This window comes from Pseudomonas sp. P106(2024) (genome assembly GCF_057480815.1).
The window spans coordinates 54,546-169,888 of sequence record NZ_JBLIYU010000004.1 but is presented as its reverse complement, the minus strand read 5'-3'; the positions used below and the strand labels follow the sequence as shown (position 1 = coordinate 169,888).

General features: G+C 65.1%; 93 protein-coding genes and 1 other RNA gene (2 of these 94 cut by a window edge). 31 read left to right on the top strand and 63 right to left on the bottom strand.

Features of this window, described 5'->3' with window-relative positions; all coding sequences use genetic code 11:
- The 11 genes from ftsW to rsmI form a co-directional block, all read right to left on the bottom strand.
- Positions 1–671: the 5' portion of a putative lipid II flippase FtsW gene (gene ftsW / locus AC25M7_RS09245; protein ID WP_028689740.1), read on the bottom strand. 544 nt of this gene lie to the left of the window's left edge; only the first 671 of its 1,215 coding nucleotides appear in the window; its start codon is at positions 669–671; its stop codon lies off the left edge, out of view.
- The gene (gene murD / locus AC25M7_RS09240) at positions 668–2,014 is read right to left on the bottom strand and encodes a UDP-N-acetylmuramoyl-L-alanine--D-glutamate ligase (protein WP_486970962.1); all 1,347 of its coding nucleotides are present in this window, start codon (positions 2,012–2,014) and stop codon (positions 668–670) included. Before murD ends, ftsW begins: the two co-directional genes overlap by 4 nt.
- Positions 2,015–2,020: 6 nt before the next feature.
- Complete coding sequence (gene mraY / locus AC25M7_RS09235) at positions 2,021–3,103, bottom strand: phospho-N-acetylmuramoyl-pentapeptide-transferase (protein WP_028689742.1); 1,083 nt, start codon at positions 3,101–3,103, stop codon at positions 2,021–2,023.
- Positions 3,103–4,470 (bottom strand): UDP-N-acetylmuramoyl-tripeptide--D-alanyl-D-alanine ligase, encoded by a 1,368-nt coding sequence (locus AC25M7_RS09230; RefSeq protein ID WP_280093098.1) that lies wholly within the window; start codon positions 4,468–4,470, stop codon positions 3,103–3,105. The genes mraY and AC25M7_RS09230 overlap by 1 nt, the downstream gene beginning before the upstream one ends.
- Complete coding sequence (locus AC25M7_RS09225; RefSeq protein ID WP_197866589.1) at positions 4,463–5,926, bottom strand: UDP-N-acetylmuramoyl-L-alanyl-D-glutamate--2,6-diaminopimelate ligase; 1,464 nt, start codon at positions 5,924–5,926, stop codon at positions 4,463–4,465. The genes AC25M7_RS09230 and AC25M7_RS09225 overlap by 8 nt, the downstream gene beginning before the upstream one ends.
- Positions 5,926–7,653 carry a peptidoglycan D,D-transpeptidase FtsI family protein gene (locus AC25M7_RS09220; RefSeq protein WP_162175252.1) on the bottom strand — a complete coding sequence of 576 codons (1,728 nt, stop codon included), beginning with the start codon at positions 7,651–7,653 and terminating at the stop codon, positions 5,926–5,928. The genes AC25M7_RS09225 and AC25M7_RS09220 overlap by 1 nt, the downstream gene beginning before the upstream one ends.
- A complete protein-coding gene (gene ftsL, locus AC25M7_RS09215) occupies positions 7,653–7,946 on the bottom strand; it encodes a cell division protein FtsL (RefSeq protein WP_028689746.1) in 294 nt (97 codons plus the stop codon). The genes AC25M7_RS09220 and ftsL overlap by 1 nt, the downstream gene beginning before the upstream one ends.
- A complete protein-coding gene (rsmH, locus tag AC25M7_RS09210) occupies positions 7,943–8,890 on the bottom strand; it encodes a 16S rRNA (cytosine(1402)-N(4))-methyltransferase RsmH (RefSeq protein ID WP_028689747.1) in 948 nt (315 codons plus the stop codon). Before rsmH ends, ftsL begins: the two co-directional genes overlap by 4 nt.
- The gene (mraZ, locus tag AC25M7_RS09205; RefSeq protein WP_028689748.1) at positions 8,887–9,342 is read right to left on the bottom strand and encodes a division/cell wall cluster transcriptional repressor MraZ; all 456 of its coding nucleotides are present in this window, start codon (positions 9,340–9,342) and stop codon (positions 8,887–8,889) included. The genes rsmH and mraZ overlap by 4 nt, the downstream gene beginning before the upstream one ends.
- 309 nt (positions 9,343–9,651) lie before the next feature.
- Positions 9,652–10,011, bottom strand: an RNA gene (gene rnpB / locus AC25M7_RS09200) — RNase P RNA component class A.
- Positions 10,012–10,078: 67 nt separating this feature from the next.
- A complete protein-coding gene (gene rsmI, locus AC25M7_RS09195; RefSeq protein WP_028689749.1) occupies positions 10,079–10,954 on the bottom strand; it encodes a 16S rRNA (cytidine(1402)-2'-O)-methyltransferase in 876 nt (291 codons plus the stop codon).
- A 188-nt stretch (positions 10,955–11,142) separates the two neighbouring features.
- Here rsmI and AC25M7_RS09190 point away from each other — a divergent pair, with 188 nt between their 5' ends.
- From AC25M7_RS09190 to AC25M7_RS09170, 5 genes are all read left to right on the top strand, one after another.
- Positions 11,143–12,960: a penicillin-binding protein activator gene (locus tag AC25M7_RS09190; RefSeq protein ID WP_028689750.1), complete on the top strand. Its 1,818-nt coding sequence runs from the start codon at positions 11,143–11,145 to the stop codon at positions 12,958–12,960.
- On the top strand, positions 12,960–13,331 hold the full coding sequence (locus AC25M7_RS09185) for a YraN family protein (protein WP_028689751.1): 372 nt from the start codon (positions 12,960–12,962) through the stop codon (positions 13,329–13,331). Before AC25M7_RS09190 ends, AC25M7_RS09185 begins: the two co-directional genes overlap by 1 nt.
- 87 nt (positions 13,332–13,418) lie before the next feature.
- Positions 13,419–14,012, top strand: coding sequence for a phosphoheptose isomerase (locus AC25M7_RS09180; RefSeq protein ID WP_028689752.1), 594 nt, complete (start codon positions 13,419–13,421; stop codon positions 14,010–14,012).
- Complete coding sequence (locus tag AC25M7_RS09175; RefSeq protein ID WP_062364064.1) at positions 14,009–14,587, top strand: BON domain-containing protein; 579 nt, start codon at positions 14,009–14,011, stop codon at positions 14,585–14,587. Before AC25M7_RS09180 ends, AC25M7_RS09175 begins: the two co-directional genes overlap by 4 nt.
- A gap of 58 nt (positions 14,588–14,645) precedes the next feature.
- On the top strand, positions 14,646–14,864 hold the full coding sequence (locus AC25M7_RS09170) for a YgdI/YgdR family lipoprotein (protein WP_486970961.1): 219 nt from the start codon (positions 14,646–14,648) through the stop codon (positions 14,862–14,864).
- A gap of 74 nt (positions 14,865–14,938) precedes the next feature.
- Here the strand turns inward: AC25M7_RS09170 and AC25M7_RS09165 are convergent, their stop codons facing one another.
- The 9 genes from AC25M7_RS09165 to rplM form a co-directional block, all read right to left on the bottom strand.
- A complete protein-coding gene (locus tag AC25M7_RS09165) occupies positions 14,939–17,935 on the bottom strand; it encodes an autotransporter domain-containing protein (protein ID WP_486971001.1) in 2,997 nt (998 codons plus the stop codon).
- 178 nt (positions 17,936–18,113) lie between these two features.
- On the bottom strand, positions 18,114–21,113 hold the full coding sequence (gene eprS, locus AC25M7_RS09160) for an autotransporter serine peptidase EprS (protein WP_486970960.1): 3,000 nt from the start codon (positions 21,111–21,113) through the stop codon (positions 18,114–18,116).
- 251 nt (positions 21,114–21,364) lie between these two features.
- Complete coding sequence (locus AC25M7_RS09155) at positions 21,365–21,784, bottom strand: ClpXP protease specificity-enhancing factor (protein WP_062364059.1); 420 nt, start codon at positions 21,782–21,784, stop codon at positions 21,365–21,367.
- A gap of 12 nt (positions 21,785–21,796) precedes the next feature.
- A complete protein-coding gene (locus AC25M7_RS09150) occupies positions 21,797–22,420 on the bottom strand; it encodes a glutathione S-transferase N-terminal domain-containing protein (protein ID WP_028689758.1) in 624 nt (207 codons plus the stop codon).
- A gap of 116 nt (positions 22,421–22,536) precedes the next feature.
- Complete coding sequence (locus AC25M7_RS09145) at positions 22,537–23,316, bottom strand: cytochrome c1 (protein WP_028689759.1); 780 nt, start codon at positions 23,314–23,316, stop codon at positions 22,537–22,539.
- On the bottom strand, positions 23,316–24,527 hold the full coding sequence (locus AC25M7_RS09140; protein WP_028689760.1) for a cytochrome b: 1,212 nt from the start codon (positions 24,525–24,527) through the stop codon (positions 23,316–23,318). Before AC25M7_RS09140 ends, AC25M7_RS09145 begins: the two co-directional genes overlap by 1 nt.
- Complete coding sequence (petA, locus tag AC25M7_RS09135; RefSeq protein ID WP_023628711.1) at positions 24,527–25,120, bottom strand: ubiquinol-cytochrome c reductase iron-sulfur subunit; 594 nt, start codon at positions 25,118–25,120, stop codon at positions 24,527–24,529. Before petA ends, AC25M7_RS09140 begins: the two co-directional genes overlap by 1 nt.
- A 265-nt stretch (positions 25,121–25,385) precedes the next feature.
- Complete coding sequence (gene rpsI / locus AC25M7_RS09130; RefSeq protein ID WP_003260797.1) at positions 25,386–25,778, bottom strand: 30S ribosomal protein S9; 393 nt, start codon at positions 25,776–25,778, stop codon at positions 25,386–25,388.
- A 14-nt stretch (positions 25,779–25,792) separates the two neighbouring features.
- Complete coding sequence (gene rplM, locus AC25M7_RS09125; RefSeq protein ID WP_008097538.1) at positions 25,793–26,221, bottom strand: 50S ribosomal protein L13; 429 nt, start codon at positions 26,219–26,221, stop codon at positions 25,793–25,795.
- 257 nt (positions 26,222–26,478) lie between these two features.
- On the opposite strand from rplM, the gene AC25M7_RS09120 reads away from it, so the two are divergent.
- Together AC25M7_RS09120 and AC25M7_RS09115 are read left to right on the top strand one after the other, a co-directional pair.
- Positions 26,479–27,519, top strand: coding sequence for an NADP(H)-dependent aldo-keto reductase (locus AC25M7_RS09120; protein ID WP_062364057.1), 1,041 nt, complete (start codon positions 26,479–26,481; stop codon positions 27,517–27,519).
- A 257-nt stretch (positions 27,520–27,776) separates the two neighbouring features.
- Positions 27,777–28,673, top strand: a complete 897-nt coding sequence (locus tag AC25M7_RS09115) for a GlxA family transcriptional regulator (RefSeq protein ID WP_167388431.1) — start codon at positions 27,777–27,779, stop codon at positions 28,671–28,673.
- A 32-nt stretch (positions 28,674–28,705) separates the two neighbouring features.
- Here the strand turns inward: AC25M7_RS09115 and zapE are convergent, their stop codons facing one another.
- The 3 genes from zapE to AC25M7_RS09100 all read right to left on the bottom strand — a co-directional run bounded on the left by zapE (position 28,706) and on the right by AC25M7_RS09100 (position 32,035).
- Positions 28,706–29,800, bottom strand: coding sequence for a cell division protein ZapE (gene zapE, locus AC25M7_RS09110; protein ID WP_028689763.1), 1,095 nt, complete (start codon positions 29,798–29,800; stop codon positions 28,706–28,708).
- 224 nt (positions 29,801–30,024) lie between these two features.
- Positions 30,025–31,374, bottom strand: coding sequence for a tryptophan--tRNA ligase (locus AC25M7_RS09105; RefSeq protein WP_028689764.1), 1,350 nt, complete (start codon positions 31,372–31,374; stop codon positions 30,025–30,027).
- A 25-nt stretch (positions 31,375–31,399) separates the two neighbouring features.
- Positions 31,400–32,035, bottom strand: a complete 636-nt coding sequence (locus tag AC25M7_RS09100; protein ID WP_486970959.1) for an alpha/beta hydrolase — start codon at positions 32,033–32,035, stop codon at positions 31,400–31,402.
- 135 nt (positions 32,036–32,170) lie between these two features.
- Between AC25M7_RS09100 and AC25M7_RS09095 the strand changes: the two genes are divergently transcribed.
- Positions 32,171–32,608 carry a Z-ring associated ZapG family protein gene (locus tag AC25M7_RS09095; RefSeq protein WP_028689766.1) on the top strand — a complete coding sequence of 146 codons (438 nt, stop codon included), beginning with the start codon at positions 32,171–32,173 and terminating at the stop codon, positions 32,606–32,608.
- A gap of 112 nt (positions 32,609–32,720) precedes the next feature.
- On the opposite strand, the gene mdeB is transcribed toward AC25M7_RS09095, so the two are convergent.
- Together mdeB and AC25M7_RS09085 are read right to left on the bottom strand one after the other, a co-directional pair.
- Positions 32,721–35,411, bottom strand: a complete 2,691-nt coding sequence (gene mdeB, locus AC25M7_RS09090; RefSeq protein WP_486970958.1) for an alpha-ketoglutarate dehydrogenase — start codon at positions 35,409–35,411, stop codon at positions 32,721–32,723.
- Between the two features lie 24 nt (positions 35,412–35,435).
- Entirely contained in the window at positions 35,436–36,632 is a 1,197-nt protein-coding gene (locus AC25M7_RS09085) for a methionine gamma-lyase (protein ID WP_028689768.1), read from the bottom strand.
- A gap of 127 nt (positions 36,633–36,759) precedes the next feature.
- On the opposite strand from AC25M7_RS09085, the gene AC25M7_RS09080 reads away from it, so the two are divergent.
- Positions 36,760–37,239 carry an Lrp/AsnC family transcriptional regulator gene (locus tag AC25M7_RS09080; RefSeq protein WP_028689769.1) on the top strand — a complete coding sequence of 160 codons (480 nt, stop codon included), beginning with the start codon at positions 36,760–36,762 and terminating at the stop codon, positions 37,237–37,239.
- 88 nt (positions 37,240–37,327) lie between these two features.
- Here AC25M7_RS09080 and cysN read toward each other — a convergent pair whose 3' ends face one another.
- The 3 genes from cysN to AC25M7_RS09065 all read right to left on the bottom strand — a co-directional run bounded on the left by cysN (position 37,328) and on the right by AC25M7_RS09065 (position 41,210).
- Positions 37,328–39,229: a sulfate adenylyltransferase subunit CysN gene (gene cysN, locus AC25M7_RS09075; RefSeq protein WP_182322101.1), complete on the bottom strand. Its 1,902-nt coding sequence runs from the start codon at positions 39,227–39,229 to the stop codon at positions 37,328–37,330.
- A 15-nt stretch (positions 39,230–39,244) separates the two neighbouring features.
- Positions 39,245–40,162: a sulfate adenylyltransferase subunit CysD gene (cysD, locus tag AC25M7_RS09070; protein WP_011535568.1), complete on the bottom strand. Its 918-nt coding sequence runs from the start codon at positions 40,160–40,162 to the stop codon at positions 39,245–39,247.
- A gap of 289 nt (positions 40,163–40,451) precedes the next feature.
- Positions 40,452–41,210, bottom strand: coding sequence for a Nif3-like dinuclear metal center hexameric protein (locus AC25M7_RS09065; protein WP_028689771.1), 759 nt, complete (start codon positions 41,208–41,210; stop codon positions 40,452–40,454).
- Between the two features lie 204 nt (positions 41,211–41,414).
- Here AC25M7_RS09065 and algW point away from each other — a divergent pair, with 204 nt between their 5' ends.
- Entirely contained in the window at positions 41,415–42,575 is a 1,161-nt protein-coding gene (gene algW / locus AC25M7_RS09060) for a Do family serine endopeptidase AlgW (protein ID WP_028689772.1), read from the top strand.
- Between the two features lie 176 nt (positions 42,576–42,751).
- Here algW and AC25M7_RS09055 read toward each other — a convergent pair whose 3' ends face one another.
- The 4 genes from AC25M7_RS09055 to AC25M7_RS09040 form a co-directional block, all read right to left on the bottom strand.
- Positions 42,752–43,516, bottom strand: coding sequence for an amino acid ABC transporter ATP-binding protein (locus tag AC25M7_RS09055; RefSeq protein ID WP_028689773.1), 765 nt, complete (start codon positions 43,514–43,516; stop codon positions 42,752–42,754).
- A 10-nt stretch (positions 43,517–43,526) separates the two neighbouring features.
- The gene (locus AC25M7_RS09050; RefSeq protein ID WP_062364049.1) at positions 43,527–44,624 is read right to left on the bottom strand and encodes an amino acid ABC transporter permease; all 1,098 of its coding nucleotides are present in this window, start codon (positions 44,622–44,624) and stop codon (positions 43,527–43,529) included.
- 10 nt (positions 44,625–44,634) lie between these two features.
- On the bottom strand, positions 44,635–45,813 hold the full coding sequence (locus AC25M7_RS09045; RefSeq protein WP_062364047.1) for an amino acid ABC transporter permease: 1,179 nt from the start codon (positions 45,811–45,813) through the stop codon (positions 44,635–44,637).
- Positions 45,814–45,880: 67 nt separating this feature from the next.
- Complete coding sequence (locus tag AC25M7_RS09040; RefSeq protein WP_011535574.1) at positions 45,881–46,909, bottom strand: amino acid ABC transporter substrate-binding protein; 1,029 nt, start codon at positions 46,907–46,909, stop codon at positions 45,881–45,883.
- 334 nt (positions 46,910–47,243) lie between these two features.
- Here AC25M7_RS09040 and AC25M7_RS09035 point away from each other — a divergent pair, with 334 nt between their 5' ends.
- Together AC25M7_RS09035 and rhlB are read left to right on the top strand one after the other, a co-directional pair.
- Positions 47,244–47,900 carry an alpha/beta hydrolase gene (locus tag AC25M7_RS09035; protein WP_028689777.1) on the top strand — a complete coding sequence of 219 codons (657 nt, stop codon included), beginning with the start codon at positions 47,244–47,246 and terminating at the stop codon, positions 47,898–47,900.
- A 92-nt stretch (positions 47,901–47,992) separates the two neighbouring features.
- Positions 47,993–49,459: an ATP-dependent RNA helicase RhlB gene (rhlB, locus tag AC25M7_RS09030; RefSeq protein ID WP_486970957.1), complete on the top strand. Its 1,467-nt coding sequence runs from the start codon at positions 47,993–47,995 to the stop codon at positions 49,457–49,459.
- A 159-nt stretch (positions 49,460–49,618) separates the two neighbouring features.
- Here rhlB and moaE read toward each other — a convergent pair whose 3' ends face one another.
- The 8 genes from moaE to AC25M7_RS08990 all read right to left on the bottom strand — a co-directional run bounded on the left by moaE (position 49,619) and on the right by AC25M7_RS08990 (position 55,823).
- A complete protein-coding gene (gene moaE / locus AC25M7_RS09025) occupies positions 49,619–50,065 on the bottom strand; it encodes a molybdopterin synthase catalytic subunit MoaE (RefSeq protein WP_062364041.1) in 447 nt (148 codons plus the stop codon).
- A gap of 2 nt (positions 50,066–50,067) precedes the next feature.
- Positions 50,068–50,313, bottom strand: a complete 246-nt coding sequence (moaD, locus tag AC25M7_RS09020) for a molybdopterin converting factor subunit 1 (protein WP_028689780.1) — start codon at positions 50,311–50,313, stop codon at positions 50,068–50,070.
- Positions 50,313–50,783 (bottom strand): cyclic pyranopterin monophosphate synthase MoaC, encoded by a 471-nt coding sequence (gene moaC, locus AC25M7_RS09015; protein ID WP_028689781.1) that lies wholly within the window; start codon positions 50,781–50,783, stop codon positions 50,313–50,315. Before moaC ends, moaD begins: the two co-directional genes overlap by 1 nt.
- 120 nt (positions 50,784–50,903) lie before the next feature.
- Positions 50,904–52,298: a PhoH family protein gene (locus tag AC25M7_RS09010; RefSeq protein ID WP_062364039.1), complete on the bottom strand. Its 1,395-nt coding sequence runs from the start codon at positions 52,296–52,298 to the stop codon at positions 50,904–50,906.
- 294 nt (positions 52,299–52,592) lie between these two features.
- A complete protein-coding gene (phnE, locus tag AC25M7_RS09005) occupies positions 52,593–53,360 on the bottom strand; it encodes a phosphonate ABC transporter, permease protein PhnE (RefSeq protein WP_062364037.1) in 768 nt (255 codons plus the stop codon).
- Positions 53,357–54,184, bottom strand: coding sequence for a PhnE/PtxC family ABC transporter permease (locus tag AC25M7_RS09000; protein WP_062575093.1), 828 nt, complete (start codon positions 54,182–54,184; stop codon positions 53,357–53,359). Before AC25M7_RS09000 ends, phnE begins: the two co-directional genes overlap by 4 nt.
- Positions 54,178–54,972, bottom strand: coding sequence for a phosphonate ABC transporter ATP-binding protein (locus AC25M7_RS08995; RefSeq protein WP_486970956.1), 795 nt, complete (start codon positions 54,970–54,972; stop codon positions 54,178–54,180). Before AC25M7_RS08995 ends, AC25M7_RS09000 begins: the two co-directional genes overlap by 7 nt.
- Positions 54,969–55,823, bottom strand: coding sequence for a putative selenate ABC transporter substrate-binding protein (locus AC25M7_RS08990; RefSeq protein ID WP_062364031.1), 855 nt, complete (start codon positions 55,821–55,823; stop codon positions 54,969–54,971). The genes AC25M7_RS08995 and AC25M7_RS08990 overlap by 4 nt, the downstream gene beginning before the upstream one ends.
- Positions 55,824–55,942: 119 nt before the next feature.
- Here AC25M7_RS08990 and selD point away from each other — a divergent pair, with 119 nt between their 5' ends.
- Positions 55,943–56,977, top strand: a complete 1,035-nt coding sequence (gene selD, locus AC25M7_RS08985) for a selenide, water dikinase SelD (protein WP_028689787.1) — start codon at positions 55,943–55,945, stop codon at positions 56,975–56,977.
- Positions 56,977–58,089: a tRNA 2-selenouridine(34) synthase MnmH gene (gene mnmH, locus AC25M7_RS08980; protein ID WP_486970955.1), complete on the top strand. Its 1,113-nt coding sequence runs from the start codon at positions 56,977–56,979 to the stop codon at positions 58,087–58,089. Before selD ends, mnmH begins: the two co-directional genes overlap by 1 nt.
- Before the next feature lie 15 nt (positions 58,090–58,104).
- Here the strand turns inward: mnmH and AC25M7_RS08975 are convergent, their stop codons facing one another.
- Together AC25M7_RS08975 and AC25M7_RS08970 are read right to left on the bottom strand one after the other, a co-directional pair.
- Positions 58,105–58,491 (bottom strand): lysozyme inhibitor LprI family protein, encoded by a 387-nt coding sequence (locus tag AC25M7_RS08975; RefSeq protein WP_062364027.1) that lies wholly within the window; start codon positions 58,489–58,491, stop codon positions 58,105–58,107.
- A gap of 34 nt (positions 58,492–58,525) precedes the next feature.
- Entirely contained in the window at positions 58,526–59,446 is a 921-nt protein-coding gene (locus AC25M7_RS08970) for a LysR family transcriptional regulator (protein WP_486970954.1), read from the bottom strand.
- Positions 59,447–59,537: 91 nt separating this feature from the next.
- Here AC25M7_RS08970 and AC25M7_RS08965 point away from each other — a divergent pair, with 91 nt between their 5' ends.
- On the top strand, positions 59,538–60,005 hold the full coding sequence (locus tag AC25M7_RS08965) for a DMT family transporter (RefSeq protein ID WP_062575098.1): 468 nt from the start codon (positions 59,538–59,540) through the stop codon (positions 60,003–60,005).
- 22 nt (positions 60,006–60,027) lie between these two features.
- On the opposite strand, the gene AC25M7_RS08960 is transcribed toward AC25M7_RS08965, so the two are convergent.
- The 3 genes from AC25M7_RS08960 to AC25M7_RS08950 form a co-directional block, all read right to left on the bottom strand.
- Complete coding sequence (locus tag AC25M7_RS08960; RefSeq protein WP_486970953.1) at positions 60,028–60,567, bottom strand: hypothetical protein; 540 nt, start codon at positions 60,565–60,567, stop codon at positions 60,028–60,030.
- Positions 60,568–60,648: 81 nt separating this feature from the next.
- On the bottom strand, positions 60,649–61,188 hold the full coding sequence (locus AC25M7_RS08955) for a hypothetical protein (RefSeq protein ID WP_062364023.1): 540 nt from the start codon (positions 61,186–61,188) through the stop codon (positions 60,649–60,651).
- A gap of 50 nt (positions 61,189–61,238) precedes the next feature.
- On the bottom strand, positions 61,239–61,802 hold the full coding sequence (locus tag AC25M7_RS08950; protein WP_110604401.1) for a GNAT family N-acetyltransferase: 564 nt from the start codon (positions 61,800–61,802) through the stop codon (positions 61,239–61,241).
- Between the two features lie 358 nt (positions 61,803–62,160).
- On the opposite strand from AC25M7_RS08950, the gene AC25M7_RS08945 reads away from it, so the two are divergent.
- Complete coding sequence (locus AC25M7_RS08945; RefSeq protein WP_486970952.1) at positions 62,161–63,465, top strand: hypothetical protein; 1,305 nt, start codon at positions 62,161–62,163, stop codon at positions 63,463–63,465.
- 102 nt (positions 63,466–63,567) lie between these two features.
- On the opposite strand, the gene AC25M7_RS08940 is transcribed toward AC25M7_RS08945, so the two are convergent.
- The 12 genes from AC25M7_RS08940 to hmpA form a co-directional block, all read right to left on the bottom strand.
- Complete coding sequence (locus AC25M7_RS08940; RefSeq protein ID WP_062364017.1) at positions 63,568–63,819, bottom strand: DUF3077 domain-containing protein; 252 nt, start codon at positions 63,817–63,819, stop codon at positions 63,568–63,570.
- Positions 63,816–64,061, bottom strand: a complete 246-nt coding sequence (locus AC25M7_RS08935; RefSeq protein WP_023631578.1) for a hypothetical protein — start codon at positions 64,059–64,061, stop codon at positions 63,816–63,818. The genes AC25M7_RS08940 and AC25M7_RS08935 overlap by 4 nt, the downstream gene beginning before the upstream one ends.
- 649 nt (positions 64,062–64,710) lie before the next feature.
- On the bottom strand, positions 64,711–79,995 hold the full coding sequence (locus AC25M7_RS08930; protein ID WP_486970951.1) for an autotransporter-associated beta strand repeat-containing protein: 15,285 nt from the start codon (positions 79,993–79,995) through the stop codon (positions 64,711–64,713).
- Positions 79,996–80,357: 362 nt separating this feature from the next.
- Positions 80,358–80,741 carry a YkgJ family cysteine cluster protein gene (locus AC25M7_RS08925; RefSeq protein WP_062364015.1) on the bottom strand — a complete coding sequence of 128 codons (384 nt, stop codon included), beginning with the start codon at positions 80,739–80,741 and terminating at the stop codon, positions 80,358–80,360.
- A gap of 193 nt (positions 80,742–80,934) precedes the next feature.
- The gene (gene alaC / locus AC25M7_RS08920) at positions 80,935–82,143 is read right to left on the bottom strand and encodes an alanine transaminase (RefSeq protein ID WP_028689797.1); all 1,209 of its coding nucleotides are present in this window, start codon (positions 82,141–82,143) and stop codon (positions 80,935–80,937) included.
- Positions 82,144–82,398: 255 nt separating this feature from the next.
- The gene (gene cyoE / locus AC25M7_RS08915) at positions 82,399–83,286 is read right to left on the bottom strand and encodes a heme o synthase (RefSeq protein WP_486970950.1); all 888 of its coding nucleotides are present in this window, start codon (positions 83,284–83,286) and stop codon (positions 82,399–82,401) included.
- 11 nt (positions 83,287–83,297) lie between these two features.
- Positions 83,298–83,630, bottom strand: a complete 333-nt coding sequence (gene cyoD, locus AC25M7_RS08910; RefSeq protein WP_028689799.1) for a cytochrome o ubiquinol oxidase subunit IV — start codon at positions 83,628–83,630, stop codon at positions 83,298–83,300.
- The gene (gene cyoC / locus AC25M7_RS08905) at positions 83,630–84,253 is read right to left on the bottom strand and encodes a cytochrome o ubiquinol oxidase subunit III (protein WP_028689800.1); all 624 of its coding nucleotides are present in this window, start codon (positions 84,251–84,253) and stop codon (positions 83,630–83,632) included. The genes cyoD and cyoC overlap by 1 nt, the downstream gene beginning before the upstream one ends.
- Before the next feature lie 3 nt (positions 84,254–84,256).
- Positions 84,257–86,278, bottom strand: a complete 2,022-nt coding sequence (gene cyoB / locus AC25M7_RS08900) for a cytochrome o ubiquinol oxidase subunit I (protein WP_028689801.1) — start codon at positions 86,276–86,278, stop codon at positions 84,257–84,259.
- 3 nt (positions 86,279–86,281) lie between these two features.
- Entirely contained in the window at positions 86,282–87,226 is a 945-nt protein-coding gene (cyoA, locus tag AC25M7_RS08895) for a ubiquinol oxidase subunit II (protein ID WP_028689802.1), read from the bottom strand.
- Between the two features lie 559 nt (positions 87,227–87,785).
- A complete protein-coding gene (locus tag AC25M7_RS08890) occupies positions 87,786–88,292 on the bottom strand; it encodes a disulfide bond formation protein B (protein WP_028689803.1) in 507 nt (168 codons plus the stop codon).
- 469 nt (positions 88,293–88,761) lie between these two features.
- Positions 88,762–89,940, bottom strand: coding sequence for an NO-inducible flavohemoprotein (gene hmpA / locus AC25M7_RS08885; protein WP_028689804.1), 1,179 nt, complete (start codon positions 89,938–89,940; stop codon positions 88,762–88,764).
- A gap of 154 nt (positions 89,941–90,094) precedes the next feature.
- On the opposite strand from hmpA, the gene norR reads away from it, so the two are divergent.
- The 4 genes from norR (at position 90,095) to AC25M7_RS08865 (ending at position 93,768) form a co-directional block, all read left to right on the top strand.
- The gene (gene norR / locus AC25M7_RS08880) at positions 90,095–91,645 is read left to right on the top strand and encodes a nitric oxide reductase transcriptional regulator NorR (protein WP_028689805.1); all 1,551 of its coding nucleotides are present in this window, start codon (positions 90,095–90,097) and stop codon (positions 91,643–91,645) included.
- A gap of 92 nt (positions 91,646–91,737) precedes the next feature.
- Complete coding sequence (locus AC25M7_RS08875) at positions 91,738–92,637, top strand: chemotaxis protein (protein WP_028689806.1); 900 nt, start codon at positions 91,738–91,740, stop codon at positions 92,635–92,637.
- Between the two features lie 88 nt (positions 92,638–92,725).
- Positions 92,726–93,037, top strand: a complete 312-nt coding sequence (locus AC25M7_RS08870; RefSeq protein ID WP_028689807.1) for a hypothetical protein — start codon at positions 92,726–92,728, stop codon at positions 93,035–93,037.
- Entirely contained in the window at positions 93,034–93,768 is a 735-nt protein-coding gene (locus AC25M7_RS08865; protein ID WP_486970949.1) for a YkgJ family cysteine cluster protein, read from the top strand. Before AC25M7_RS08870 ends, AC25M7_RS08865 begins: the two co-directional genes overlap by 4 nt.
- A 118-nt stretch (positions 93,769–93,886) precedes the next feature.
- Here AC25M7_RS08865 and AC25M7_RS08860 read toward each other — a convergent pair whose 3' ends face one another.
- Positions 93,887–95,470: a methyl-accepting chemotaxis protein gene (locus AC25M7_RS08860; RefSeq protein ID WP_062364007.1), complete on the bottom strand. Its 1,584-nt coding sequence runs from the start codon at positions 95,468–95,470 to the stop codon at positions 93,887–93,889.
- 222 nt (positions 95,471–95,692) lie between these two features.
- Between AC25M7_RS08860 and AC25M7_RS08855 the strand changes: the two genes are divergently transcribed.
- From AC25M7_RS08855 to AC25M7_RS08825, 7 genes are all read left to right on the top strand, one after another.
- The gene (locus tag AC25M7_RS08855) at positions 95,693–96,856 is read left to right on the top strand and encodes an efflux RND transporter periplasmic adaptor subunit (RefSeq protein WP_236179615.1); all 1,164 of its coding nucleotides are present in this window, start codon (positions 95,693–95,695) and stop codon (positions 96,854–96,856) included.
- Positions 96,853–99,945: a multidrug efflux RND transporter permease subunit gene (locus tag AC25M7_RS08850; protein WP_069016124.1), complete on the top strand. Its 3,093-nt coding sequence runs from the start codon at positions 96,853–96,855 to the stop codon at positions 99,943–99,945. The genes AC25M7_RS08855 and AC25M7_RS08850 overlap by 4 nt, the downstream gene beginning before the upstream one ends.
- Positions 99,946–99,954: 9 nt before the next feature.
- Positions 99,955–100,626: a heavy metal response regulator transcription factor gene (locus AC25M7_RS08845; RefSeq protein WP_050703789.1), complete on the top strand. Its 672-nt coding sequence runs from the start codon at positions 99,955–99,957 to the stop codon at positions 100,624–100,626.
- Between the two features lie 123 nt (positions 100,627–100,749).
- Positions 100,750–102,165, top strand: coding sequence for a heavy metal sensor histidine kinase (locus tag AC25M7_RS08840; protein WP_028689813.1), 1,416 nt, complete (start codon positions 100,750–100,752; stop codon positions 102,163–102,165).
- A gap of 130 nt (positions 102,166–102,295) precedes the next feature.
- Positions 102,296–102,520, top strand: coding sequence for a hypothetical protein (locus AC25M7_RS08835; protein WP_023631633.1), 225 nt, complete (start codon positions 102,296–102,298; stop codon positions 102,518–102,520).
- A 205-nt stretch (positions 102,521–102,725) separates the two neighbouring features.
- The gene (locus tag AC25M7_RS08830) at positions 102,726–104,036 is read left to right on the top strand and encodes an OprD family porin (protein WP_028689814.1); all 1,311 of its coding nucleotides are present in this window, start codon (positions 102,726–102,728) and stop codon (positions 104,034–104,036) included.
- A gap of 224 nt (positions 104,037–104,260) precedes the next feature.
- Positions 104,261–105,757 carry a diguanylate cyclase domain-containing protein gene (locus tag AC25M7_RS08825; protein WP_486971000.1) on the top strand — a complete coding sequence of 499 codons (1,497 nt, stop codon included), beginning with the start codon at positions 104,261–104,263 and terminating at the stop codon, positions 105,755–105,757.
- A gap of 129 nt (positions 105,758–105,886) precedes the next feature.
- Here AC25M7_RS08825 and AC25M7_RS08820 read toward each other — a convergent pair whose 3' ends face one another.
- Entirely contained in the window at positions 105,887–106,363 is a 477-nt protein-coding gene (locus AC25M7_RS08820; RefSeq protein ID WP_182322072.1) for a ferritin-like domain-containing protein, read from the bottom strand.
- A 204-nt stretch (positions 106,364–106,567) separates the two neighbouring features.
- Between AC25M7_RS08820 and AC25M7_RS08815 the strand changes: the two genes are divergently transcribed.
- Entirely contained in the window at positions 106,568–106,792 is a 225-nt protein-coding gene (locus AC25M7_RS08815) for a DUF3820 family protein (protein ID WP_028689817.1), read from the top strand.
- 66 nt (positions 106,793–106,858) lie between these two features.
- Positions 106,859–107,635 (top strand): signal peptidase I, encoded by a 777-nt coding sequence (gene lepB / locus AC25M7_RS08810; RefSeq protein WP_028689818.1) that lies wholly within the window; start codon positions 106,859–106,861, stop codon positions 107,633–107,635.
- A gap of 82 nt (positions 107,636–107,717) precedes the next feature.
- Here the strand turns inward: lepB and AC25M7_RS08805 are convergent, their stop codons facing one another.
- The 3 genes from AC25M7_RS08805 to ptsP are packed head-to-tail and all read right to left on the bottom strand — an operon-like array spanning position 107,718 to position 113,235.
- On the bottom strand, positions 107,718–109,439 hold the full coding sequence (locus tag AC25M7_RS08805; RefSeq protein WP_028689819.1) for a PTS fructose-like transporter subunit IIB: 1,722 nt from the start codon (positions 109,437–109,439) through the stop codon (positions 107,718–107,720).
- Positions 109,439–110,386, bottom strand: a complete 948-nt coding sequence (gene pfkB / locus AC25M7_RS08800) for a 1-phosphofructokinase (protein ID WP_486970948.1) — start codon at positions 110,384–110,386, stop codon at positions 109,439–109,441. Before pfkB ends, AC25M7_RS08805 begins: the two co-directional genes overlap by 1 nt.
- Positions 110,386–113,235, bottom strand: coding sequence for a phosphoenolpyruvate--protein phosphotransferase (ptsP, locus tag AC25M7_RS08795; RefSeq protein ID WP_486970947.1), 2,850 nt, complete (start codon positions 113,233–113,235; stop codon positions 110,386–110,388). The genes pfkB and ptsP overlap by 1 nt, the downstream gene beginning before the upstream one ends.
- Positions 113,236–113,531: 296 nt before the next feature.
- Here ptsP and cra point away from each other — a divergent pair, with 296 nt between their 5' ends.
- Both cra and AC25M7_RS08785 read left to right on the top strand, forming a co-directional pair.
- Complete coding sequence (cra, locus tag AC25M7_RS08790; protein WP_486970946.1) at positions 113,532–114,527, top strand: catabolite repressor/activator; 996 nt, start codon at positions 113,532–113,534, stop codon at positions 114,525–114,527.
- Positions 114,528–114,529: 2 nt separating this feature from the next.
- Positions 114,530–115,333 carry a TatD family hydrolase gene (locus AC25M7_RS08785; RefSeq protein ID WP_062363995.1) on the top strand — a complete coding sequence of 268 codons (804 nt, stop codon included), beginning with the start codon at positions 114,530–114,532 and terminating at the stop codon, positions 115,331–115,333.
- On the opposite strand, the gene AC25M7_RS08780 is transcribed toward AC25M7_RS08785, so the two are convergent.
- Positions 115,334–115,343, bottom strand: the end of a protein-coding gene (locus AC25M7_RS08780; protein ID WP_486970999.1) for a methyl-accepting chemotaxis protein. It continues 695 nt past the right edge of the window; 10 of the gene's 705 nt are visible here — the last part of the coding sequence; its start codon lies beyond the right edge, outside the window; it ends in the stop codon at positions 115,334–115,336.

Below are 115,343 nucleotides of genomic sequence, written 5' to 3'. Positions count from 1 at the left end.
GCCATGCGGTACGGTTGGGCCTGGACCAGCACCACCACCGAAATGACCGCCAGCACCACCATCAGCGAGAAGCGGAACAACCCCACCCCACCGAGGAACAGCATGGCCGCCGCGGCGCCCATCATCACCACCGTGGCGCCGAAGTCTGGCTCCATCAGCAACAGGCCGGCCATCGGCAGCAGCACGATGAACGGCTTGAAGAAGCCCATCCAGCTTTCGCGCACCTCGGTCTGCCGGCGAACCAGGTAGCCGGCGAGGTAGATCACCACGAAGACCTTGGCGATCTCCGACGGCTGCACGTTGAAGAAGCTGAAGCCGATCCAGCGCATCGAACCGTTCACCTCGCGGCCGATGCCTGGCACCAGCACCAGCACCAGCAGACCGAAGGCGCCGATCAGCATGAGGAAGCCCATGCGCTGCCAGGTGGCGATCGGCACCAGCATGGTCAACACCCCGGCCCCCAGGCCGAGGGAGACATACACCAGGTGGCGGATCATGTGGTACAGCGGGTTGCCCGACTGCACCGCGGCCACCTCCGAGGAGGCCGAGGTGATCATCACCAGGCCCAGGCCGAGCAGCGCCAGGCAGCCGGCCAGCAGTGGGAAGTCGAGGTCGATGCCACGGCCGCTGATCAGCGGCGACGGATACGGCTTGAGGATGCCGAAGATCATGCCAGCCCCTCCGCCGCCTGGGCGAACAGGCGCCCGCGTTCTTCGAAGTTCTTGAACATGTCGAGGCTGGCGCAGGCAGGCGACAGCAGGACAGCGTCGCCCGGCTGCGCCAGTTCGGCACAACGCTGCACGGCTTCGTCGAGGGTCTTGACCCGGACCTGCGCCACGGCATCGCCCAAGGTTTCAGCCAGACGCTCGGCGTCACGGCCAAGCAGCACGACGGCACGGCAATGCTGAGCCACCGGCTCGCGCAGGGCAGCGAAGTCGGCGCCCTTGCCATCACCACCCGCGATCAGTACCAGCTTGCCTTCGATATCGGCGCCCAGGCCTTCGATGGCAGCCAGGGCGGCACCGACGTTGGTGGCCTTGGAATCGTCGTACCAGTTCACCCCGTTGCGCTCGCGCACCCACTGGCAGCGATGGGCCAGGCCCTTGAACTCGCGCAGGGCGTCGAGCATTGGCGCGAAGGGCAGGCCGGCGGCATGACCGAGAGCCAGCGCGGCCAGGGCGTTGCTCTGGTTGTGGGCGCCACGGATCTTCAGCTCACGCACCGGCATGAGCGTCTGGAATTCGAACGCCAGGTACTTCTCGCCCTCCACTTCGCGCAGGCCAAAGGCCTTGAAGTCCGGCGTGTTGAGCCCGAAGCTCCAGCTCGGCCGGCCTTCGACCGGCAATGGACGGCTCAGGGCATCCTGACGGTTCACCACCACCTGGCGGGCACCGCGGAAGATCCGGTGCTTGGCCAGGTGATAGGCCGGCAGGCCGCTGTAGCGGTCCATGTGGTCTTCGCTGATGTTCAGCACGGTGGCCACTTCGGCGTTGAGCTGGTCGGTGGTTTCCAGCTGGAAGCTCGACAGCTCCAGCACGTACAGCTCGACATCGTCGGCCAGCAGGTCGAGGGCCGGGGTACCGAGGTTGCCACCGACATTCACACGTTTGCCTGCCTTGGCGGCCATTTCGCCGACCAGGGTGGTGACGGTGCTCTTGGCGTTGGAGCCGCTGATGGCGATGATCGGTGCCTTGGCGTGGCGGGCGAACAACTCGATGTCGCCCGACAGCTTCACCCCTCGCGCGGCGGCCTGCTGCAGGGCAGGCGTGGCCAGGGCCAGGCCGGGGCTCACGTACAGCTCGTTGGCCCGGCACAGGAAGTCCACGTCGAGCTCGCCACAGCGCACTTCCACCTGCGGGTACTCACGGCGCAGGGTGTCCAGTTCCGGCGGTTGCTCGCGGGTGTCGGCGACCGCAAAGGCAATGCCCCGGTTCGCCAGGAAGCGAACCAGGGACATGCCGCTCTTGCCGAGGCCGACAACGATGCGGAATTGGTCGGAAGCGATCAGTGACACGCTCGTTTACCTCAGTTTCAGGGTGGCAAGGCCAATCAGCACCAGAATCACGGTGATGATCCAGAAGCGGACGATCACCCGTGGCTCGGGCCAACCCTTGAGTTCAAAGTGGTGGTGGATCGGCGCCATGCGGAACACGCGCTTGCCGGTGAGCTTGAACGAAGCCACCTGGATGACCACCGACAGGGTTTCCATCACGAACACGCCGCCCATGATGAACAAGACGATTTCCTGGCGGACGATCACCGCGATGGTGCCCAAGGCCGCGCCCAGCGCCAGGGCGCCGACGTCGCCCATGAATACCTGGGCCGGATAGGTGTTGAACCACAGGAAGCCCAGGCCGGCACCGATCAGCGCGCCGCAGAACACGATCAGCTCGCCCGCGCCCGGCACGTAAGGGATCAGCAGGTATTCAGCGAACTTCACGTTACCCGACAGGTAGCAGAAGATGCCCAGGGCACCGCCGACCATCACCGTCGGCATGATCGCCAGGCCATCGAGGCCGTCGGTCAGGTTGACCGCGTTGCTTGAGCCGACGATGACGAAATAGGTCAGCACGATGAACCCGGCGCCCAGCGGAATCGCCAGGTCCTTGAGCATCGGGATGATCAGCGTGGTCTCGACGCTGGTCGGCGCGGTCTTGTACAGGAAGATCGCCGCAGCCAGGCCGAACACAGACTGCCAGAAATACTTCCAGCGGCTCGGCAGGCCACGGGAGTTCTTTTCGATCACCTTGCGGTAGTCGTCGACCCAGCCGATGGCGCCGAACGCCAGGGTGACGATCAAGACCACCCACACGTAGCGGTTGGTCAGGTCGGCCCACAGCAGGGTGCTGATGGCAATGGCCGACAGGATCAGCGCGCCGCCCATGGTCGGAGTGCCGGATTTGGACAGGTGCGATTGCGGGCCGTCGTTGCGCACGGCCTGACCGATCTGGCGGATCTGCAGGGTACGGATCATCCACGGGCCCAACCACAGGGCCAGGGACAACGCGGTCAGCACACCCAGGATCCCGCGCAGGGTCAGGTACTGAAAGACCGCGAAGCCCTTGTGGAACTGTTGCAGATACTCAGCCAACAGCAGCAGCATTAATGTTTCTCCCCGCTGGCACCACACAGTGCAGCCACGACGTTTTCCATCGCAGCGCTGCGCGAGCCCTTGATCAAGATAGTGGTATCGCTGGTATTCTCGGCGCCAACGGCAGCGATAAGCTCAGCTTGAGTAGCGAAATGGCGGCCATTGGCGCCGAACGCCTTGACCGCATGGGCCATGTTGGTGCCCACCGCGTACAGCGCGTCGACCTTGCCGCGGGCATAGTCGCCCACCTGGCGGTGGCCTTCCTCGGCCCATTGTCCCAGTTCGCCGATATCCCCGAGCACCAGAACGGTGCGCCCGGAAAAGCCGGCGAGTATATCAATGGCGGCGCACATCGAGGTGGGATTTGCGTTGTAGCTGTCGTCGATGACCCGCACGCCGCTGGGTGCGATCTGCGCCACGGTGCGGCCCTTGACCGGTTGCACGGCGGCAAGGCCCGCAGCGATGCCGCTCAGGCTCAGACCAACGGCATGGGCAGCGGCTGCCGCGGCCAGGGCGTTGCTGACGTTGTGTGTGCCGAGCAGGTTCAACTGCACCGAGACGCTGCCGTCCGGGCCGTGCAGGGTGAACGACGGGCAGCCACGGGCGTCGCGCCCGATGTCGCTGGCATGGAAGTCCGCCTGCGGGTTGTCCAGGGCGAAACTGAAGATGCGGTGATTGCCCGCTCGCTTGCGCCAGATCTCGAACGCCTTGTCGGCCAGGTTGAGGATGGCCGTGCCGCCCTCGCCCAGGCCTTCAAGGATCTCGCCCTTGGCTTCGACGATCTTCTCCGGGCCACCGAACTCGCCGACGTGGGCAGTACCGGCGTTGTTGATGATCACCACCTGCGGTCGGGTCAGGCCGACGGTGTAGCGGATCTCGCCGATGCGCGAGGCGCCCAGCTCGATCACCGCGGCGCTGTGCTGCGGAGCGATCTCGAGCAGGGTCAGCGGTGCGCCGAGGTCATTGTTCAGGTTGCCCCGGGTGGCATGCACCGGTCCACGGGTACGCAGGATCGCGGCGAGCATTTCCTTGACCGTGGTCTTGCCGCTGGAACCAGTGATGGCCACCACCGGTTTGTCGAAGGCGGCACGGTTCAGCGCGCCGAGCTGGCCGAGGGCGACACGGCAGTCGGCGACCAGCAGCTGCGGCAGGTCGACACCGGCGACTTCGCGCTCGACCAGCGCGGCGACCGCGCCCTTGGCCTTCACGTCAGCCAGGTAGTCGTGGCCATCGAAGCGCGGCCCGGTCAGGGCGACGAACAGTTGGCCGGCGACGACACTGCGGCTGTCGATGCTCACGCCTGTGAAGCTGGCGTCGGCGCCTGCCAGGCGCGCATTCAGGGCGCCGGTCAGCTGGCTGAGGATCATCGGCTTAAGCATGTGGCGCCTCCCAGGCTGCAAGTGCCTTGTCGGCTTCGACCAGGTCGGAGAAGTCATGGCGCTGGCCATTGATCTCCTGGTAATCCTCGTGCCCCTTGCCAGCCAGGACGATCACGTCGTCAGCACTGGCACTGGCGATCAGCTGGGCAATGGCCGTGCCACGGCCGGCGACGAACGCGACGGCCGCAGGCTTGGCGAATCCGGGGCGAATATCGTCGAAGATCCGCATGGGGTCTTCGCTACGCGGGTTGTCGTCGGTGACCAGCACTCGGTCGGCCAGGCGCTCGGCCACTTCAGCCATCAGCGGGCGCTTGCCAGCGTCACGATCGCCACCACAGCCGAACAGGCACAGCAGCTTGCCGTGAGCGTGCGGACGCAGGGCTTCGAGTACTTTTTCCAAGGCATCCGGAGTGTGGGCGTAATCGACCACCACCAGCGGCTTGTCTCCGCCACCCAGGCGCTGCATGCGGCCGACCGGCCCTTGCAGTTGCGGGATGACCTTGAGAATTTCGTCCAGCGGGTAATCCAGCGCCATCAGTGTGGCTACCACCGCCAGCATGTTGCTCAGGTTGAAACGCCCCAGCAGGCGGCTACGCAAGACATGCTCGCCCTGCGGGGTGACGATCACGGCGCGCACGCCATCATCGTTGAAGGCAGCCTCTTTGCAGAACAGCGACGCCGCCGAATCCTGCAGGCTGTAGCTGATCAGGCGCGATGTGGCAGGAGCATCTGCCAGGCGACGCCCAAAGTCATCATCCAGGTTGACCACCCGGGCACGCAGGCTCGACCAGGCGAACAGCTTGGCCTTGGCGGCCTCGTAGGCCTCCATGCTGCCGTGGTAGTCCAGGTGGTCGCGGGACAGGTTGGTCATCACCGCGATATCGAAGTCCAGCGCGGCAACCCGACCCTGCTCGAGCGCATGGGAAGATACCTCCATGGCCACGGCCTTGGCCCCGCCCTTCTTCAGGTCATTCAAGGTCGATTGCACGGCGATCGGGTCCGGCGTGGTCAGGCGGCCGCTCTGTAGCTCGCCATAAAAACCGGTGCCGAGGGTGCCGATCAGGCCACAGCGGTTGCCCAGGGCGTCAAGCGCCTGGGCCAGCAGTTGGGTCACGCTGGTCTTGCCATTGGTGCCGGTCACGCCGACCAGGTCGAGCTGACGGCTCGGCTCGCCATAGAAGCGGCCGGCGATCTGCGACAGCTGGCCGATCAGACCCTTGACCGGAATAAGCGGCGCATCGGTGAGCGGCAGCACGCTGGCGCCCTGCTCTTCATAGGCCACTGCGGCGGCGCCACGAGCCAGCGCATCGGCAATATGCGCGCGACCATCGACCTTGGCCCCCGGCACGGCCAGGAACAGGTCGCCCGGGCGCACGGCGCGGCTGTCCAGGGTCAGCTCGCGGATCAACGGATCGCGGCTGGCATGGGCAAACAGTTTGCTCAATGGCATCGTCATCAACCTCGCCCTCCCTTGGCGGGTACTGCGCTGGCTTGCTGCGTCGAAGGCGGCAGGTTGTCCGGCGGTACATTCATCAGGCGCAGGGTGCCCGACATCACTTTGCTGAATACGGGGGCCGAGACCAGGCCACCGAAGTAACCGCCCTTGCTCGGCTCGTCGATGACCACGACGATGGCGTAGCGCGGATCGCTCATCGGGCCGAAGCCGGCGAACAGCGAACGGTAGGCGTTCTCGGTGTAGCCCTTGGAACCGACGGTGGCCTTGCGCGCGGTACCCGACTTGCCACCCACGTGATAGAACGGCACCTGGGCGCGGAACACCCCACGTGGCGCCTCGATCACCTGCTGCAGCATGGCCTGCACGGTTTCGGCGGTTTCCTTGGGGATGGCCTGCACCGCTTCCGGCGCCTTGTCGACCTTGAGAATCGACAGCGGCACCATCTTGCCGTCGTTGGCCAGCGCGGCGTAGGCATGCACCAATTGCAGGGCGGTCACCGACACGCCATAGCCATACGACAGGGTCGCGGTCTCGGCCTTGCGCCACTCGCGGTGGTTGGGCAGGTTGCCGACGCGCTCTCCTGGGAAGCCGAGGCCGGTGTACTGGCCCAGGCCGACCTGGGACATCACCCGATAGATGGCCTCACCACCGATATCGAAGGCGATCTTGCTCATGCCGACGTTGGACGAGTTGATCAGGATGCCGGTCAGGTCGAGGATCGGGCCCTCGCTCCTGGACACGTCCTTGATGGTGTAGCGGCCGATCTGCAAGCTGCCCGGATACACCTCGACCTTGTCAGTGGGTTTCCAGCGGCCGCTCTGCAGCGCAGCACTCATGGAGATCGGCTTGACCGTCGAACCCGGCTCGAAGACGTCGATGATCGCCCGGTTGCGCATGGCCGCCGGGAACATGCTGCGGCGGTTGTTCGGGTTGTAGGTCGGCTGGTTGACCATGGCCAGGACCTCACCGGTCTTGACGTCCATGATCACCAGGCTGCCGGCCTTGGCTTCCTGTTCGGCGATCGCGTTGCGCAGTTCGCGGGTGGCCAGGTATTGCAGGCGCAGGTCTATCGACAACGCCAAGGTCTTGCCGGCCTTGGCGTTCTTCGTTACCTGGATATCCTTGATCAGCCGACCACGCCGGTCCTTGATCACCTGCCGCTTGCCGGGCACTCCCGCAAGCCACTCGTCGTAGGCCAGCTCGACGCCCTCACGACCATGGTCGTCCAGGTCGGTGAAGCCGACCATGTGCGCGGTGACATCGCCTGCCGGATAGAAGCGACGGAACTCTTCCAGGCCGTAGACACCCGGCACCTTCAGGTCGAGCACGTGCTGGCCCTGCTCCGGGGTCAGGCCACGGACCAGGTAGATGAATTCCTTGTTGGCCTGCTGGGTCAGGCGCTCGGTCAGCTGCTGCGGGTTCTGCCCCAGCGCGGCGGCCAGTTGCGGCCAGCGATCCTTTGCCGCCTGCATTTCCTTGGGGTTGGCCCACAAGGTGGTGACCGGAGTACTGACGGCCAGCGGCTCGCCGTTGCGGTCGGTGATCAGGCCACGGTGCGCAGGAATGGGAATATGGCGCAGACTGCGGGCATCACCCTGGCCTTTGAGGAAGTCACGGTCGACCACCTGCAGGTCGATGATGCGCCAGCAGATGGCACCGACCATCAGCGCCAGCAAGCCGATGACCACCCTGAACCGCCAAGGATAGAGCGCGCCCTCGAGCTTCATCATGGCGCCACCATCCGCACTTCGTCAGCGGCGGGCACGCGCATCTTGAGCTGCTCGGAGGCCAGGCTCTCGATACGGCTGGACGCGGTCCAGGTGCTTTGCTCGAGGATCAGCCGCCCCCACTCGGCCTGGGCCTTGTCGCGCTCGCTCAGTTCACCGTACAGGGTGTTGAGCAGTTGGCGGTTCCAGTGGGCACTGTAGGAGACGGCAATGGCCGAAATCAGGACGGCGACGAACAGCAGGAGCATCAGGAAGCTTCCGCCTGGCAAAGGCTTGGCAAACAGCCGGCTCACCGCAACTTCTCCGCCACCCGCATCACGGCGCTGCGCGACCGCGGGTTGGCCTTGAGTTCGGCTTCGGAGGCGAACTGCGCCTTGCCGATGAGCTTGATCTTCGGCTCGAAGGTCTTGTGCTGCACCGGCAGGTTGCGCGGCAGGTTGTCCGCTTCGCCCTTGACCAGCTTGCGCATGAACAGTTTGACGATACGGTCTTCCAGCGAGTGGAAACTGATCACCGCCAGGCGGCCACCCACTTCGAGGGCATCGAGCGCGGCTTCAAGGCCCGCCTCGAGGTCACCCAGTTCATTGTTGACGTGAATGCGCAGCCCCTGGAACGCTCGAGTGGCCGGATTCTTGCCCTTCTCCCAGGCCGGATTGGCGACCTTGAGCACCTCGGCCAGGTCGGCGGTACGGGTGAACGGCTGCTTCTCGCGACGCTCGACCACGGCACGCGCCATGCGCCCGGCGAAACGCTCCTCGCCATACTCCTTGAACACACGGGCGATTTCCTCGACCGGCGCAGTGGCGATGAACTCGGCGGCGCTGATACCCTGGTTCGGGTTCATGCGCATGTCCAGCGGGCCGTCGTTGAGGAAACTGAAGCCACGCTCGGGGTCATCGAGCTGCGGCGAAGACACGCCCAGGTCAAGCAGGATGCCGCTGACCTTGCCTGCCAGGCCGCGCTCGGCCACCTCGGCACCCAGCTCGGCAAAGCTGCGCTGCACAATGACAAAGCGGCCGTCTTCGGCCGCTAGCGCTTGCCCGGTGGCAATCGCCTGTGGATCCTTGTCGAACCCCAGCAGCCGCCCCTGCGGCCCGAGCTTGCTGAGGATCAGGCGGCTGTGGCCGCCACGCCCGAAGGTGCCGTCCAGATAGCAACCGTCGGCGCGCAGAGCCAAGGCCTCGACGGCTTCGTCGAGGAGGACGGTGATGTGGTTGAAGCCGCTATCTATGGTCACAGGATCAGGTCACGCAAATCATCGGGCATGGCGCCCGGTTGTTGAATAGCTGCAAGGTCGGCTGCCGAAACCGCGTTCCAGGCATCCTCGTCCCACAGCTGGAATTTGTTCAGCTGCCCCACCAGCATCGCCTTTTTGTCCAGCTTGGCGTACTCACGCAGGCGCGGCGGCACCAGGAAACGTCCACTGCCATCGAGGTCCAGGTCAACCGCATTGCCGATCAGCAAACGCTGCAGGCGACGGTTTTCCTCACGCAACGACGGAAGGGCGCGCAGCTTGGCTTCTATCTGCTCCCACTCGTCGAGGGGATAAACACACAAGCAGGGATCAACGGCGTCGATGGTCACGATCAACTGACCATTGCAACGCGAATCGAGCTCGTCACGGTACCGGCTCGGCATGGCGAGACGGCCCTTGGCATCGAGGCTGACGGCGTTGGCTCCGCGGAACACGGCTGCGATTCCCCACAATGTTAGCTTTTTTGTGTCAGAAAACCCACTTCATCCCACTTTCTGCCACTTGCGCACACTATAGGAATCCGCCCGCCACACCGTCAAGGCACGTTCATAGGGAAATCCCTTACAGGACGGCGATTTAGCGCAACAAAGGAAGATGGAAGGATTAACAGAGAGGAAAAATGACGAAAAAAATCAAACACACTCAAGCGGATAGGGCGTTGAGTTAAAGTAATTTATTAAGAGTAAGAATTTTTCGGTATTACCAGGTCAGATCTGCTATCGATTCAAGCAGGGAAGGAAGAGGTGGAGAGTCGATCTGTAAGCCGGGTTTTGTCGAGGACAGTCATTCCTCTACGACGGCCATCACTGGACGCCTCTAGCAACCTACCCGGTTCCGACGCGGGCCACGCCGTATGGAACCCTATTTGGTCTTGCTCCGAGTGGGGTTTACCTAGCCACGGACTGTTGCCAGCCGTGCGGTGCGCTCTTACCGCACCTTTTCACCCTTACCGGCACCGAAGTGCTTAGGCGGTTGTTTTCTGTGGCACTTTCCGTAGGCTCGCGCCTCCCAGGCGTTACCTGGCACTCTGCCCTATGGAGCCCGGACTTTCCTCCCCCGACTTTTGCGGAACAAAAGACGGCAGCGACTGTCCGATCGACTCTCCGCCGACAAGGTTACCGGTAGCCGCGCCCAAGAACAAGCGATGCAACAAATAATGCCATTACGCCATTAATGGGATTTTTGTTTTTCCAGCGCCAACTGGTAGAGCAGGTTCTTGCGCACACCAGTAATTTCGGCCGCCAAAGCCGCGGCCTTCTTCAACGGCAACTCGGCCAGCAGCAAATCCAGCACGCGCTGGACCTCGGCGCTGATGGCCTGATCGCCCTCCGGCGCGCTCCAGCCCGCCACCAGCACAACACACTCACCGCGCTGCTGGTTGCTGTCGCCCTGCACGAACGCGCGCAGCTCGGCCAGGGGCAGCCCTTTCAGGGTCTCGAAGGTCTTGGTGATCTCGCGCGCCAATACCGCCGGACGATCGCCACCGAACACCGCCTCCATGTCTTCCAGGCACTCAAGAATACGATGCGGCGCCTCATAGAAGATCAGCGTGCGCGACTCTTCCCTGACCTGCTCCAGACGCGCCCGGCGCCCGGCGGCTTTCGCCGGCAGGAATCCCTCGAAGATAAAGCGGTCCGACGCCAGCCCCGCCGCCGACAGCGCAGCGATCAGCGCACAAGCACCGGGTACCGGCACCACTTGCACACCGGCGGCACGCGCCTGGCGCACCAGGTGATAGCCCGGGTCGGAAATCAATGGCGTGCCGGCGTCGGACACCAGTGCCACATCATCGCCGGCCAGCAGACGGGTGATGAAGCGCCCGCCTTCGTCGCGCTCGTTGTGCTCATGGCAGGCCGCCAGCGGCGTATCGATGCCGAAGTGTTGCAGCAGGCGCACCGAGTGACGGGTGTCCTCGGCGGCGATCAGGCTCACATCGGCCAGCACCTTCAACGCCCGGGCGCTCATGTCGTCGAGGTTGCCGATGGGCGTGGCGACGACGTAAAGCTTGCCCAACGTGGATTTCGAAACCCCTGCAACATCAGTCACTGCGCACACCTGCTTTTCGGATCAAAGGTCGCCATTGTAGCCCGAGCGCCGGTAACAGGGCGCAAAGAACTTCACCCCGGCGCTGCTGGCGGCCACCTATAGTGAAGGATCAGTGTCGACGAGATCGCGCCCCGCCCCCCGCTTGGGTACAATTGCCGGCCAACTTGATCGAGTAACAGGACCTTTACATGATCGCTTGTCTGCGGCTGCTCACAGCCCTCTGCCTCGCTGCCCTGCTGGCAGCCTGCGCCAGCTCGCCCTCATCCAGCCTGGGCGAACTGCCACGCACCCCGGACGCCAGCATCGAGCAACTGCTCGAGAAGGCGGCCTCCAGCAAGTCCGCCGAGGACGCGGCCCTGCTGCGCCTGAGCGCCGCGGACCTGGCATACAAGCACAAGGACTTCCCGCGCGCGGCCCGGATCCTCGAGCAGGTCCAACTGGAACCGCTCAAGCCCGCCCAACAGGTGTTCGCCTCGACCCTGGCCGCGGAACTGGCCATGAGCCGCAACCAGCCCAAGGCCGCCCTGACCGCCCTCGCGCACCCGAGCCTGCAACGCGTCGGCGAACTGCCGGCTGAGCAGCAGGTTCGCACCTACAGCGTCCACGCCGCCGCCCTCGAGGCCGACGGCCAGGCCCTGGCTGCCGCCCAGCAGCGCGTGCTGCTGGCGCCGTTGCTCAGCGAGCAGGCCGCCGCCGCCAACAACGACGCCACCTGGGCTCTGGTTGCATCGCTGCCCGCCGAACAGCTGCAACAGCCCGCCGCCAACGAGACCCTGGCCGGCTGGACCAGCCTGGCCCTCGCCGTCAAGCGCGCCGGCACCCTGGAGCAGCAACAGGCCGCCATCGACACCTGGCGCCAGCAACACCCCGAGCACCCGGCTGCCAGGCAATTGCCGACCGCCCTGGTCAAACTCAAGGAACTGGCCAGCCAACCACTGACCAAGATCGCCCTGCTGCTGCCCCAGGAAGGCCCGCTGGCCGGTGTCGCCCGCGCCCTGCGCGACGGCTTCATGGCCGCCCATTTCCAGGCACAGCAAGGTGGCCAGCCGGCCCCCGCCGTACAGGTGTTCGACAGCTCGCGCATCACCTCGCTGGATGACTTCTACCGCCAGGCCCAGGCCGCTGGCGTGCAACTGGTGGTCGGCCCGCTGGAAAAACCGCTGGTCAAGAAACTCGCCGCCTACCCGCAACTGCCCATCACCACCCTGGCCCTGAACTACGCCGACGCCGGCCAGAAAGCCCCGCCGCAACTGTTCCAGTTCGGCCTGGCCGCCGAGGACGAAGCCCGCGAAGTCGCCCGCCGCGCCCGCGCCGACGGCATGGTCCGCGCCGTGGCCCTGGTGCCGAGCGGTGAGTGGGGCGACCGCGTGCTCGCCGCCTTCCGCCAGGACTGGGAAGGCAATGGCGGTACCCTGATCAGCGCCCAGCGCATCGCCCAGCCGGTTGCCCTCGCCCAGCAGATCGCCGACCTGTTCCAACTGCGCCAGAGCGAAGGCCGCGCCAAGAGCCTGCAGAGCACCGTCGGCGGTAACATCGCCGCCCAGCCTTCGCGTCGCCAGGACATCGACTTCATCTTCCTCGCCTCGACGCCACAACAAGCCCAGCAGATCAAACCGACGCTGAACTTCCAGTACGCCGGCGACGTACCGGTCTACGCCACCTCCAACCTGTACAGCGCCAGCGGCGACGTCAACCAGTACAACGACATGAACGGCATCCGCTTCTGCGAAACGCCGTGGCTGCTGGACACCACCAACAGCCTGCGCCAGCAGGTCGTGCAGCAGTGGCCGCAGGCCGCCGGCAGCCTCGGCCGGCTGTATGCCATGGGCGTCGACGCCTACAGCCTGGCGCCACGCCTGGGCCAGCTCAAGGCACTGCCGGACAACCGCGTCGAGGGCCTGTCGGGCAGTCTGAGCATGAACGCCAGCCAGCGCGTCGAGCGCCAACTGCCGTGGGCCGAGTTCGCCGGTGGCCAGGTCAAGCGCCTGCCGGACACGCCGCGCTGATGCCCGGCGCATCGCCCAGCCGCGCCGGCCAGGCCGCCGAGGACCACGCCCTTGAATACCTTCAGGGGCAAGGCCTGCGGCTGCTGGCGCGCAACTGGCGATGCAAGCGGGGCGAGCTCGATCTGGTCATGCTCGATGCCGATACAGTAGTATTCGTCGAAGTCCGCTACCGGTTGCATGCGGAGTTCGGCGGAGCGCTCGCCAGTATCGATGGGCGCAAGCAGCAGCGACTGGCGCTGGCCGCCAACCTCTTCCTGCAGCAAGCGCCCTGCTGGGCCACCCACCCCTGCCGTTTCGACGTTGTCGCCCTGCAGGGCCAGGGGCATGCGGGGCAACCGCTTCAATGGCTGAAAAACGCCTTCGAATGCTGAACCCAATTCGATTTTCTAGCTCTATGTTTCGCGGGCTGGTCACTGTTGCGCGTAGCAAAGGCCACCGCCCCTCTTAAGGTCACCCAGATGGACATGCAATCCCGAATCCGCCGACTGTTCCAGAACAGCATCGACACCAAGCAACAGGCAATGGACATCCTGGCACCCTACATCGAGCAGGCCAGCCTGGTCATGGTCAACACCCTGCTTAACGACGGCAAGATGCTCGCCTGCGGCAATGGCGGCTCGGCCGGCGACGCCCAGCATTTCTCATCGGAACTGCTCAACCGCTTCGAGCGCGAACGCCCGAGCCTGCCGGCCATCGCCCTGACCACCGACAGCTCCACGCTCACCTCGATCGCCAACGACTACAGCTACAACGAAGTCTTCTCCAAGCAGATCCGCGCCCTGGGCCAGCCCGGCGACGTCCTGCTGGCAATCTCCACCAGCGGCAACTCGGCCAACGTGATCCAGGCGATCCAGGCCGCCCATGACCGCGAAATGATCGTCGTTGCCCTGACCGGGCGCGACGGCGGCGGTATGGCCTCGCTACTGCTGCCCGAGGACGTGGAAATCCGCGTCCCCTCGAGCGTGACCGCACGCATCCAGGAAGTCCACCTGCTGGCGATCCACTGTCTGTGCGACCTGATCGACAGCCAACTGTTCGGGAGTGAAGAATGATCTCCAAGCGTCTCGGCCTGATGGCCCTAACCCTGTGCCTGGGTGTCTCCGGCTGCAGTTCCGTGCTGACCTCGACCCGCAACTCGCCGATCGAGGACGACCGCGGCACCCGCACCATCGGCAGCAAGATCGACGACTCGCTGATCGAGACCAAGGTCTCGGTCAACATCGCCAAGGCCAACCCGGAGCTGGACAAGGGTTCGCACATCGTCGTCAGCAGCTACAACGGCGTGGTGCTGCTTGCCGGCCAGACACCGCGCGCTGACCTCAAGTCCCTTGCCGAGCAGACCGCCGGCCAGGTGCAGCGGGTCAAGAAGGTGCATAACGAGCTGCAGGTGATGCAGCCATCGTCGATTCTGGCGCGCAACAACGACGCCTGGCTGACCACCAAGATCAAGACCCAGATGCTGACCGACGAGAGCGTTCCCAGCTCGCGCATCAAGGTGATCACCGAGAACGGTATTGTCTATCTGCTCGGCCTGGTCCGCCAGCAGGAGGCCAACGCCGCCACCAACGTGGTGCAGGGCGTGTCGGGCGTGCAGAAGATCGTCAAGCTGTTCGAATACATCGACTGACAACCCTTCGGCGGGCGTCAGGACGCTCGCCTTTCCCCTCTGATCCAGGAAGTACTCCATGATAAAGTTGCTGCTGCCCGCCCTGCTGATCGGCGCCTTCGCCACCTTGGCCGGCTGCTCCACCCCGAGCGTGATCACCCTCAACGATGGTCGCGAACTGCAGACCACCGACACTCCGCACTTCGACCGCAACTCCGGCTTCTACGAGTTCAAGCAACTGGACGGCAAGCCGACCCGCATCAACAAGGACCAGGTGCAGAGCATCAAGGACCTGTAATTGCGAAATGGCGGTTCAGGCAGGTCAAGCAAAACGCCCGATGCTCAGCATCGGGCGTTTTGCTTTTCAGGGCCTCAGAACGCCCAGTCCAGGGTCAGGCCGACCCCGTGGCTCTTGTCGCGGCTACCCAGCAGTCCGTTGTAGTCGAGGTTGACCCGGGCCTGACGCCCCAGGCTGATCCCCGCCCGTGCGCCAACCACCGCCGCATCACGGTCCAGGGACAGCGCCTGGACCTTGTAGCTATCGCCCTGGCCGGCAAAGGCCAGATGCTGGTCGGACCCGGTGGAGCTCAGGTTGTGCTGCCAACCCAGGGTGGCGGATAGCTCCACCGCCTGGCCGCTGGACAATTGCAGCTGCTTACCGGCGCGCATGCCCAGGGTAGAGAGCCAGGCATCACGGTTATCCCGCCCACCCTCGAGCGCGGCGGCGCCGCCATGTTCCTTGAAGCTGTCACTGGCGATATGCACATAGGCCAGGTTGGCGAACGGCTCCAGGGCCATGCCAGGCATCGCGACCTTCCAGGCGGCCTCGCCGAACACCTGGGTGCTCTGCGCATCACGCTTGCTCTTCTGGCGATCGCTGACCTCGTTGTACTGCAGCTCGCGCTTGGTCTCGATGCGATGCCAGCTGTGGCTGCCGCCCAGGCTCAGGCGCACCTGCTCCAGTTCCTTGCCGGCATAGGCACCCAAGTGGTAGCTGTCGACGCTGGCCGAGGAATGACGACCATCACCCATGCTCAGCGAGCTGTCGCTGTAGCCGGTGAAGACGCCAAGGCGGGTGTCCTCGCTCATCTGCCCGTCGACACCCAGCAGCATGCCGCCGATCGAACTGCTGTAGCGCGCATGGCCAGAATCACCGTCGGCCTTGCCCCAGGCCCCCAGGGCCTTGACCCACAGGCCGTTGCCCTGGGCGTCCATGGCCGGCGCGGCGGCGACACCCTGCTGGCGGGTACGCTCGCCCACGGCGTCGCGCAACTGGCGACTATCGTTGAGCAGCAGATTGCCCACCGCCGGGTGGATTTCACCGGACAGTTGATCGAACGCCTGCCGGGCGCTGCCGGCATCAGCCGACAACAACAGGCTCTCGTAGACCGGATTGCCCGCGCCGAGCCGTTCGGCGGCCGCGGCCACCGAACGCTGGTTGGCGGTCAGGCCGACACTGGCGAAGCTGGCGCTACGTTGCACCGCCAGCTGCACCCCGGTGCCGGTGTAGGCCAGGCCACCACCAAGGAACAGCAGGTTGGACTGCACAGCGGCAAAACCGCCCTGCACGCCGCCAGCGGCCTGTAGGATGTCGAACTGACGTCCCACCAGGCTGGTTGCCGGCTGGGACTGCAGCGAAACCCCGGGATTCTGCAGATCCAGGGCCAGGTTCGCACCGTTTACAGAAACCGTGCCATCGCTGACCAGGCGGTCGCTGCCAGTAGCATCAAGCTCCACGGCATAGGTCGAGCCCGGTTGGAAGGTGACATCGGAGCCCACCCGCAGGGTGCCGATGGAGTTGCCTGGCGCCACCACCCCGCCACGGTTGACCACCAGCGCACCGATCCGGCCATTGCCGCCCAGCACGCCGCCGTCATTGACCGTCACCGTCGATTGCAGCGAGCCATTGACCGCCAGCCGCCCCTGGTTGACCAGGGTTGGACCTGCGTAGGTGTTGTTGCCGCTGAGCACCAGGGTACCGATACCCTGCTTGGTCAGGCCACCATGGCCGGAGATATCGTTACTCCACAGGTCCAGTACGCAGCTAAGGCCGTTGCAGAGTCGCTGGGTCGGCCTACCGGCGTCCACCACGGCGCCGACACCCGGCAGATCAACCACGAACTGGCTCGGGCCGTAGCCGCCGGCGATGCGGAACTCCTCGGGGATGTCCTGCTCGGTGACCAACATGCCCGGACCGCGGATCCCCTTGTCCAGGTTGATCATGCCCCACCCGTACAAGGCATCGATGCCGGGCGCGCCCATGTCGGTGGCGGTGGTGCGCAGCACGCTGGCGATCTGTGCGCCGCTCATGTAGGGGAAGCGCTCCATCAGCACCGCCGCCGCGCCGGCGGCATGGGGCGCGGCCATGGACGTGCCGTTCTTGTTGGCATAGCCCTGGGTCAGGTCCTCCAGACTGGTGCCGCCGATCACCGCGCTGTAGATCCGGGTACCGGGAGCCGAGACGCAGAAGCTCGCGGTATAGCCGCAACGGGAAGAGAACGTGCTGGCCAGGTACGGGTTGGCGCTACTGGTGTCGGGGTTCTGCTGCAACGCCGCCACGGTCATCCAGTTCGGGGCGATGTCCGGAACGAAATAGCCCAGGCCGGCAATCGCGTCGGGGTTGTTCAGGTTGTAGTCGTTGCCGGCGGCGAAGATCGTCAGGACTCCGCTGCGGGCGGCGGCGATGGCCCCGTCGTAGGCGCCGCCCGGCAAGGTTCCCAGCAGTGGCTGTATCTGCGCGAACTGTGCGCGGGCATCGTCCACGGTAAAATGCGGAAAGTCCGGATTGCGCCCGCCCTTGGCGAAGCGATCGGTGATACCGATGCCCCAGCTGTTGTTGATGATCCGCGCGCCGCTGGCCACCAGGCTGTCCCAGCCGGCCTTGTACACCGCGCCATCGTTGCCCAGGACGATGCCATCCTCGGGGCCGGGGTCGCCGTTGTCGGCGCTGATGATCTGCGCATCATAGGCCACGCCGTGCATCGACTCGCCATCACGGTTGCCGGCGGCGATCCCGCCGACGTGGGTGCCGTGGGAGCCGAGCTTGCCGTCCGAGCCCACCGACGGGCTGCCGTCATAGCGGAACGCATCGCCGGCCTTCACCGGGATATAGGGGTCGGTGTACTGGCGAATGCCGCTGGTGACCAGGGTCACGATCTTGTCCTTGCCGGCGAACTCGGGGTGCGGGGCATATACCGGCTGGTCGAAAATCCCCAGCTTCACCCCCTTGCCGCTGTAGCCGGCGGCATAGGCGCTGTCGGCGTGGATCGCCCCCAGCCCCCAGTCGGCCTTGAACTCGCTGCTGCGCCAGCTGCCGGCATCGCCGAGGCGCCCACTCTCCACGTAGGGCGCGGCCTGGGCCGTGCCCATCAGCGCCGCCCAACCCACCAATGCCCGCCCCAGTGGGGCCAAGGCCCAGCCCTGCGCGAGTGCGCTGTCATCCTTTCTGACGTGCTTCACTACAACCTTCCTTAGTTTTGTTTTGGTTTAGTACCGCGTTGGTCACACTCCGTGTTGCAACGCCTGGCCCGCATCACGCCAGGGCGCTTCAGAACCGCCATTGCAGGTTGAGCCCTGCGCCATGCTGTTGCTCGCGACTGGCCAGGCGCCCCTGGTAGTCCAGGCTCAGGTCCAGGTCGCGGGTCAGCCCTACCCGTGCCTGCAGTCCCACCAGCGCGGCATCGCGCAAGGCCGGCGCAGTCTCCACCCGGAACGGCAGGTCGCTGCCAGCGAAAGCCAGGTGCTCACGGCCCTGGGTGCCGCTCAGGCGATGCTGCCAGCCCAGGCTTGCCGCCAGTTGCAGGTCCTGCTGCGGGCCCAGCTGCCATTGCTGGCGCCCACGCAGGCCCAAGGTGCCGAGCCAGGCGTCGCGCTGCTCGTCACCGGCATGCAGCGCCGCGGCGTCGCCTTTCTCATGGAAGCCGTCGCGCTCCAGGTGCTGGTAGGTCAGGTTGGCGAAAGGCTCCAGCTGTATCGCCGGCAACGCCAGGCGATAGGCCGCCTCGGCGAACACCTGCTGGCTGCGGGCATCGATCCGTGCGCGCTGGCGGCCAGACACCTCGCCATAGGCCAGGTCGCGCCGGACTTCGGCACGGTGCCAGCTGTGGCTGGCGCCCAGGCTCAGGCGCAACTGGTCCAGGTCGTGGCGGGCATAGGCACCCAGGTGGTAGCTGTCGACCGTGGCCCGGGAGTGGCTGCCGCCCATGCCCAGGGAGCTGTCGCTGTAGCCTGCGGCCAGGCCGGCCCGGGTCTGCTCGTCAAGGTCATGGTCCACGCCCAGCAGCACGCCGCCCAGGGAACTGGTATAGGACTCGGTGCCTTGCACACCCTCGATGCGCCCCCAGCTGCCCAGGCCCTTGAGCCAGAGCTGAGTCGCACCCGACTCGCTGTCACCTTTTCCAGAGGCATTGGTAATCAGTGCGCGACCTTGCGCTCGCTCACCCAGGGCATCGCGCAAGACCGAGCCCTGGCTGAGCAGCATCGAGTCCAGCGCCGGGTAGATCTCCCCGGCCAGCTGACGCAGGCCGTCCCGGGCCTGGTCCGCCGAGGTCGAAAGCAGCAGGCTTTCATACACGGGATTGCCCGGCCCCAACCGCTCCACGGCACCGCCGCTGGCGCGCTGGTTGGCCGTGGCACCAACACTGGCGTACGTCGTGGCGCTGCGCTTCACGTCCAGTTGCACGCCGTTGGCCGAATAATCAAGGAAGGTCCCCAGGAACAGGTAGTCGGGCTCGACCTGGGCGAAGCGCCCGTTGACGCTACCTGCGGCCTGCAGGATGTTGAACTGGCGCCCCACCAGGCTGGATACCGGGCCACCGGCCAAAAGGTTCGGCCGCGCCTGGGGCTCCAGGCTGAGATTGGCGCCGCCGACACTGGCCTGACCAGCAACGACAAGGCGGTCGCTGGCCGTGGGCGACAGTTCCACCCGGTAGGTCGAGCCCGGCTGCAAGTCCAGGTTGCCAGCGACACTCAAGGTGCCGATGGAGTTACCCGGGGCCACCACGCCCCCGGCGCTGGCGGTCAGGGCACCGACCCGCCCGTTGCCGCCCAGGGTACCGCCCGCGTTGACCGTCACCGCCGATTGCAGGCTGCCGTTGACCGCCAGCAGGCCGCCATCGACGCGGGTCGGGCCGCGGTAGCTGCTGTCACCCGTGAGCTCGAGCCAGCCAGCCCCGGACTTGACCAGGCTGCCCTGGTAGACCCGCCGCGCGGCAGCCGCGTCACGGGCCATGCCCAAGGCATAGTCACTGCGATCCTGCTGGCTGGCGCCCGCTGCCAGGCCATGCTCCCAGCCGCGATCCTTGAGGGTCTGCTGCCAGGCCTGGCGCTCTGCGGCGTCCTCGGTTTGACGCTGCACCAAGGCCTGGTCGGAGATGCCGTTACTCCAGCTATCGCCCTGCCCGCGCCCCAGGTTGACGTCGAATTCACCCAGCAACTGCCCGGGCCCGTGCAACGCCCGGCCCAGGTCCGGAACGCCCCAGCCTACCCGCTCGCTGGGTCCCTGGGTCGGCGAACCGTCGAGATGGCGCGAGGTGGTCAGCAGCACTTGCAGGGCCTGCTGGTTGTTCAGGTAGGGATAGCGATCCATGACCAGGGCCAAGGCCCCTGTGGCATGAGGTGCGGCCATCGAGGTGCCGTTGTAGGTGGCGTAGCCGCCACCGGGCACGGTACTGCTGATCGCCGCGCCCGGGGTCGCCAGGCACCAGTACTTGGCGATGCCGCACTGGTTGTATTTCTGCTGGTTGTTCTTGTCCAGGCCCGACACCGCCAGCCAGTGGCCTTCCAGCTCCGGCTGGAAGTACGGCAGCGCCGAGCGCACGCTGGCATTGGCATAGCCGCTGTTGCCGGCGCTGAATACGTTGATCACGCCCCGACGCGCCACGTCGCCGGCGGCGTCGAGCCAGGTGTCCTGCTGGAAATGCTGAGCGTAGGCCGCGCGCAAGCCGTCCAGGGTCTGGTAGCTGACATCCTTGGGCTGGCTGCCCCAGCTGTTGTTGATGGCCCGTACACCGGCGTCCATCAGGGCATCGTAGACCGCCTTGAAATACTTGGGGTCAGGGCTGGGGCCGAACAGAAACTTGTCGTCGTGGTTGGTGTTGCCCACGTAGACCTGGGCATTGAAGGCCACGCCATGCATGCCAGCGCCATCACGGGCCGCACCCAGGGTGCCGGTGACATGGGTGCCATGGCTGTCGTTGGCGCCATTGAGTCCCCCGGTCACGCTGAACGGAGTGCCATCCAGGTACTGGCCGGTGGCGGTAACGGCGTGAAAACGCAAGGGGTTGGCTTCAGGGTGGGCGGCGTCGAATCCCGAATCCAGGGCGCCAATGCTGACCCCGGTGCCGGTGATGCCGGCGGCATAGGCCTGACTCGCCTGCATGCGCTCCAAGCCCCAGTCCTGCTGGTACTCGGCCGACCGCCAGCTGGCAGGGTCGCCCAGGCGACCGGTTTCCTGATAGGCCGCCACAGCAGGCAGCGGCAGTCCGGTGGCGAACGCCAGGCACAGGGTGCCCGTCAGCGCCTTGAGCTGATCACATCTCACATCCATGTCGATGACTTCTCTTGTTTTTGTTGTTGGGTCGCCCGTCCTGGGTCGACCGGTGTGTCGCTGCATTGCTCGGCCGCAAGGCCCTATCGAGCCAGAGGCGGTCGCCCGCCCCTGGCCAAGTTACTTCGGCCTCAGGCCTGGAGGCAGCCTACGGCTGCAAGTCGTGAGCTTCTGAAATTGCTTACAATAAGTCAATCGGCGTCGAAACATCTTCAGCGGTGCCGAACCTGCCCGGCCTGACTGCCCAACGCCTACTTGACCACCTTCAGGCTCGGACGGCCAGTGGGGCGTGGTGGCTCGGGCGGCCCATCATCATCCGGCTCGACGCCTTCAGCTTCATGGTCATCCTCATCCTCGAACGGCGGCTCCAGTTCAAAGACCATGCCCTGGCCGTTCTCCCGGGCATAGATCCCGAGGATGGCGCCGACCGGCACGAAGAGCGAGTGCGCAACGCCGCCAAAACGGCCTTCGAAACTCACCGCCTCGTTATCCATGTGCAGGCTGCGCACGGCACTGGGGGAGATGTTCAGGACGATCTGGCCATCGCTGGCGAACCCCTGGGGCACCTGGACCGCCGGATACTCGGCATTGACCAGCATATGTGGCGTGCAATCGTTGTCGACGATCCACTCGTACAGCGCACGAACAAGATAGGGGCGACTGGAGTTCATCAACGGTTCCTCTTAAACCTTGCGCATTTCACGTTCGGCAGCGGACAGGCTCGCCTGGAAAGGCTCGCGGGCGAACTGTCGCTCCATGTAATCCAGCAGCGGCTTGGCCTGCCGCGGCAACTCGATACCCATCACCGGCAAACGCCAGAGAATGGGCAGTAGACAGCAATCGACCAGGCTTTGCTCCTCGCTCATGAAGCAGGCCATCTCGCCGAACAGCGGCGCCACGCCGGTCAGGCTCTCGCGCAGCTCCTTGCGCGCCTGGGTGCGTGCCGCCTCGCTGCTGCGCGCATCAAGCACGGTGTCGGCCAGGGCGCACCAGTCACGCTGGATGCGGTGCATCAGCAGGCGGCTGTTGCCCCGGGCCACCGGGTAGACCGGCATCAGCGGCGGGTGCGGGTAACGCTCCTCGAGGTACTCCATCACCACGGTCGATTCGTACAGCGCCAGGTCGCGATCGACCAGGGTCGGCAAGCTGCCGTAAGGGTTCACTTCAATCAGCTTGGGCGGCAGGCGATTGGCGTCGACATCGATGATCTGCACCGTGACGCCTTTCTCCGCAAGCACCAGGCGGACCCGATGAGAGTAATGATCAGCGGGGTCGGAATAGCAGGCTAACCTGTTGGTTGCGCCCATGTAGCGCCTCCTCGCACGGGATGCTTGTAAAACTTAAATGAAAACGCGCCCGGGGCGCCCCAGCACTATCGCTGGAGCCCCCCGGGCGCGTTCAACTACCAGAAACTACTGCGTGATCAGTGCACGTCCTTCCAGTATTCGCGCTTGAGCAAGTAGGCGAACACGAAGAAGAAAGCCAGGTACAGCAACACGTAGGTACCGATGCGCTGGCTTTCCAGTTTGACCGGGTTGGCCGAATAGGCCAGGAAGGTCACCAGGTTCTTGACCTTCTCGTCGAACTGCTCGGCCGTCAGGGTACCGGATTTCTCCTCCACGGTCAGCTGGTCGCACGCCTCATGGGTCAGCGGGCTGCCGGTCAGCGGGTCGAACTGCTTCTTGCCATCGACCTCGGTCTGCACCTGCTTGCAACCGATCACCTGGTTACCCTGCAGGCCCACCAGCACGTTGGGCATGCCGACGTTCGGGAAGACCTTGTTGTTCACCCCGTATGGCCGCGTCTTGTCCTCGTAGAAGCTGCGCAGGTAGGTGTACAGCCAGTCGCTGCCACGCACCCGAGCGACCAGGGTCAGGTCGGGCGGCGCTGCGCCGAACCAGGTCTTGGCATCGCTGGGCTGCATGCCGATCTTCATGTGGTCGCCGATCTTGGCGCCGGTGAACACCAGGTTCTCGAGCATCACCTCATGCGGGATCCCCAGGTCGTCGGCGACTCGCTCGTACCGCTGGAACTTGGCGCTATGGCACCCCATGCAATAGTTGGCGAAAGTACGCGCGCCATCCTGCATCGCGGCCTTGTCGGTCAGGTCGATATCGACCTTGTCCAGCTCCAGGCCATGCTCGGCGGCGAAGGAAAGGCCAGGCATCAGTGCCAGCAAGCATACTGCAATAAACTTTTTCATCAGCCAGTCACCCTTTCCGGAACCGGTTTGGTCTTCTCGAGCCTTGTGTAGAACGGCATCAGCAGGAAGTACGCGAAGTACAGCACCGTGCACACCTGCGACAGCAAGGTACGCCCTGGTGTCGGCGCCAGCACGCCCAGTACACCAAGGATGATGAAGGCCACGCAGAACACCAGCAGGAAGATTTTGCTCAGCCAGCCTTTGTAGCGCATGGAGCGCACCGGACTGCGGTCGAGCCAGGGCAACACGAACAGCACGGCGATCGCCGCACCCATGGCGATGACCCCGAACAGCTTGTCGGGTACCGCACGGAGGATCGCGTAGAACGGCGTGAAGTACCACACCGGCGCGATGTGCTCAGGGGTCTTGAAGGCGTTGGCCTGCTCGAAGTTCGGTTTTTCCAGGAAGTAGCCACCCATTTCCGGGAAGAAGAACACCACCGCGCAGAACACGAAAAGGAACACCACCACGCCGACGATATCCTTGACGGTGTAGTAAGGGTGGAACGGGATGCCATCCAGCGGGATGCCGTTCTCGTCCTTTTTCTTCTTGATGTCCACGCCATCGGGGTTGTTCGACCCCACTTCGTGCAGCGCCAGGATGTGCAGCACCACCAGGCCGAGGATCACGATCGGCAGGGCCACCACATGCAGGGCGAAGAAGCGGTTCAGGGTGATGCCGGAGATCAGGTAATCACCACGAATCCACTGGGTCAGGTCATCACCGATGACCGGAATCGCGCCGAACAGCGAGATGATCACCTGGGCGCCCCAGTAGGACATCTGCCCCCACGGCAGCAGGTAGCCCATGAACGCCTCGGCCATCAGCGCCAAGTAGATCAGCATGCCGAACAGCCAGACCAGTTCGCGTGGCTTCTGGTAGGAGCCATAGAGCAGCCCGCGGAACATGTGCAGGTAGACCACGATGAAGAACGCCGAGGCGCCGGTGGAGTGCAGGTAGCGCAGGATCCAGCCGTATTCGACGTCGCGCATGATGTACTCGACCGAGGCGAAGGCCTCTTCCGCCGAGGGGGTGAAGCTCATGGTCAGCCACACGCCGGTGACGATCTGGTTGACCAGCACCAGCAGTGCCAGGGAGCCGAAGAAGTACAGGAAGTTGAAGTTCTTGGGCGCGTAATACTTGCTCAGATGGTCTTCCCACATCTTCGTCGCGGGGAAGCGCGCATCGATCCACTCCATGAACTTGCTCATCATGCGTTCTCCTGATCGACGCCGATGACGATGATTTCGTCCGACTCGTACGAGTGCGGTGGCACTGGCAGGTTGAGAGGGGCCGGCTGGGATTTGTAGACCCGGCCAGCCAGGTCATAGTGCGAGCCGTGGCATGGGCAAAAATAGCCACCGACCCATTTCGGGCCGAGGTCGGCGGGAGCGACTTCAGGACGGAACGTCGGCGAGCAACCCAGGTGAGTGCACAGGCCGACCAGGATGAGGATCTCGGGCTTGATCGAGCGAACTTGCGGATCGACGTAGGTCGGCTGCACCGACGCCTTGGACTCGGGGTCGGACAGCTCACCGGTGATCTTTTTCAGATTGCCGAGGATCTCTTCCGTTCGCCGCACGATGAATACAGGTTGACCGCGCCACTCGGCCACCATCTGCTGGCCGGGCTCGACCTTGGCGATATTGACCTTCACCGGTGCCCCTGCGGCTTTCGCCTTGGCACTGGGAAACCATGACCCCACGAACGGTACCGCAGCCCCCACTGCCCCCGCTGCCCCGACCACGGATGTCGCGGCTACGAGGAAGCGGCGCCGGCCTGCGTTGACGCCGTCATTGCTCATTCAGTCCTCTCCCATCAGCTTGCTTGGCCTGCTCTAACAGGCATCTACTTAGGTATGTCTGTGGCACTAAAAATTGGCCGCAATGGTAAGGAACAAATCCACACGCTGACAAGGTGATTACCCGCTCGTCGGGCTACAACCCTCGCTTTGCTTGATCTGTGTCTATGCGACAAACGGCCACGGACTGACAGAGAGGTTAGTTCAAGACATAAAAAAAGCCCGGTTCCAAAAAGGAACCGGGCTTTTTTCGACTGCCGAAGCGGTATTAACGCTTGGAGTACTGAGGACGCTTACGCGCTTTACGCAGACCCACTTTCTTACGCTCGACTTCACGAGCGTCGCGGGTGACGTAGCCAGCACGACGCAGGGCGCCACGCAGGGTTTCGTCGTATTCCATCAGGGCGCGGGTGATGCCGTGGCGGATTGCACCGGCTTGACCGCTGACACCACCACCGGAAACGGTGACGTAGATGTCGAACTTCTCAACGGTCTCGGTCAGTTCCAGCGGCTGGCGAACAACCATGCGAGCGGTTTCGCGGCCGAAGAACACGTCCAGAGAACGGTTGTTGATGGAAATGTTGCCAGTGCCCGGACGCAGGAATACACGTGCGGTTGCGGTCTTGCGACGGCCAGTGCCGTAGTTTTGAGTCGCCGACATAATGAACTATCCCGTTAGATCTTCAGTTCTTGAGGCTGCTGAGCAGTGTGTGGGTGAGCTGCACCCGCGTACACTTTCAGCTTGCGGTACATGTCGCGACCCAGCGGGTTCTTCGGCAGCATGCCTTTGACCGCGGTTTCGATAACACGCTCAGGGGCCTTGGCGATCAACTTCTCGAAGTTGATTTCCTTGATACCGCCCGGGAAGCCGGAGTGGGAGTAGTACATCTTGTCGGAAGACTTGGCACCAGTCACACGGATTTGCTCGGCGTTGATGACGACGATGTAGTCGCCGGTGTCAACGTGAGGGGTGTATTCTGGCTTGTGCTTGCCACGCAGGCGGCTAGCGATTTCGGTAGCCAGACGACCCAGGGTCTGACCAGCGGCGTCGACTACGAACCACTCGCGCTTTACTGTTTCCGGTTTAGCAGTAAAAGTTTTCATTCTCTAAAGCCTCAGAGGCCGCCCAGCGAAAAATAGACGGCGAATCTTACTGGATAGTGCACAACTTGCCAAGGGCAAGCGCGCAGCCGAACGCTGACGCTTTTGGGGGCTCGGGTCGGGCACGCCAATGTTCGACAAGGGTTCCCCTGCATGGTGGTGCATCACTTCCGCCACACGGAGAGGGGCCGAATTATCCAGATTGCAGGAAAAATTTCAACCTGCTTTTATGGGCCTCTTTGCCATGGAGCGTCTTCCCGATGGAATACCGCAAGCTCGGCCGTACCGACCTCAACGTCAGCGCCCTGTGCCTGGGCACCATGACCTGGGGCGAGCAGAACACCCAGGACCAGGCCTTCGCCCAGATCGCCCTGGCCAAGGCCCGGGGCATCAACTTCATCGACACCGCCGAGATGTACCCAGTGCCACCGCGCCCGGAAACCTACGCCGCCACCGAGCGCATCATCGGCAACTGGTTCGCCGCCAACGGCGACCGCGACGACTGGATCCTGGCCAGCAAGGTCGCCGGCCCCGGCAACGGTATCAGCCACATCCGCGACGGCCAGCTCAAACACAATCGCCAGCACATCGTCGCCGCCCTGGACGAGAGCCTCAAGCGCCTGCAGACCGACCGCATCGACCTGTACCAGCTGCACTGGCCCGAACGCAGCACCAACTTCTTCGGCAAACTTGGTTACCAGCACCTGCCCCAGGACATCTTCACCCCGCTGGAGGAAACCCTGGAGGTACTCGACGAGCAGGTCCGCGCCGGCAAGATCCGCCATGTCGGCCTGTCCAACGAAACCCCATGGGGCACCCTGAAGTTCCTACACCTGGCCGAGACCCGCGGCTGGCCGCGGGCGGTGTCGATCCAGAATCCCTACAACCTGCTCAACCGCAGCTTCGAGGTGGGCCTGGCGGAGGTGGCGATCCGCGAGCAATGCGGTCTGCTGGCCTATTCGCCGCTGGCCTTCGGCATGCTCTCGGGCAAGTACGAAAATGGCGCCCGTCCGGCGAACGCCCGCCTGACCCTGTTCAGCCGCTTCGCCCGCTACTCCAACCCGCAGACCGTGGCTGCCTGCGGCCGCTACGTGCAACTGGCCCGCGAGCACGGCCTGGACCCGGCGCAGATGGCGCTGGCGTTCGTGACGCGCCAGCCTTTCGTGACCAGCAACATCATCGGCGCCACCAGCCTCGATCAGTTGCGCAGCAATATCGACAGCCAAGCGCTGAACCTGGGCGATGAGCTGGTGGCAGCGATCGAGGCGGTGCATCAGGAGCAGCCGAACCCGGCGCCTTGAGCGGCTACCGAGTCACCAGGCAAGCCCGGCGCGGATGCGTGGGAGCGGGCTTGCCCCGCCGAGAGAGATCGTACTTTGGCGGGGTAGACACAATCGCCAAAAAATAAGACGATCCAGCCGGTGATTGACCACTCTACCCTATAAGAACAATGACAATGATGTTTACCCAACCCTCCGCGTCCTTGCGGCGCGTCAGTATCCTGGCCGTGGACAAAGTGTTCGCTTCGACACTGATGCAGGCCAAGGATTTCTTCCACCTGGCCAGCCTGCGCTACAGCAAGCAGCTGGGGCTGGGCCTGCAACCGATGTTCGAGATCGGCCTGGTGAGCCCGGACGGCTTGCCCGTGGACAGCTTCAGCAACGTGCAACTGCCGGTCGACAGCGGCCTGAACGACGCCGACGTGATCATCCTGCCGGCCTTCTGGGACGACTTCGACAACCTGCTGCAACGCTACCCCCAGGTCCTGCCCTGGCTGCGCGAGCAGCATGCCCGCGGCGCGGTGCTGTGCGCCGAGGCCAGCGGCGTGTTCTGGCTGGCCGAATCCGGGCTGCTGGATGGTAAGGAGGCGACCACCTACTGGCGCTTCTTCGCCAGCTTCGCCGAGCGCTTCCCGAAGATCCGCCTGAACCAGGACAAGCACCTGACCGACGCCGACAACCTGTACTGCGCCGGCGGCACCACCTCGGCCTGCGACCTGTACATCTACCTGATCGAGCGTTTCTGCGGCGCCAACGTGGCCCGCGCCGTGGCCCGCGACATCCTCTACGAGGTGCAGCGCAGCTACACCCCGGGGCGCATGGGCTTCGGCGGCCAGAAGCTGCACCAGGACCTGATCATCCTGCAGATCCAGCACTGGCTCGAGGAGCACTTCGCCGACAAGTTCCGCTTCGAGGACGTGGCCCGCAACCACGGCATGAGCATCCGCAACTTCATGCGCCGCTTCCAGAGCGCCACCGGCGACAAGCCCCTGCACTACCTGCAGCGGCTACGGATCGAGACGGCCAAGGGCCTGCTGTCGAGCACGCGCAAAAGCATCAAGACCATCAGCTATGAGGTGGGGTACGACGACGCGAGCTTCTTCGCCCGATTGTTCCGCCAGCATACGGAGCTATCGCCGAACCAGTATCGGCAGCAGTTCATGCAGGAGGCCTGAAAATCGCCGGGGCTGCTTGCAGCCCCGGATTCTTACGGCTTGTGCGCCCGCGACAGGAACTCGTGGGACTGCATTTCCAGCAAGCGGCTGAGCGTGCGCTGGAACTCGAAGCTCAGGCGCCCGCCGGTGTACAGGTCCTTGAGCTCCACCTCGGCCGAGATGATCAGCTTCACGTTGCGGTCGTAGAACTCGTCGACCATGTTGATGAAGCGCCGGGCGATGTCGTCGGTGGTCACGCCCATCTGCTCGACGTTGCTCAGCAGCACGGCATGGAAGATCTTGCCCAGCTCGATGTAGTCGTTCTGGCTGCGCGGCCCGTCGCACAGGGCGCGGAAGTCGAACCAGGCAACGTCGTCGCAGGTGCGCAGGGCATGGATCGGGCGGTTCTCGATCATCAGCACGTCATTGTCGACGGCCTGGGTGCATTCCGGGGTCAGCGCCTTGAAGCTCGCCCGCAGGCTCTCGTGGGCCGCCTCGTTGAGCGGGAAGTGGTACAGCTCGGCCTGTTCCAGGTGACGCAGGCGGTAGTCGACGCCGCTGTCGACATTCACCACGTCGGTGTACTGCTTGATCATGGCGATGGCCGGCAGGAAGCGCGCGCGCTGCAGGCCGTCCTTGTACAGGCCGTCGGGGACGATGTTGGAGGTGGCCACCAGCGACACGCCGTTCTTAAACAGCTCTTCCATCAGGGTGCCGAGGATCATCGCATCGGTGATGTCGGAGACGAAGAACTCGTCGAAGCAGATCACCTTGGCCTCTTCGCTGAAGCGTTTGGCGATGATAGTCAGCGGGTTCTTCTCGCCCTTGAGGGTCTTCATCTCCTCGTGGACGCGCTTCATGAAGCGGTGGAAGTGCGTGCGCATCTTCTGCTTGAACGGCAGCGCTTCATAGAAGGTGTCGACCAGGTAGGTCTTGCCTCGCCCTACCCCGCCCCAGAAGTACAGACCCTTGACCGGCGTCTGCTCCTTCTTGCCGAACAGCTTGCCGAACACGCCCGGCTTGTTGTTCTGCGCGCGCACCAGGTCGTCGTACAGGCGCTGCAGGTGACGCACCGCAGTTTCCTGCGCCGCATCATGGAAGAAGTCGGGACGTTTCAGATCTGCTTGATAGCGTTCTAGAGGAGTCATGATTTCGTTAGCGAGGCAACAAAAAACGGGCCGTCACTGTAGCGACCGGCCCGCCTGATGGCAATGATACATGCGACCACTTGCCTCATTACCTGCCTAGTGGGAGCGGCCTTGTGTCGCGAAAGGGCCGCAAAGCGGCCCCGGCAGTTCTGCATGAAACAGAGATTCTGGGGCCGCTACGCGCCCCTTTCGCGACACAAGGCCGCTCCTACAGCGTAGGCGTATCAGTCCTGCTGCGGCGCCAGGGCCTCGCGCAGGCTTGCGATGGCCGCGTCACGGGCCTCGGCGGCCTCGAACTGCGGCCCGTCGGCAACCTGCTCGCCCTCCAGCCACAGGCTGAAGCTCAGGCCCTCTACCCGTACATCGGCCTCGCCACCTTGTTGCAGTTGCTTGCTCACCGCACCGGCGCTCTTGCCATCGGCGAAGCTGCGCGACAGCAGCAGTTGCTCGCCATCGGCGGCCAGCAGTCGGAAGCGGAAGCTGCCGTCTTCATCGCGGAAGCTGACGAAGCGGGCGGTCTTGGCGGCCTTCTTCTTCACTTCAGTGGTGGCTTGCACGGTGGTGCGGAACGAACGCAGACCAACCGCTTCACGCAGCTGTTCGAGGAATGGCGTGGCAATCTTGCGAGCCTTGGCGGCGCCAGCAAGGAGAATGTCCTCCAGGTCCGACGGGCGCGAAATCAGCTGGTGGTAGTGCTCGCGCTTTTCCGCCAGCTGGCCGTCGAGCAGCTGGAACAGGCGCTGCTTGGCCTCGCCCCAGCCCAGGCCCTGCACCAGCTCTTCACGGAACGCGGCGCATTGCGCTGGCGTGGAGAAGGCCTGGAACAGGGTGAAAAGGTGCGAATTGTCCGGATCCTTGGCCTCGCCCGGCGCCTTGGAGTCGGTGACGATGCGCGAGATGGCGTCTTTCATGTCCTTGGCGCTGGTGAACAACGGGATGGTGTTGTCGTAGCTCTTGGACATCTTGCGCCCGTCCAGGCCTGGCAGGGTCGCCACGCTTTCCTCGATCACCGCTTCCGGCAAGGCGAAGAAGTCCTTGCCCTGGCCGAACAGGTGGTTGAAGCGCTGGCCGATGTCGCGGGCCATTTCCACATGCTGGATCTGGTCACGGCCGACCGGCACCTTGTTGGCGTTGAACATCAGGATGTCGGCGGCCATCAGCACCGGGTAGCTGAACAGGCCCATGGTCACGCCGGCGTCCGGGTCTTCGCCGGCCTCGACGTTCTTGTCCACCGAAGCCTTGTAGGCGTGGGCGCGGTTGAGCAGGCCCTTGGCGGCGACGCAGGTCAGCAGCCAGGTCAGCTCTGGGATTTCGGGGATGTCCGACTGGCGGTAGAAGGTCACCTTGTCCGGATCCAGGCCGCCGGCCAGCCAGGTGGCGGCGATCTCCAGGCGCGAGCGCTGGATGCGCTGCGGGTCGTCGCACTTGATCAGGGCGTGGTAGTCGGCCAGGAAGTAGAACGAGTCGACGCCGGGCTGCTGGCTGGCGAGGATGGCCGGGCGGATGGCGCCGGCGTAGTTGCCCAGGTGCGGGGTGCCGGTGGTGGTGATACCGGTGAGGATGCGCGTGGTCATGGGTGTTCGCTTATTCAGGCTTGGCTCAGTTCGAAAGGCGCGGCAGCAGCAGATCCTTCAGATCGGTCAGCTTGCCATGGAAGAAGTGTCCGCATTCTGCCACTTTCAGCAGCTCATGGGGGCGCGACAGGTCATTCGACCAGTCGTAGACCAGCTGCGGATCGACCACCTCGTCGGTGTCCGGCTGCACCACCGTGAGGGCGACGCGCTCGGGCAGCGGGAACTGCTCGCTCAAGCGCATCACAGCCGGGGCGATCATGAACAGGTGTTGCAGGGCCGCGCCCCCGGCCTCCAGGCGCCCGGCCAGGCTGGCGGCAACGAAGCCACCGAAGGAGAAGCCCATCAGCACCAGGGGCAGCTCGGGATGCTGCGCGCGTAGCCAGGCGGCAGCGGCCTCGGCGTCGGCCACTTCACCGGCACCCATGTCATGGCTGCCGGCACTATGGCCGACACCGCGGTAGTTGAAGCGCAAGGTGACGTAGCCGGCGTCACGGGCGGTGCGTTGCAGGGTCGACACCACCTTGTTGAGCATGGTGCCGCCCTGGACCGGGTTGGGGTGGCAGATCAGCACCGCGCCACGGGCGTCGGCCACGTCCAGGTACAAGGCTTCCAGCTGGCCGCACGGGCCATCGATGAACAAGGGTGTTTCGCGGATAAGCAAGGCACTACTCCGTGACCTCGAGGAGGGTCGACTCGTCTAGCTGAGGAATTCTGTTCTGATTTGCGATCGCTCGCGGTATACAGCGCAGGTCTGAGCCGTTAACGTAAAGCAAAGCCGTTTATAGAGGAAGGACTCGTGGAACACTCGCTCCTTGTTTGGTTGCTGCCGACCCTGGCCCTGGTTGTCGGCGTCGTCGTCGGTTTCGCGCTGGCCCGCCTGCTGCCCAATGCGGCACCGAGCAACACCCAACGCCAGCTGGATGACATCCAGCAGCGCTTCGACAATTACCAGAATGAAGTGGTGACCCACTTCAACAGCACCGCTTCGCTGGTCAAGAAGCTGACCCAGAGCTACCAGGACGTCCAGGATCACCTGGCCGACGGCGCCAACCGCCTGGCCCTGGACGAGCTGACCCGCCAGCGCCTGCTGGCCGCGCTGCACTCGGAAGCCGCGCAAGGCCCGCGCGATCGCCTGACCCCGCCGAAGGACACCGCCGAGGTGCCGCGCGACTACGCACCGAAGGCCCCGAATTCGCCGGGCATGCTCGACGAGAGCTACGGGCTCAAGCGTTGAGTCGATGACATGAAGAAGGCCTCGAAAGAGGCCTTTTTTGTGAGCGTGATCTACCAGACATATCACTCCGTGGGAGCGGGCTTGCCCCGCGACAGGGCCAGCCCAGATCACCTCACCGATACCAGGCCGCCCCCTCCTCGCCAATCCCATACCGCGCCCTTGCCTGCCCCAGCACATCTGCCGGCAGCACGCCCTGGCACACCAGCCCGTACAATGCCGCCAGCACCACGGCATGCCGATCCACCTCGAAGAACCGCCGCAGTTGTTGACGCGTATCACTGCGCCCGAATCCATCGGTGCCCAGGGTGATGTAGGGCGCCTGTACATACTCGGCAATCAGTTGCGGCCAGGCACGCACATAGTCGCTGGCCGCGATCACCGGGGCATCACCGGGCAGGCAACGACGCACGTGACAATCCCCCTGCTCCCCGGCCATCGCCAGGCGTTGCGCATCCCTGGCCCCACGCGCCAGCTCGCTGAAGCTGGTGACGCTGAACACCTCGCTGTCGACCTGCCAGTCGCTGGCCAACAACTCGCCGGCGGCGATCACCTCGCGCAGGATGGTGCCCGAACCCAACAGCCGTACCTGGCCACGGGACGCTGCCGACGCATGCCGGGCAAGCCGGTACATGCCTCGCAACACATCCTCGTGCACGTCCTCGGGCAATGACGGCTGCGGGTAGTTTTCATTCATCACCGCCACATAGTGGAACTCGTCCCGCTGCTCCACCAGCATGCGCCGCGCGGCATGCTCGAGGATCACCGCCAGCTCGCCGGCAAAGCAAGGGTCCCAGGCACGGCAATTGGGCACCATGGAAGCCATGACCAGGCTCGAGCCGTCCTGGTGCTGCAGCCCCTCGCCACCCAGCGTGGTACGCCCCGCGGTGGCGCCGAGCAACAGGCCGCGGGCGCGCTGGTCGGCGGCGGCCCAGATCAGGTCGCCGACCCGCTGGAAGCCGAACATCGAGTAATAGATGTACACCGGCAGCATCGCCTCGCCATGCACGGCATAGGCAGTCGCCGCCGCGATCCAGGAAGAGATCGCCCCGGCCTCGGTGATGCCCTCCTCCAGCAACTGGCCGTCGCGCGCTTCCTTGTAGACCAGCAGCGAACCGGCGTCCTCCGGCTCGTAGCGTTGCCCCTGGGGCGAGTAGATGCCGATCTGGCGGAACAGGCTGGCCATGCCGAAGGTGCGTGCCTCGTCGGCGACGATCGGCACCACCCGCGGCCCCAATCCCGACACCTTGAGCCAGTTGCCAAGCAGGCGCACGGCAGCCATGGTGGTGGACATCTCCTTGCCCTCGGCGCGCAGGGCAAAGCCGGCGAAGCTGTCCAGGTCCGGCACGGGCAGGCCGGCGCAGTCGCTGCGCCGCACCGGCAGCGGCCCGCCCAGGGCCTCGCGGCGCTGGCGCAGGTAGATCATCTCCGGGCTGTCGGCGGCCGGACGGTAGAAACGCAACTGCTCCACTTCCTCGTCCGACAGCGGCAGGTGGAAGCGGTCGCGGAAGGCCAGCAGTGCCTGAACATCGAGCTTCTTGGCCTGGTGCGCGGTCATCCGCGACTCACCGGCACTGCTCATGCCGTAGCCTTTCTTGGTCTTGGCCAGGATCACCGTCGGCCGGCCCTTGCAGGCCTTGGCCGCGGCATAGGCGGCATGCAGCTTGCGAAAATCGTGGCCACCGCGCTTGAGGGCGTTGATCTCGTCGGCGCTCATGTGCGCCACCAAGCGCTGCAGGGCCGGGTTCTGCTTGAAGAAGTGCTCGAGGTTGTAGCTGCCGTCCTTGGCGCCGAGGGTCTGGAATTGCCCGTCGGGTGTCGCCGCCAGCTGGCGCAGCAGCGCATGCTCATGATCCCGGGCGAACAGCGCGTCCCACTCCGAGCCCCACAGCACCTTGATCACGTTCCAGCCGGCGCCGCTGAACAGCGCTTCGAGTTCCTGGATGATCTGGCCGTTGCCACGCACCGGGCCATCCAGGCGCTGCAGATTGCAGTTGACGATGAAGGTCAGGTTGTCCAGGCCTTCGCGGGCCGCCAGGGTCAGGCCGGCGATCGATTCCGGCTCGTCCATCTCGCCATCGCCGAACACGCCCCACACATGCCGCGCCGAAGTATCGAGCAGACCGCGGTGCTGCAGGTAGCGCATGAACCGCGCCTGGTAGATGGCATTGAGCGGGCCGATGCCCATGGAGCCGGTGGGGAACTGCCAGAAGTCAGGCATCAGCCAGGGATGCGGATAGGAGCACAGGCCGTTTGCCGCGACCTCCTGGCGGTAGTTGGCCAGTTGCGCCTCGCTCAGGCGCCCTTCAAGGAAGGCGCGGGCATAGATACCCGGCGCCGAGTGCGGCTGGAAGAACACCAGGTCGCCACTGCGCTGCGCGCCGCCGCCCTCGCCCCGGAAAAAGTGCTGGAAACCGACCTCGAAGATTTCCGCCGCCGAGGCATAGCTGGCGATATGCCCGCCCAGCTCGCCGTAGGCATGGTTGGCCCGTACCACCATGGCCAGGGCGTTCCAGCGCAGGATGCCGGTGATTCGCTCGTCCAGTTCCAGGTCGCCCGGATAGTTGCCCTGCTGCTCCACCGGCAAAGTGTTGCGGTAGGCCGAGAAGGCCTGGGCCTCACGCTCCAGGCCCAGCTCCAGGGCATGGGCCTGCAGGCGCTGCAGCAGGTAGCGCGCCCGTGCCGGCCCGCAGTGGGCCAGGGTCGAGGACAGGGCCTCGCACCACTCGGCGGTTTCCCCGGGGTCACTGTCCAGCGCGGTTTCCAGGGCCGTCAACGGCTCGTTCGGGTTCATCATTGCTACCATCGCGCAGGCCTCGTCCGTGGCGGTTCAGGCGCAGGCCTTCAAGGCCTGGGCAATGTCGGCGAGCAGGTCGTCGATGTCCTCCAGCCCCACCGACAAGCGCACCAGCCCTTCCGAGATGCCATGCTCGGCACGCTCCTGCTGGGTATAGCTGGAGTGGGTCATGCTCGCCGGGTGCTGGGCCAGCGACTCGGCATCGCCCAGGCTCACCGCGCGGCTGAACAGCTGCAGGGCGTTCATGAAGCGACGACCGGCCTCGATCCCGCCCTTGAGCTCGAAGGCGATCATGCCGCCCGGCAGGCGCATCTGCCGCTGGGCCAGCGCGTACTGCGCAAAGGACGGCAGGCCTGGGTAGTGCAGCAGCTCGACCTGTGATTGTTCGGCGAGGAACTCGGCCACCTGCTGGGCATTGGCGCAGTGACGGTCCATGCGCAGGGCCAGGGTCTTGAGGCCGCGCATCAGCAGCGCTGCGTCATGGGGCGACAGCACCGCGCCGGTCATGTCCTTGAGCCCTTCCAGGCGGATACGGTCGACCAGTGCCTTGCGCCCGACCACCAGCCCGGCGGTGATGTCGCCATGCCCGGACAGGTACTTGGTGGCCGAATGCACCACCAGGTCCACGCCCAGTTCCAGCGGGCGTTGCAGGTAAGGCGTGCAGTAGGTGTTGTCGACCACGATGCTCAGGTCGTGGCCCCGGGCGGCATCGACCACCGCGGCAATGTCCACCAGCTGCATGTTGGGGTTTGCCGGGGTCTCGAAATAGATCATCCGCGTCTTCGAGGTGATCGCGGCCCGCAGTGCCGGGATGTCGTTGAGGTCGACATGGCGGATCTTCACGCCGAACTCGCCGATACCGTGGTGCAGGTAGGCGAAGGTGCAGCCGTACAGGGTACTGCCAACGATCAGCTCGTCACCCGGACGTAGCAGCGTCCATAGCGTGGCGGTGATGGCGCCCATCCCGGAGGCCAGCGCCAGCCCGGCCTCGCCCCCTTCCAGGGACGCCATGCGCTGCTCCAGCAGGGCCAGGGTCGGATTGGAAATTCGGCTATAGAAATGCCCCGGTTCCTCGCCCGCGAAGCAGGCGGCGCCGTACTCGACGGTGGGGAAGGCATAGGTGGCGGTCTGGTACACCGGCGGCACCAGGGCGCCGCCGTGGGACAGCGGGTCATAGCCATGGTGGATGGCCCGCGTGGAGAAACCGGTGTTTTTGTTGGAGTCGCGCATGGCAACAGCCTCTTGTGGTTTGTTATAAGCTTATGCCACCAAGCTGCTGCGCTTTTTCCAAACTTGCCCACGCAATTGCGCAAGTTTTGAAAGAAAAACAACAAAAATAGAATCAGGAGGGCAAGATATGCCTTCAGCTCTCGACCGTACCGACCGCGCCCTGCTCGCCGCCCTGCAGGACAACGCCCGCCTGACCGTTTCCGAACTCGCCGACCAGGTTGCCCTGACCACTTCGCCCTGCTGGCGCCGGGTCAAGCTGCTGGAGGACAACGGCTACATCACCGGCTACCAGGCCATTCTTTCGCCCAAGTCGCTGGGCTTCGGAGTGACCGCGTTCGTCAGCATCATGATGGACTCGCACACCAAGGAGATGGCCCTGGCGTTCGAGCAGCGGCTGATGGAAATTCCCGAGATCGTCGCCTGCCACAACATCTCCGGGCGCTATGACTTTTTGCTGGAGATCCTGGCGCGGGACCTGGAGTCGTTTGGCGAGTTCACCCGGGAGGTGCTGCAACGGTTGCCGGGGGTGAAGGAGATCTATTCGAGCTTTTCGTACAAGGCGGTGAAGGAACGGCGGGTGATTCCCGTTTCCGAGAAACATATCTAGCAATGCCGGGGGCTGCTGTGCAGCCCCAGCTCTCCCGAAGCAAACAAAAAACCCCGCCGAAGCGGGGTTTCTCAGATCACACGGTTACTCAGATCGCACCACGCTGACGCAGCACATCCAGCACCAGCTTCACACCTTCATCGACACTGACCGACTGGGTGTCGATCACCAGGTCCGCATCCAGCGGCACGTCGAACGGGAAGCTCTCGCCCGGAATGTTGTCGCCACCGGCCGCGTACAGCCCTTGCGGATCACGCTCACGGCACACCAGCGGCGACGCCTGCACATAGACGGTGACCAGACGCTCCTTGCCGATCAGCGCCCTGGCCTGCTCGCGGCCTTCGGCATCCGGGGCAACGAACGCTGCCAGGGTCAGCAGGCCGGCTTCGTTGAACTGGCGCGCCACATGGGCGGCGCGGCGCCAGTTCTCGGTGCGGCCGGCGCGGTCCTGCGGCAGGCCCTTGTTCAGGTCGTGGCGCAGGTTCTGGCCATCGAGCACATAGACCGCGCGGCCCATGTCGAACAGCTTGCGCTCCACGGCATAGGCCAGGGTGCTCTTGCCGGCGCCGGACAGGCCGCTGAACAGCACGGTGGCCGGCTGCTGGCCGAAGCGCAGGGCGCGCTCCTCGGTGGACACATGGGCCAGCTTGCCGTGCTGGCCGGTGCTGCCGTGCGGCAGTACCGGCGGGGCGATGATCATGCCGGCACCGACCGTGCCGTTGGTCAGGCGATCGATGACGATGAACGCGCCGGTGGTGCGGTTGCTCTCGTAGCCGTCCAGGGCGATGGCGCTGTCCAGCGCGACCTTGACCCGGCCGATCTCGTTGAGCTGCAGCGCGCTGGCGGCACCCTGCTCCAAAGTGTTCACATCGACCTTGTGGGTGATGCTGGCAATCGAGCCCGGCACGTAGCTGGTGGCGCGCTTGATGTCGTACTTCTTGCCCGGGAGCATTGGCTCCTCGGCCATCCAAACCAGCATGGCATCGAACTGGTCGGTGACCGGCGGTACGTTATCGGCATGCACCAGCAGGTCGCCACGGGAGATGTCGATCTCGTCTTCCATGGTCAGGGTCACGGCCTGGCCGGGGCCGGCGTTCTCCAACTCGCCTTCATAGGTGACGATGGACTTGACCCGGCTGCTCTTGCCCGACGGCAGCACGACGATCTCGTCACCCTTGTGCACCACGCCACCGGCGATGGTACCGGCGAAGCCACGGAAGTTCAGGTTCGGACGGTTGACGTACTGCACCGGGAAACGCAGGTCGGTGACGTTGCGGTCGGCGGCGATCTCGACGGTCTCGAGGATCTCCATCAGCGCCGGGCCCGTGTACCAGGGCGAACGCTCGCTGCGGTTGACCACGTTGTCGCCCTTGAGCGCCGACATCGGCACGAAGTGCAGGCTGCTCGGCTTGAGGTTGATGCCCTCGGCGAACTTCAGGTAGTCGGCCTTGATCGACTCGAAGACCTGCTCGTCGAAGCCCTTGAGGTCCATCTTGTTGACCGCGACGACGATGTGCTTGATGCCCAGCAACGAGGCGATGTAGCTGTGTCGGCGGGTCTGGGTCTGCACGCCGTAGCGGGCATCGACCAGGATAATCGCCAGGTCGCAGGTGGACGCGCCAGTGGCCATGTTGCGGGTGTACTGCTCGTGGCCCGGGGTGTCGGCAATGATGAACTTGCGCTTGGCGGTGGAGAAGTAGCGGTAGGCGACATCGATGGTGATGCCCTGCTCGCGCTCGGCCTGCAGGCCGTCCACCAGCAGCGCCAGGTCGACTTCCTCACCGGTGGTGCCGGATTTTTTCGAGTCGCGGGTAATGGCCTCGAGGTGGTCCTCGTAGATCATCTTCGAGTCGTGCAGCAGGCGCCCGATCAGGGTGCTCTTGCCGTCGTCCACGTTACCGCAGGTCAAAAAGCGCAGCAGCTCTTTACGCTCGTGCTGGGCCAGGTAAGCGAGGATGTCCTCGCTGATCAGTTCGGATTGGTGCGACATGAGGAAACCCTGAAATTAGAAGTAGCCTTGGCGTTTTTTGTCTTCCATGGAACCGGCGCCATCGTGGTCGATGACACGGCCCTGGCGCTCGGACGTTCGGGTCAGGAGCATTTCCTGGATGATGTCCGTCAGGGTCTCGGCTTCAGACTCGACCGCGCCCGTCAGCGGGTAGCAGCCCAGGGTACGGAAACGCACTTTCTTCTTGACGATGCGCGCCTTCTCCTCGTCGCTCAGGTGCTCGAGGATGCGCTCGTCGTCGATCATGATCAGGGTGCCGTTCTTCTCGATCACTTCACGCTCGGCGGCGAAGTACAGCGGCACGATCGGGATGCCTTCGAGGTAGATGTACTGCCAGATGTCCAACTCGGTCCAGTTCGACAGCGGGAACACGCGGATCGACTCACCCTTGTTGACCTTGCCATTGTAGATGTTCCACAGCTCCGGGCGCTGGTTCTTCGGGTCCCAGCGGTGCTTGCTGTCACGGAACGAGTAGACGCGCTCCTTGGCCCGCGACTTCTCTTCGTCGCGGCGCGCGCCACCGAAGGCGGCGTCGAAACCATGCTTGTCCAGCGCCTGCTTCAGGCCCTGGGTCTTCATGATGTCGGTGTGCTTGGAGCTGCCATGGGTGAACGGGTTGATGCCCTGCGCCACACCCTCGGGGTTGACGTGGGTGATCAGCTCCAGGCCCATCTCTTCGACCATCTTGTCGCGGAAGCGGTACATCTCCTGGAACTTCCACTGGGTGTCGACGTGCATCACCGGGAACGGCAGCTTGCCCGGGAAGAACGCCTTGCGCGCCAGGTGCAGCATGACCGCGGAATCCTTGCCGATCGAGTACAGCATCACCGGGTTGTCGAACTCGGCGGCCACCTCGCGGATGATGTGGATGCTCTCCGCCTCCAGCTGTTTCAAGTGCGTCAGATTGTCGACCATGGCTACTCACGAAAAACGATCTTATGGACGGCCTGCGGGCCGTGTTCGAGCGAGCCACTTTATCACAGCACCTGATTCTATTTAGGAGGCTGCCTAGATCGAAACAATCTAACGATATGACTGGGGGTTTGGGCCATGCGAGGTCCCTGTAGGCGCGGCCTTGTGTCGCGAAAGGGCTGCTTAGCAGACCCAGAATTTCTGCGTTGGCGCATAAATCTTGGGGCCGCTTTGCGGCCCTTTCGCGACACAAGGCCGCTCCCACAGGAAACCGCATTCTTGCTGCTGGCCGTCAGATCGGATTCGGGCAATCGATGAACAGGTGCTCGACCGCGAACCGTCGCGCCAGGTAATCCCCCAACGCCTGCACGCCATAGCGCTCGGTGGCGTGATGGCCGGCGGCGATGAAGCTCACGCCGTTCTCGCGGGCACTGTGGAACGTCTGCTCGGACGCCTCGCCACTGATGAACAAGTCGACCCCGGCGGCGATGGCGGTGTCGATGTAGCCTTGCCCGCCGCCGGTGCACCAGCCGACTCGGCGGATCATCTGCTCACCCTCGACGACCAACGGCTCACGCCCCAGCGCCTCGCGCACCCGACGGGCGAAGTCCCGCGCCGACACCGGTTCCGCCAGCGACCCGACCAGGCCGACCACCTTGGGATTGTTCGGGTCCAGAGGGCCTTCGACGGTAATGTCGAGCTGGCGCGCCAGCTGCACGTTGTTGCCCACTTCCGGGTGCACGTCCAGCGGCAGGTGGAAGGCCAGCAGGCTGATATCGTGCTTGAGCAGGGTCTTCAGGCGCCGCTGCTTGATCCCGGTGATGCACGGGTTCTCGCCCTTCCAGAAGTAGCCATGGTGTACCAGCACCAGGTCTGCCTCGGCCTCGACCGCCGCGTCCAGCAGCGCCTGGCTGGCGGTGACGCCGCTGACGATACGGCTGACCTGGGGGCGACCCTCGACCTGCAGGCCATTGGGGCAGTAGTCCTGGATCTTCGCGCTGCCCAGGTAGCGCTCGGCTTCCTCGACCAGTGTATTGAGGGCGACGGCCATGAAAAATCTCCTCGAATTCGGCGTTGCGACAGGGCGCGAGGCCCTATAATGGCCGCCATTATGGGCCGTCGCCGGTTTCGGGGGAACCGGCGACAATCGCCTGGGGATTCCGGCCATCGCTGATCGTTGTGTTCACGTGTATGATCGCGCGCGCTCGCCCCGGGCCGAACTGACATGGCCCCCGCCCTACTCCAGGATTCATTCATGTTCAAGGCTCTGCGTTACTTCGGCTGGCCCCTGCTCACCGGTGTGCTGATCGCCATCCTGATCATCCAGCGCTTCCCGCAATGGGTCGGCCTGCCCAGCCAGGACGTCAACCTGCAGCAGGCCCCGCAAACCACGAAAATCATGCAGGGTCCGGTGTCCTACGCCGATGCCGTGACCCTGGCCGCGCCGGCGGTGGTCAACCTGTACACCACCAAGGTGGTGAACAAGAGCGCCCACCCGCTGTTCGAAGACCCGCAATTCCGCCGGTTCTTCGGCGACAACCTGCCCAAGCAGCGGCGCTGGGAGTCGAGCCTGGGCTCGGCGGTGATCATGAGCCCGGAAGGCTACCTGCTGACCAACAACCATGTCACCAGCGGTGCCGACCAGATCGTGGTGGCCCTCAAGGACGGCCGCGAGACCCTCGCCCGGGTGATTGGCAGCGATCCGGAAACCGACCTGGCGGTGCTCAAGATCGACCTCAACAGCCTGCCGGCGATCACCATCGGCCGCTCCGACAATATCCACATCGGTGACGTGACCCTGGCCATCGGCAACCCGTTCGGCGTCGGCCAGACCGTGACCATGGGTATCATCAGCGCCACAGGCCGCAACCAGCTGGGCCTGAACAACTACGAAGACTTCATCCAGACTGACGCTGCGATCAACCCGGGCAACTCCGGCGGCGCGCTGGTGGATGCCAACGGTAACCTGGTGGGTATCAACACGGCGATCTTCTCCAAGTCCGGCGGATCCCAGGGCATAGGCTTCGCCATTCCGGTCAAGCTGGCACTGGAGGTGATGAAGTCGATCGTCGAGCACGGCCAGGTGATCCGTGGCTGGCTGGGCATCGAAGTGCAGCCGCTGAGCCAGGAGCTGGCTGAGTCGTTCGGCATGCAGGGCCGCCCGGGCATTGTCGTGGCAGGTATCTTCCGCGATGGCCCGGCGGCGCGCGCGGGGCTGCAACTGGGTGACGTGATCTTGAGCATCAACGGCGAACCGGCCGGTGACGGGCGCAAGTCGATGAACCAGGTGGCAAGGATCAAGCCCAACGAGAAGATCACCATCGAGGTGGTGCGCAATGGGCAGCAGCTCAAGCTGGTCGCCGAAGTGGGACTACGGCCGCCGCCGGCGCCGGTGGCCCCGAAGGAAGAGAAGTAAACCAACACATGCGCGATCCCTGTAGGAACGGCCTTGCGTCGCGATGGGGCGCGTAAGCGGCCCCAGGTTTTCAGCTTCGCAGCACATGTCCCCGGGGCCGCTACGCGGCCCATCGCGACGCAAGGCCGCTCCTACAGGGACCGCGTCAGCCGCCCCGTGGGGCGGCCCCGATTGCATCAATGCAGGATCTGGCTCAGGAACAGCTTGGTCCGATCACTGCGCGGCCGGTCGAAGAAGTCATCCGGCGCCGCCTGCTCGACGATCTCCCCCTTGTCCATGAAGATCACCCGGTTCGCCACGGTGCGGGCAAAGCCCATTTCGTGGGTCACGCAGAGCATGGTCATGCCGTCTTCAGCCAGGCTGACCATGGTGTCGAGCACCTCCTTGACCATCTCCGGGTCCAGCGCCGAGGTCGGCTCGTCGAACAGCATGATCTTCGGCTTCATGCACAGCGCCCGGGCAATCGCCACCCGCTGCTGCTGACCACCGGACAACTGCCCCGGGTACTTGTGCGCCTGCTCCGGAATGCGCACGCGCTCGAGGAAGTGCATGGCGATTTCCTCGGCCTTGCGCCGCGGCATCTTGCGCACCCACATCGGCGCCAGGGTGCAGTTCTCCAGGATGGTCAGGTGCGGGAACAGGTTGAAGTGCTGGAACACCATGCCCACCTCGCGGCGGATCGCCTCGATCTGCTTGAGGTCGTTGGTCAGCTCCACGCCGTCGACGACGATGCGCCCCTGCTGGTGCTCCTCCAGGCGGTTGAGGCAACGGATGGTGGTCGACTTGCCCGAGCCGGACGGCCCGCACAGCACGATGCGCTCGCCCTGGCGCACGTTCAGGTTGATGTCCTTGAGCACATGGAACTGGCCGTACCACTTGTTCACGCCTTGCATCTGGATGATGCCTTCGGGGCCGGCAGGCTGCTTGATCGCTTCACTCATTTCGAAACTCCTAACGCTTGTGGCCAGTGTCCAGCTTGCGCTCCAGGTGCATGGAGTAGCGGGACATACCGAAACAGAAAATCCAGAACACCAGGGCGGCGAACACGTAGCCCTCGGTGGCCATGCCCAGCCAGGCAGGATCAGCCGCCGCCTGCTTGACGCTGTTGAGCAGGTCGAACAGGCCGATGATGATCACCAGGCTGGTGTCCTTGAACAGGGCGATGAAGGTGTTGACGATGCCGGGGATCACCAGCTTGAGCGCCTGGGGCAGGATCACCAGTCCCATCGCCCGCCAGTAGCCCAGGCCCATGGCCGCGGCGGCCTCGTACTGGCCCTTGGGGATGGCCTGCAGCCCGCCACGCACCACCTCGGCGATGTACGCCGACTGGAACAGGATCACGCCGATCATCGCCCGCAGCAGCTTGTCGAAGCTCATGCCCTCGGGCAGGAACAGCGGCAGCATCACCGACGACATGAACAGCACGGTGATCAGCGGCACGCCACGCCAGAACTCGATGAAGGTCACGCAGACCACCTTCACCGCCGGCATGTTCGAGCGCCGCCCCAGCGCCAGCAGGATACCCAGCGGCAAGGCGCCGACGATACCGACCGTGGCGATCACCAGGGTCAGCATCAGGCCGCCCCATTGGCTGGTGGGCACCGTGTCCAGGCCCAGCGCGCCGCCGTGCAACAGGAGGTAGGCGAGGATCGGGTACAGCACCAGGAAGCCCAGGCCGTACACCGCCTTGCGCGGGAAGCGCTTGATGAACAAGGGCGCGGCACCGAGCACGGCGAGCCACACGGTCAGGTCGACGCGCCAGCGCAGTTCCGCCGGGTAGTAGCCGTACATGAACTGGCCGAAGCGCTGCTGGATGAACACCCAGCAGGCGCCTTCCTTGGTGCAGTCGGCGCGGGTGGTACCGACCCAGTTGGCGTCGATGAACGCCCACTGCACCAGCGGTGGCACGATCAGCCAGACCAGGTACAGGGCGAACAATGTCAGCAGGGTGTTGAGCCAGCTGGAGAACAGGTTGGACCGCATCCAGGCGAGCACGCCAACGCTCTTCACCGGTGGCGGCATGTCGGGTTTGAAAACATGGGCTGTCACGGATGTACCCTCACCGTTCGATCAGCGCAATGCGCTTGTTGTACCAGTTCATCAACAGCGAAATGCTGATGCTGATGGCGAGATAGACGCTCATGGTGATGGCGATCACCTCGATGGCCTGGCCGGTCTGGTTGAGCACGGTACCGGCGAACAGCGAGACCATCTCCGGGTAGCCGATACCGGCGGCCAGCGACGAGTTCTTCGCCAGGTTCAGGTACTGGCTGGTCAGCGGCGGAATGATCACCCGCAACGCCTGGGGAATGATCACCTTGCGCAGCGTCGGGCCTTCGCGCAGGCCCAGCGAGCGGGCCGCCTCGGTCTGGCCATGGCTGACCGAACGGATACCGGAACGCACAATTTCGGCGATGAACGCCGCAGTGTAGATAGTCAGCGCCAAGGTCAGCGCCAGCAGCTCGGGGATCAGCACCCAGCCACCGACGAAGTTGAAGCCCTTGAGCTGCGGCATTTCCCAGTGCACCGGGCTGCCGAACAGCAGCGCGCACACGCCGGGGATGCCGATGAACAGCAGCAGGCCGACCCAGAACTTGTGGAACGGCTCGCCAGTTTCATCGAAACGCTTGTTGGCAAAGCGCACCATCACCACGATGGCGACGATCGCCAGCGCCAGCGCGATGACGAACGGCCAGAAACCCTCGGCCATCGAGGCGCCGGGCATGTTCAGGCCGCGGTTGCTGATGAAGAAGGTGTCGTCGATGTTGATGCTGCCCCGCGGCCCCGGCAGGGTCAGGAACACGGCGAAGTACCAGAACAGGATCTGCAGCAGCGGCGGAATATTGCGGAAGGTCTCCACGTACACCGTCGCCAGCTTGTTGATCATCCAGTTCGGCGACAGCCGCGCCACGCCGATGATGAAGCCCAGCAGTGTCGCCAGGATGATGCCGATGAAGGTCACCAGCAGGGTGTTGAGCAGGCCGATGACGAACACCCGGGCGTAGCTGTCCGATTCCACGTAGGGGATCAGGTGCTGGGCGATGCCGAAGCCGGCGCTGCGCTCGAGGAAATCGAAGCCCGAGGTGATGCCCCGGTGCTGCAGGTTGGTCTGCGTATTGTGGAAAAGGTACCAGCCCAGGCCCACCACGAAGACCACCGTGAGGATCTGGAACAGCCACGCGCGCACACGTGGATCACTAAGGGAAAACCCTTTCCGTGCGCCGATTTGATTTTGCATGAAGTGCCCCGAAAAGAAGGGATTCGAACGACCCGCGGCGGCAGGATGCCGCCGCGGGGTGCAACCATCAGCGCACCGGTGGCGCGTACTGGATGCCGCCGTTGTTCCACAGGGCGTTCATGCCACGGTCGATCTTCAGGTCGGTGCTCTGGCCCAGGTTCTTCTCGAACACTTCGCCATAGTTGCCGACTTGCTTGACGATCTGCACTACCCAGTCCTTGGGCAGTTTGAGGTCCTTGCCGTACTCGCCATCGGCGCCCAGCAGGCGGGCGACGTCAGGGTTCTTGGTGGACTTGGCCTCGGCCTCGACGTTCTTCGAGGTGATGCCGGCCTCTTCGGCGTTGAGCATGGCGAACAGGGTCCACTTGACGATGCTGAACCATTCCTCGTCACCCTTGCGTACCACCGGGCCGAGCGGCTCCTTGGAGATGGTTTCCGGCAGCACCACGTACTCGGTCGGCGCGGCCAGCTTGGAGCGCTGGGCGAACAGCTGCGACTTGTCCGAGGTCAGCACGTCGCAACGGCCGGATTCCAGCGACTTGGCGCTTTCGTCGGAGGTGTCGAAGGTGATTGGGGTGTACTTCAGGCCATTGGCGCGGAAGTAGTCGGAAACGTTCAGCTCGGTGGTGGTACCGGCCTGGATACAGATGGTCGCGCCGTCGAGCTCCTTGGCGCTGGAGACACCGAGTTTCTTGTTGGCGAGGAAGCCGACGCCGTCGTAGTAGGTGACGCCGGCGAACACCAGGCCCATGCCGGCATCGCGCGAGCTGGTCCAGGTGGTGTTGCGCGACAGCACGTCGACTTCGCCGGACTGCAGCGCGGTGAAGCGCTCCTTGGCGTTGAGCTGGCTGAACTTGACCTTGGTCGCGTCACCAAAGACCGCGGCGGCCACGGCGCGGCACACATCGGCGTCGATGCCGACGATCTTGCCTTGCGCGTCCGGTACGGAGAAGCCTGGAAGACCATCGCTCACGCCACACTGGACGAAGCCCTTCTTCTTCACCGCGTCGAGGGTGGCGCCGGCCTGGGCGAAGCTGGTGGCGCCCAGCGCGGCGGCGGCGGTCAGGACTGCCAGGGTGGTTTTCAACATCTTCATCAACAACCTCCAAATCGCTCTTGTTGTATGAGCCGGAATTGCACCGCACCCTTATGAGGCGCATCCGACCCTTGTTGGCTTGTTTTTGGGTCAATTGGCGCAATGGGCTGTTCTGTGACAGCCTTCGATCCACACGAGGGGTGTTACCGCGATCGGTCCACCTCTTCGCATGGCAAGGACATAGCAAAGGGCGTACCACAGTCGAAGGCTTAAGCGATTAAGCGGTAGTCAAGTAGTAAAAGTTGTAGAGTTGCGACATCTTTTTCTGGCATTAACCTCCAATGCCTTCTTTTTACGCACTACATAAGTTTGCAAGCACTCTTTTGGAGCAGTCATGACCAACCCGCTGATCCTCGAACCTCAGAAAACCGCCGACGCCTGTGTGATCTGGTTGCACGGCCTGGGGGCCGACCGTTACGACTTCCTACCTGTGGCAGAATTTCTCCAGGAACGCCTGTTGAGCACCCGCTTCATCATGCCCCAGGCCCCCACCCGCCCGGTGACCATCAACGGTGGCTACGAGATGCCCAGCTGGTACGACATCAAGGCCATGACCCCGGCGCGGGCCATCGACGAAACGCAGTTGGAAGAATCGGCCGATCAGGTCATTGCCCTGATCAAGGCGGAACAGGCCAAGGGCATCAACCTGTCGCGCATCTTCCTCGCCGGTTTCTCCCAGGGCGGCGCGGTGGTACTGCACACCGCCTATATAAAGTGGCAGGAAGCCCTGGGCGGGGTGATCGCCCTGTCCACCTACGCACCGACCTTCACCGACGCCCTGCAACTGAGCGCCTGCCAGCAGCGCACCCCGGCGCTGTGCCTGCACGGGGTGCACGACCCGGTGGTGATCCCCTCGATGGGCCGTACCGCCTTCGAGTACCTCGATACCTGGGGCGTCGCCGCTCGCTGGTACGAGTACCCGATGGAGCACGAAGTGGTGGTCGAGGAGCTCAACGACATTCACGAATGGCTGAGCCGTCAGTTGCAGTAGCCCTGTAGCCCGCCATGCATTGCACTACGCCGCGCCCGATTCTTGCATTACACTGCCCGGCGTACATTCCTTAACCAGTTGACGAGACGACCGTGCTCAAGGCACTCAAGAAAATATTCGCCAAGGGAGACGCCGCGCCGCAGGCCGCCGAGCCTGTCGCCGTGACCCCGGCCGCGCCGGCCGCGCAACCGCCTGTCGAAAAGGCGCCAGCACGCCAGCACGCCAAGCCCAGGGCCGCGGCAAAACCACAGGCCGCCCCCCAACCCGGCAACCAGGCGCGCGCCGAACAGCCCGCCCTGGACAAGCCGCGCCGCGAACGCAAGCCCAAGCCCCAGGCCAGCCTGTGGAAGCCCGAGGATTTCGTGGTCGAGCCGCAGGAAGGCAAGACCCGCTTCCACGACTTCAAGCTCTCCAACGAGCTGATGCACGCCATCCACGACCTTGACTTCCCCTACTGCACACCGATCCAGGCCCAGGTCCTGGGCCACACCCTGCGTGGCCAGGATGCCATTGGCCGGGCCCAGACCGGCACCGGCAAGACTGCCGCGTTTCTGATCTCGATCATCTCGCAGCTGCAGCAGGTGCCACCGCCCAAGGAGCGCTACATGGGCGAGCCGCGGGCGCTGATCATCGCCCCGACCCGCGAGCTGGTGGTGCAGATCGCCAAGGACGCCCAGGCCCTGACCAAGTACAGTGGCCTGAACGTGATGAGCTTCGTCGGCGGCATGGACTTCGACAAGCAACTGAAATCGCTGGAAGCCCGCCACTGCGACATCCTGGTGGCCACCCCCGGCCGCCTGCTGGACTTCAACCAGCGCGGCGAGGTGCATCTGGACATGGTCGAGGTGCTGGTGCTGGATGAGGCCGACCGCATGCTCGACATGGGCTTCATCCCCCAGGTCCGCCAGATCATCCGCCAGACCCCACCGAAGAGCGAACGCCAGACCCTGCTGTTCTCCGCCACCTTCACCGACGACGTGATGAACCTGGCCAAGCAGTGGACCACCAACCCGGCCATCGTCGAGATCGAGCCGGAGAACGTGGCCAGTGAGACCGTCGAGCAGCACGTCTATGCCGTGGCTGGCAGCGACAAGTACAAGCTGCTGTACAACCTGGTCACGCAGAACAAGTGGGAACGGGTGATGGTGTTCGCCAACCGCAAGGACGAGGTGCGGCGCATCGAGGAAAAACTGGTGCGCGACGGCATCAACGCCGCCCAGCTGTCGGGCGACGTGCCGCAGCACAAGCGCATCCGCACCCTGGAGAACTTCCGCGAGGGGCGCATCAGCGTGCTGGTGGCCACCGACGTGGCCGGCCGCGGCATCCATATCGACGGCATCAGCCACGTGATCAACTTCACCCTGCCGGAAGATCCGGATGACTACGTGCACCGTATCGGTCGTACGGGTCGTGCGGGCAGCAGCGGGGTATCGATCAGCTTTGCCGGTGAGGACGATTCGTACCAGCTGCCGGCGATCGAGACGCTGCTGGGGCGCAAGATCAAGTGCGAGATGCCGCCGGACGAGCTGTTGAAGCCGGTGCCACGCAAGCATCACTGATCTTCAAGGCCACTCACCTCCCTGTAGGAGCGGCCTTGTGTCGCGAAAGGGCCGCAAAGCGGCCCCTGCAATATCTGCATCAATGCTCAGATCCGGGGGCCGCGAGGCGGCCCTTTCGCGACACAAGGCCGCTCCCACAAAAGCGATCTGAGCCTGGATTTACCAGCGCCCCGCCGCATCCTGGTCGCTCTGCTTCCCTTCCACCCAGCGCGGCCCCTCCTGGGTGTTCTCCTTCTTCCAGAACGGCGCCCGGGTCTTCAGGTAATCCATGATGAAGTTGCAGGCATCGAACGCTGCCTGCCGGTGCGCGCTGGCCACACCGACGAAGACGATCGGCTCGCCCGGCTCCAGGGCGCCGATGCGGTGCAGCACCTCGACCTTGAGCAACGGCCAGCGCTGCTCGGCCTCGACTACGATCTTGGCCAGGGCCTTCTCGGTCATCCCCGGGTAGTGCTCGAGGAACATCCCGGCCACGTCCAGGCCATCGTTGAAGTCGCGCACGTAGCCGACGAAACCGACCACCGCGCCCACGCCGACATTGGCGGCGTGCATGGCGTTGACCTCGACGCCCGGGTCGAAGGCCGCCTGCTGAACACGTACGGCCACGGTCAACCTCCGGTCACGGGTGGGAAGAACGCGATTTCGTCACCCTCGTCCAATGGCTCATCGAGCCGGCACAGCTCTTCGTTGCGGGCGCACATCAGGTTCTGCTCGGCCAGCACCGCGTAGTGCCCGCCCTTGCCCACCAGGGTCTGGCGCACATCGTCCAGCACCTTGAAGTCGCCTTCCAGGCGCTCGGCGTCGACGCCCAGCAACTCACGGTAGCGGGCGAAATACATGACCTTGACCTTCATCACCCCTCCACCTTGTAGTGGCCGCTCTTGCCGCCGGTCTTCTCCAACAGGCGCACCTGCTCGATGACCATGCCCTTGTCCACCGCCTTGCACATGTCGTAGATCGTCAGCGCGGCGACGCTGGCGGCGGTCAGGGCTTCCATCTCGACGCCGGTCTGCCCGGCCAGCTTGCAGCGGGCGACGATATGCACCACGTTCTCGCCTTCGGCGGCCAGCTCGACCTTGACGCCGGTGAGCATCAGCGGATGGCACAGCGGGATCAGGTCGCTGGTCTTCTTCGCCGCCTGGATGCCGGCGATGCGCGCCACGGCGAACACATCGCCCTTGGGGTGTTGGCCATCGACGATCATACGCAGGGTGTCCGGCAACATGCGCACCCGTGCCTCGGCAATCGCCTCGCGGGCGGTCACGGCCTTTTCAGTGACGTCGACCATGTTGGCGCGCCCCTGGGAATCAAGATGAGTCAGCACTGCTCTGCTCCTGGGAAGGGAATGCAGAGTGTAAACCCGTAGGTCAGGTTTGCGCAGAGGGTGTATCGACGCACCGGCCTGTTCGCCGGCAATACCGACGAACAGGCAGTGCGCTGACGTTTACAGGTGCGACTCGGCGTACTCGGCCAGCACCGAGCGCGGAACGCCCTGCAGGGTGATGTGAACGCCGTGGGGGAAGTCCTTGAAGCGTTCGGTCAGGTAGGTCAGCCCGGAGCTGGTGGCCGACAGGTACGGCGTGTCGATCTGCGCCAGGTTGCCCAGGCAGACCACCTTGGACCCGTTCCCCGCGCGGGTGATGATGGTCTTGATCTGGTGCGGCGTAAGGTTCTGGCATTCGTCGATGAGGATCAGGCTCTGCTGGAAGCTGCGACCGCGGATGTAGTTCAGCGACTTGAACTGCAACGGCACCCGCTCGAGGATGTACTCGACGCTGCCGTGGGTGCTCTCGTCGTCCATGTGCAGCGCTTCGAGGTTGTCGGTAATGGCGCCCAGCCAGGGCTCCATCTTCTCCGCCTCGGTGCCCGGCAGGAAGCCGATCTCCTGGTCCAGCCCCTGCACGCTGCGGGTGGCGATGATGCGCCGGTAGCGCTTGCTGACCATGGTCTGCTCGATGGCCGCGGCCAGCGCCAGGATGGTCTTGCCGGAACCGGCGGCGCCGGTCAGGTTGACCAGGTGGATATCCGGGTCGAGCAGGGCGAACAGCGCCAGGCTCTGGTGGATGTCCCGTGGCTTGAGGCCCCAGGCTTCCTGGTGCAGCAGCGGCTCCTGATGCAGGTCGAGCAGCAACAGTTCGCTGTCGCGGATGCCCTTGATCCAGCCGACAAAACCCTGCTCATCGATGATGAACTCGTTGATGTGTACCGCCGGCAGGTTGTCGATCAGTTGCACCCGGTGCCAGGTACGGCCGCGTTCCTGGCGGGTGTCGACCTTGCTCACACGGTCCCAGAACGACCCCGTGACCGAGTGGTAGCCCTTGGACAGCAAGGACACGTCGTCGACCAGTTGGTCGGTGCTGTAGTCCTCGGCGGCGATCCCGCAGGCACGCGCCTTCAGGCGCATGTTGATGTCCTTGGTCACCAGCACCACGTCGAGGTCCTTACGCTTGGCGCGCAGGTCCAGCAGTTGGTTGATGATGATGTTGTCGGCGAGGTTTTCGGGGAGCAGGCGGTTCGGCTCGTTGCGCGTGCTCATGAGGATGGACAGGAAGCCCTTGGGCCCGCTCTTGCCGCGCTGGATCGGCACGCCTTGCTCGACATCGCTGGGCGAGGCGTCGCCCAAGGTCTGGTCGATCAGGCGGATGGCCTGGCGACATTCGGCGGCGATGGTGTGTTTGCCGGTCTTGAGCTTGTCGAGTTCCTCCAGCACCGTCATCGGTATGGCGACGTGGTGCTCCTCGAAGTTGAGCAGGGCGTTGGGGTCGTGAATCAGGACGTTGGTATCGAGCACATACAGGATTGGCTGGTTGGAGGAAGGGTTGCGTCCTTGGTCATCCATACTCGTTCACCTTATGTGAAAGCCACACGGCGCGAACGGCTGCGCCGCAGAGTGACTGCCGTTCTTCCCGTATCCGCGTCGTTACGGGCGGGAAGCTCACCTGGCAAAAGGGGCGTGGATGACGCCACCTGTGCTGCAGGGTTCGGCTGTCTGGTTCCTTGATACCGCAAAAACCATGACCGAAAAAAGTCTTTTTACGCTCCGGTGAAGTTTATTTTTCGGATTGACGAACAGGGCTTGGCGCGAGGCCAGAGCGGGACTACAGTCAGAGATCAGGTACCGCATCTAGCCCGTTCAGGCGCGCACGAACCGCTGGCGCAGCACATCGCTCAGGGCGTCCACCAGCAGCACCAGCAACAGCATGGCGATGATCACCGTGCTGGCCTGGGCCTCCTGGAACAGGCTAAGGGTCGCGTAGAGCATCTGCCCCAGCCCACCCGCTCCCACGAACCCCAACACGCTGGCCATGCGGATGTTGTTCTCCCAGCGATACAGGCTGTACGCCAGCAGTTGCGGCCACAAGTTGGGCAGCGTGCCGAAACAGAACGCCGCCAGCTGGCTGCCGCCCTGCAGTCGGATCGCCGCCGCCGGCTCCGGCGGCGCATTTTCAAGCGCCTCGGCGAACAGCCGCCCCAGCACCCCGGCGGTGTGCAGCGCCAGCGCCAGGGTGCCGGCATTCGGCCCCAGGCCCGCCGCCAGCACGGTCAGCGCCGCCCAGACCAGCTCCGGAATCGCCCGCAACGCATTGAGCAGCAGGCGCGCCGCGCCCTGCAACGGCCAACCGAAGCGGCCGGCGGCCGGCAGCGCCAGCAATAGACCCAGCAGCATCGCCGAGAGCGTCCCCATCCCGGACATGGCCAGCGTTTCCAGGGCGCCCTGACCCACCGCCCGCAGGTGCGTCAGGGAAAGGTCCGGGTGCAGGAAGCGCGCCGCGTATTCGCCCATCTGCGCCGGTCCGCCGCTGCCGACGAGCGCTGCCAGGTCCAGCTCCAGGTAGGCGAACGACGCCAGCACCGCCGCCAGGATCGCGACGATCACCAGCCCATTGATCACCCGCCTCATGCGAGCCTCCCGCGCAGGAAGCGGCTGAGCAGGTCGGCCAGCACCACCAGCAACAGGAAAGTCAGCAGCATGCTCGCCACCTCGGCCCCGGCGAACATGCGCATCGACAAGTCGATCTGCTGGCCCAGGCCACCAGCGCCGACGAAGCCCATCACCACCGAGGCGCGCACCGCGCATTCCCAGCGGTACACGGTATAGGACACCACCTCGCTCGCGGCCTCGGGCAGGGTGCCATAGAGAAACGCCGACAGGCGGCTGCTGCCGGCCTGGAGCAAGGCATGGGCCGGGCGCTGGTCCACCGATTCGAAGATTTCCGCGTAGACCTTGCCGAGCATGCCGCTGTAGGTAATGGCGATGGCCAGCACCCCGGCGGTCGGGCCCAGGCCCACGGCACGGACGAACAGCAGTGCCCAGACAATCTCTGGCACACTGCGCAGGAAGATCAGCACGCCACGCACCGGCAGGCGCGCAGCGCGTGACCATGGTCCCAGACGTCCACCATTGGAAGCTGCCCGCAGCGACAGCGCCCGGCTGGCCAGCAGGCTGGCCGGCACCGCCAGCAGCAGCGCCAGGGTCATGCCCGCCGTGGCCACGGCCAGGGTCTGCACCGTGGCGCTGAGCAGCAGATGCAGAAAGCCGGCGTCGTGGGCCGGGGGCCAGAATGCGCTGACGAAGCTGGCCATCTGCTGACGGTTCTCGGCCTGCAACAGCACGCCGGGGTCGAGTTCGCTCAAGCGCAGGCCCGGCCACAGCAGCGCCAGGCACAACAGGGTCAACAGCAAACGAGGGATGGCAGCGGGGTCGCGCTGGTCAGTGCTCAGCATCGCGGGATCTGCACCTGCAGGCTCGCCGTCGCGGCAACAGGCGAGGCCAGTTGCTCGTTGGCGTACAAAGCATCGAGCATCGCTTCGCTGACCGCTTCTGCCGGGCAGTCGAACGCCACCTGCCCGGCACGAATGCCGACAATGCGCGGAAAATGCGCCAAGGCGAGCTCCACCGCGTGCAGGCTGGCGACCAGGGTCACGCCATGGGCCTGGGCATGGCGATTGAGCAGCGCCAGGCTATGGTCGGCCAGCACCGGGTCCATGGCCGAAACCGGTTCATCGGTCAGCAGCACTTCAGGTCGCTGGTACAAGGCACGGGCAATGCCGACCCGCTGCAACTGGCCACCGGACAACTGCCCGCACTGGGCGAACAGTTTGTCGGCCATGCCCAGCTCGGCCAGCGCCGCACGGGCACCGGGTACATCGCCGGGGTGGATCAGGTTGAGCAGCCCGCGCAACGTGCCCCACTGCCCCAGGCGCCCCGCCAACACGGCGGTGACCACCCGCTGGCGCAGCGGCAGGGGCGGCGCCTGCTGTACCAGGCCAACCCGTGCGCGCAAGCGCTGGCGGGCCCGGGCAGACAATGCCCAGGGCTGCTCGCCCAACAACTCCAGCCGCCCGCCACTGGGCGGCACGGCGGTGCCCATCAGGTGCAGCAGGCTGGATTTGCCGGCCCCGGACGGACCGATGATCGCCACCCGCTCGCCCTGGCCGATCAGCAGGTCCACCGCGCTCAAGGCCTGGACCTGACCATGGCGCACACTGGCGCCCTGAACACGGATACTCACTTGAGCAGACCGGCCTCACGCGCGGCTTGCTCGGTGCCCGCGTAGTTCTCGGGCTTGGTCTCGATGAAGCGGCTGGCGGCCTGCAGGTCGAGGATCGCCTTGTCCGCAGGCTTGGCCGGGTCCAGGGCGAGGAAGGCCTGCTTGATCTTTTCTTTCAGTGCCGGGTCCATGTTGCCGCGCACGGTCCAGTTGTAGTCGAAGTACTCCGGCGTGGTGGCGAACACCTTTACCTTGCTGGTGTCGACCTTGCCGGCTGCGACCAGCTTGTCCCAGACGCTGGCGTTGAGCACGCCGGCATCGGCCTTGCCGGCCTGGACCCAGGCCGCGGTGGCATCGTGGGCGCCGGAATAGGCAACGCGGCTGAAGTACTCCTCGGGCTTGATGTTGTCGTTTTTGAGCATGAAGTAACGCGGCATCAGGCTGCCCGAGGTGGACGAAATCGAACCGAAGGCGAAGGTCTTGCCCTTGAGGTCCTTAAGGCTTTTCACGTCCGGGTTGGCGGTGATGAACTTGCTGGTGAACTTGGCATCCTGCTCACGCTGCACCAGCGGCGTGGCCTTGGGGTCCTTCAGGTGCACCTGGACGAAGGTGAAGCCCCCCAGCCAGGCCAGGTCCAGGCGATCGCTGGCCAGCGACTCGACCACAGCCGGGTAGTCGGCCACCGGCACGAACTGCACCTTCATGCCCAGCTGCTGCTCGAGGTACTCGCCCAGTGGCTTGAACTTGCGCAGCAGTTCGGTTGGCGCCTCGTCGGGGATGGCGCTGACGCGCAGCACATCGGCGGCCTGGGCGAACACCGCGCAGCAGGACAGCGCGAGGCCGGCAAACAGTGCCAGGGGACGTTTGAGCATGGGGATTCTCCGGTTCGATCGCGGGGTATGAGTCGGTGTTGCATCGCGGGAAGTATAAGAGCCGCAGGCACAAAGGCCAGCTTTGCTACAATCGCGCATCACGAAAAGTCGAGGTGCACATGAGCGAGCCGATTCGTCTGACACAGTACAGCCACGGCGCTGGCTGTGGCTGCAAGATTTCTCCCAAGGTCCTGGATGTGATCCTCGCCGAGAGCGGCACGCAGGCCCTCGACCCGAAACTCTGGGTCGGCAACGCCTCGCGCGACGACGCCGCCGTCTACGCCCTGGATGACGAGCGCGGCGTGGTCTCGACCACCGACTTCTTCATGCCCATCGTCGACGACCCGTACGACTTCGGCCGCATCGCCGCCACCAACGCCATCAGCGACATCTACGCCATGGGCGGCGACCCGCTGATGGCCATCGCCATCCTCGGCTGGCCGGTCAACGTGCTGCCGCCGGAGGTCGCCCGCGAGGTGATCCGCGGCGGCCGCGCCGTGTGCGCCGAAGCCGGCATCCCGCTGGCCGGCGGCCATTCCATCGACGCCCCCGAGCCGATCTTCGGCCTGGCCGTGACCGGCGTGGTGAGCAAGCGCCACCTCAAGCGCAACGACACCGCCAGCGTCGGCTGCCGCCTGTACCTGACCAAGCCACTGGGCATCGGCATTCTCACCACCGCCGAGAAGAAGGCCAAGCTGCGCGAACAGGACCAGGGCCTGGCCCGTGACTGGATGTGCACCCTCAACACCCCTGGCAGCCGCTTCGGCAAGCTCGACGGCGTACAGGCGATGACCGACGTCACCGGTTTCGGCCTGCTCGGCCACCTGGTCGAAGTCGCCGAGGGCAGCGGCCTCACCGCCCGCCTGCAGTACGCCGCGGTGCCGCGCCTGCCCAGCGTCGAGCATTACCTGGCCGAGGGCTGCATCCCCGGCGGCACCCTGCGCAACTTCGACAGCTACGGCCACAAGATCGGCGCGCTGAGCGACGAGCAGAAGCACCTGCTGTGCGACCCGCAGACCAGCGGCGGCCTGCTGGTGGCGGTCACCCCGCAAGGCGAGGCGGAATTCCTCGCCGTGGCGCGGGAGCTCGGGCTCGAACTGGCGCCGATCGGCGAGCTGGTCGAGCGACAGAGCCACGCAGTCGAGGTGATCTGATGCGCCCCGACTGCACCGAGCTGAAACAGCTGTTCCTCGACGACGTGCCGATGATGGACATGCGCGCACCGATCGAATTCACCAAAGGCGCCTTCCCAGGCGCGGTCAACCTGCCGCTGATGAACGACCAGGAGCGGCAGAAGGTCGGCACCTGCTACAAGCAGCAGGGCCAGGCCGCCGCCATCACCCTGGGCCACCAGTTGGTCAACGGCGCGCTCAAGCAACAGCGCCTGGAGGGCTGGGCCGCGTTCACCCAGGCCCATCCCGACGGCTACCTCTACTGCTTCCGTGGCGGCCTGCGCTCGCAGATCGTCCAGGGCTGGCTCAAGGACGCCGGCATCCAGTATCCGAAGGTGGTGGGCGGCTACAAGGCCATGCGCACCCTGCTGATGGACACCACGCTGCAGGCGGTGCAGCAGTGCGAGTTCGTCCTGGTGGGCGGACTGACCGGCACCGGCAAGACCGATGTGCTGCACCAGCTGGACAACGTGCTCGACCTCGAAGGCCACGCCAATCACCGCGGTTCCAGCTTCGGCAAGCGCGCCACGGCGCAGCCGGCGCAGATCGATTTCGAGAATGCGCTGGCCATCGACATCCTCAAGAAACGCGAGCGAGGCATCGGCCAGTTCGTGCTTGAGGACGAAGGCCGCGTGGTCGGCAGCTGCGCGGTGCCGCTGGAAATGTACCAGGGCATGCAGCGCTATCCGCTGGTGTGGCTGGAAGACAGCTTCGCGCATCGCGTGGAACGTATCCTGCGCGACTATGTGATCAACCTGTGCGCCGAGTACATCGCCGTGCACGGTGCAGAGGCCGGTGGCCCACTGTTCGCCGAGCGCATGCGCCAGAGCATGGCCAACATCTACAAGCGCCTGGGCGGCGAGCGCTTCCAGCGGCTGTCGACGTTGCTCGACCAGGCGCTGGAGGAGCAGCTGCGCAGCGGCGACGTGAGCCTGCACCGAGGGTGGATCGAAGGGCTGCTCAAGGAATACTACGACCCGATGTACGCCTACCAGCGAGCGGCCAAGGCACAGCGGATCGAGTTCGCCGGAGACGGCGTGGAGGTGCGCGAGTACCTGAAGGCCCGGGCACTGCGTGAGCAACGCGGCACCTGATTCGCGGATGCCGCATCACTGCCCCGGACTGAGCACCCGCTCCAGCTCCGCCGCGCGGTCCTTGCTCATGTCCATCTCACACATGGCGCCTTCGATGCGGTAGATGCTGCCGTTGCTCAACTTGCCGTGGAAGGCGCAGTTGCCGTCGCGGTACTTCATCCAGGTGCGCTGGACGTCGCGCAGGTCCTTCTGCTGCTGGCTGTCGAGCTTGGCCATCAGCTGCTTGTAGACCCGGTTCAGCCGGTCATCCTGCAGCTGGGTCTCGGCCTGGATGCAAGCGCCCATGGCCAGGGTGCTGGAGGCCTTGTCCATGCACTGGGTGTAGGTGGGCGAATAGTCCTCGGCCTGGGCGCCGGCGGCGATCAGCAGGGCGGCGGCGCCGACCAGACAATCCTTGAACATGGGCTTTCCTCTTCGCAGATGAATGCGGCACAGCCTAGCACCCTGCCGCACCTTCGTTCACGCACAGCGCCTGGATCCGCGCCCGCAGCCAGCGGTGCCCGGCATCGCCGTCACGCCGCGAGTGCCAGGCCTGGGCAAAGGCGAACGGTGAGATCGCCAGGGGCGGCGCGAACCGGCGCAGCGCCGGGTCCAGCCGGGCACCGGCAAGGCTGCGCCGGGCCACGGTGAGCACCAGGTCGGTCCCGGCAATGACACTTTGGGCCACCCCCCAATGCGGCAAGGTCAGGGCGATGCGTCGGCGTGCGCCCAAGCTGGCCAGGGCCTGGTCGATCTCGTTGTCGATGCCGGGGCGCACCGCCACCAGCACATGGGGCCGCGCCAGCCAGGGGTCGAGCGCCAGGCCACCTCGGGGCGGCAGGCTGGCACGGTCGGCCAGGCAAACGAAGGATTCCTCGAACAGCACCTGCTGGGCCATTTCCGTCGGCAGTTCCGGGAACACGCCCAGCGCCAGGTCTGCCTCGCCGTCGATCAACTGGCCGAGCATCGCCTCGCGGCTGCCTTGGGACACCACCAGGTCGATGCCCGGCGCTTCGCGCCGCATCAGGCGCATCAACGCAGGCAGCACCACGCGGGCACCGTAGTCGGACATGGCCAGGCGAAACGTGCGCCGGGCCCGCGCCGGCTCGAAGCCCGGCGTGCCGAGCAGTCCGTTGAGTTGCTGCAACGCCTCCTGCAACGGCGCTTGCAAAGCCTCGGCACGGGCTGTCAGTTGCAGGCGGCCATCGCGTCGCACCAGCAACGGATCAGCGAAAAGCTCGCGCAACTGCGCCAGGGCATGGCTGACCGCCGGCTGGCTGCGATGCAGGCGCAGGGCCGCGCGCGAGACATGTTGCTCGCTGAGCAAGGCGTGCAATGTCAGCAGCAGGTTCAGGTCGATGCGGCGCAGATCATCCATGGTACGAATACAGCCTGTGCGAAGTTCGAATTTCCATCATTGAAATGCATGATCGAGACTGAGGCCAGTGTTCTTATCTGGAGTAGACACCATGCCCGCCAGCCTCTTCGCCGCCCTCCCCTTGTTCATCGCCCTGCTCGCCGGGGCCGCCGTGCCGTTCCAGGCCGGCAGCAACGCCGCGCTCGGGCGCCTGCTCGGCCATCCGCTGTGGGCCGCCGGGGTGTCGTTGCTGGTCAGCCTGCTGATGCTGGTGCCGGCCCTGCTGCTGATGCGCGCGCCACTGCCACAGGTGCAGCAACTGGCCCATGCGCCCTGGTGGGCCTGGTTCGGGGGCGTCGCCGGGGTGCTGTACATCACCGCCGCGCTGGTGCTGACGCCGCGCCTGGGGGCGGCGGGGTTCATCGTCTGCGTGGTGGCCGGGCAGGTGCTGTCGTCGCTGCTGATGGACCAGTTTGGCCTGATGGGGTTGCCGGAGCGACCGGTAAACCTGTTGCGGCTGGCGGGGGTGGGGATGATCGTGATCGGGATGATCGTGGTGCAGTGGGGCACGGCGCGTTGAGCGCTTGCCCCGCGATGCACCCTCACAAGGTCTGCGGCTGCTCCGGCGGCACGATCACCTTGTGCGGCTCGAAGCGCAGCGAGGGCATCTGCGTACCGGCATACAGCGCCACGCTCAGGGCAGCGACCAGCGCCACATCGAGCCAGCCCCAGCCCGGCACCTGGGTCGCCGAGCGCGCCTTCCAGCACCACCATAGCTGGCCCAGGCAGAACACCAGGATCGCCAGCAGCCATAGGTAGAAGCCCGCGCCAAAACCGCTCACATCCTGGAAGGCGTAGCTCTGGTTGTCCGGCAAGCGGGTGATGGCGAAGCTGCTGGCCGCCAGGTACAACGCCACCAGGCCGCATACCAGCGCCAGGCGGCGGAACCGGCGGTGGGCGAGGACTGCCAGCGCCAGCAGCGGGTTGGCGAACCACTGGTACAGGCCGAAGGCGATGCCCCAGGGGCCGTAGAGCAGCATCTGCAACGCCGGCACATGCCGCCCGGCGCCCGTCAGGGCACCGTCGAAGGCTAGGCTCAGCAGGTACAGGGCCAGGCTTGTGGTCAGGTAGAAAGCGGGCAAGTCAGGTACCTGGAGAAAGCGGGACAAGCTGCGACCTTAACCCAGCCCTGGCGTCTTTCCAAACCCGACGGGCGCGCTGCATCAGCGTGTCGCAGCCTGATCCATCGACTGGGTGGAGCTGCTGATCTGAACGCGCAGGCTCGGCATCAGCGTCCCGGCGTAGATCGTCGCGGTCAGCACTGCGATCAGCCCCAGGTCGTACCAGCGCCACCCCGGCATACTCGCCGCCGAACGCACCTTGCGGCACCACCAGCCCTGCCCCAGGCAAAACAGCAGGATCGCCAGTGTCCACAGATAATACCCGGCGCCAAATCCGGTCAGGGGCTGGATGTCATAGCTGCGGTTGTCCGGTACCCGCTCGATGCCAAGGCAACTGAGGGCCAGGCCCAGCGCGATCATCCCGACTGCAAGCGCCAGCCGGCGAAAACGCCGGTGAGCAAGCAGCGCCAGCCCCAGCAGCGGATTGGCGAACCACTGGTAAAGCCCCATGGCAATGCCCCAAGGCCCCATGAGCACTATCTGCAAGGCGGGCATATGCCCGTCGACACCCATCAGGATGCCATCGAAACACAGGCTCAACAGAAACAGCAGCAAAGTGAACGTCACGTAGAAAGCAGGCAAAGCGCGGGCTCCATCCCATCAGTGAAAGTCGCGTCCATGACACGTGGGCATCAGGCCACTGGGGGTTCGAGCAGCAAACCGTACAACCCCGAATCGGACAGTTCACCCGCCACGCACCAACGGGCGCGCAAGGTGCCTTCCAGGACGAACCCCTGGCGTTCCAGGGTACGCGCCGAGCCCTGGTTGCGCGGGTCGATCTCCGCCTCCAGGCGACGCAGGTGCAGGGTGTGGGCGAGGTAGTCGATGAAGCAGGTCAGCGCCTCGTCCATGTAGCCGCGGCCCTGGGCCGACTTGGCCAGGCAGTAGCCGATCTCGCCACGGCGCGAGCCTTCCTCGAGGTTGAACAGCTGGACCATGCCGATCAGCTCGCCGTTGTCGCGGCGGTACATGCCCAGTTTGAGCAACTGGCCGGCGGCATAGGCTTCGCGGTCGGCGGCCAGGGCGCTTTCGGCCTCGGCCAGGGTCTGCCAGGGGGCGTGGTACCAGTAACGCATCACTTCCGGGTCGGCCATGATGGTGAGCCACTGCTGCGCGTCGCCGTGGCGCATGGGGCGCAGCTGCAGGCGTGGGCTTTCAAGGCACAGGTCGCTGGGGAAACTGCGGGGGTCGGGCACGCCGGGACTCCTGTCCGGTGGTGGGGAGGATGACAGTCTAGCGTCAGTGGATACCCGCACGCACGCGTGCCGGGCAGAGCAAACGAATAGCGAGATGCGGTGAACGATCCAACGACAGCACCCAGAAATCCTGCCTCGGTGGGGCCTTTGATGCCTGCAGACTGGTACCGGGAACATTGAGCATACCCTCTCGGCACATCAGGTCTCATTGCCGGTGCCTAACCTGGTATTTTTGCCAGGTGTCAGATGTGTTGAACTTTGTTAAATGTATTGCCGTGCGGGCGTAACATAAACTTTCGCACACACTTGGCGACGCATGAAATCATTGAACCATACTATCCGCACTTAGGAAAATGTCATGAGCATTGAAAAAACCAGCACACTCACCCTGGAAGCACCAACGATCGAAGAAGCACCCAGCGGCGAGTTGGACTGGCATGCCCTAAACGGAAAAAATTTCAATGTCATCATTCAGCGACTACCACAAGACTCCGCAGCCAAAAAGCTGGAACTGAAATGGCAGGGCACCACCGCTGACGGGGAAGAATTAAGTCCCGAACGCCAAGAGCACCTAGTGGAGTGGACTGACATTTTCAACGGCCTCAAGATCGAACTGAAGAATGACCTCGCAAAAGCTGTAGTGGGCGGTAGCGCCGTCATTGACTATGAAATTGAACCTGACCTCAAGTCGCCCCCACTTAACATCACCGTGGTCGATGGCAAACTCGAACCAGAACTCAAAGCACCTGAAATCATTGAAGCCAGGGGTTCAGGATTGAGTCCTGATAGCGTGGGAAAGGATGGGGCAACGGTACGGGTCGAGACAGTAGCGCCTATCCTGGAAGGTGATCAGATCTCGCTTACAGTCGTCGCAACAAATGATAAAGGGACGGTGATTGAACTCGAACCAATGATTGATGAAGCGAAGCCACAACATACCGAGTTCATTATTGTAAAGGGCCTTATCGACGCAATCGCCGGTGGTTCGCTAAAGCTCTGCTACACGGTAAAGGGTAAAACGTCACCAACCTTGGAATTACGCGTAGACTACGGGATTATTCCTCCCGAACTTGAGGGCGAGCTGGGTCTTCCGCCAGGCGACCTCATTAAGATAATCGTGCCAAAATACACGGGCATGGCGGGAGACGAAATAGCGATGTCTGTTGAGCTGCAACACCTGATCTATCGCTCACCGCAAAAGACGCCCAACAAAATTGAAGACCTGGCATTTGATATACCCTCTGGTATCTTCACATCCGCCCTGAGCACTAGTGCAACTGCCTGCTACCATGTCACCCATAAAGTAGACGTTGGCGAATATAAAACGTGGAACTCACTACCCTTAAATACAATTTTACTCGGCCACGGCACCGACATAAGACCGCCAAGGTATATGTCATTCGCAGACGAAGCCCCCAGGTATATCTTGTACTACCCTGAAATTAGTGCAGGCAGCAAGGTTGATGTCTATTGGCATGCAGAGGGCTCGCCGACAAGGAAAAAAGAGCTCGCGATAGAGTATGATGGCACCTATTACTATGTTTCCATCCCCAAGGACTGGATTATGGCGGACAAGCGCAAAACCGTCTGCGGCAATTACGCCATTATTCAGAACGATGGTGCGTCAGGAACGTTCTCTCCCGGCGCAATTTTCACGCCATAAATCAGGATGAGCCTGAGAGCGTCAAGTATACTCCACAAACTTCCAGTCATTTGTGAAGCGCCCCTGTCGATGGCTGTCACGGCACCTCGACAAGGGCATCTTTCACTTGCTGCGATTCAGACCCAGTTCCATGTCATCGATCAACCCCTTGGCCAACCCACTGAGAATCCGTGCGGCACTGCCGGCCATGAGGTCCCCTTCCATCTCGGCCTCGGTGGTGAAATGCGCCACACAGCCGAGCAGCACCGACAGGTCGCTGAACGCGTGGTCGAACGGGATGCCGGGCTGGATGCAGAAGATCTCGAGGCAGGTGGTCTTGCCCTGGGTCGGGCCGGGCTTGCTGTCGTCGCTCATACCGGCGCCCCCTTGGCCCGGGCGTGGCGGACCAGCGAGATGACCAGTTGGCCGAGGATTTCGACACTGTCCATCATCACGTCGAGGCGCGCGTCGCGCTGGCAGACGGTATAGGCGTGGACGGTATCGCTGAGGATGTGCATCAGCTTGTTGGCGTGGGCCATGGCTTCCTCGGGGTCGAGGTCGCTGATGATGGTGACGAAGGGGATTGGATAGGGTGGGTCAGGTACTAGTTTTTTCATAGTTGTTACTCTGGAAATGGTTTCTAGAGCAACCACCAGCATCCTTCTCACAGACAAGGGTGGCAGCCGTACGCGAGGTGAGAAGACCGTGTCCAGACACCACGGCCAGACCGAAGTCTGCGCGCGCACGGCTGCCATAACAGGCAACCTGAATCTGGACATGGACGGGCTTCTCACACCCGGTCGCCAAATGTGACGACCCAGTGACGGTACCCCTGGTGTATTTCCCGGCCAATTCAGAGCCTTCCGGCAGGCGCGTAGGATAGGTCCGAAGCGCTGGCTGGCTGAAGGATTTGGTTTCAAATTCGGAAATGTCTTACGGGGTTTGGGGTGAGGTTTTGATCGCGTCATGGCCACCAGGTGCTTGGCGATGGCCTTGCAGCGCCTGCAAGATCGAGCGCCGCCCGCGCGGCGCATCGCGACGCAAGGCCGCTCCCACATCTGTTTCGGGCCAGTCAGTCCTGAGCCATTACCTGGTCCGCCTTGTTGGTCCGACGCAACTTCAGCATGGGCACCACTGCCGCCCCGCACGACTTGAGGCGTGCACCAAGGCGGGCGCCGCCTCATTCACAGGAAAAATTGGCCCGAAATAGATGTGGGAGCGGCCTTGTATCGCGAAAGGGCTGCAAAGCAGCCCCGGCGATCTACTTCAGAACCCCATGCTGAAGCTCACCACCACACCATGGTCGCGGTTCTCGCTCGACAGCTGCCCGGAATACCCGACCCCCAGCTTGCCGCTCGCGCCCACCGACAAATCCACCCCGGCCTCGACCACCGCCGCGTCCTTGGCGATCGGCACGCCCTCGGTGCTGAACCCGGCGCCGCCACCGACGAAGCGCAGATCGGCATCAGGCTTGTCGTCACCGAAGGCATGGCGCCAGCCCACCGACAGCCGTGGCGTGACAGTGCTGCCGTTGTCGAGCAGGATGCGCTTGCCGGCCCGCACGCCCAGGGTGGAGAAGGTCACGTCCTGGTCGACCTTGCCTTCCAGCCGCCCTGCTCCGCCCTTCTCGTGGGCGGTGTCGCTGTCGTAGTTGACGTAGGCCAACCCGGCGAAAGGCTCCAGGGCAATGCCGCCGGCATCGATGGCATAGCCCACCTCGCCGAACACCTGGGCGCTGCGCGCCTTGTACTTGGCCTTGAGGCGGTCGTCGTAGCTGCCCACGGTGACATCACGCTTGGTGTCGATGTCGTGCCAGCTGTAGGCCACGCCCATACGGGCGGCGAAGGCGTCCAGCTGGTAGCCGAGGTAAGTGGTCAGGTGATAGCTGTCCACCGTGGCGTCGGAGCGGCGACGGTGCGCATCGATGCTCGAGCGGGTGTAGCCGGCGGCGGCGCCGACTTTCCACTGGTCATCCAGGGCACGGTCGACACCAAGCATGAAGCCCGACAGGTCACGGTCGACGCTGGCATGGCTGCTGCTGCCGTCGTAGGTGCCCCAGCCGCCGATGGCGCGGATCCAGCCCACGGCCTGGCCCTGGCAGCCTTCGCTGGTCAGTTGCTGGTTGGCGGTCGGCGCCAAGGTGCGACGCGGATCGTCCTGGTTGCTGCAGTCAGCCTGGCGCAGGCGGTCGTTGACCGCGTCGCGGACGTAGCGCGAGTCCTCGATCAGCACGGTCGCGGTGCTGGCGTGGATCTCGCCGGACAGGCTGTCGAATGCCGCCTGGGCAGCCTGGCGGTCAAGCGGCAGCACGTTGTTGACCAGCTCGGCCGGCGCCCCGGCACTGCTGAGGGCGGTGGCCACGCCACGCTGGTTGCCGGTGGCGGCGACATCGGCGAAGGAGGTGCCGTTGCGCCTGACCGACAGGGTCACCTGGTTGGCGCCATAGTTCAGCGAGCTGTTGAGAAACGCCGAGTTTGCCAGGTTGGTGGTGGCGAAGGTGCCGGTGACACCGCCCGCCGCGCTGACCACGGTGTACTGGCCGTTGCCGCTGGCGAGGTTGGCCACCATCAGGCTGCCGCCGAGGTTGGCCGTGCCGCCCACGTTCAAGTAGTTCACCGGCGAGGTGGCAAGGTCGATTACCAGGGTGCCGGTGGCGCCATTGGTGAAGTTGCCCGATACGTTCAGGTTGCCGGCCGGCCCCGGCAGCACGGTGCCGTTGTTGGTCAGCCCGGCGACGGTGCCGTTGCCGGTCAGCGCGGCGCCGTTGGCTACCGTGACCTGGGCGCCGAGGGTGCTGCCCGGGTGGGCGGCATCGCCCACCTGGAGCACGCCCTGGTTGACGTTGAAGGCGCCGCTGAACGGCTGGTTACCGGTCAGCAGCAGGGTGCCACCGCCCTGCTTGGTGGTGGTGCCGGTTCCGCTTAGGGTGCCGTTGAAGGTGCCATTGCTACCTTGGGCAAACACCAGGTTGGCATTGTTGAGGATGTTGCCCTGCAGGCTGGTGGTGTTGCCGACCAGGGTACCTCCGCTGACGGTAGTGCCGCCGCTGTAGGTGTTGGCGCCTGCGAGGATCAAGGTGCCGGCGTCGAGTTTCTCAATACCGCCGGTGCCGACCAGCGGCGCGCTGATGGTGGCCGTGGCGCCGGCGTTGACACGCACCGACGCAAGGCTGCCGTCGGTATCGTTGACTGGGGTCAGGCTGCCACCGGCCCCCGGGACCACCTGGTAACCACTGCTGAGGAACTGCAGCCCGTCGAACGACTGGTTGCCGACAACGGTGACGGTGCCCGGCGTACCGCCGAAGACCGCGTAGCCGCCGCTCCAGCCTTCGCTGGTGGTGCCACCGGCGTTGGTCCAGCCAGTGTTCGAGCCCCAGGTGCCGCTGCCGCCGCCGATGCTGCCGTCGGGATTGGTCTTGCCGCCATTCCAGAATTGCAGCTCCTCGCCGTAGTTCTGCACCACCAGGTTGATCTGGTTGGCGATGGCGGTCTGCAGGCTGAGGTCGCCCAGGACCACGCTGCCCGGAATGGCGCCGAACACCAGGCCGTTGTCGGTGAGCGTGCCGCCGTAGCTGAACAGTTGGTAGACACCAGTGCCGAAACCGCCGGCATCGGTGATGTTCAGCGTGCCGTCGAGCACCAGGTTGCCGTTGACCCTGACCACGGTGGTGGAGGCGGCCGGAGCGCCGAGGCTGAAGTCCAGGGCGCTGCCCGACGCCAGGTCGAGGCTGCCGACGGTGAGTGGCGTGGCGCTCTGGCCAGCAGCCAGGGTGGCGCCGTTGGCGATCTGTACAGCACCGCCATAGGTGCCGCTGCCGCCCAGGCGGGCGCCGGTGGCGACCTGCACGCTGGTGCTGTCGAGACGGCCGTTGACCAACAAGGTGCCGGCGTTGACGCTGGTGGCGCCGGTGAAGGTGTTGACCCCGGTCAGCAGCAGCTCGCCAGTGCCGTTCTTGGCCAGGGTGCCGTTGCCGCTGAGGTTGCCGGTGTAACTGCCGTTGGCGTTCTGCGCGAAGGTCAGGGCTCCGTTGTTGAGGATCGCGCCTTGCAGGCTGGTGGTATTGCCCACCACGCCGCCGGCATTGATCTGGGTGCCGCCGCTGTAGGTGTTGGCCCCGTTCAGGGTCAGCAGGCCGGCACCGTTCTTGATCAGCCCGCCGGTACCACTGACCACACCGTTGAGGGTCAGGTCATTGCTGCCGGCGATGGCCAGGGCACCGTTGAGCACGGTGGTATTGGCCAGGGTGACGGCGGTGTTGCTGTCCAGCGTGGTGCCGCCCGCGGCCGTCAGGGTGCCACTGCCCAGCGCGCTGTTGTTGCCCAGCACCAAGGTGCCGCCGTTGAGGGCGGTGCCACCGCTGTAGCCGTTGGCGGCGTTGAGCACCAGGGTGCCGCCGTCTTGCTTGGCGACGCTGCCGGTGCCGTTGAGGGCGACGTTGAGGGTGGCGGTGACGCCGTTGTCGACACGCAGGTTGGTGGTGCCATTGCCCAGCAACTCACCGGCGATACCGGCGTTGAGCACATAGCCATCGGTGACGAACTGCAGGCCGGTGATGCTGTGGTTGCCGTTCACGGTGACGGTGCCGGGGGCGCCCTGGAACACCGCGAAGGTGTCGTTCCAGGTGCTGTTCAACACGCCGTTGACGTCGGTCCAGTTGGTGTTGATGGCGTCCCAGGTGCCGCTGCCACCGTCGATCTGGCCGTTGGCGACGCTCTGGCTGCCGTCCCAGAACAGTACGTTGCTGGCACCGCCGACCACCAGATTGACCTGGTTGGCCACGGCGGTCTGCACGGTCAGGTCGGTGATCGGTACCGGCGTGGTGCCGAAGCTCATGCCGTTGTTGGTGAGGCTGCCGCCGTAGGCAAACAACCGGTAGACCCCGGCGCCGAAGCCGCCGATGTCGGTGACGTTGAGGGTACCGCCCAGGGTCAGGTTGTTGGCGACGTTGACCAGCGGGCTGCCGCCGCCCGAGGGCGTGCCCAGTGAAGCGTTGAAGTTGGCGCCGCTGTCGAGCACCAGGTTGCCGGCGTTCAGCGTGCTGCCACTGGTGGCCGCGAGATTGCCGCCGTTGGCCACCGTCACCGCCCCGCCGAGGCTGCCGGCACCGCTGAGGCTGGCGCCGCTGGCCACGTTGACCGCGCCGCTGGCCAGGGAGCCGTCCACTTTCAGACCGCCCGCCTGGACGTTGGTGGTGCCGGTATGGCTGTTGGCGCTGTTCAGCGCCAGGGTGGCGCTGCCGAGCTTGTTCAAGGTACCGGTGCCGCTGATATTACCGCCGAACACGCCGCCTTCGACCGTCAGGCTGTTGCCGGCGGCGATCTGGATCGCGCCGGTGCCGCCGATGTCGCCAAGGCTGGTGTTGCCGTCGAGGTTGAGGCTGGCGCCGGTGCTGACGTTCAACTGGCTCTGGGTACCCAGGGCAGTGGTGCCGAGGGTGCTCAGGCTGCCGGAGAGAATGTTGAGGATGCCGCTGAAGGTGTTGTTGCCCGACAGGGTCAGGTCGGCCAGGCCGCTCTTGTTCAGCTCGCCCGCGCCGCTGAGCACGCCGGCCAGGTGCAGGTCGTTGGTGCCAAGCACGTTGAGCACACCGCTGACATTGACCGGGTTGGCCAGGGTGACGGCGCTGGCGCTGTCGAGGTTGGCGTTACCGGTGACCTCCAGGCCACCAGTGCCCAGCGCCGCGTTGTTGCCGACCACCAGCGTGCCGGCCTGCAACTCGGTGCCGCCGCTGTAGGTGTTGGCCCCCATCAGCGCGAAGCGCGCCAGGCCGGCCTTGAGCAGACGGCCGGTGCCGCCGACGGTACCCCCCAGGGTCAGGTCGTTGCTGCCCAGCACGGTGAGGTCGCCCATGGTGGTGACATTGTTGGCCAGGGTGACCGCCTGGCTGCTGTCCAGGCTGGTGCCAGGTGCGGTGGTCAGGGTGCCGGTGCCGAGCGCGGTGTTGGAGCCCAGCACCAGGGTGCCGCCATTGAGCGCGGTATTGCCGGCATAGGTGTTGTTGCCGGCCAGCGCCAGACGCGCGCTGCCGGCCTTGACCAGGCCACCGGCGCCGCCGATGTTGCCGTTGAGGGCCAGGTCATTGCTACCGGCGATGTTCAGCGGGCCGGCCAGGGTGATGGCATTGCCCAGCGCTACCGAGGCGTTGCTGTCGAGGGTGGTGCCCGCCGTGGTGTCGAGCGCGCCGCCGCCCAGGGCCGTGTTGCTGCCGACAATCAAGGTACCGCCGCTGAGCAGGGTGCCGCCGCTGTAGCTGTTGCTGCCATTGAGCACCAGGGTGCCGCTGTCGAGCTTGTTGAGCTTGCCGACGCCGGTCAGGCCGACATCGAGGGTTGCCGTGGCACCTGGATCGACCCGCACGCTGGTGTCGCCACTCGTGCCATTGATCAGGTCGAGCGCACCGCCGGTGCCGGCCAGCAAGCGGTAGCCATCGGTGACGAATTGCAGGCCATTGACGGTCTGGCTGCCATCGACGGTGACGTCGCCCGCCGTGCCCTGGAACACCGCAAAGGTGCTGCCCCAGGTGGTGTTGAGCACGCCGTTGAGGTCGGTCCAGTTGGTGTTGCCGGCGTTCCACACGCCAGTGCCGCCATCGACTTGGCCGTTGGCCACGCTCTGGCTGCCGTCCCAGAACTGGATGTTCAGGCCCGCGGCGCTGACCAGCAGGTTGACCTGGTTGGCCAGTGCGGTCTGCAGGGTCACGTCGCCCAGGCCCACGCCCAGCGGCAGAGTGCCGAAGTCCAGGCCGTTGTCGGTCAAGGCGCCGGTGTAGTCGAAGATGCGGTACACACCGTTGCCGAAGCCGCCGATGCTGCTGACATTGAGCGTGCCGTCGAGGGTCAGGTTGCCGCCGACGTTGAACAGCGCGGTACCGCCGGTAGACGGTGACGCCAAGCCGACATCGACGATCGAGCCGCTGTTGAGCACCAGGCTGCCGAGGCTCAGGGTGGCACCGCTCTGCCCGGCCAGGTGACCGCCGTTGTTGATCACCACCGTGGCGTTGGCGGTGCCGCTACCCGCCAGGGTGGCACCACTGGCGACGGTCAGCAGGTTGCTGCCCAATGTGCCGTCGACTTTCAAGGTGCCGGCGTTGACCAGGGTGTTGTCAGCCAGGTTGCTGGTGCCGGTAAGGGTCAGGGTGCCACTGCCGACCTTGGTCAGGCCGCCCAGGCCGTTGAGGCCGCCGGCAAAGGTGCTGCTGAGGTTGTTGCCGCCCAGGCTCAGGACACTGCCGATGCCGACATCGACCTGGCCGCTGCCGGTCAGGCTGCCGAGGCTGGCGTTGCCGTTGAGGTTGAGCTGGCCGCTGGCACCGACGTTGAGGGTGTCGACGTTGGCCAGCACACCGCTGCCGAGGGTGGTGAGGGAGCCGGCCTGGATGTCGACATTGCCGGTGAAGGTCTTGACGCCGACCAGGGTCAGGTCGTCGACGCCGGTCTTGACCAGGTTACCGCTGCCGCCCAGGTCACCACTGAGGATCAGCGCGTTGACAGCATCGACGGTCAGGTTGGCACCATTGCTCAGGGCGATGGTGTTGCCCAGGGCCATGGGCGCGCTGTTGGCCAGGGTGGCGTCGGCGGTGACCGACAGGGTGCCGGTACCCAGCGCCCCACTGTTGCCCACGGTCAGGCGCCCGGCGTTGAGCTGGGTGCCGCCCTGGAAGCCGTTGTTGCCATTGAGGGTCAGGTTGCCGCTGCCGTTCTTGGTCAGGCCGGCGGTGCCGTTGATCACGCCATTGAGGGTCAGGTCGTTGCCGCCATCGACGGTCAGGCCGGCGTTGAGGGTGACGTTGTTGGCCAGGGCGGTACTGGCGCCGCTGCTCAGGGTCGAGGCCCCGGCGACGGTCAGGGCGCCCTGCCCCAACGCGTTGTCGTTGCCGACCACCAACCGGCCAGCATTCAGGGTGGTGCCGCCCAGGTAGTTGTTGGCGCCGTTGAGGGTAAGGGTCGCGGCGCCCGACTTGTTCAGGCCGCCGACGCCATCCACCACGCCGTTGAGGGTCAGGTCGGCGCTGGCCGGCAGGTTGAGGGTACCGCCCAGATGCACATTGTTGGCCAGGGTGACGCCCGCGCCGCCGGCATCGAGGCTGGTGTTGGCGCCGGTGCTGAGGTCACCGCTGCCCAACGCGGTGTTGCTGCCGACCACCAGAGTGCCGGCGTTGAGGGTGGTGCCGCCGCTGTAGGTGTTGTTGCCGTTCAGGGCCAGGGTAGCGGCGCCGTTCTTGACCAGGCCGTTGCTGCCGGAGATCACGCCGTTGAGGGTCAGCGCCTGGCTGCCGCCAAGGGTCAGGTTGCCACCGGCGAGGTTGATGGCGTTCACCAGCGCCAGCGCCTGGCTGGCATCGAGGCTGGCGGCGCCGTTGACGGTCAGTGCTCCGCTGCCCAGGGCGCCGGCATTGCCCAGCAGCAGGCTGCCGGCCTGCAGCGAGGTGCCGCCGGCGTAAGTGTTGCTGCCATTGAGCACCAGTTGCCCGGCACCCAGTTTGTTCAACGCCCCGGCACCGCTGATGACGCCATCGAGGGTCAGGGTCTGGGTGTTGTTGATGCCGACGGTGGTGCCGGCACCAAGGCCAATGGCGTTGACCACCTGCAGTACACCGATGGTGGCCAGGGTGCTGTTGCCGGTCACCGCCAGGTTGCCCGTGCCCAGGGCGACGTTGTTGCCCAGGGTCAGGGTGCCGCCGCCAAGGGTGGTGGTGCCCTGGTAGGTGTTGGCGGCGCCGAGGGTCAGGTTGCCGCTGCCGGTCTTGGTCAGGCCGCCGGTGCCGCTGATCACGCCATTGAGGGCCAGGTTGTTGTTGCCGGTCAGGTTCAGGGTGCTGTTGAGCGTCACCTGATTGGCCAGGGTCAGGGCGCCGGTGGTGGCCAGGTTGCTGGCGCCACCGACAGTCAGGGTGCCAGTGCCCAGCGCCTGGTTGTTGCCCAGGGTAAGCGTGCCGGCATTGAGGGTCACGCCGCCGATCAGGGTGTTGGCGCCACTGAGGGTAAGGTTGCTGGCACCGTTCTTGATCAGGCTACCGGCACCGGTGACCAGCCCGCCCAGCCCCAGGTCGTTGCTGCCGGTGATGGTGAGGTCGCCGCCCAGGTTGACGGTGTTGCCGATGTTGATCGCCGCAGCGCTGTCCAGCGTGGTGCCGGCCGCCGCGTTGAGCTGGCCAAGGCCGAGGGCGCTGGCACTACCGAGCACCAGGGTACCGGCATTGAGGTTGGTGTTGCCCAGGTTGCCATTGGTGCCGTTCAGGGTCAGGGTGCCGCTGCCGGTCTTGGTCAGGCCGCCGACGCCGTTGACGTTGCCGCCCAGGGTCAGGTTCTGCGCCCCGGCGATGGTCAGGTTGCCGGCCAGGTTGAGCTGGTTGGCCAGGGTGACGTTGGCATTGCTGCTCAGGGTGGTGCCACCGACTGCGTTCAGCGCACCGGTGCCCAGCGCGGTGTTGCTGCCTACCACGAGGGTGCCGCCGTTCAGGCTGGTGCTGCCCTGCTGGCTGTTGCTGCCGTTGAGGGTGAGCGTGCCGGAACCTGTCTTGACCAGGCCCCCGGTGCCACTGAGCGCTCCGTTGAAGCTGAGGTCGTTTGTTCCCGGCAGGGTGAGGTTGGCATTCAGGGCGACGGTATTGCCCAGTGCCAGGTTACCGGAGGTGTCCAGACTGGCGGCGCCGGTGACGGTCAGGCCGCCAGTACCCAACGCCTGGGCGTTGCCGAGGGTCAAGGTACCGGCACCCAGGCTGGTGCCGCCACTGTAGGTGTTGGCGTTACCCAGGGTCAGGTTGGCGCCGCCGGCCTTGACCAGGCTGCCAAGGCCGGAGACCACGCCGGACAGCCCCAGGTCGGCGGAGCCCGCGACGGTCAGGGCACCGCTGAGATTGAAGGCGTTGCCAAGGGTCACGGCGGTGTTGCTGTCCAAGGTGGTGCCGTTGGCGGTACTGACAGAACCGCTACCCAAAGCGGTGTTGTTGCCGACCACGATCGTGCCACCGTTGAGCAGGGTGCCGCCGGTGTAGCTGTTGGCGCCATTGAGCACCAAGGTGCCGCTGTCGAGCTTGGCCAGTTGGCCGTTGCCCGAGAGGCCAACGTTGAGGGTCGCGGTGACGCCGGGGTCGACACGCACGGCGAAGGCGCCGTTGCTGCCGTTGACCAGGTCCAGCCCACCGGCGCCGATCAGTCGGTAGCCGTTGGTGACGAACTGCAGGCCAGTGGCGGCCTGGGTGCCGACCACGGTGACATCCCCTGCAGTGCCCTGGAATACCGCGAAGTCGCTGGCCCAGCTGCCGTTGAGCACACCGTTGACATCGGTCCAGTTGGTGTTGCTGCCATTCCAGGTGCCGGTGCCGCCGTCGATCACGCCATTGGGCACGCTTTGGCCGCCATCCCAGAACTGCACGGTGCCGGAGGCGCCGCCGACAAGCAGGTTGACCTGGCTACCGATCGAGGTCTGCACCTGCAGGTCGCCAGGCAGCATGGCGCCTGGCACGTTGCCGACCAGCAGGCCGTTGTCGACCAGCGCGCCGGTGTAGTCGAACAGCCGGTAGATACCGGTGCCGAAGCCGCCGACGTCGGTGACGTTGAGGGTGCCGTCCAGGGTCAGGTTGCCGTTGACGTTGACCAGCGCGGTACCGCCAGTGGCTGGCGAGCCCAGGCCGAAGTCGAGGATCGAGCCACTGTGCAGGGTCAGCGCGCCGGTACTGAGGGTCGCACCGCTGTTGGCCAGCAGGTGCGCGCCGTTGGCGATGTCGACCGCTCCCAGCAAGCTGCCGGTGCCGCCGAGGCTGGCACCACTGTTGACCTGCACGCCGGGGCTGGCCAGCGAGCCGGTGACATTGAGCAGGCCGGCATTGACCGTGGTGTTGCCACCTAGCACGTTGACCCCGGACAGCTCGAAGCTGCCAGTGCCGGTCTTGACCACCCCACCGCTGCCGGCCAATGCACCGCTGAACACGCTGTTGAGGTTGTTGCCGCCCAGGGTCAGGGCGCCACCAGCGGCGATGTTCACCGTACCGGCACCGCTCAGGCCACCGATGGTGGCGCTGGCGCCGAGGTTAAGGCTGGTGCCGGCACCGACACTGACCGCCGAGGTATTGCCCAGGGCCGTGGTACCGATCGTGGTGATGCTGCCGCCGAGCAGGTCGATGGCACCGCTGAAGGTGTTGTTGCCGGTCAGCGTCAGGTCGGACACACCGTTCTTGACCAAGCCGCCGGTGCCTGCGAGCACGCCGCCGAGGGTCAGGTTGGTGCTGCCGCCGAGGGTCAGGTTGGCGCCGAGGTTGACATCATTGCCCAGGGTCATCGCCACGCTGTTGACCAGGGTTGCGGCCCCCCCGACGTTCAGCGCGCCAGTCCCCAGCGCCGCGGCATTGGCCAGGGTCAGGGTGCCGGCGTTGAGGTTGAGCCCCCCGCTGAAGGTGTTGGCGCCTGACAAGGTCAGGTTGGTGCTGCCGTTCTTGGTCAGCGCGCCAGCGCCGCTGATCACGCCAGCAAGGGTGGTGGTATTGCTGCCCGGCAAGGTCAGGGTGGCGCCGGTGCCGAGGTTGATGGCGTTGCCCAGGTTGAGCGCGGCGCTGCCGTCGAGGCTGGCATTGCCGCCCACGCTCAGGGCGCCGCTGCCGATGGCGTTGTTGTTGCCCAGGGTCAGCAGCCCGGCATTGAGGGTGGTGCCGCCGCTGTAGGTGTTGTTGCCGTTGAGGGTCAGCCCGGCGCTGCCATTCTTGACCAGCGCGCCACTGCCGCTGATCTGGCCACCTAGGGTGGTGGCATTGCTGCCCAGCACGCTCAGGGTGTTGCTGCCCAGGCTGATGCCGTTGGTCACCGCCACGGCGGTGCTGGCGTCGAGGTTGGCGTTGCCGCCCAGGGTCAGGGCGCCGATCCCCAGCGCGGTGTTGCTGCCCAGGGTGAGCGTGCCGGCATTGAGCTGGGTGCCGTTGGTGTAGAGATTGTTGCCACTCAGGGTCAGGTTGGCGTTGCCGTTCTTGACCAGCGAACCGATGCCGCTGACCACGCCGCTCAGGCCCAGGTCGGCGCTGCCGTCGATGGTCAGGGGGCCGGCGATGGTGACGTCGTTGGCCAGGCTGACCGCGGTACTGGCATCCAGGTGGGTGCCGGCCAGGGTGTTGAGGGTGCCGGTGCCCAGCGCGGTGTTGCTGCCGACCACCAGGGTACCGGCGTTCAGACGGGTGATGCCGCTGTTGCTGTTGTTGCCGGTCAGGGTCAGGCGGGTGGCGCCGTTCTTGGTGATGCCGCCGGCGCCGGCGATGGTGCCGCTCAGGGTCAGGTCGTTGCTGCCGGGCAGGATGAAGTTGCCGGCCAGGTTCAGCGCGTTGCCGATATTCAGGCCGGCGACGCTGGTGTCCAGGGTGGTGTTGTTGGCGGCATTCAGCGCGCCAGTGCCCAGGGCGGTGTTGCTGCCCAGTACCAGGGTGCCGGCGTTGAGCGCGGTGGCGCCGCTGTGGGTGTTGTTGCCGCTCAGGGTCAGGGTGGCGCTGCCGCTCTTGACCAGGCCGCCGGTGCCACTGAGGTTGCCGGCCAGGGTGAGGTTGCTGGTGGTGGGCAGCGACAAGTCGGCTGCGAGGTTGATGGCGTTGTTCAGGGTCATGGCCGTGGCGTTGGCCAGGGTGGCCGCGCCGCCGACGTTCAGCGCGCCGGTTGCCAGCGCGGCGGCGCTGGCCAGGGTCAAGGTCCCGGCATTGAGGTTGAGACCACCGCTGAAGGTGTTGGCGCCTGACAGGGTCAGGTTGGTGCTGCCGTTCTTGGTCAGTGCGCCAGTGCCACTGATCACGCCGCCGAGGGTGGTGGCATTGCTGCCTGCCAGGGTCAGGGTATTGCCGGCGAGGTTGATGGCGTTGCCTAGGTTGAGGGTGCCGCTGCTGTCGAGGCTGGCGTTGCCACCCAGGGTCAAGCCGCCGGTGCCCAGGGCGTCGTTGTTGCCCAGGGTCAGCAACCCATCGTTGAGGGTGGTGCCGCCGCTGTAGGTGTTGTTGCCGTTGAGGGTCAGGGCGGCGCTGCCGCTCTTGACCAGCGCGCCGGTACCGCTGATCTGCCCGGTCAGGGTGGTGGCGTTGCTGCCCAGCACGGTCAGGGTGTTGGCGCCGAGGCTGATGGTGTTGGTGGCCGCGACAGCGCTGCTGGTGTCGAGGTTGGCGTTGCCACCCAGGGTCAGGCTACCGATGCCCAATGCCGTGTTGCTGCCCAGGACCAGCGTACCGGCGTTGAGCTGGGTGCCGTTGGTGAAGACGTTGTTGCCGCTCAGGGTCAGGCTGGCGTTGCCGTTCTTGACCAGCGAGCCGATGCCGCTGAGCACGCCGCTCAAGCCCAGGTTGGCGGTGCCGTCGATGGTCAGGGGGCCGGCGATGATGGCGTCGTTGGCCAGGCTCACGGCCGTGCTGGCGTCCAGGTGGGCGCCGGCGGCGGTGTTGAGGGTGCCAGTGCCCAGCGCGGTGTTGTTGCCGACCACCAGGGTGCCGGCGTTGAGGAAGGTGGAGCCGCTGTTGGTGTTGGCACCGGTCAGGGTCAAGGTGGTGTTGCCGCCCTTGGTGATGCCGCCGGCGCCGGCAATGACGCCGCTCAGGGTCAGGTCGTTGCTGCCGGGCAGGTTCAGGTTGCCGGCCAGGTTGAGGGCGTTACCGATGTTCAGCCCGGCGACACTGGTATCCAGGGTGGTGTTGGCCGCGGCATTGAGCGCGCCGGTGCCCAGCGCGGTGTGGCTGCCGAGCACCAGGGTGCCGGCGTTCAGCGCCGTGGCGCCGTTCTGGGTGTTGTTGCCACTCAGGGTCAGGCTGGCGCTGCCGTTCTTGATCAGGCCGCCGCTGCCGCCGAGGTTGCCGGCCAGCGTGAGGTTGTTGGCGCCGGCGAGGGTCAGGTCGGCGCCGAGATTGACGCCATTGTTCAGGGTCATCGCTGCCGTGTTGGCCAGGGTCGAGGCCCCACCGACGGTCAAGCCGCCCGTGCCCAGGGCCGCCGCGGTGGCCAGGGTCAGGGTACCGGCATTGAGGGTCAGCCCGCCGCTGAAGGTGTTGGCGCCACCCAGGGTCAGGTTGCTGCCGCCATTCTTGACCAGCGCCCCGGTGCCGCTGATCACGCCACCCAGGGTGGTGGCACTCGTGCCCGGCAGAGTGAGTGTGTTGCCACCCAGGTTGATGGCGTTGCCCAGGTTGACCGCCACGCCCGCATCGAGGCTGGCATTGCCGCCCAAGGACAGCACGCCGGTGCCCAGGGCATTGTTGTTGCCCACGGTCAGCACGCCGCCATTGAGGGTGGTGCCGCCGCTGAAGGTGTTGCTGCCGTTGAGGGTCAGGCCGGCGCTGCCGTTCTTGACCAGCGCGCCGGTACCGCTGATGACACCACCCAGGGTCGTGGCACTGGTGCCCAGCAGGTTGAGGGTGTTGGCGCCGAGGTTGACCGCGTTGCCCAGGTTGACCGCGGTACCGGCGTCGAGGCTGACGTTGCCGCCCAGGGTCAGCGCACCGCTGCCCAGCGCATTGCTGTGCCCGACGGTGAGCTTGCCGGTGTTGAGCGTCAGACCGCCGCTGAAGGTGTTGTTGCCATTGAGGGTCAGGTCGCCGGCGCCATTCTTGACCAGCGCGCCAGTCCCGCTGATGACACCGCCCAGGGTGGTGGCGCTGGTGCCCAGCAGGTCAAGGGTGTTGGCCCCCAGGTTGATCGCATTGCCCAGGCTGACCGCGCTGCTGGCGTCCAGGCTGGCATTGCCGCCCAGGGTCAGGCCGCTGGTGCCCAGCGCCGCGCTGTTGCCGACGGTGAGCTTGCCACCGCCCAGGGTGGTGGTGCCGCTGTAGGTGTTGACGCCGTTGAGAGTGAGGTCGGCGGTGCCATTCTTGGTCAGGCTGCCGCTGCCGCCAATCACGCCGTTGAGCGTCAAGGCGTTATTGCCCGGCAAGGTCAGGGTACTGCTGCCCAGATTGATGGCATTGCCAAGGGCCATGGTCGCCGTGGTGTCCAGGGTGCCGTTGCCGCTCAGTGCCAACGCGCCGCTGCCCAGGGCGCTGGCGTTGCCGAGGGTGAGGGTACCGCTGCCCAGGGTCGTGCCGCCGCTGTAGGTATTGACGCCGTTCAGCGTCAAGCCACCGCTGCCGCTCTTGACCAGTGAACCAGTGCCGCTGAGCACGCCACCCAGAGTCAGGGCGTTGCTACCAGGCAAGGTCAGCGCCGCGTTCAGCGCCACGGCGGTGTTCAACACCAGCGGCACGCTGCCCTGCAGGCTGCTGGCGCCGCTGACGGTGAGGCCGCCACTGCCCAGCGCCGCGGCACTGGCCAGGTTGAGACCGCCGGCGGCGAGGGTGGTGCCGCCACTGTAGGTGTTGGTGGCGCCGAGGGTGAGCAGCCCGGCGCCGGTTTTGGTCAGCCCGCCGACACCCGAAACCACGCCATTGAGGGCCATGTCGGTGGCGCCGCCGACGCTCAGACCGGCGTTGAGGGTGAAGTTGTTGGCCAGGCTCAGACCACCGACAGTCCCCGCCAGCCCACCCCCATTGACGGTAATGGCACCGCTACCGAAGGCGCTGGCGTTGTCGAAGTTGAGCTGGCCACCGTTGAGGGTGGTCTGGGTGGTGCCGTTGAGCACCTGGCCGATCAGGCTCCAGGTGCCGGCGTCGACAATCAGGCGGCTGAAGTTGATGTAGTTGGTGGCGTTGATCGTACCGCTGCCACTGGTCCCACTGCCGCCGCCAATGGCGTTTTGCAATGCCAAGGTATTAGTGCCGCCTGCGCCGCCGTCGATCTTGCCAGCTGCCGCGTAGGCAAGGTTCGGGTTGCTGGTGACCAGCAAGGCCACGCCGACGCCAAGCCCTGCCCCAACGCTGGAGCCGGTGATGGCGTTGAAGCGGTTGGTGCTGTTGGCCCCCATCGACAGGCTGCCGGTCAGGGTCCCGGCGTTGGTGAAGGTGTTGCCCGCCGCGGAAGCCTCGAACGCGGCACGGCCAAGGATGGTGCCGGTGTTGGTGAAGTTCACCGTGCTGCCGCCGGTCACGGCGATGACCGGCGTGTCCTCGCTCACCAGCGTGAGGCTGGCCAGCGCCGAGGAGCCGATACTGCCGGCGTTACTGATGGTGGTGGTGCCGCCGGCGCCGTTGCGCGCGTCCAGCGCCATGCCGGTGAGGTTCAGCAGGTTGGCGCCGAGCAAGGCGCCGGTGCCCTTGATCACGCCCGTGGCGTTGTTGTTGATGTTGAGGATGCTGCCGGTGCCGGTGTTGCCGATCAGCACGGCGGAGGACTGGATGCTCAGCAGCCCGAGCAACGTCGGGTCGATGGTGCCGGAGTTGTTCAGGGTGTTGTTGTTCCCGGCCAGTGACAACGAAGTGCCGCCCACGCCCAGCAAGGTACCCAGGCTCGCGCCTGGGTTGACGTTGACGGTAAGGCCACTGCCGCCATTGGTATAGCTCGGCGCCAGCGGGTTGGCAGCGCCGTTGCAGGTGATCGTGGAACCGGCCGCGCTACAGACGGCCAGCGCCTGTTCGCTGGACAGACCAAATGCCATCGCACCGACAGCCAGGCTGACAGCCAGCGACAGTTGCGAGAAACGGGCGGGTGAACGGGGGGCGGCACGTCTGTCCACGTAGAGCTCCTTCGTGGATCAGGCACTTCAGTCCTTGAATGCGTGCACAGCAGGGCAGAAAAGAGCAGTGGAACACGCGACGGCCGAAACGCCTGATCTATGGCTACGAATATCCTTTGAAGGAATGTGTAGCCGCTCAGGCGCGGGCAGTACGGCGCAGGGGACGGTCAAATGGTGTTAATACTTTGTCGAGGCGGCACGTGTTTCGCGGGTTTCAGCCACCCGAGCATTGGATCCAACCGACGAGCGGTAATGGCGGAGGCCAAAATGTACGGCGGTGTTTGAAAGCAAGCCTACCCGCGATAAGGCCATCACGGGGCAATTCCCATCGGCGTACCGTCGCTCGGAAGGCAGGTCGACTTTCAGGCGACCTCCGCTCCCTCTTCCGGCCAATGCGGCTCATTGGCGCCCGGTGGTGTCAGCGGTGGCAGACCATAGGCCGCCCGTGCGTCGTCACAGCTGGGGTTGTGCACACCGTTTTCCCACGAGGCCTCGAACTCGCGGCAGGGGCTGGAGCGGTTCTCATAAATGGAGCACGCCACTTGCGTGCCGATCTCGCCGCTCAGGCTGACGCAGCGGCAAGGCTTGGCGTCGGTGCCGATCATGGCGACCCGGGTCGGATTGATCTGCACCACCAGATCGTCGGGCACCACGCCACCGGCGGACTGGCATTCACCCCAGAAGAAAGACACACGAAAGTAGCCGCAGCAGGCGCCGCAGGTCAGGCAAGGGTTCTGATCGGACATGATGGCCAGGGAAGGAGGTTGTTGTTATCGGGGCGAGCGCCCGCGGCGCTATTTGTAATCCAGGCGCGAACGGCTGAGAAGAGGGGGGACGCAAAAAAAGATCGCCGCTGATCGGCGCAAACGCATCGCGGGGCACGCCCGCTCCCACTGAATGGCGTGGGAGCGGGCTTGCCCCGCGATCAGGGTGAACGGCTTACTTGCGGGTCACACCATCGGCCCGGAACATCTGGCGAATGCCGCGAATGGCCTGGCGGATCCGGTCCTGGTTCTCGATCAGGGCAAAGCGCACATGATCGTCGCCGTAGTCACCGAAGCCGATCCCCGGCGACACGCAGACCTTGGCCTCGGCCAGCAGTTTCTTGGCGAACTCCAGCGACCCCAGGTGCGCATAGGCCTCGGGGATCTTGGCCCAGACATACATCGAGGCCTTGGGGTTCTCGACCATCCAGCCCATCTCGTGCAGGCCCTTGACCAGCAGGTTGCGGCGCTGACGGTACTGCTCGGCGATATCGCGCACGCACTGCTGGTCGCCTTCCAGGGCGGCGATGGCGGCCACCTGCAGCGGGGTGAAGGTGCCGTAGTCGTGGTAGCTCTTGATCCGCGCCAGGGCGCTGACCAGCTCGGGGTTGCCGACCATGAAGCCGATCCGCCAGCCCGCCATGTTGTAGCTCTTGGACAGGGTGAAGAACTCCACGGCGATGTCCTTGGCGCCCGGCACCTGCATGATCGACGGCGCCTTCCATCCGTCGTAGACGATGTCGGCGTAGGCCAGGTCGTGCACCACCAACACATCGTACTGCTTGGCCAGGGCCACCACGCGCTCGAAGAAGTCCAGCTCGACGCACTGGGCGGTGGGGTTGGACGGAAAGCCCAGGATCATCATCTTCGGCTTGGGGATCGACTCGCGGATCGCCCGCTCCAGCTCGTTGAAAAAATCCACCCCCGGCACCAGCGGCACGGAGCGCACCTGGGCGCCGGCGATCACCGCGCCGTAGATGTGGATCGGGTAGCTGGGGTTGGGCACCAGTACCGTGTCGCCATGGTCGAGGGTGCCGAGCATCAGGTGCGCCAGGCCCTCTTTCGAGCCGATGGTGACGATGGCCTCGCTTTCCGGGTCAATGGCGACGTCGTAGCGTTCTTTGTACCAGTTGGAAATGGCCCGGCGCAGGCGCGGGATGCCACGGGAGGTGGAGTAGCCGTGGGTGTCCTCGCGCTGGGCGACCTGCACCAGCTTCTCGACGATGTGCGGCGGCGTGGCGCCATCGGGGTTGCCCATGCTCAGGTCGATGATGTCCTCGCCACGGCGGCGGGCGGCCATCTTGAGCTCGGCGGTGATGTTGAAGACGTACGGGGGGAGACGATCGATGCGCGCGAAGCGGCGCGGCGAACCTGGGTTGGCCATGTGTTCCTCTGCAGACGTAAGCGCCCGGAACCGTCCGAGCGACGCTGGCCGCTGCGGCGGCCTGAAGCAGAAGATAGTGCCGAAACACAGTTAATGCAAAAGATAATTTCCTGTTTTGTTGGATTTTTTCAGACTATTTTTTTGAAAATTTGAGGTTTATGTTTCCAGCACTGGCCCTTTGCGGGCAAACACAGGAAAAAAGCATAAAAAAACCCCGGCACATGGCCGGGGTTCTTGGTGTAACAGGCTGCTGTATCAGCGCGCGTAGGTCATCAGCACATCAGCCGCGGTCTGGCTGTCCACGCCCATCATCACGCTCAGGGCGGTAACGGTGAGGATGGAGAAGCCAAACACCTTGCGAGCCCACTTGCTGTCGTCCTCGGCCTTGTAGCCGCCCCAGGCCATGTAAAGCCAGTACAGGCCCATGGCCGCCGCCACGGCGAGGTAACCCAGGCCGGCGTAGCCGCCGAGGGTCAGCATCAGGGTGGCGAGCACGAAGGCCAGCACATACAGCACGATCTGCTTCTTCGCCGCGAGGATACCGCGTGCCACCGGCAGGACCGGAATGTTCGCGGCGCTGTAGTCCTTGAAACGGAAGATGGCGATGGCAAAGCTGTGCGGCATCTGCCACAGGCTGAACATCACCAGCAGGGTCACCGCGGCCAGGTCGAAGCTGTTGCTCACGGCGCAGTAGCCGATCACCGGAGGCATGGCACCGGACAGGCTGCCGACCAGGGTGCCGTGCACCGATTTGCGCTTCAGCCACAGGCTGTATAAACCGACGTAGACCACGAAACCGACCAGGGCGCAGAACGCCGCCAGCGGGTTGGCTTGCACATACAGCAGGCTGAAACCCGCCACCCCGAGCAGGGTGGCGTAGATCAGCGCCAGGGGCAGCGACATGCCGCCCTGAACCATGACGCGGTTCTTGGTACGTTCCATCTTGTGGTCGATGTCACGGTCGATGCAGTTGTTGAACACGCATCCGGACGCGACCACCAGGGAAGTACCGATCACCACCGCCAGGAACAGGGCGAAATCCACATGCCCCTTAGCGGCAAGGAAGAAACCGCCTGCCACGGAAAGCACGTTACCGAAAATGATCCCCGGTTTGGTGATTTGGATAAAGTGCTTCACGGACATGCAGTCTTACCTCACTTGGCCAACATTTCGAAGTGGATGCTGAACATGATCCACAGCGACAGGCCGACCAGCAGAGCGATCACCAGGGTAGTGAACAGGAACGTCGACACGTTGGAACGCTGCTCTTTCGAGCGGTCCATGTGCAGGAAGTACACCAGGTGCACAACCACCTGGATGACGGCCATGGCCACCACGATCAGGACGGTCAGGTTCTTCGGCAGGCTCGGGAACATCACCAGGCCGAACGGAATCGCGGTCAGGATGATCGAGAGGACGAAGCCGATCATGTACGACTTCACGCTACCGTGGTTACCCTCGTGATGAGTGTCGTGTGCGCTAGCCATTACAGAACTCCCAGCAGGTAGACGACGGTGAACACGCAGATCCAGACCACATCCAGGAAGTGCCAGAACAGGCTCAGGCAGCTCATGCGAGTCTTGGCGGTCGGCGTGATGCCGTGCTTGTTGATCTGATACATCATGATCGCCATCCAGATCAGGCCAGCGGTCACGTGCAGACCGTGGGTGCCCACCAGGGCGAAGAAGCCCGACAGGAAGCCGCTGCGCTGCGGGCCGAAACCTTCGGCGATCAGGTGATGGAATTCATAGATTTCCATCGCGATGAAGCCTGCACCGAACAGGAAGGTCACGGCCAACCAGCCCAGTACGCCGGCCTTCTTGCCGTCGAACATCTTCAGCATGGCGAAGCCGAAGGTGATCGAGGACAGCAGCAGGAACGCGGTTTCAACCAGCACGAAGTCGAGCTGGAAGATGTCGTGGCCCGACGGGCCGCCGGCAAAACTGCCGGACAGCACCGCGTAGGTGGCGAAGAGCGACGCAAACAGGATGCAGTCGGTCATCAGGTACAGCCAGAAACCGAGGACGGTCATCTGGCCCGAGTCGTGGTGGTGGTCATCGTGCGCATGGTCATGACCATGCGCGCCACCGTGGATTACTTGACTGGACATTGATTACACCCGTTCAAACGATTCGACACGTGCGCCGCCGGCAGGCAGTGCACCAGCGTTGGCCAGCGCTTTCATGCGCTCGCCTTCGATGCGCGCCACTTCTTCGGCCGGCACCATGTAGCCCTGGTCGTCACGCGCGGCGTGGCGAACGAAGACGGCGATGGTCGCAACCAGGCTCGCACCCACCAGCCACCAGATGTGCCAGATGAAGGCGAAGCCGAACACGGTCAGGAACAGACCCATGAACAGACCGGTGGAAGTGTTGCTCGGCATGTGGATCGCTTCGTACTTGGCCGGAGCTTTGTACGCGGCACCGGCTTGCTTGGCTTCGTGCCAGGCGTCCAGGCCAACATGCTCAGGCATGTGAGCGAAGTTGTAGAACGGAGGTGGCGACGAAGTCGACCACTCCAGGGTACGGCCGCCCCATGGGTCGCCAGTGACGTCCATGTTGTCCTTGCGGTCGCGAACCGAGACGTAGATCTGGATCAGCTGGCAGGCGATACCGAACAGGATCAGCACGGCGCCGACCACGGCCACGTACAGGTAGGGTTCCCACAGCGGGTTGTCGGAGTGGTTCAGACGACGGGTCATGCCCATGAAGCCCAGGGCGTACAGCGGCATGAACGCAACGTAGAAGCCGGAGATCCAGAACCAGAAGGCAGCCTTGCCCCACTTCTCGTTCAGGGTGAAACCGAAGGCTTTCGGGAACCAGAAGGCGAAGCCGGCGATGTAGCCGAATACCGCGCCACCGATGATCACGTTGTGGAAGTGGGCGATCACGAACAGGCTGTTGTGCAGAACGAAGTCGGCACCTGGAACAGCCAGCAGGACGCCGGTCATGCCACCGATGGAGAAGGTGACCATGAAGCCCAGGGTCCACATGATCGGCGCGGTGAAGCGCAGACGGCCCTGGTAGATGGTGAACAGCCAGTTGAACAGCTTCACACCGGTCGGAATGGAGATCAGCATCGTCGCCAGGCCGAAGAAGGTGTTGACGCTGGCGCCGGCACCCATGGTGAAGAAGTGGTGCAGCCAGACCGCAAAGCCCAGGATGGCGATCGCGCCCGAGGCGTAGATCATCGAGTGGTGACCGAACAGGCGCTTGCCTGCGAAGGTCGAGGTGACTTCCGAGAACACGCCGAAGGCCGGCAGGATCAGGATGTAGACCTCAGGGTGACCCCACGCCCAGAACAGGTTGACGTACATCATCGGGTTCCCACCAAGCTCGTTGGTGAAGATGTGGAAGTCCAGATAACGGTCAACGGTCAGCAGGGCGAGTGCGGCGGTCAGGATCGGGAAGGAAGCGACGATCAGCACGTTGGCCCAGGTGCAGGTCCAGGTGAAGATCGGCATGTCCATCAGCTTCATGCCAGGGGCGCGCATCTTCATCACGGTGACGAGGAAGTTCACGCCTGTCAGTGTCGTACCCAAGCCTGAGAGCTGTAGCGCCCAGATGTAGTAATCGACACCCACCCCAGGGCTGTACTGGATACCCGCGAGCGGCGGATAGGCAACCCAGCCGGTCTTGGCGAATTCACCAACGCCCAGCGAGATGTTGACCAGCAGCACGCCTGCCAGCAGCAGGTAGAAGCTCAGGGAGTTCAGGAACGGGAAGGCAACGTCACGTGCACCGATCTGCAACGGAACCGCGAGGTTCATCAGGCCGGTGAAGAACGGCATCGCCATGAAGATGATCATGATCACACCGTGGGCGGTGAAGATCTGGTCATAGTGTTCAGGCGGCAGGTAGCCTTCCGAGCCACCGGTGGCGGCGGCCAGCTGGGTACGCATCATGATGGCGTCGGCGAAGCCGCGCAGCAGCATGACCATAGCGACGATGATGTACATCACGCCGATTTTCTTGTGGTCGACCGTGGTCAGCCACTCGGTCCACAAGTAGGTCCACTTGCGGAAATAGGTGATGGCACCAACGACAGCGATACCACCGAGCGCGATCATGGCAAGCGTCACCATGACTATCGGCTCGTGATACGGTATCGCCTCCAGAGTTAATTTACCGAACATCTCTTACTCCTCTGCACCGGCAGCTGGTTGCATACTCGATTCCACACCCTTGGTGGTGGCCAGATCTTTGCTGCCTGCTTCTTCGTGGTTCGGACGACCGCGGTTCATGCCTTCGTACTTGTCGACGATGCGCTGGAACTGGTCAGCCGGAGCCTCGCTGTACAGCGCGACTGGGTTGTTTTCGCTAGCTTTGGCCAAGGCGTCATATTCGGCCTGGTCCAGTTTCTTCGGCGATGCCTTCACTTCAGCGACCCATGCATCGAAGTCAGCTTGCGAAGTGGCGACAGCCTTGAATTTCATACCGGTGAAGCCGGCGCCGCTGTAGTTGGCGGAGATGCCGTCAAACACACCGTTCTCGTTGGCGATCAGGTGCAGTTTGGTGGTCATGCCGGCCATGGCGTAGATCTGGCCGCCCAGACCCGGGATGAAGAAGGAGTTCATCACGGCGTCGGAGGTGACACGGAAGTTAACCGGGGTGTTGGCCGGGAAGACGATCTTGTTGACCGTGGCGATGCCCTGCTCCGGGTAGATGAACAGCCACTTCCAGTCCAGCGCGACCACGTCGATCTGCACCGGCTTCACATCGGAATCCAGTGGACGGTACGGGTCCAGCTTGTGGGTGGAGTGGTAGGTGAAGTAACCCAGGGCGATGATGATCAGGATCGGGATGATCCACACCGCGGCCTCGATCTTGGTCGAGTGCGACCAGTCGGGGGTGTAGGTGGCGGCCTTGTTGGAAGCACGGTACTTCCAGGCGAACGCCAGGGTCATGATGATCACGGGCACGACCACCAGCAGCATCAGGCCGGTGGCGATCAGGATCAGGTTCTTCTGCTCAATGCCGACCTGGCCCTTGGGGTCGAGCAGGGTCCAGTTGCACCCACTGAGTAAAAGCATGCCTAAAAAGGGCAATATGCCAAACAGTCTGGGGTAACGCTTTTTACTCATCTCACGACCTCTAGATCAGCTTGCTTCAATGCAATTTGTGTTTTGGTAGCCAACACTTCGTCCTGCCAAGTGCGGCAATTGGCGCCCGTACTCGCCCCTGCCAGGGATCCGACTGCAGGATCTTGGCGTCAAGCGGGTGTGCGGTGCTTATGGTTTCGTAGGCAACAGGCCTGTACTTCAGACCAAGTCCATTTGGTGCGGAAAACGCGGAGGGGGGTCCGCCCGGTATCGCCGTTGGGCGAAACTTGACGAAGTCAGCAAATGGAAAGCGCTGCGGCTTCCATCAATCCTGCGACTTGCAAGCAGTGCCGAACGGAAATTGGGGGCGATTGTAGATAGGTCGCCCCACGATGACTATGACTTATTGAGCAACAGTCTTTTACAGAATGCGCAACAATACTGGTCAAAAAATCAACTTCGCGACAGTTTGTCGCACCCCTTCCAGTAGCCCTGAAACCCTTGCCGCGCAAGGGCTGATGGCTGACCTGGATCAATCGTGCGGCGCACTTTGCGGCTTATCTTGCCGTGCAATAGACCCAGGTCAATTCGGGACTTTGGTCTAACCGCGACGTCGGTTTCGGTAGATTCCCAGGGGCACCAGCAGCGCCGTCAGGACGAAGGCCACCAGCGCCCATTGCGCCAGCGACAAGCCGAGGATCGGCGGATACGGGGTGGAGCAGAAACCGTCGACCTGGAAGGCCAGTGGCCAGAGCTTGGCCAGCGGCAGGTCGTCGACGATGGGCTGCAGGGTGTCGATGCCACAGCTCACCATCGGGTTGGCGAGTATATACACATGGTTGCCCGCCGCAACGATCCCGCCGATGGCGCTGAGCACCACCAGCGCCTCGAAGAAGGTCAGGCTACGGCGCCCGGGCATGGCCGCGGCGATGAAGGCGAAGATCGCGATGAACAGCAGGGCATAACGCTGCAGGATGCACAGCGGGCACGGCGCCTCGCCCAGCACTACCTGCATGTACAGGGCGCCGCCGATCAGCGCAAGGCAGATCACGCCGAGGAGCACCAGAAAGCGCCGTTCCCGGTTCAGGCGCGATGAGAGTTCGTTCATTGCCGATTCCTTCGATGGAGAGTGGCAGCGTGGGCTGCCCGAGGGGCGCCCAGTCTACACGCTGGAGATGACCTTTGAATGCATCGAGCAGGGGCGTGCGTGGCTATCCACTGATGACCTAGGACCGAGCGGGTCGGTTTCGGTTCACTGGCCAACATGAAAAATGTGCCAGCTTGAGCACCGGACAGGGGCAGGCCCCTCGACACCCGGGAGTGAAGGATACCGTGATTAAAGGAGGATTAAAGATGAACGCCGGTGTGGAGGCGTTCATCTCTTTCTATATAGAGAAGGGACAGGCCCAATCGCTGCGGTTCGGCGCTCAGCCACATCGATAGCGCCGAATGTCATCGTCCGTTTCGTTCTCGATTACCCACGGCCGGGAGCATCCGGGTGCTGCCGGCGCGACAGAACGCCGAACCGCAGCGATTGGGATGAATCGCGGGGCAAGCCCCGCGATGGGCTCAGCGTTTCACTCCAACGCCGCCGCCGGTCCGAAGAACTCGTAGCGCGCTTGCCCTTCCGGCACGCCCAGGCCCTTGAGCTGGCGCTTGATCGCGGCCATGAAGCCCTTTGGCCCGAGGAAGTAGGCGTCGATGTCACGCTCACGCGGCAGCCACTCGCCCAGCAGCGCCTGGTCCAGCAGGCCCACGGCGTCGGCGGCCTGGCTGCCATCTTCCTCGGCGTAGCAATAGAAGCGCTTGAGCTGCGGGTGGCGCGCCGCCAGCCCGTCGATCCAGTCGCGGAAGGCGTGCACCGCGCCATTTCGCGCGCAGTGGATGAAGTGCACCGGTCGCTCGGTCTTGAGCGCCGCCTCGAGCATCGCCAGGGTCGGGGTGATGCCAACCCCGCCACTGATCAGCACCAGCGGCTTGTCGCTGGCGGCGAGGGTGAAGTCACCGGATGGCGGGAACAGTTGCAGGGTATCACCGACCATCAAGCCGTCATGCAAGTAGTTGGAGACCTTGCCACCCGCTTCGCGCTTGACGCTGATGCGGTACTGCTCGCCGTCGCACAGAGCCGATAGCGAGTAGTTGCGGCGCTGCTCCTGGCCATCGATGAACACCTGCAAGCCGATGTACTGGCCCGGCTCGGCCTTGAGCACCGGCTTGCCATCGAGCGGTGCGAAGTAGAACGAGACGATCTCGCGGCTTTCCTGCTCGCGGCGCACCAGGCGGAATTCACGGGTACCGCGCCAGCCGCCAGCGGCCTGCTCCTTCTCTTTATAGAGGTGCTCTTCCGCACCGATGAGGATATCGGCCAGCTGGCCATAGGCGGCGGCCCAGGCGGCGATCACTTCCGGGGTGGCGATGTCCTTGCCCAGCACTTGCTCGATGGCGCGCAGCAGGCAGCTGCCAACGATCGGATAATGTTCGGGGAGAATCTGCAGGGCCACATGCTTGTTGATGATCTGCCCGACCAGGCCGCCCAGTTGCTCGAGCCGGTCGATGTGACGGGCGTACATCAGCACGCCGTTGGCCAGGGCACGCGGCTGGTCGCCGCTGGCCTGGTGGGCCTGGTTGAACAGCGGACGCACCTCGGGGTACTCGCTGAGCATCAGTTTGTAGAAGTGGGTGGTCAGGGCCTCACCACCGCTTTCCAGCAGGGGGACAGTGGCCTTGATGATTGCACGTTGTTCGGCATTAAGCATTGCGACAACTCCTGAGCCTATGGCTTCGAATGGTTGCCTGGGGTATTTCAGCAATCGTGCCAACTTTAAACACCAATAAAATCAGGCTCTTGAGCACATCAGTGTCATAAAGACACACTCAGGCGTATAGTCATTACGACCAACAGGAGTCCATATGACTGCAAAGCCCCTGCTCACCGCCCTCCTCCCTCTGGTCAGCGACCTCTCCTGCGACCTGCCCGACCAGGAGCGCTACCGCCGCCTGCTCGGTGCCATGCGCGGCCTGCTGCCTTGCGATGCCGCGGCACTGCTGCGCCTGGACGGTGAGTGGCTGGTGCCGCTGGCGGTGGATGGGCTGTCGCCAGACACCTTGGGCCGACGCTTCAAGGTCAGCGAGCATCCGCGCTTCCAGGTGCTCCTGAGTCGCCCGGAGCCGACCCGCTTCGCCAGTGACAGCCAGTTGCCCGACCCTTATGACGGCCTGGTCAATGCCGAGCATGTCGACCTCGAAGTCCACGACTGCATGGGCTGCCCGTTGATGGTCGACGAGCGCCCCTGGGGCCTGCTGACCCTCGACGCCCTCACCCCCGGCCAGTTCCAGAGCCTGGAGCTCGACGCCTTGCAGGCCTTCGCCAGCCTGGCCGCCGCCACGGTGACCGTGGCCGAGCGCATCGAACACCTGGCCTCGCGCGCCGAGGACGAACACCAGCGCGCCGAGGTGTACCGCCAGGCCAGCGGCCAGGACCGGGAACTGATCGGCCAGAGCAAGGCGCACAAGCGCCTGGTCGAGGAGATCCGCCTGGTCGGCGGCAGCGACCTGACCGTGCTGATCACCGGCGAGACCGGCGTCGGCAAGGAACTGGTGGCCCAGGCCCTGCACCGCGCCAGCCAGCGCGCCGACAAACCGATGGTCAGCCTCAACTGCGCCGCGCTGCCCGACACCCTGGTGGAGAGCGAACTGTTCGGCCACGTGCGCGGCGCCTTCACCGGCGCCCACGGCGAACGCCGAGGCAAGTTCGAGCTGGCCAACGGCGGCACGCTGTTCCTCGACGAGGTTGGCGAACTGCCCCTGGCGGTACAGGCCAAGCTGCTGCGGGTACTGCAAAGCGGGCAACTGCAGCGGCTGGGCTCGGATCGCGAACACCGCGTGGATGTACGTCTGATCGCCGCGACCAACCGCGACCTGGCCGAGGAGGTGCGCAGCGGCCACTTCCGCGCCGACTTCTATCACCGCCTGAGCGTCTATCCGTTGCACGTGCCACCGCTACGCGAACGGGGTCGCGACGTGCTGTTGCTGGCGGGCTATTTCCTCGAACAGAACCGCTCGCGCCTGGGGCTGGGCAGCCTGCGGCTGTCCGCGGACGCCCAGGCCGCGCTGCTGGCCTACGGCTGGCCGGGCAATGTGCGCGAGCTGGAGCACTTGATCGGCCGTTCGGCGCTCAAGGCGCTGGGGCAACACGGGCAGCGGCCGAAGATCCTCACCCTGGAAGCGGCCGACCTCGACCTACGCAACCTGGCGCCGGCCATGCCGGTAGTAGCCGAAGCGCCGTCGGCCGATGTGCCGTTGCCCGAGGGCGGGCTGCGTGAAGCGGTGGATGATTATCAGCGGCAGATCGTCGAAGCCTGCCTGAATCGCCACCATGACAACTGGGCCGCCGCGGCGCGAGAGCTGGGGCTGGACCGGGCCAACCTGAGCCGGCTGGCCAAGCGACTGGGCTTGCGCTGAATACACCATCGCAAATAGCAAACTACGCTAAAGCCTGACGCCAAAAAGCCGATAACCCGGCATCCTCCCCCATTTCGAACCGAAGGTTGCCCATGGCCACGCAAAAAGCCCGCGCGGACTCGCTGTCCCTGCTGCTGTTCACCCTGCGCAGCGGCAAGCTGATGGCTATCAACCTGCTCAAGGTCAGCGAGATCATCCCCTGCCCGCCGCTGACCAAGCTGCCGGAGTCCCACCCGCATGTCAAAGGCGTCGCCACCCTGCGCGGCAACTCGCTGTCGGTGATCGACCTGTCCCGCGCCATCGGCGAAATGCCCCTGGCCGACCCCGACGGCGGCTGCCTGATCGTCACCGAGATCAGCCGCTCGCGCCAGGGCCTGCACGTGCAGGCGGTAAGCCGCATCGTCCATTGCCTGAGCACCGACATCAAGCCGCCGCCCTACGGATCGGGCAACCGCTCGTTCATCACCGGCGTGACCCGGGTCGACAACACCCTGGTGCAGGTGCTGGACATCGAGAAAGTCATCCACGGCATCGCACCGCCGGCCCACGAGCCGCACCCGGGCGAAGTCAGCGAGGAAGACGCCAGCCTGCTGGCCGCCGCCAACATCCTGGTGGTGGACGACAGCCAGGTCGCGCTGCAGCAATCGGTGCACACCCTGCGCAACCTCGGCATCGAGTGCCATACCGCGCGCAGCGCCAAGGATGCGATCAACGTGCTGCTGGAGCTGCAAGGCACCGAGCGGGAAATCAACATCATCGTCTCCGACATCGAGATGTCCGAGATGGATGGCTTCGCCTTCACCCGCACCCTGCGTGAAACGCCGGACTTCCAGCACCTGTACATCCTGCTGCACACCTCGCTGGACAGCGCGATGAGCGGCGACAAGGCCAAGCTGGCGGGGGCCAATGCGATCCTGACCAAGTTCTCCTCGCCGGAGCTGACCAACTGCCTGGTGACGGCGGCGCGGACGGTGGTGTTCGAGGAGCGCTGACACATCAAGTCAGGATTTTCCTGACTTGATGAAGGAAAACGTTCGGGCATAATTCGCGCCCTTCGCAGATTCATTGGCGGTGTCGCGTATGAAATACCTCAGTTCGTTCCTCATTCTCTGCGCCCTTGCCAGCGGCGTAGCCCACGCCTCGAGCAACCAGGCCTGGACCGACCAGCGCAAGCACATGCTCAAGGCCTGCCTGGCCGCCAGCCAGTTCAAGGATGCCCACGCCCTGGGCAAGCCCACCGAGTTCGACGACCGGGTCGGTTACAGCGCGCTGTTGATCGAGGGCACCTACCCGCAGAAGCACATGCAGAACCGCACCGGTACCGAGTTGTGCCTGTATGACCGCCAACGCCAGCAAGCCTTCACCAGCGAATGGGACGCCGGCAAGCGATGAGCGACAGCATTCGCTTCGCCTGCACCGGCTGCGGCAAATGCTGCACGGGCCATCATGTGCCGCTGACACTTGCCGAGGCCCACTCGTGGGCGGCCTCCGGCGGCCAGGTGGTGGTGCTGATCGAAGGGTTCCTCGCCGATGGCCCGGGCATGCCGGTGGACCAGCGCGAGCATGTGCTGCGCCGTTCATTCCCGGTGCCCTGTGGCGCCGGGCAACTGCAGGTGTCGGTCACCTTCGCCGCGTTCAACCCGGGGCGTTGTCGCAACCTCGACGACAACGACTTGTGCGGCATCTATGAAAGCCGGCCGCTGGTCTGTCGCATCTACCCGGCGGAAATCAACCCGCACCTGCCGCTGCGGCCGGAAAACAAGGACTGCCCGCCCGAAGCTTGGAAACAAGGGCCTGAGCTGATTCATGGCAGCCTGCCGGTGGATGAGACACTGCGCACCTTGATCGAGGCTTCGCGTCAGGCGGACCGCGACGATATCGCCGCCAAGGTGGCGATCTGCCAGACGCTGGGGATGACCACCAGCGCGCTTAAGGGCAACGGGTTTACCGCGTGGTTGCCGGACATGACGGCGTTCGCGGCAGTGCTGGAGCAGCCGCCACAGGCGGTCGATGGGCCATGGGTGGTGCATGTGCAGGACGAGGCGCTTGCGGCCGAATTACAGGGGCATCGCCTGCAGGTGACGGGCGAAGCGCCGGTCTACTATGCGTTCATCGGTTTCTAGATAGATCCAATCGCGGGGCAAGCCCGCTCCCACGCCCTAGCCCTCGACACTCCAGGCTTCGAGGCCACTATTGTGGGAGCGGGCTTGCCCCGCGATAGGGCCGGCACTGACAACTCAATCACTGACACCGCCGCCAGAACTCATCCGCCAGCCGCCGCAGGTCCTTGGCCAGCTCCGCCACGTCACTGGCACTGCTGTGGCTGCGCTGCCCGACGCTGACCGTCGCCTCGCTGGCCTGGCGGATGCTGGTGATGTTGCGGTTGATGTTCTCGCTGACCTGGCTCTGCTGCTCCACCGCTGCGGCGATCTGCAGGCTCATCTCGTTGATCTGGTTGACCCGCACGCTGATGCTGTCCAGCGCGTCGCTGGCCAGTTGCGCCTGCTCGACGCTGTGCCCGGCATGGGCGCTGCTCTGCTGCATCACCTGCACCGCCGCGCGGGCACCCTCCTGCAGGGCGGCGATCATGCGCTGGATATCGTGGGTCGACTGCGCGGTGCGCTGGGCCAGGCCGCGCACCTCGTCGGCGACCACCGCGAAGCCACGCCCCTGGTCACCGGCACGCGCCGCCTCGATGGCGGCGTTCAGCGCCAGCAGGTTGGTCTGCTCGGCGATGCCACGGATCACGTCGAGCACCCCGGAGATCTCGCTGCTGTGATTCTCCAGTTGGTGGATCACTTCGCTGGCCTCGACCAGCGAGCCGGCCAGGTCCTGGATCGCGCAGCGGTTGCGGTCGACCAGGTGATGGCCGGACTGGGTCTCACCCTCGGCCTGGTCGGCGGCCATCGCCGCCATCTGCGCGCTGCTGGCCACCTGCGCGACGCTGGCGCTCATCTGGTGGATCGCTGTCGCCACCTGGTCGGCTTCGCTCTGCTGCTCCAGGCTGTTGGCATGACTGCTGTGCAGGGCCTCGACCAGCGAGCCGGAGTGCCCGGCCAGGCGCGACGAGGTATCGCCGATGCGCCCGACCACCGCCCCCAGCTGCGCCTTGAGCATGCGCATGGCGAACTCGATCTGCCCCAGGCCGTCACGCCGGCCGGTATACAACTGCTGGCTCAACGGGTTGTCGGCGATCGCCTGGGCCTGCTGGCGCAACCGCTCGTAAGGGCGCAACAGCACCAGAATCGCCAGGCTGCTCAAACCTGCCGCCGCTGCCACTTCCACCAGCGATTCCAGCAACGGCGCCCCCAGCCACCACTGCCCGGCACCCACTACCAGCGCCAGCACGGCACCGACCGCCAGCGACAAACGTGAGCCCAATCCCAGTACCGGCAAGCGCTCACGCCAGCCAAGTCGGCCTTCGCGCAGGCGCGCATAGCAGCGCTCGGCCGCCGCGACCTGCTCGGCCCCAGGCTTGGTCCGCACCGACTGGTACTCCAGCGCCTGCCCGCCGCTGCTGATCGGCGAGACGAAGGCGCTTACCCAGTAGTGGTCGCCGTTCTTGCAGCGGTTCTTCACCAGCCCCATCCACGAACGCCCGGCCTTGAGCGCCTGCCACATCTGGGCAAACGCCTGGGGCGGCATGTCGGGATGGCGGACGATGTGATGGGCGTTGCCCAGCAGTTCCTCGCGGGAGAAACCACTGATCCGCAGGAAATCATCATTGGCATAGGTAATGCGGCTGTCCAGGTCGGTGGTGGACAGGATGTTGGCGTCGCCGGGGTAATCCACTTCGCGACCGGTAACAGGCACATTGCACTTCATCGGAGGCTCTCGTTGTTGTACGGGAAATCGGCAGGGCGTACGACTTTAGGGGCAAACGTCGGTGCAATATTGATCCACGGCAGGGTATTGGCACTTGGCCATCAACCCGCCGAAACTGACAGCCGTGACAGCCAGGCGTCACGCTGCCGACCCGCTCGGCGCGCTATAACCCTGCAATAGCCGAATCTTTTCCCCAGCCCCTTGGCCAAGGTGCCCGCCCCGATGCGACGTCCGTCCCGTTCCCTCGTTATCACTGCCCTGGCCCTGGTCCTGCTGGCCGCCGTCGGCACCTGGCAGGGGTTGCGCCAGCAAGCTCCAGCCAGCCGCGCCGCCAGCGCGATCCCGGTGCGGGTGGTCGCGGTGGCCCAGCAGGATGTACCGCGCTACCTCAGCGCCATCGGCTCGGTGCTGTCGCTGCACAGCGTCGAGGTCCGCCCCCAGGTCGAGGGCGTGCTGACCCAGGTGTTGGTCAAGGAAGGCCAATGGGTCAGCCAGGGCGACCTGCTGGCCACCCTCGACGACCGGGCGATCCGCGCGAACCTGGATCAGACCCGCGCCCAGCTCGGCCAGACCCAGGCGCAGTTGCAGGTCGGCAACGTCAACCTCAAGCGCTACCAGCTGCTGAGCACCGACGACGGCGTGTCGAAGCAGACCCTCGATCAGCAGCAAGCCCTGGTGAACCAGTTGCAGGCGACCCTCAAGGGCAACCAGGCGGCCATCGACAATGCCGCGGTACAGCTCAGCTATACGCAGATCCGCTCGCCGGTCACCGGCCGCGTCGGCATCCGCAACGTCGACCCCGGCAACCTGGTGCGCACCAGCGACACCCAGAGCCTGTTCAGCGTCACCCAGATCGACCCGATCGCCGTGGAGTTCGCCCTGCCCCAGCAGCAGCTCCCCGTCCTGCAGAGCTTGCTGAAATCACCTACCCCCGCCGAGGTCGAGGCGTACATGGACGCCGACGGTGAACGCAGCCTGCTCGCCAGGGGCCACCTGATGCTGATCGACAATCAGGTCTCGGCCACCACCGGCACGGTGCGGGTAAAAGCCGAGTTCGACAACAAGGACGGCCGCCTGTGGCCCGGCCAACTGGTCACGATACGCCTGCGTACGGCAGTGGACGAGGACGCCCTGGTGGTGCCGCCGCCGGTGGTGCAGCGCAGCATCGACGGCCACTTCGTCTATCGCCTGGACGGCGACAAGGTCAGCGCCGTGCCGGTCAAGGTGGTGTACCAGGACAGCACGCTGAACGTCATCGCCGGGGTCAAGGCCGGCGACCGCCTGGTGCTGGACGGCCAGTCGCGGCTCAAGCCCGGCAGCACCGTCGAGGTCACGCCCGACGCCCCCGCCCCGGCGGAGATGGCCGACCGCAGGAGCCAGCCATGAACACCCGCAACGGCGTCTCGGCCTGGTGCATCGACCACCCCATCGCCACCCTGCTGCTGACCTTCGCCCTGGTGCTGCTGGGCGCCATCGCCTTCCCGCGCCTGCCGGTGGCGCCCCTGCCCGAGGCCGACTTCCCGACCATCCAGGTCACCGCCCAGCTGCCCGGCGCCAGCCCGGAAACCATGGCCTCGTCGGTGGCGACGCCCCTGGAGGTGCAGTTCAGCGCCATCCCCGGCATGACCCAGATGACCAGCAGCAGCGCCCTGGGCTCGACCAACCTGATCCTGCAGTTCACCCTCGACAAGAACATCGACACCGCCGCCCAGGAAGTCCAGGCGGCGATCAACACCGCCACCGCGCGCCTGCCCCAGGACATGCCCAGCCCGCCGACCTGGCGCAAGGTCAACCCGGCCGACAGCCCGGTGCTGATCCTCACCGTCAGCTCGACGCAGATGCCCGGCAACCAACTGAGCGACTACGCCGAGACCCTGCTGGCCCGCCAGCTCAGCCAGATCGACGGGGTCGGCCTGATCAACATCACCGGCCAGCTGCGCCCGGCCATCCGCGTGCAGGCCCAGCCCGAGAAGCTCGCCGCCATCGGCCTGACCCTGGCCGATATCCGCCTGGCCATCCAGCAGACCAGCCTCAACCTGGCCAAGGGCGCGTTGTACGGCGAGCACAGCGTGTCGACCCTTGCCGCCAACGACCAGCTGTTCCATCCCGAGGACTACGCCAGGCTGATCGTCAGCTACCGCAACGGCGCGCCGGTGCACCTGGCCGATGTGGCCAAGGTGATCGATGGCGCCGAGAACGCCTATGTGAAGGCCTGGTCCGGCGACCGGCCGGGGCTCAACCTGGTGATCTTCCGCCAGCCCGGCGCCAACATCGTCGACACCGTGGACCGGGTGCTCGACGCCCTGCCGCGCTTGCAGGAGATGCTGCCGGCGGCGGTCGATGTCTCGGTGCTGCAGGACCGTACCCAGACCATCCGCGCCTCGCTGCATGAGGTGGAGCTGACCCTGATGATCGCCGTGGCCCTGGTGATCGGGGTGATGGCGCTGTTCCTGCGCCAGTGGTCGGCGACCTTCATCGTCTCCAGCGTGCTCGGCGTGTCGCTGATCGCCAGTTGCGCGCTGATGTACGTGTTCGGTTTCAGCCTCAACAACCTCACCCTGGTGGCCATCGTCATCGCCGTGGGCTTCGTGGTGGATGACGCCATCGTCGTGGTGGAGAACATCCACCGCCACCTGGAGGCCGGCGACGACAGCCGCACCGCCGCGCTCAAGGGCGCCGGCGAGATCGGCTTCACCGTGGTGTCGATCAGCTTCTCGCTGATCGCCGCTTTCATTCCGCTGCTGTTCATGGGCGGCGTGGTCGGTCGGCTGTTCAAGGAGTTCGCCCTGACCGCCACCGCGACCATCCTGATCTCGGTGGTGGTCTCGCTGACCCTGGCACCGACCCTGGCCGCGCTGTGCATGCGCCGCCCGCCCGACGAGCAGCACGGCGGCCTCGGCCAGCGCCTGGTGCGCTGGTACGAAAAGGGCCTGGACCGGGCCCTGGCGCACCGGCGCGTCACCCTCGGCGTGTTCGGCCTGACCCTGGCGCTGGCGGTGGCCGGCTACGTGGCCATCCCCAAGGGCTTCTTCCCATTGCAGGACACCGGCTTCATCCTCGGCACCACCGAGGCGGCGGCGGATGTCTCCTACCCGGCGATGATCGCGAAACACCAGGCCCTGGCGAAGATCATCGAGGCCGACCCTGCGGTGCGCGCCTTCTCGCACTCGGTCGGCGTCACCGGCAGCAACCAGACCATCGCCAACGGCCGCTTCTGGATCTCCCTCAAGCCCCGTGGCGAACGCGACGTCTCGGCCAGTGAGTGGATCGACCGCATGCGCCCGAAACTGATGCAGATCCCCGGCATCGTCCTGTACCTGCGCGCCGGGCAGGACATCAACCTCAGCTCCGGTCCCTCGCGCACCCAGTACCAGTACGTGCTCAAGAGCAACGACGGCGTGGCGCTGAACCTGTGGACCCAGCGCCTGACCGAGCGCCTGCGCGAAAACCCGGCGTTTCGCGACCTGTCCAACGACCTGCAGCTGGGCGCCAGCGTCACCCGCATCGACATCGACCGCCAGGCCGCGGCGCGCTTCGGCCTGACCACCACCGACGTCGACCAGGCGCTGTACGACGCCTTCGGCCAGCGACAAATCAGCGAGTTCCAGACCGAGACCAACCAGTACAAGGTGATCCTCGAGCTGGACGCCCGCCAGCGTGGCAAGGCCGAAAGCCTCAACTACTTCTACCTGCGCTCGCCGCTGTCCGGCGAGATGGTGCCGCTGTCGGCCCTGGCCCATGTCGCGCCGCCCAGCACCGGCCCCCTGTCGATCAGCCACGACGGCCTGTTCCCTGCGGCCAACCTGTCGTTCAACCTGGCTCCCGGCGTGGCCCTGGGCGATGCGGTGCAGATCCTCGAACGCACCCAGCGCGAGCTGGGCATGCCCGACTCCATCGCCGGCAACTTCCAGGGCGCGGCCCAGGCGTTCCAGAGCTCACTGTCCAGCCAGCCATACCTGATCCTCGCCGCGCTGGTGGCGGTGTACATCATCCTCGGCGTGCTCTACGAGAGCTTCGTGCACCCGCTGACCATCATCTCCACCCTGCCCTCGGCGGGCCTGGGCGCGCTGATCCTGCTGTGGCTGATGGGCCAGGACTTCACCATCATGGGCCTGATCGGCGTGGTGCTGTTGATCGGCATCGTCAAGAAGAACGGCATCCTGCTCATCGACTTCGCCCTCGACGCCCAGCGCCACCAGGGCATGACGCCCGAGCAGGCGATCCGCCAGGCATGCCTGGTGCGCTTCCGTCCGATCATCATGACCACCCTGGCCGCGCTGCTCGGCGCGGTGCCGCTGATGTTCGGCTTCGGCACCGGCGCCGAACTGCGCCAGCCGCTGGGCATCGCCGTGGTCGGCGGCCTGCTGGTAAGCCAGGCGCTGACGCTGTTCACCACCCCGGTCATATACTTGGCCCTGGAGCGCCTGTTCCACCGCCGCCGGGCCGCTGCCGCCCCCGCGCCGACCGCCAGTTGAGACAAGACCATGCGTGTGCTGATCATCGAAGACGAAGAGAAAACCGCCGACTACCTGCATCGCGGCCTCACCGAGCAGGGCTTCACCGTCGACCTGGCCCGCGACGGCATCGACGGCCTGCACCTGGCCCTGGAAGGCGACTACGCGGTGATCGTGCTCGACGTGATGCTGCCGGGCCTGGATGGCTACGGCGTGCTGCGCGCACTGCGGGCGCGCAAGCAGACGCCGGTGATCATGCTCACCGCCCGTGAGCGGGTCGAGGACCGTATTCATGGCCTGCGCGAAGGCGCCGACGACTACCTGGGCAAGCCGTTCTCGTTCCTTGAACTGGTCGCCCGCCTGCAGGCGCTGACCCGACGCAGCGCCATTCATGAGCCCTTGCAGATCCAGGTGGCGGACCTGTGGATCGACCTGATGGCACGCAAGGCCACCCGCGCGGGGGCGCGTCTGGATCTCACCGCCAAGGAATTCTCGCTGCTCAGCGTGCTGGCCCGGCGCCAGGGTGAGATCCTGTCCAAGACCGCCATCGCCGAGCTGGTCTGGGACATCAATTTCGACAGCGACGCCAATGTCGTCGAGGTGGCCATCAAGCGCCTGCGCGCCAAGCTCGACGGGCCGTTCGACAACAAGCTGCTGCATACCATTCGAGGCATGGGTTATGTCCTGGAGCACCGTGGGTAGCCCGGGGGGCGCTGCGCGCCCCACTCGTGACGCAAGGCCGCTCCCACAGCGGCTCGCGTCTCCCTGTAGGAGCGGCCTTGCGTCGCGAAAGGGCTGCGCAGCAGCCCCCAGTGAGATTTGTCCATGACCCTTTTCCGAAGCAAACCCGGCAACTCCATCGCCCTGCGCCTCTCGGCGCTGTTCACCCTGGTGGCCCTGGCCGTGTTCGTGCTGATCGGCAGCGCCCTGTACCGCCAGGTCGACCGCAGCCTCGACCTGCTGCCGGCCGCCGAACTGGACGCGCGCTTCAGCGTGCTCGAATCCACCCTCAACCGCTACGGCACCCCCGAGCACTGGGCCAAGATCAACAACAAGCTCAACCTGCTCAGCGAGGAAGACCGGCGCATCCGCTTCTGGGTGGTGAGCAGCAACCCGGCCTTCGAGTACGGCCGTCCCACCGAGCAGGTGCGCGGCTTCGCCGAGGGCGCGCCGGGCATGCGTGACCTGCGCCTGAGCGACAGCCCCTACCCGTACAAGGTGCTGGTCAGCGAACTGCCGGCGCTGGGTGAGCGCCCGCCGCTGCGCTTTCTGATCGGCATCGACACCGAGACCTTCTGGCAGGCCCAGCACAGCCTGCTGGTGGCCATCGTCGGCCTGGCCGCCCTCGGCGTGCTGCTGGCCTCGCTGCTCGGCTACTGGGTCGCGCGCATCGGCCTCAGGCCCCTGCTGGCGCTGTCGGACGAAGCCCAGGCCCTGGCCCCGCCGCGCCTGGACGACCGCCTGCAGACCCGCGACCTGCCGCCGGAGCTGGCGCAGTTCGCCGGCGCCTTCAACGCCGCCCTCGACCGGGTCAGCCAGGCCTATTCGCAACTCGAGGCCTTCAACGCCGACGTCGCCCACGAACTGCGCTCGCCGCTGACCAACCTGATCGGCCAGACCCAGGTCGCCCTGACCCGCGGGCGCAGCGCCGAGCACTACTTCGAGGTGCTGCAATCGAACCTCGAAGAGCTGGAGCGGCTGCGCAGCATCATCAACGACATGCTGTTCCTGGCCAGCGCCGACCAGGGCAGCAAGGCCACCTCGCTGACCAGCGCCTCGCTGGCCGAGGAAGTGGCCACCACCCTCGACTACCTCGACTACATCCTCGAGGACGCCCAGGTCAGCGTCAGCGTCAGCGGCGACGCCCAAGCCTGTTTCGAAAAGGCCCAGCTGCGCCGGGCGCTGATCAACTTGCTCAACAACGCCGTCCAGCACACCGCGCCGCACCAGGTGATCCAGGTGCGCATCGAGGCGGGCGAGGAACAGGTCAGCATCGCGGTGAGCAACCCAGGGCCGGCGATTGCCGACGAGCACCTGCCGATGCTGTTCGAGCGCTTCTACCGCGTGGATGCAGCGCGTGCCAACAGCGGCGGCGGCAACCACGGACTGGGCCTGGCCATCGTCAAGGCGATCGCCCTGATGCACGGTGGCAGTGTTTTCGTGCACAGCCAAGCCGGCGCCAATACCTTCGGCATTAACCTGCCGAACGCTCAACTACGCGGGTTTGCGGTAAAAGTCTGAGTGTTTTTGCCGCGATCATTACTTTTTGCGCAACAGTGCTTATCTGAACAGCCTCTGTTTCCCCGCTGTTTACAGGACTAACTTTAGCCCTGTCTCCATTAGCACTTGCCACGCAAGAAGGTTGCATCAAATGTCCAACAGTATGGGTATTGCCAGCGTGTTCGTCCTGTCTTCCCTGTTGTTGTCGCCCCTGGCCATGGCCGAAGAATCCCCGGCCTTCGTTGCCCGTAACGCCGAACTCGCCGCAGTTCACCAGGAGGCGCGTGACGCTTACGCCGCACAGCAGTCCGCTGCGGCAAAAGACGCACAGCAGACAGCCTCCAAGGTATCTGTCGATACCGATGCCGATAGTTGACCGGCCACGTCAACTGTTTCCAGTTTTCCCTGGGCTACACCATGGGCACTGCCTGTGACGATATGTTAGCCTTTCAAAGCCGCTGCCTTTCAGCGGCTTTTTTTATGCGTCGAAAATATCAGCCTGGCTGTTACGTCTCTAATAAGAACTTGCAGACACGACAATAAAAAAATGCCCCATCGCTTGACCAAAGGAGTGTGTACCGGTGTCTTTTGCGTTTCGTTTCACCCCGTTGTTCGTTGCATTGGCCGCAACGATGCCCATGGCCGCACAGGCCGATGAAGACAAGGCTGATGGCTTCATCGAGGGTTCCACGCTGAACCTGCATTTCAGAAATGCCTACTTCAACCGCAACGAGAAGAATGCCTCGATCAAGGACAAGCGCGAGTGGGGCCAAGGTGCCGTCGCCCGCTTCGAGTCCGGCTACACGCCCGGCGTGATCGGTTTCGGCCTCGACGCCCACGCCATGGTCGGCCTGAAGCTGGACGGCGGCGGCGGCCGCGCCGGCACCTCGATCCTGCCGAGCGCGCCGGAAGACAAGGCACGCCATGCCTTCTCCACCGCTGGCGGCGCGATCAAGCTCAAGGGCTTCGATACCGAGTTCAAGGCCGGTGACCTGTTCCTCACCAACCCGGTGATCGCCGGTGGCGAAAGCCGCATGCTGCCGCAGACCTTCCGCGGCGTCGCCGTGACCAACCGCAGCATCGACGGGCTGATGCTCGAAGGCGGCAAGGTCAGCTTCACCAAGCCGTACAACCAGAGCGGCCACCGCCGCATCAACACCTACTACAGCAACCAGACGCCCGAGCAGGACAGCCAGAACCTGAGCTGGGCCGGTGCGTCCTGGAGCGGCACCGAAGGCGTCACCGCCAACGTCTACGCCGCCGAGCTGAAGGACATCTGGAACCAGTACTACGCCGACTTCGACTACACCTACGCGGTCAACGACCTGGTCAGCCTGAACCCTGGCGTGCACTTCTATCACACCCAGGACACCGGCCAGTCGAAGCTGGGCGACATCGACAACAACACCTGGAGCGTGCACTTCACCGTCGCCGCCGGGTACCACAGCGTCACCGCCGCCTACCAGCGGGTCAACGGCGACACGCCGTTCGACTACATCAACCTGGGCGACAGCATCTTCCTCGACAACTCGCGCATGTACTCGGACTTCAACGCACCGAACGAGCGCTCGTGGAAGCTGCAGTACGACTATGACTTCGCCGGCCTCGGCATGCCGGGCCTGAGCACCTCGCTGTCGTACTCGCGCGGCAAGGCCGACCTGACCAAAGCCAGCCAGGACACCCAGTACTACGCTTTCTATAACGCCGACGGCGAGAATGCCCGGCACTGGGAGCGTGACTTCGACGTGAAGTACGTATTCCAGCAAGGCCAGCTGAAGGACCTGTCGGTGCTGCTGCGCTATGCCACGCACCGGGCCAACGCGGCGTACTCGAACATCCAGGACAACAACGAATTCCGCGTGATCGTGGATTATCCGTTGAACGTGTTCTGATCTGAAACCGATCGCGGGGCAAGCCCGCTCCCACGACCATGACCTGGCCTTGGCCTTGGCGAATGGTGGGAGCGGGCTTGCCCCGCGATGGGCCTACTGAATCATTTCCGTCGGCCAAATCAGCTTTGATCTTGTCCGACAATCCCGCCTTGCCTAAAATACTGCCGCCGCTTTCCGGCCCACTCCCCATGGATCCCGGGGCTTATGCAGTTGCGAGCATGACGTTGCCCACCCGATCACCACGATCCGCCCTGTACAAGTCACACCCCGAGCTGGTCCTCAACCTGGGCAGCTGCCTTGCCGTGCTCGCCATCGTGGCCATCGTCAGCTACCTGCTGGCCCGTGAGCGCGACAGCGTCGAGCAGTCGGCGATGCGCTCGTCGAGCAACATCGTGCAACTGATCGAAAGCGACATCCTGCGCAACGTCGAACTCTACGACCAGTCGCTCAAGGGCCTGATCTGGGCCGTGCAGCACCCCGAGCTGCTCAACGTGCCCGCCAAGCTGCGCCAGCAGATCCTCTTCAACCAGGCCTTCTCAGCCCCGGTGCGCGGCGACATCCTCTGGCTCGATGCCAAGGGCGACGTGCTTGGCGACTCCACCAGCGTGGTGCCGCGCCAAGCCAACTTCGCCGACACCGTGCCCTTCCAAGCCCACCGCGACCGCCCGGGCCTGGGCCTGCTGATCAGCCCACCGTTCAAGGCGCGGCTGGGCAACCTGGACTGGTGCATCAGCTTCAGCCGGCGCATCTCCGGCGCCAACGGCGAGTTCCAGGGCCTGGCCGCCGGGGCCCTGCGCCTGTCTTACTTCAACGAATTGTTCCAGCGCCTGGACATCGGCGTGGACAGCAGCATCAACCTGCTCAACACCGACGGCCAGCTGCTGGCGCGCCAGCCGACCCGGCCGCAGGATCCGTTGATCGGCACCAGCTTCAGCGAGCGCCCCAACTTCAAGCGCATCCTCGAGGAGCGCAGCGGCAGCTTCACCGCCCACTCAACGGTCTATGAAGGCCTGCGTATCTACACCTTCGCCCGGGTCGCCGACCTGCCGCTGATCGTGCTGGTGGCGCACTCGGCCGACGAGGTGTTCCAGTCGTGGCGGCGCACCGCGATCGTGGTCAGCGTAGCCACCGGCGTGCTGTGCATCGGCATCCTCTGGCTGACCCTGCTGCTGGGTCGTGAACTGCGCCGTCGCCACGATGCCGAGCAAGGCCTGGCCACCCTCGCCGCCACCGACAGCCTCACGGGCCTTGCCAACCGCCGCCGCCTGGATCAGGTGCTGCGTCAGGAGTGGGCGCGGGCGCAGCGAAACCGCAAACCACTGGCGGTGCTGATGGTGGATGTGGATCACTTCAAGGCATTTAACCAACGCCACGGCCATGCGGGCGGCGACCATGTGCTGCGCGAGGTGGCCACGACCCTGGAGTTGTGCATCCGGCGCCCGGCGGACCTGGCGGCGCGCTATGGCGGTGAGGAATTCCAGGTGGTGTTGCCGGAGACTAACCTGGCGGGTGCGCGGCTGCTGGCCGAGCGCATTCGCGCCAGCGTAGAGGCGATGCCGCCGTTCGGCGATGATGAGCGATCAGTGACGATCAGCGTAGGAATCGGCTTGTATGTACCGGGCACCGCGCAGGATCTGTCGGCTCTGCTGGCCGATGCGGATGAGGCGTTGTACCGCGCCAAGGCCAATGGCCGTAATCGGGTGGAAGGGCCTGAGGCTTGAGGCGCTGGGCCGCTATGCGGCCTTTCGCCGGCAAGCAGGCTCCCACAACGACCACATCAAAATGCAGCCATGTGCCATCTCGTGAGAACCGGCTTGCCAGCGAGAGGGCTGCAGAGCAGCCCCTCAAACTCAAGACTGAGCGCGAGCTGCGTTACGCAGAGCCTTCACCTGGTCATGATTGCGCTGCACACCCTGCAGCTGCTTCTCTACCAGTGCATAGCTCTGGTCATTGACCGAGCGCCCCAACTTGACCAGCTTCTCACGGGCCTCTTTGTAGGCCTTGAGCGCATGGTCTTCACCGCGCTCCACCTCGTTGAGCACCGCCTCTTCATCCTTGCCGGTGACCATTGACTTGAGGTTGACCCAGCCACGGTGCAGGTCGCCGCTGATGCTGGTGCTGGTCTCTGGATCACCACCCAGCCGGCGCACTTCGCTCTGCAGCTCGGCCGCAGCAGTGGCGCACTCGCTGGCGCGCTGTACGAAGAAGGCTTTGAGTTGGGGATTCTTCACATCCTCGGCAGAGGTCTTGAAGCCTTTCTCACCATCCTTGCTGTACTCGATCAGGTCGTTGAGTACGTCAATCGTGTCTTTGTTGGGATTGCTCATGGCAACAAACTCCTTGGCAGGTGATAGTCACCTTTACCGGAGCAGACTTCGTGCCAGGCTAATGAATAGAAAAATAACTATAAAAATCAACAAGTTGAACTAAACAATCAAAAGCCTGAAAACGGCGTTCTGCATGATCGCCGCTTGGGTCGTCGTGCAGTTTGCAGTATGGTCCGCGCTCAACCCGCCACAGGCCGATGCTCGATGAAACCTGAAACCCTGCAACTGCTGGTCACCCGCACCATGCCCTTCGGCAAGTACCAGGGCCGTATCATCGCTGACCTGCCGGGCGACTACCTGGCGTGGTTCGCCCGCAAGGGCTTCCCGCCCGGGGAGCTGGGCGGGTTGCTGGCGTTGATGCATGAGATCGACCACAACGGGTTGGGTGATCTGCTGAAACCGTTGCGGGCAAAGGCATCGCGACGCTGACTCATCAAGAACGCTCGACACCTGCCGAAATAAACAGACCACGTTTTCAAGGACGAATCACCTTTCATGCCATCTCGCCAATCCGCTTCTTCGGCTTTTGTCATTTCCCTGCTGGTTTCTGGCTGGGGGCTTTTCTATGTTGGACGACGCCGTTGGGCACTGATGCTGCTGGGGCTGATTCTTGCTGACTTCTTCCTGATCGGTCTGTTCGCCACGCCCAGAGCGTTGATCGTCGGCCTGTCCATCGTGCTGGCTCTCAAGTTCGGTTCGGCGTGTCTTGCGGCCTGGATCGCCCTGCGCGGTCAAGCGGGGAGCGAACCCCCTGGCGCACAACTGGTGGCCTACGCCGCAACAGTGGTGGCCATGGCCGCGGTGTTGGTGGCACTGCGCGCACCACTGTTCGGGTACCAGCTCGACCAGGTTCCTTCAGGTTCGATGGAGCCAACGCTGCAGATAGGCGACCACATCATCAGTGACCATCGTTTCAGCGAAGCCCTCAAGGTCGGCGATATCGTGCTGTACCGTCAAGGCACTAGCGAGGCCTTCAAGCGTGTGGCCGGAGTGGCCGGAGACCGGCTGGAAATCGTCGGGGGCGAGTTGATCGTCAATGACCGCAACCTGGGGTTGTTCCATGCGCCGCAGGACATGGTGCGCCGCCCAGAATCACTGAGCCTGGCACCCGTGACGGTCGAACCTGGCCACGTCTACCTGCTCGGCGACCGTCGCGACAACAGCAACGACAGCCGCTACATCGGCCAGGTCGCGGTAGCTGACGTGACCGCGAAAATCACCGGTATCTGGTACTCGAAGCATCGCCAGCGGATCGGCATGACGTTCGAATGACCCTCGCGGGGCTAGCCCGCTCCCACATCACATGTACCATCAGGCATGGGAGCAGGCTTGCCGCGCGAAGGGCCCTGCCGGCCTACCCCTTGGCCGGCGCCACCACCATCTCCACCTGTTCGCTCTTCTTGATCACGGCATACACCACCGCCGTCAGCAGGCTGCCGGCCACGATCGCCAGCAGGTACAGCAGCGCATGGTTGATCGCGTTGGGGATCAGCAGCACGAACAGGCCGCCATGGGGCGCCATCAGCTTGCAGCCGAAGTACATCGACAAGGCCCCGGTCAGCGCGCCACCGGCGATGCTCGCCGGGATCACCCGCAACGGATCCTTGGCGGCGAACGGAATCGCCCCTTCAGAGATAAAACACAGCCCCAGCGCCAGCGCGGCCTTGCCGGCCTCGCGCTCGCTCTGGGCAAATTTGCGCCGGGCCAGAAAGGTGGCAATGCCCAGGCCGATCGGCGGCACCATGCCGGCGGCCATGGTCGCGGCCATTGGCGCATAGCTCGACGACGCCAGCAGCCCTACCGAGAACGCATAGGCGGCCTTGTTGATCGGTCCGCCCAGGTCCACACACATCATGCCGCCGAGCAGCAGCCCGAGCAGAATTGCGTTGGTGGTGCCCATGCTGTCGAGAAAATGGGTCAGCCCTTCAAGCATGGCGGCCACGGGCTGGCCGACCACGTAGATCATCACCAGGCCGGTGAACAGGCTGGCCAGCAGGGGGATGATGAGGATCGGCTTTAGCGCGTCGAGGCTGCTGGGCAGGCGCACCCAGCGGGCGATGGCCTTGGCGCTGTAGCCGGCCAGGAAGCCGGCGACGATGCCGCCGATGAACCCCGCCCCCAGCGTGCTCGCCAGCAGGCCGCCGATCATCCCGGGCGCCAGGCCCGGGCGGTCGGCGATGGACCAGGCGATGTAGCCGGCGAGCAGCGGCACCATCAGCTTGAACGCCGCCTCGCCGCCGATCTGCATCAGCGCGGCGGGCAACGTACCGGGCTCCTTGTAGGCCTCGATACCGAACACGAACGACAGCGCGATCAGCAGGCCGCCGGCCACCACCATCGGCAGCATGAACGACACCCCGGTCAGCAGGTGCTTGTAGACGCCAGTCTTCTCGGCCTGCTGCACCGCGCCAGGCGCCCCCCCCGCAGCCTCTACCTTGCCCTCGGCCAGCGCCTTGTCCAGCGTGGCGCGCGCCTGCTTGAGGGCGATGCCGGTACCGCAGCGGTAGATGCGCTTGCCGGCGAAACGCGCAGCCGGCACCTCGATATCGGCGGCCAGCAGCACCACGTCGGCCTCGGCGATGGCCTCGGCCGGCAGCGGGTTACGCGCGCCAACCGAGCCCTGGGTCTCCACGGTGAGCTGGTAGCCCATGGCCTGCGCCGCCTGTTGCAGCGCTTCGGCGGCCATGAAGGTATGGGCCACGCCGGTCGGGCAGGCGGTCACCGCGACGATTTTCGGCGCGCTGCCCAGTGGAGCCGGTGTCGCCTCGTGCACCCGAGCCTCGGCGGCGGCTTGGTCAAGAAACCCCTCGCGGTCCGCCAGTGCCTGGGCCGGCGTGCTCTGGTACACGCGCTTGCCCGCGAAGCGCGCCAGGTCCAGCGCCCCGGTGCTGACCACCAGCACCCAGTCGGCCTGTGCAATCTGCGCCATGGTCAGGCGGCGCTCGGGGTGCTCGGCATCCTGCACCTCGACACTGGTGCTCCAGCCCCGACGCTGGGCCGCGGCGGCCAGCAGGCGGGCGCTGAGCACGCTGGACACCTGCCCGTTGGGGCAGGCAGTGACAATGGCAATGTTCATCAGCAACCCTCTTCTTGTTGTTCTACCAGGTGCACGGCGGCCTCCAGGCGGGCCAGTTGCTCGCGATCCTGGATGCCGAAGCCGACCTGGGTGACCGCCTGGGCGGCGATGGCGGTGGCACGGCGCAAGGTGGCGGCGGGCGCCTCGGCCTGGAGCAGGCCATGGACCATGCCGGCGACCAGCGAATCACCGGCGCCGACGGTGCTGGCGATGTGCACCTTCGACGGCTGCGCATGCAGCGCCAGGCCGGCGGCGAACCAGGTCACGCCCTGCTCGCCCTGGGACACCACCACATGCTCGACACCGCTGGCCAGCAAGCGCTGCGCAGCGGCGCGCCGGCCGGCCGGGTCAAGCACGGGCTGCCCAAGCACCTCGCCCAGCTCCTCGGTGTTGGGCTTGACCAGCCAGGGCGCGGCCTCAAGGCCGGCACGCAAGGCTTCGCCGCTGCTGTCCAGGGCCACCTTCAATCCCTGTGACTTGAGCATGAGCAGCAATTCGCGCAGCCATTCGGGGCTGACCCCCTGCGGCAGGCTACCGGCCACCACCACGGCGTCATGCCCCGGGGCCACCTCGGCCAGTCGGCGCAGCAAAGCGTCGCGGGCGGCCTCGTCGACCTGCGGCCCCGGCCCGTTGATATCGGTGACCTGGCCATCGGCCTCGACCAGCTTGATGTTGCTGCGGGTCTCGCCGGGCACGCGGACGAAGCAGTCGGCGAACCCACGCCAGGCAATCAGCGCCTCGAACGGCGCCAGGTTATCGAGCCCGAGAAAACCGCCGACGGTCACGCTGTGGCCAAGGTCGGCCAGCACCTGGGCGACGTTAAGCCCCTTGCCCGCGGCATGGCTGTGCTGAACCTGGCTGCGGTTGACCGCGCCGGGGCGCAGGCGCTCGAGGCTGATGGTGATATCCAGCGCCGGGTTGAGGGTAAGGGTGAGGATCTTGGCCATCAGTAACGCTCCACCAGCGCCCGGACTGCCTCGGCGCTGTCTTGTTGCAGGGCCTCGCGCGCCAGGGCGCGTGCCGTCGAAAGTTCGGCCTGGCGTACCAGAGCCTTGACTTCAGGGATGCTGCGGGCGGCGACGCTCAGCTCGTCCACCTCCAGGCCCAGCAGCACGGCGACGGCCTGCGGATCGGCCGCCAGTTCGCCGCACACGCCCACCCACTTGCCCTGGGCATGGGCGGCGCGCACGGTCATGTCGATCAGGTTGAGCACCGCGGGGTGCAGGCCGTCGGCCTGGGCCGAGAGGCTCGGGTGGCCACGGTCGATAGCCAGGGTGTACTGGGTCAGGTCGTTGGTGCCAATGCTGAAGAAGTCCACCTCGCGGGCCAACTGCGGCGCCAGCAGGGCGGCCGACGGTACCTCGACCATGATGCCCACCTGCAGGTCGGCCACTGGAACCTCCTGGCGCAGCCGCTCGACCATGGCCTTGGCGGCACGCCATTCATGGAGCTGACCGACCATGGGGAACATGATGCGCAGCGGGCGATTGTCCGCTGCGCGCAGCAGGGCCCGCAGCTGGTCTTCCATCACTTGCGGGCGTTGCAGGGTCAGGCGCACGCCGCGCACGCCGAGGAACGGGTTCTCTTCCGCCGCGATCGGCCAGTACGGCAAGGGCTTGTCGCCGCCCACATCAAGGGTGCGCACCACCAGCGGGCGCCCGCCCAGGCCGTCGAGCACCCGGCGGTACTCGGCCTCCTGGGTGGCCACATCGGGCAGTTGCGGGTGGGCCATGAAAATCAGCTCGGTGCGCAGCAGGCCGACGCCTTCGGCGCCCTGCTCGACGACTTTGCCGATGCCGCTGCTTTCGCCGATGTTGGCGAACACTTCGACGGCGTGGCCGTCGCGGGTCAGGGCCGGCTCATGGCGGTTGGCCCAGGCGATCTGCAAGCGCCGCTCGCGGGCATCACGCTCGGCCAGCGCCCTTTGCAAGCGGGCCTCGGGCGGCGCGACCTCGACCTGCCCGCGCTGGCCATCGAGCAGCAGTGGCGTGCCGTTCTCCAGCAGCAGCACGGCCGCGCCGGCCCCGACCACCGCCGGGATGCCCAGCGCCCGGGCGACGATGGCGCTGTGGGCGGTGGCGCCGCCCTGGGCGGTGACGATGCCGGCGACCCGCGCCGGGTCCAGGCGCGCCACATCGGACGGGCCCACCTCGGCCATCACCAGCACGTAGGGCTGCTCGGGCTCGACCACCGTCTGCACGCCACACAACTGGGCCAGCACACGGCGACCGATATCGCGCAGGTCGGCGGCGCGCTCGGCCAGCAGCGCGTCGTGCAGCGCCTCCTGCTGGCGGGCGGCGCTCTCGATCACCGCCATCCACGCGGCGGCGGCGCTCTCGCCCTGGGCCAGGCGCACCTCGACGTCATCGGTCAGGGCCGGATCGGCCAGCATTTCCTGATGGGTGATGAAGATTTCGCCGATGGCCTTGTCGCTGCGTTGCACCAGGGCCTGCAGGTCGGCGTGCACCTTGTCGATGGCCACTCGCAACCGGGCGCGTTCCTGGCCCGGCGACTCGCCGCGCAGCGGGTAGTCGATCTCGCGCTCGACGCACACATGGGCCGGGCCACTGGCAATGCCCGGCGCGGCCGCGACACCCTGCAGGGTGCTGCCGGGCGTCGGAGCCTGGAGGGTTTCGATGGGTGGCTGCTCCACAGCTGCCGTTTGCGGCAAGGGCTCGACCTCCTCGCCCAACCCCTGCTCGATGGCGGCCAGCAGCACCGGCAAGGCATCGGCGGCAACGCCAGGTTCGGCGATCAGTTCCAGCACCTGGCCACGGCGAGCGCCGAGGCTCAGCAGCTTGCTCAGGCTCTTCACCGAGACGGCGGGCTGGGCGCTATCATGCAGACGGATGCGGATCTCGCCCTCGAAGCCCTTGGCCAACTGCGCCAGCGCCTTGGCCGGACGCGCATGCAGGCCATGGGCGTTGGCCAGCACCACCCGAGCGCTGGGCCAGTCGGCGGGCACCTCGCCGCCGAGCACTTCGAGCACGGCGCGGCTGCTGGTGGCCTGGTAGAGCATCTGCCCACGGCCCTCGATCAGCACCTCGCACAAGCGCTCGAGCAAGGCCTGGTGGGCGGCGCCGAGGCTGGCCAGGCAGAACAGGCCATTGAGCGGCTGGTCGCGGTAGCGCAGTGGCTGCTGTGGAGTAACGAAGGCCAGGCCCGGTTGACGCACCTCGCGTTCACTGTGCAGCCACCACAGGCCTTCGCCTAGCGGCAGCGGCTCGGTCTGCTGCAGCACGGCGGCAAAGCCGCTGTCGGCACAGCCGCCGCGTTGCAACAGGCGGGCGCCGCGCCAGGCCAGCTCGTCGAAATCTTCCGCCGCCAGGTTGAGGCCGACCAGTTGGGCATCCAGCGCCAGCTCGCGCGGCGCGCCCTGCAGCAGTTTGAGCAGCGCCTCGGCGGAGCTGGCCCGGCGCAGCGCCTCGGCCAGGTCGGTTTCGCCCAAGGCACGGGTCAGCAACTGCAGCAGACGCAGGTGTTCATCGGAGCGGGCGGCGATGCCGATGGCCAGGTAGACGATCTGGCCGTCGCCCCAGTCCACGCCATCGGGGAACTGCAGCAGACGCACACCGGTGGCGTACACCAGCACGCGGGTCTGCGGCGTGCCGTGGGGGATGGCGATACCCTGGCCGAGGAAGGTCGAGCCCTGCGCCTCCCTGGCCTGCAGCCCCGCCAGGTAGCCCTCGGCGACCAAGCCATCGGCAACCAGTCGATCGGCCAGCAACGCCAGTGCCTCGCCCTTGTCGGCGGCACGCTGGCCCATGGCAATCTGCTCCACGGCAAGCTCGAGCATGACCCTCTCCTTTTGCGGCAGCCCTGTTGGCTACCGAGGTATTGTTGTGGAATTCGACGGCAAAAGCCGCCAAAACGATCAGCGCAACGGGCGAATGCGTATTTCCAGGCAGGAAATTTCGTCTTGCTGAAACGTTTAATCTGACCAGACGGCCACGTTACTCGATAATCTGCCAACGAAAAAGCCCCATCCTGTCGGACAATTGCGACAATGGTCGTCTGCGCGCGGGCCCGCGGATGGGTGAAACTAGCCGGTCAAGCCCCGTGGCCAGTCCCGGAAACAACAAGGAAAATTCGGTGAAACTCAGCGATATCGCCCGTCTGGCCGGTGTGTCCGTGACCACCGCCAGCTACGTCATCAATGGCAAGGCCGAACAGCAGCGCATCAGCAACAGCACCGTCGAGCGCGTGCGTGCGGTGGTCGAGGCCCACGGCTTTACGCCCAACCCCCAGGCCGCCGGCCTGCGCAGCCGCCACACGCGCACCCTGGGCTTCATTCTCCCGGATCTGGAGAACCCCAGCTACGCCCGCATCGCCAAGCAACTGGAGCAAGGCGCCCGCGCCCGTGGCTACCAGCTGCTGATCGCCAGCAGCGACGACCAGGCCGACAGCGAACGCCAGTTGCAGCAGCTGTTCCGCGCCCGCCGCTGCGATGCGCTGTTCGTCGCCAGCTGCCTGCCGCCGGAGGACGACAGCTACCGCGAGCTGCAGGCCAAGGGCCTGCCGGTGATCGCCATTGACCGACGCCTGGACCCGGCGCATTTCTGCTCGGTGATCAGCGACGACCGCGACGCCAGCCGCCAGCTGGCCCAGAGCCTTTTGAAAACCCGCCCGCGCAGCATCGCCCTGATCGGCGCCCGCCCCGAGCTGTCGGTGAGCCAGGCCCGCGCCGGTGGCTTCGACGAGGCCCTGCAAGGCTTCGACGGCGACGTGCGGCGCTACCAGGGCGAGGCCTTCAGCCGTGAATGCGGCCAGCGCCTGATGCAGCAACTGATCGACGAACTGGGCGGTCTGCCGGATGCCTTGGTGACCACCTCCTACGTGCTGCTGCAGGGCGTGTTCGACACCCTCCAGGCGCGCCCTGAGGATTCCCGTGAGCTGCAACTGGGCACCTTCGGCGACAACCAGTTGCTCGACTTCCTGCCGCTGCCGGTCAACGCCATGGCCCAGCAGCACGGCCTGATCGCCGCCACCGCGCTGGAACTGGCCCTGGCCGCCATTGAGGACAAGCGCTACGAGCCCGGTGTGCACGCCATCGGCCGCACCTTCAAGCAACGGATCGCCAAGGCCTGAACATGCGCCTGATCGACACCCACACCCACCTCGACTTCCCCGATTTCGACGCCGACCGCCCGCGCCTGCTGGCCAACGCGGCGGCGCGCGGGGTGGAGCGCATGGTGGTGCTGGGGGTGTTCCAGGACAACTTCCAGCGGGTCTGGGACCTGGCCTGCGCCAACCAAGGCGTGTACGCGGCGCTGGGGCTGCACCCGATCTACCTCGAGCAGCACCGCCCCGAACACCTGGCGCAGCTGCGCGACTGGCTCGAGCGCTTGCGCGGCGATTCACGGCTGTGCGCGGTGGGTGAGTTCGGCCTGGACTTCTACCTGCCCCAGCTGGACCCGACGCGCCAGCAGGCGCTGTTCGAAGCCCAACTGCAACTGGCCTGCGAATTCGAGCTGCCGTCGCTGCTGCATGTGCGCCGCAGCCACGCCCAGGTGATCGCCACGCTCAAACGCTACAAGCCGGCGCGGGCGGGGATCATCCATGCCTTTGCCGGCAGCTACGAAGAGGCGCGGGAATACATCAAGCTCGGCTTCAAGCTGGGACTCGGCGGCGCCGGCACCTGGCCCCAGGCATTGCGCCTGCGCAAGACCCTGCCACGGCTACCGCTGGACAGCGTGGTGCTGGAGACCGACGCGCCGGACATGGCGCCGGTGATGTTCCCAGGGCGGCGCAACAGCCCGGAGCACCTGCCCGAGATAACCGAGGCGTTGGCCGACGTCATGGGGATCGAGCCAGGGCTGCTGGCCGAAGCCAGTAGTCGCAATGCCTGCGAGGTGTTTGGCTGGAAGCCCGACACGGATTCGCGCCGGCCATGATCACACTCTG

Excerpts from the sequence above, each read along its gene's own strand:
- mraY (WP_028689742.1), bottom strand. The coding sequence starts at position 3,103 with ATGCTGCTGCTGTTGGCTGAGTATCTGCAACAGTTCCACAAGGGCTTC.
- AC25M7_RS09230 (WP_280093098.1), bottom strand. The coding sequence starts at position 4,470 with ATGCTTAAGCCGATGATCCTCAGCCAGCTGACCGGCGCCCTGAATGCG.
- AC25M7_RS09225 (WP_197866589.1), bottom strand. The coding sequence starts at position 5,926 with ATGACGATGCCATTGAGCAAACTGTTTGCCCATGCCAGCCGCGATCCG.
- AC25M7_RS09220 (WP_162175252.1), bottom strand. The coding sequence starts at position 7,653 with ATGAAGCTCGAGGGCGCGCTCTATCCTTGGCGGTTCAGGGTGGTCATC.
- AC25M7_RS09190 (WP_028689750.1), top strand. The coding sequence starts at position 11,143 with ATGATCGCTTGTCTGCGGCTGCTCACAGCCCTCTGCCTCGCTGCCCTG.
- AC25M7_RS09185 (WP_028689751.1), top strand. The coding sequence starts at position 12,960 with ATGCCCGGCGCATCGCCCAGCCGCGCCGGCCAGGCCGCCGAGGACCAC.
- AC25M7_RS09180 (WP_028689752.1), top strand. The coding sequence starts at position 13,419 with ATGGACATGCAATCCCGAATCCGCCGACTGTTCCAGAACAGCATCGAC.
- AC25M7_RS09175 (WP_062364064.1), top strand. The coding sequence starts at position 14,009 with ATGATCTCCAAGCGTCTCGGCCTGATGGCCCTAACCCTGTGCCTGGGT.
- AC25M7_RS09170 (WP_486970961.1), top strand. The coding sequence starts at position 14,646 with ATGATAAAGTTGCTGCTGCCCGCCCTGCTGATCGGCGCCTTCGCCACC.
- AC25M7_RS09165 (WP_486971001.1), bottom strand. The coding sequence starts at position 17,935 with ATGGGCACGGCCCAGGCCGCGCCCTACGTGGAGAGTGGGCGCCTCGGC.
- eprS (WP_486970960.1), bottom strand. The coding sequence starts at position 21,113 with ATGGATGTGAGATGTGATCAGCTCAAGGCGCTGACGGGCACCCTGTGC.
- AC25M7_RS09155 (WP_062364059.1), bottom strand. The coding sequence starts at position 21,784 with ATGAACTCCAGTCGCCCCTATCTTGTTCGTGCGCTGTACGAGTGGATC.
- AC25M7_RS09150 (WP_028689758.1), bottom strand. The coding sequence starts at position 22,420 with ATGGGCGCAACCAACAGGTTAGCCTGCTATTCCGACCCCGCTGATCAT.
- AC25M7_RS09145 (WP_028689759.1), bottom strand. The coding sequence starts at position 23,316 with ATGAAAAAGTTTATTGCAGTATGCTTGCTGGCACTGATGCCTGGCCTT.
- AC25M7_RS09140 (WP_028689760.1), bottom strand. The coding sequence starts at position 24,527 with ATGAGCAAGTTCATGGAGTGGATCGATGCGCGCTTCCCCGCGACGAAG.
- petA (WP_023628711.1), bottom strand. The coding sequence starts at position 25,120 with ATGAGCAATGACGGCGTCAACGCAGGCCGGCGCCGCTTCCTCGTAGCC.
- rpsI (WP_003260797.1), bottom strand. The coding sequence starts at position 25,778 with ATGTCGGCGACTCAAAACTACGGCACTGGCCGTCGCAAGACCGCAACC.
- rplM (WP_008097538.1), bottom strand. The coding sequence starts at position 26,221 with ATGAAAACTTTTACTGCTAAACCGGAAACAGTAAAGCGCGAGTGGTTC.
- AC25M7_RS09120 (WP_062364057.1), top strand. The coding sequence starts at position 26,479 with ATGGAATACCGCAAGCTCGGCCGTACCGACCTCAACGTCAGCGCCCTG.
- zapE (WP_028689763.1), bottom strand. The coding sequence starts at position 29,800 with ATGACTCCTCTAGAACGCTATCAAGCAGATCTGAAACGTCCCGACTTC.
- AC25M7_RS09105 (WP_028689764.1), bottom strand. The coding sequence starts at position 31,374 with ATGACCACGCGCATCCTCACCGGTATCACCACCACCGGCACCCCGCAC.
- mdeB (WP_486970958.1), bottom strand. The coding sequence starts at position 35,411 with ATGGTAGCAATGATGAACCCGAACGAGCCGTTGACGGCCCTGGAAACC.
- AC25M7_RS09085 (WP_028689768.1), bottom strand. The coding sequence starts at position 36,632 with ATGCGCGACTCCAACAAAAACACCGGTTTCTCCACGCGGGCCATCCAC.
- AC25M7_RS09080 (WP_028689769.1), top strand. The coding sequence starts at position 36,760 with ATGCCTTCAGCTCTCGACCGTACCGACCGCGCCCTGCTCGCCGCCCTG.
- cysN (WP_182322101.1), bottom strand. The coding sequence starts at position 39,229 with ATGTCGCACCAATCCGAACTGATCAGCGAGGACATCCTCGCTTACCTG.
- cysD (WP_011535568.1), bottom strand. The coding sequence starts at position 40,162 with ATGGTCGACAATCTGACGCACTTGAAACAGCTGGAGGCGGAGAGCATC.
- AC25M7_RS09065 (WP_028689771.1), bottom strand. The coding sequence starts at position 41,210 with ATGGCCGTCGCCCTCAATACACTGGTCGAGGAAGCCGAGCGCTACCTG.
- algW (WP_028689772.1), top strand. The coding sequence starts at position 41,415 with ATGTTCAAGGCTCTGCGTTACTTCGGCTGGCCCCTGCTCACCGGTGTG.
- AC25M7_RS09055 (WP_028689773.1), bottom strand. The coding sequence starts at position 43,516 with ATGAGTGAAGCGATCAAGCAGCCTGCCGGCCCCGAAGGCATCATCCAG.
- AC25M7_RS09045 (WP_062364047.1), bottom strand. The coding sequence starts at position 45,813 with ATGCAAAATCAAATCGGCGCACGGAAAGGGTTTTCCCTTAGTGATCCA.
- AC25M7_RS09040 (WP_011535574.1), bottom strand. The coding sequence starts at position 46,909 with ATGAAGATGTTGAAAACCACCCTGGCAGTCCTGACCGCCGCCGCCGCG.
- AC25M7_RS09035 (WP_028689777.1), top strand. The coding sequence starts at position 47,244 with ATGACCAACCCGCTGATCCTCGAACCTCAGAAAACCGCCGACGCCTGT.
- moaD (WP_028689780.1), bottom strand. The coding sequence starts at position 50,313 with ATGAAGGTCAAGGTCATGTATTTCGCCCGCTACCGTGAGTTGCTGGGC.
- AC25M7_RS09010 (WP_062364039.1), bottom strand. The coding sequence starts at position 52,298 with ATGGATGACCAAGGACGCAACCCTTCCTCCAACCAGCCAATCCTGTAT.
- phnE (WP_062364037.1), bottom strand. The coding sequence starts at position 53,360 with ATGAGGCGGGTGATCAATGGGCTGGTGATCGTCGCGATCCTGGCGGCG.
- AC25M7_RS09000 (WP_062575093.1), bottom strand. The coding sequence starts at position 54,184 with ATGCTGAGCACTGACCAGCGCGACCCCGCTGCCATCCCTCGTTTGCTG.
- AC25M7_RS08990 (WP_062364031.1), bottom strand. The coding sequence starts at position 55,823 with ATGCTCAAACGTCCCCTGGCACTGTTTGCCGGCCTCGCGCTGTCCTGC.
- selD (WP_028689787.1), top strand. The coding sequence starts at position 55,943 with ATGAGCGAGCCGATTCGTCTGACACAGTACAGCCACGGCGCTGGCTGT.
- mnmH (WP_486970955.1), top strand. The coding sequence starts at position 56,977 with ATGCGCCCCGACTGCACCGAGCTGAAACAGCTGTTCCTCGACGACGTG.
- AC25M7_RS08975 (WP_062364027.1), bottom strand. The coding sequence starts at position 58,491 with ATGTTCAAGGATTGTCTGGTCGGCGCCGCCGCCCTGCTGATCGCCGCC.
- AC25M7_RS08970 (WP_486970954.1), bottom strand. The coding sequence starts at position 59,446 with ATGGATGATCTGCGCCGCATCGACCTGAACCTGCTGCTGACATTGCAC.
- AC25M7_RS08965 (WP_062575098.1), top strand. The coding sequence starts at position 59,538 with ATGCCCGCCAGCCTCTTCGCCGCCCTCCCCTTGTTCATCGCCCTGCTC.
- AC25M7_RS08945 (WP_486970952.1), top strand. The coding sequence starts at position 62,161 with ATGAGCATTGAAAAAACCAGCACACTCACCCTGGAAGCACCAACGATC.
- AC25M7_RS08940 (WP_062364017.1), bottom strand. The coding sequence starts at position 63,819 with ATGAGCGACGACAGCAAGCCCGGCCCGACCCAGGGCAAGACCACCTGC.
- AC25M7_RS08935 (WP_023631578.1), bottom strand. The coding sequence starts at position 64,061 with ATGAAAAAACTAGTACCTGACCCACCCTATCCAATCCCCTTCGTCACC.
- AC25M7_RS08925 (WP_062364015.1), bottom strand. The coding sequence starts at position 80,741 with ATGTCCGATCAGAACCCTTGCCTGACCTGCGGCGCCTGCTGCGGCTAC.
- alaC (WP_028689797.1), bottom strand. The coding sequence starts at position 82,143 with ATGGCCAACCCAGGTTCGCCGCGCCGCTTCGCGCGCATCGATCGTCTC.
- cyoE (WP_486970950.1), bottom strand. The coding sequence starts at position 83,286 with ATGTCCGTGAAGCACTTTATCCAAATCACCAAACCGGGGATCATTTTC.
- cyoD (WP_028689799.1), bottom strand. The coding sequence starts at position 83,630 with ATGGCTAGCGCACACGACACTCATCACGAGGGTAACCACGGTAGCGTG.
- cyoC (WP_028689800.1), bottom strand. The coding sequence starts at position 84,253 with ATGTCCAGTCAAGTAATCCACGGTGGCGCGCATGGTCATGACCATGCG.
- cyoB (WP_028689801.1), bottom strand. The coding sequence starts at position 86,278 with ATGTTCGGTAAATTAACTCTGGAGGCGATACCGTATCACGAGCCGATA.
- cyoA (WP_028689802.1), bottom strand. The coding sequence starts at position 87,226 with ATGAGTAAAAAGCGTTACCCCAGACTGTTTGGCATATTGCCCTTTTTA.
- AC25M7_RS08890 (WP_028689803.1), bottom strand. The coding sequence starts at position 88,292 with ATGAACGAACTCTCATCGCGCCTGAACCGGGAACGGCGCTTTCTGGTG.
- hmpA (WP_028689804.1), bottom strand. The coding sequence starts at position 89,940 with ATGCTTAATGCCGAACAACGTGCAATCATCAAGGCCACTGTCCCCCTG.
- norR (WP_028689805.1), top strand. The coding sequence starts at position 90,095 with ATGACTGCAAAGCCCCTGCTCACCGCCCTCCTCCCTCTGGTCAGCGAC.
- AC25M7_RS08875 (WP_028689806.1), top strand. The coding sequence starts at position 91,738 with ATGGCCACGCAAAAAGCCCGCGCGGACTCGCTGTCCCTGCTGCTGTTC.
- AC25M7_RS08870 (WP_028689807.1), top strand. The coding sequence starts at position 92,726 with ATGAAATACCTCAGTTCGTTCCTCATTCTCTGCGCCCTTGCCAGCGGC.
- AC25M7_RS08865 (WP_486970949.1), top strand. The coding sequence starts at position 93,034 with ATGAGCGACAGCATTCGCTTCGCCTGCACCGGCTGCGGCAAATGCTGC.
- AC25M7_RS08860 (WP_062364007.1), bottom strand. The coding sequence starts at position 95,470 with ATGAAGTGCAATGTGCCTGTTACCGGTCGCGAAGTGGATTACCCCGGC.
- AC25M7_RS08855 (WP_236179615.1), top strand. The coding sequence starts at position 95,693 with ATGCGACGTCCGTCCCGTTCCCTCGTTATCACTGCCCTGGCCCTGGTC.
- AC25M7_RS08850 (WP_069016124.1), top strand. The coding sequence starts at position 96,853 with ATGAACACCCGCAACGGCGTCTCGGCCTGGTGCATCGACCACCCCATC.
- AC25M7_RS08845 (WP_050703789.1), top strand. The coding sequence starts at position 99,955 with ATGCGTGTGCTGATCATCGAAGACGAAGAGAAAACCGCCGACTACCTG.
- AC25M7_RS08840 (WP_028689813.1), top strand. The coding sequence starts at position 100,750 with ATGACCCTTTTCCGAAGCAAACCCGGCAACTCCATCGCCCTGCGCCTC.
- AC25M7_RS08835 (WP_023631633.1), top strand. The coding sequence starts at position 102,296 with ATGTCCAACAGTATGGGTATTGCCAGCGTGTTCGTCCTGTCTTCCCTG.
- AC25M7_RS08820 (WP_182322072.1), bottom strand. The coding sequence starts at position 106,363 with ATGAGCAATCCCAACAAAGACACGATTGACGTACTCAACGACCTGATC.
- AC25M7_RS08815 (WP_028689817.1), top strand. The coding sequence starts at position 106,568 with ATGAAACCTGAAACCCTGCAACTGCTGGTCACCCGCACCATGCCCTTC.
- lepB (WP_028689818.1), top strand. The coding sequence starts at position 106,859 with ATGCCATCTCGCCAATCCGCTTCTTCGGCTTTTGTCATTTCCCTGCTG.
- AC25M7_RS08805 (WP_028689819.1), bottom strand. The coding sequence starts at position 109,439 with ATGAACATTGCCATTGTCACTGCCTGCCCCAACGGGCAGGTGTCCAGC.
- pfkB (WP_486970948.1), bottom strand. The coding sequence starts at position 110,386 with ATGGCCAAGATCCTCACCCTTACCCTCAACCCGGCGCTGGATATCACC.
- ptsP (WP_486970947.1), bottom strand. The coding sequence starts at position 113,235 with ATGCTCGAGCTTGCCGTGGAGCAGATTGCCATGGGCCAGCGTGCCGCC.
- AC25M7_RS08785 (WP_062363995.1), top strand. The coding sequence starts at position 114,530 with ATGCGCCTGATCGACACCCACACCCACCTCGACTTCCCCGATTTCGAC.